Here is a 115,343-nt window from a genome sequence, read left to right as displayed (position 1 = left end):
ATATGGCCTTGCTCGGCTTCGCCAAACTTGTCCCAATCTTTGTATTTGCTACCGGCTACGAGTTTGCGGAATTCTTCCGATCCGCGAACAAACTCCAGCATTTTATAGCCATTGAGGTAATAGGTTACTTTATTTTCAGGTGTAACGACGATACGGCCTCTGTTCCACTCGCCAATTGGTTTTCTCGGGCGAGGGTTGCGGTCGGAGGTAATCAGGTCGTAGAGCGAAGCTAAGGTGCGGTTTCCGTCTTTGCCTAGCTTGGCATCGGGATGCTCTTTGTCATCTAAAATCTGATATTCTGGTCCGATGGCCGATCCTTTGGTTTCCTCGTTTAAGGTGACAAAGTATTTTACGCCTGAGTTGGCACCCGGTGTGAGTTTAAAATCGAAGGATAAATCGAAAGCCTGGTATTGCTTATCGGTAATAATGTCGCCACCGTTGGTCGATTCGCCACCATCTGATTTTTGGACGGAGATAATGCCGTTTTCAATTTTCCAGCCACTGGCAGGGAATCCACCGCCACGGGCACTGCGCCAGCCGGTTGTGTCTGTGCCATTGAACAATAAGCTATATCCGGCTGCTTTTTCATCGCTACTTAAGTCGTTCGCCTTGGTATTTACGATGTAGATATTGGTCGGGAATTCCGTAGGTTTAAGGTCTTTGGTTTGGATGTTGATGTTTTTGAAATATACTTTTTTGCCATCCAAAGAGTCGGGAATGCTGTGTACTTGCAGGGCAATAAATCCGCTGTTATCAACCGTATCTAAGAGACGAGCGGCCGGCACACCATTTATCCAGGTTTTCATTTCATCGCCAATGGCTTCAATGCGTATTTTATTATATTCATTCGGCTTATAGGCTGTTTTGGCATCGGGGTTCAAGTCTAAAGGATAGAGCCATTCTCTTCTTCCCTCATCGTAGATGCCGCCAGACCAGGCCCTTGGCGTCGGGTCTATATCCACCTGTCTACCATATACCCGTCCTTTGCCATCATTTGCGGCTGCATCAAAATGACTACGGATTTGAACGCCTGAGTTGGTGGTACTGCCTTCGAGCTTAATTTCCAGTTCGAGGATGAAATCGCCGTATTCCTGTTCGGTTACCAAGAAGCTATTGGGCGTTCCTTTGGTCATGGTGCCCACAATGGCATCACCCTCTACAGCATAGGGGGCTTTTCCGGCCATGGTTTTCCAACCGCTAAGGTCTTTCCCGTTAAACAAAGGTTCCCATCCATCGCTTGCGCTGTTCTGGCTGTTGTTTTGGCAGGAGCTTGCGAAGAATAGGAGGGCACAGGCCGCCGTGGATAAGCATGCGAAAGGTTTTTTAAGGCTATGTCTCATAGTAAAGTTTTGTTGAAATTGTAACAGGTTTAATGATAATCTAGGAATATCGCATTGAAATTAATATTTTTTTTTAATTTTAAGCTATATACGGTAAAGAAATAAACCTAGACATTCATTTATGAACCACCATTTTTCGCGTAGAAGTTTTATTAAGAAATCGGTTATGGCAGGCGGTGCTGTAGCGTTGGCAAACAGTAGTATGGGCTCCATTTTGATGGCTAAACCGAATGAACGGGTGAACCTCGCTGCTGTAGGCATCGGTAATCGTGCGGCCGAGATATTGTTGGAATTCCATAAAACCGGACTATGTAACATTGTTGCACTCTGTGATGTCGATATGGGCGCCAAGCATACCCAAGCGATATTGCAGCAATTTCCGGATGTTCCACGTTTCCAAGACTTCCGGCAGATGTTCGATAAAATGGGGAATCAGATCGATGCTGTTTCCGTAGGTGTGCCGGATTTCTCGCACTTCCCGATTACCATGATGGCGCTGGATCTTGGCAAGCATGTGTATGTGGAAAAACCAATGGCGCGCACCTTCCTGGAAGTGGAATTGATGATGCAGAAGGCTAAGAAAAATCCGAAGCTGGCGACCCAGATGGGAAATCAAGGCCACTCTGATGCCAACTACTTTCAGTTTAAGGCTTGGAAAGATGCTGGAATCATCAAGGATGTTACGCAGATTGTAGGGCATATGAATATGCCACGCCGCTGGCATGGTTGGGATGTGAAGATGAAGAACTTCCCGCCGGCAGAGCAAATTCCGGCTAGTTTAGACTGGGATTTATGGCAAATGCAAACCCTAGGGCATAATTATAATAAAGACTTTATCAATGGGCAATGGCGCTGTTGGTATGACTTCGGCATGGGAGCCTTGGGCGACTGGGGTGCCCATATTCTGGATACGGCGCATGAGTTTTTAGAACTTGGCTTGCCGACTTCCCTTGAGGCTGTGCGACTGGATGGTCACAACTCCTTCTTTTTCCCGATGTCATCCACCCTAAAGTTCCATTTCCCGAAACGCAGGCGCATGCCTGCCGTAGATATTATGTGGTATGATGGATTGGATAACCTGCCACCTATTCCTGCGGGATATGGCGTGTCGGGCTTAGATCCGAACATTCCGCCCCCAAGTACGGGTGCTTTGCAACCAGCGAAGTTGAACCCCGGTAAAATAATCTATGGAAAAGACCTTACCTTTAAGGGCGGCTCGCATGGTAGCACCTTAAGTATTATTCCAGAAGAGAAAGCGAAGGATTTGGCGAATAAGTTACCGGAGGTGCCGGTTTCGCCATCGAATCACTTTGCTAACTTCCTGAAAGCATGTAAAGGCCAGGAAAAAACAAGGTCCTCCTTTGATATTGCTGGGCCATTGAGTCAGGTATTCTGTTTAGGTGTGATTGCACAGCGCCTGAATACCAAGTTTGATTTTGATCCGCAGAAAAAAGAAATTGTAAACAACGAATTTGCAAACGCCCTATTGGTTGGTCCGCCACCAAGGAAAGGCTGGGAGCAGTATTATACCGTATAAAAGAACCAACAATAAATTAATTAAAAATGATTAAACAATTTGCATCCGGACTAGCATTTACAGCCTTGCTGAGCATGAGCTTAACCTCTTGTAACCAAGCTAAGGAGGAAAAGAAAGCCGAAGAAGAGGTACATAACCCTGCTTCGCAGACTATTCCGGAAGAATCGAAAGATTTGTTAGGACGTTGGGATTTGACCGTCGATAAAAAAGGTACGGCAGTTCCATCATGGATTGAAATCAAGCTTTCCGGATTTGCTACCCTAGTAGGTGCTTGGGTAGGGGATAGCGGTAGTAACCGTCCGATCTCGCATATCAAACTTGCAGATGGCAAGTTTTCATTCGCAATTCCACCACAATGGGAAGGTGGCGAAGGCGATTTTGTTATCGAAGGGGAATTAGCAGGTTCCGAATTAAAAGGAACAATCACATCCAATACGGGTGAGAAATATACCTTTACGGGGGTTAAAGCTCCTTATTTAGTGCGCGAAAAAGCACCAGAGTGGGGTACTCCGATTGAATTGTTCAATGGGAAGGATTTAACCGGTTGGAAGGCCTCTAACGATAAAAGCCAATGGGCTGTTAAAGATGGAATCTTAACAAATGCGGGTGCAGGTGCGAATTTGATTACCGAGCAGACCTTTAATGACTTTAAACTAAGCTTCGAGTTCCGCTATCCGGAAGGAAGTAACTCTGGGGTTTATTTAAGAGGTCGTTATGAGGTGCAGATTGAGGATTCACCAAAAGATAAGCATCCAGGCACCTTGTTCTTCGGCGCTATCTATGGTTTCCTTTCGCCAAACGAAATGGCCACCTTAGGGGCTAATGAATGGCAGAAGTTTGATGTTACCTTGGTAGGTCGTTTAGTAACGATTGTGGCGAACGGTAAAACCATCATCAGTAACCAAGAAATTCCAGGCATTACAGGGGGTGCTTTGGATAGTAAAGAAGGGGAAGCAGGCCCGATTTATATTCAAGGGGATCATGGGCCAATCGAATTCAGAAAGATTACCCTAACACCAGCGAAATAACAAGTTATTCTGAATAGAAAGAGTCCAAATGCAGAAGCGTTTGGACTCTTGTTTTTATGATAGGTGTTGTAATAAAGAAGTGTTGGCTTAGTAGTAGTTTACCTTATCCAGTTCTTTTTCATCGGCATTTACCTCAGTCAGATAGCGCTCTAAGCTATCGTCCATTTCCTTCATCCAAGGGGTGTGGTGAGGTTCGGCCTCCGTGCCGTCGATGACCGAAGTGTAAACTTGATCGCGGTAGTTGAGGATGTTCACTTCTTTATCATTTAACCAGCTTTTAAACATGTCTGCCACACGATCTAGGTCGAAGGTAGGGTAATCTGTCAAGCTGATTAATTCTTTGATGTAATCGGTTTGGAAGTCTACATGGTCAGGACCTGTTTCGGTACGAGCTTCGTAGTCCATCCATTTCTGGATGTCTGCATCGCGTTCTTCTTTTGCAGGAAGGGCAATACGTCCCAACATGTAATCGCGTGCAAACCAAGCCTGCGTATCAAACATATTAAAGGTGTAGTATTGATCCTGCATGCCTAAAAATAGTAAGCGTTCATTTTCGTTGAAAACTACGCCTTTATATAGGTTGTCTGGATAGAGACAGTTTTTAGTTTTTAAGCGTAACTCATCTGGTAGGAAAGGAAATTTATGCTGATATCCGGTACAAAGGATCACAGCGTCATACTCTTCAGCTGTTCCGTCTTTAAAGTAGGCGGTGCTTCCGTCAAAATGTGTAACCAATGGTTTTTCTTTGATGCCATTCGGCCATTTCGATCCAATGGGATTGCTGCGGTAAGAAATGGTGACCCCTTTACTGCCATGTTTGTAACATTGCACACCAATATCTTCTGCAGAGTAGCTACTACCAATCAGCAATAGTTTTTGATCGACAAATTGATCAGCACCACGGAAGTCATGCGCATGCATCACCGCGCCTGGGAAATTGTCGATTCCTTTAAAGTAAGGCATGTTTGGTGTCGAGAAGTGCCCGGTTCCTACCACTAGGTAATCGAAGTATTCCTCAAAGGTTTCATTCTTCTGTAGATCATCAAATACTACTCGGAATTGTTTTTTATCTTCCAAATAATCGACCCAGCGGGCTACGGTATTGAATTTTATATAGTCGCGGGCATTACTCTTTTTAATTCTACCTTGAATGTAATCGAATAATACTTCTCGCGGAGGGTAGGAGGAGATGGGTTGGCCAAAGTGTTCGGTAAAAGAATAGTCAGCAAATTCTAGACATTCTTTAGGACCGTTTGACCAGAGGTATTTGTACATACTTCCGTGTAGCGGCTCGCCATATTTACCAACGCCGGTGCGCCAAGTATAGTTCCACATACCTCCCCAATTATCTTGTTTTTCATAACATTTAATTTCTGGGATGGGATTACCTTTTTTCTGTTCCGATTCAAATGCTCTTAACATCGCCAGGCCACTAGGGCCCGCGCCAATAATTCCAACTTTAAAATTTGTCATATATTAATTTTTATGTTTTAAAATGTAAGTCGAGTTACAGCTCGACCCTCATGATTTTCATGATGAATGATCCCAAAAGGATGCATATCCCCAAAATTGGGGGGTAGATGTACGCCCAGAAAAAACAGCTTTGCTGCAGCAAAGTGCTATTGGGTGTTTATTAAACGATGGGTGTCTTTTGTTCTAGAAAACGAATAATTTCGCACAGTTTTCCTATGTTTTAATCACCGTTACTGACGAATGTACGGAAAAATATCGTAAATAGCAAATAATATATCGAATAGTTAGGGAAAGGAGGGTTGTTTTGCTTAAAATTTACGCAAAATAACGAATGGTTATTAAAAGATGTATTCGCTCGACCTTAATTGCTTAAATCCATTATAAATATCATAAATTGGGAAATATAAGCGTTTAGGTTATAGATGTAAATTGATATAAAATATGAAGTCAATATATTCCGGAATTGTCCTTGCATTTGCGATAATACAGCCTGCTCAGGCTCAAGAAGATGCTAACGCTAATCAATTGGAGGTTGTCGCCTCTTTCGATCGGTCTCAACCTATCGGTGTGTCGGTATCCAATCAAAATCGCGTATTTGTTTCTTTCCCGCATCGTGATCCTTATTTGTTTGGGATGACTGAGATTGTGGAGGGGAAAATGAAACCCTTCCCCAATTATAAATGGCAATTAACGGAGGGGCCAGAACTGGAACATTATGTAAATGTGCAGGATATATATGTAGATAACCAAGATCAGCTTTGGGTATTGGATAGTAAACCCGCTGCTTCGGGTTCCATATTCGGTAATGCAGCTGCAGGCGTGCAGACTGATGGTCAATTTAAGCTCATGCATTTTGATTTAAAGAACGATAGTCTGATTCGCATCTATACCTTTGACGATTTAAATAAAGGACGTTCCGGTTTGAATGATGTGCGTGTAGATACCGAGCGGCAAAAGGCTTACCTATCGGATCCCGGCCAGGCTGGTATTGTGGTGCTCGATTTAAAAACTGGGAAAAGCAGGACGGTGTTAAGTTCCTCGAAATACACCTTGTCAGATCCACAATTGGTTCTTTCTTATGAGGGGAAAGAAATGCGTAATAAGGATGGAAAGCCCTTTAGTTCGAATGTAAATGGCATTGCCCTCACGAAGGATAATGCATGGTTTTATTTTAAACCTATAAATGGTACGCATCTTTATCGCATTGCCAGCAGCTATTTGGCTGATGAAAAGCTAAGCGATATGGATTTGGTGGATAAAATTGAAGATATGGGAGCGGTGGGAGTAACCCATGGATTGGTTGCCGATGTTGCTGGAAATATTTACTTAACCAATTCCTTGGACTATAGTATTAAGCGATTAAAACCTGATGGGAGCATCGAGCTAGTTGTGCAGGATCCACGCTTGCTATGGCCAGATTCCTTGGGAGTAGGCGCGGATGGATATTTGTACTTTTCTTGCGCGCAGATGCAATTGTTGCCGCAATGGAATAATGGGGAAGATAAGGTTCAATATCCGTTTCAGGTGTATCGCATCAAGGTGCTATAAGCCGATATGGACCACTACAATGTCTTCATTGTGATAGGCTGGGTAATAATTGGCGATTGCACCAGCTTGTTTATACCGCTGTAATTCTTCGTATACAGCACGTCTTAAATTGCCTGTCCCTTTGCCATGGATAAACTTAATCTCCGGATATTCCCAGTAAATGGCAGCGTCTAACTGTTCGCGAAAATAGCTGATTGCTTCGGCCAGTAATTCATCCTGATCGTAATCGTCAAGATCGTCCATAAATGCAGTTGCATGCAGGTCTACTGTTTTTGCTGGTTTGGGAAGAGATCGCGCCATGCCGCAAAAATAGGAATTGACTCCGGAAAAAGAATATAAAATTAATGTTTTAATAGGTCGGCCACCATGCCTTTCGCCTGTTCAATTTCTCCTTTTTCTAAGAGTTCAATGTAAGGTTGAAGCTGTTTGTAACTGTCGGATGCTGGTGCAAAGTCCTTTAAATAGCTATAGGCTTCCTGAAAATAGGGGGCTATTTGCTCGCTTTCAATAGCAGGGGTATTGTCCATGCCAATAGTTAGGGCATTGAAATATCGGCCGTATTGCTCCCTCGCAAGTGGACTGTAAGCTTTATTATTATTGTTCTTCAGGAAATCTTCCCACCAAATAACGCGTTGCACCAAACTTTGGAATGGGATAATGATAGCCGCATCCTCGGCATATCCCTCTAGGTTTTCTTTGGCAATTTGCTGCAACATAATTTCCATGTTGCCTGAAATGTAGGGGTAAAACTCTTTTTGGATGTAAAATGGATTGATTTGAATACTATACATGCCTTCAGACTGACGGATGCGGTATCCATTCTGACTGATCTTTTTATAGCCATCCTCCACAGCATCTGCAGGTTTTCCACCATTAACTTCAATATCCACCAAGGAACTGTAATCCAATTCATCGTCAATTGCAGATTGATGTCCATAAAGTGACACCTTGTCCATGAAGTCGATGAAATACACCACTGCCAAGTCATTGTTCAGGCTGTCGCCCTGATTAAAAAGCTCTTTGAATTTTGCATTCGCTTTGCCAATGCTGTTGACATCTGTACTATCTAAGGCGTCAATATAATCTTGAAGCATATCGGCTTTGGATAGGGTATACTCCCCCGTATCTTCCCTCAGATTGCTGTCGGCGTTGGCATTGTTGTTTTTGGAATCCGTTTGACACGCGGTTGCCAACATCGCAAGCCCAATAGATAGATACTTCAATTTCATATTCCCTTTTTAAATAGTAACGATCAAAAGAAAACCTTGTTTTGGCCAAGCCTTTCTTTCTTCGGAAAAAAATCTAGCAAATAATAATTTCAAGGGCAATATACTAGTTATCGCCCGGAATACGCCATTTTTACGCGATAAATTATGCTTGGAAAAAGTTAATGTTAAATTATTTGTCAAATAATCAGGGGGTTAATAAAATGGATGAAAATAGGTTTTGCAGGCAATATGTAAAGATTGTATATTTGTGCCACAATAAAGGTGATACCTAATCGGGGTGTAGCGTAGCCCGGTATCGCGCCACATTTGGGATGTGGAGGTCGTAGGTTCGAATCCTGCCACCCCGACTAAAACGACAAATGGTGCCATTGGAAGACAAATGGTGCCATTTTTCATTTTAATCCCTTGTTTATACTATAGCAAGGCTTCCTGTAAAAAATTCCCTTTAATTAAAGAATCATAAAAGTAGCATCTTGTACTAATTTTGGGTTAAAAGGTAAGATTGTGGGAATATGTTGACAGGTTTCGAACCGCTTGAATTCAATCCGATTTCATTTTCGTAGAAATGCAAATTTCCATCAGCCTTGTTAGGAAAGATAAAATTTTGATAGCTTTTTGAATCGATATTTTATTTCCTTTATCCAGTTCAATTTTAATAATGCTTGTGATTAACTCTTGTTGTTCTTTGCTAAAATTACACGTTGTTGCTTCTTCAAAATTCTCTTCACTATTTAGATATTGGAATCCATATACTATCTTGACTTCATCTTTAAGATAATTTGTAATGTTAGTATTATTATAGATTAAATTCTCATTTAGAAAAAGAGAAGCCACTTTTAATATGATAGAATTGTCGGTATCTTGAAAGAGACACATAGGTTTTAAAAAGGATGATGCGAGCTTTTTAAAACTTCGCTTCTGCTGTAAATCAAGTTTATAAGCATCGTTGAGTTGTGCGCCTAGAATATCAATTCTGTTTTCGCAGTCTGATTTTATTGAGTGGTAATCTTCTTCGTCAATTGTACCTTTTACTAAAAGCTCCCTTGCATTAGCAACTCGTTCTATCATTTTATGTAATGATCTATTGATATTGGTTTTATCAATAGATTTTTGCTGATATACTTTTTCGTAAGTCGTTGTTAAAAGATTTTGGAATATTGGAACATAAGCGATGTCTGGTTTTAACCGACCTATTCCTGATAATAAATTATCATTTACTTTGGCTGCTCTTATCCGATAACCACAAGAAGAGGTACAATGATAATAAAAATACTTTTGAGATCTTCCACGAGAACCGCTTCCTGAAATTTTTTTTGAACAAAGAGGGCAATTGAGAACTCCCCTAAACATAAGTTCACTATTGGTACTTTGTTTAACGTATTTTTTGTCACGTCGTTTTATTCTTGATTGTACATCATTAAAAAGTTCTACTGAAATTAAGGGATTATGGATACCATGAACCTCTAGTATAGTTTTTCCATCTAAAGAAGGAACCTTTATTTTACCACAGTAGACCGGATTTTGAAGTATATTGAAGAAAGCATTTAAACTTCATTTTAGCCCTGTTTTGAGAACAATTTTATAGTAAGAGCGGACCGATGTATTTTCATCAAACTCTTCAAATGCCTTTTTAATCAATGTTGCCTCTGGCTCACGGGGAACTATTGTTTTTGTTCCATCTGGTAAAGATATATTGAGATAACCTATGGGTGCCCGCCCCATATATCGTCCTTCCTTTTTGGCTTTGTGTATGCCTTGCTTGATATTCAAAGACCTGCGGTCATTTTCTACTTCTGCTGTGACAATATACATTTCCAGTAATACTTTGTTTTCAGGTATCGACATGTCCAAAGGTTGGTCTGTAGCTTGAGGTTCAATGCCGAGCTTTTGAAGTTGAGTGATCGTATAATAAGCATTCGCCGTATTCCTGCTAAACCGATCCCAACGAGTAAATAGAATAAGTTGCGGTCTCGTAGATTTATTCATATTTAAATGTTTCATCATGGCAGTCCATGCCGGACGTTCAAAGTTTTTTGCCGAATGGTCTTCGAATATGGTCTGGACAATTTCAATATGATTGTCTTTACAATATTTATTCAATTTTTCTTCCTGGCTACGCTGAGAGTATCCTTTTTGTGCTTGTTCGTCTGTACTGACACGGATGTAAATAATTGCTGTTAACATGAGTTTCTCATGATAACGTAAGTATATTGATCTTTAAAATTGACTCATTATTGTAGATTGTGGTTTCCCGTAATTATCTGAGCGTTATTTCAATATCTTTGTGTAGAATTCAATATTTTAATATTAATTATTTAGCGGTGTTTAATATATCCTTTGTTATTAATGACTAAAAAAATTATAGCCCTAGAGTTTTTGGAAGAATTGGAAAGCATTCATAAAAATGAATCTTTGTCTTTGTCAATAAAATATCCTCAACTAAGAAGTTTATTAGAAAAAGTCTGTAAAGATCTTACCTCAACAGTCTCGGTTCAGTTTTCTGATTTTTTTTCACGATTAAATTTTGTCTGTCAGGAATATAAGGTCAACAGATCTATTCACGGATTGCGCGTTACGGCTAACAAAGTGCTGCATGAAGGCCTTATTCCTGATGAAGATGATTACAAATATCATGTTTCTCTTTTTGCTGAATTTCTTCAGGTTGTGTGTGACATTCATGTTCCCGATAGTTTGTTATTGCAAGAAAAACCTATTAAGGAATTTATTACCATTAAGAATGTACTACTAAGCGAGGTTAAAGTCAGCATTGTGGAAAAGAGGGAGAGTCATTTGGTTTGCCATATTGATGTTTTGAGTATAAAGGAGCCTGCTTTTGAGTTTGTTCCCGATAAGCTCATTACCGTCCAGATACTCGAAACTGGCGTGAACGAGGCAATTACCTCCTGTAAAGATTTTTGGGTAGGCGCTGTTTTATATCTTGTCGATATCGCTATTGATGCGAATGAAGTTTTTCATCCTAAAATTATTGTGCTGGAGCCGGATTATCTATTGGATGTTTCTTCTGTAGCAGAGTGCATACAGGATTATGGAGAAACGGAGTTATTGTTTTTGAAGTCAAAGTTTGAGTCAGTAGCTAATACCAAGCATATATTGCTGGGTAATTTTGCCAATCTGGTGGTTGATGAAGTTTTTTCAAATCCTTTGGTTCCTGTAGAGTTCGGTGACACTTTTATCAAACATTTCAGAACTAGCCCGTTTGAGTATACTACCTGTAAGGATATTGCGGAGCGACAGCATTTTAGCACCTATTATCAGGATAGCCAGAGGCAGTTTCTCAAAATTAAGAATACAATTGAGAATGAATTTTTGCAATTGGGTATTGATCTTGAAAATATTTCTTTGGAACCTTCTTTTTTGTCTGAGAAGTTTGGGTTGCAGGGAAGGATGGATATGCTTGATTGGAAAAAAGCCGGAGGTCTTTCTAAGATTATAGAGTTAAAATCCGGTAGCACTCCTTTTCCGGATGACGGTGCGAGTATCAAGGGCAATCATCAGGCACAGTTGTTTATGTATTATCTTCTTTATTCGCAGGTTGAAAAGTTGAGTTTGGGACAGATCAATGCCAAAGCACAGGGATTTATTTTGTATTCAAAACCCGACCGAGGGAATATGAGAAACACCAGTGCTTTTCTGAACGGATTCCAAAAGGTAATCAATCTAAGAAATAAGATTATTGCAATAGAACATCTTCTGGCAAAGGATAATGAACAGTCTACCGCCTCTCTTCTAGCGATGGTCAATGCTCAGAATATTATTAATAAGGATATTCATCCTAATTTTAGAAATATAGTAGAACCTCAACTGGACGGTTTTCTTCAACCGATAGCTTCGGCTTCGGATCTGGAGAGAAGCTATTTTATTTCGTTTTTGAATTATGTTTCTTATGAGCATTTTCTAAGTAAGGTGGGCAGTGCCGAACAGGATAGAGAAAATGGTTCTAATGGTTTGGCCAGACTTTGGCTGGATAGTTTTGAAGAAAAGAAGGAGAAGTTTGAAATTTTGTATGATCTGGAAATTACACATAATAAAATTGATGAAGTAGATCAAATTATTGAGTTTAAAAGGACAAATGCGGAGAATAGACATGTGAATTTCAGGACAGGTGATATTTGTGTGTTATATCCTCGTAACAGCGAATCGGATCTGGTTTCCCATAGCCAGATTTTTAAATGTACTATTAAAGAAATTACTACAGATTCAGTTACGGTGTATTTCCGATACAAACAACGCAATAAGGCATTTTTTACTTCTTTTGGACCCCATGCAAAATGGGCATTGGAGAGTGATTTTATGGAAATTTCTTTTAATTCCATGTACCGTAATCTTTACGGTTTTCTAAAAGAGGAGTCGTCCTTTAAGAATTTGATTTTAACGCAGGAGTCTCCGGGCAAGGGTAAAGATTATGGCTATAAGAATCCATCTGTGAGTCATGAGCAGCAAGTGGTTATTAATAAAGCTTTATCTGCCGATCGTTATTTTTTATTGAATGGTCCTCCGGGTACAGGCAAAACGTCTATTATTATTAAAAATCTGGTAAAAGAGCTTATTATTAACGGCAAAAGTATTTTGATATTGGCCTATACAAATCGTGCTGTTGATGAACTTTGCGACGCAATTAATGATGCCTGTGAAGGAACAAGCAAACGAAATTTTATTCGCTTTGGTTCACGGTTGTCTGCAGGTGCCAAATATCATGACAATTTGCTGGATGTAGTGATGGAAACAAGAGAAAAAGAGTTAGGAACATCGGGGCATAGATTTGATCGTGCTGAAGTATCCCGCATTATCAGGGAAAATAATGTGTATGTATCTACGGTGGCTTCTGTGGGCAGTAAAGAACATATTTTTCAGGTAAAAAACTTTGATTATATAATAGTTGATGAGGCTTCTCAGATTTTAGAGCCTCAATTGGTGGGTATTTTAGGAAAAGCTTCCAAGTTTGTGCTTATTGGCGATCATAAGCAATTGCCTGCCATTTCGTTGCAGTCTGCTGAGCGCTCTAAAACCAACAACGAATTGTTGGAGTCAATTGGACTGTATAACAGAAAGAATTCTTTGTTTGAACGTCTTTATAAGTTTTGTGAAGATAACAAACATGTGGGGGCTTATGATACGTTGACTTATCAGGGACGTATGCATAAAGAGATTTCTTTATTTCCAAATTTTGCTTTTTATAAAGGGCTATTGCGTGAGGCTTATGATGCGCCGGGTATCGATGCGTCAACTAAGACTGCATTGTATCGTCAGGTAGCGGATCTGCAATTTTCAGAGTCCGGCACCAATAGTATCAGGAAGTTGCTGAGCCAAAAGAGGCTGGTCTTTTTTAACAATAAGAAGGCTAATGATCTTTATGGAAAAACAAATGTTTATGAAGCCGATTTTGTTGTGTATGTTGTTAAGGAAATCATGGCTTTATACAAAAGCAATAATAAGTCCTTTGATCCGCTTACAACCGTGGGGATTATTGCTCCTTTCCGCAATCAGATCGCACTTATCAAGCATAAGCTGGAGGAGGAAGGTGTTCCTGATCATGATAAGATTACTGTCGATTCTGTGGAGCGCTTTCAGGGAAGCCAACGGGATATTATTATTTATTCTTTTTCTGTGAATAATCCATTTCAATTGCGGGGAATGATTAATCTGAATGATGAGGGCGATGTGGATCGTAAGTTAAATGTGGCTCTTACACGGGCCCGTGAGCAGATGGTATTGGTAGGCAATGATACTATATTATCGGATAATCTTATTTATCTGAGACTGATAGAGTATTGCAAATCAAAGGGTGGCTATATTAATACGCCTTTGTCTGATATTGTGGAAGGCCAGCCTATTTCTTTTCCTGACGGGACTGTTGCTTCTGGAGAAACAGTGTTGTCCATGATTAGCGAACCTTTTAAAAGCGTGTTTGAAACTAAGGTGGTGACTGTGGTTAAAAATGACAGACGGACTAAATGGCCTAATGAAATATTGGGATTAAATACAGATTTTACCCGTAATAATCTTGTCCGGTATGGAACGGCTGATTTTGATGCACAAATTGATTTCAATTATGAGCAAAATGTGGCATTTTTGGATAGCCAGAGTTTGCTGGATTATTATACGCCCAAAGAAAATGTCTTGTTGTATTGTTATTGGAATATGAGAAAGAATTTTGTTTCGGTACAGCATATTTTCCTTCAAAATAAGGCGTTCTTTATGTCGAGATTTGAGCATACGGAAGGGCGAATAATGTTTATCGATTTTGGCTGCGGTCCATTGACGGCTTCTCTGGCTTTCAATACTGTTTTTAAGGCTGAGGTCAGTCGGAAGGTGCATTATCTGGGTGTGGATGTTTCGAAGGCGATGCTGAACAAGGCTCGAGAATTTAGTGAATCAGGGGTTTTTAAAGCTATAGACACTTTTGATTTGTGTGAGGGATTGGAAAAGAATAATCTGGCTTATTATAAAGATGAGTTTACATTGCCTCATACGGTTGTGTTGACCTGCGCTAATTCTTTGTCTAATCTGGATCTTGACGATATAAATGGATTGGCCGGTTTCTTGAATGATTTTATGAGTCAATATCCACTAAATAATTATATTCTGGTGTACCAGAATCCGGTGAACCGTGATCAGAACCTAAGGAAGTTGCTGGCAAAAATCCCTAAACTTAATAAAGTTTTTATTGCCCGAGAGGAGACGGTGTCGTATGATAGTCCGGATCAGGATTGGTATGCTACTAATGAACATTTTAGCTATGAGCTGATTACGAATTAGCGTCTTAGGGATAAGATGATGGATCCCAATCGGTCTTGCCCCATACTTTTTATCAACTGGTAGGCTTTTCTGTGGCAGTGTCTGTATTTTTTACCGCTTCCGCAAAAACATTTTGAGGTACGTGGTGGGGTGTCGTTTTTATAGATATACATGAGCAGCGAATATATTTTGTTTGTGTCTCTGGTTTGTAGCAGGTCATATAAAGATTCTAAGATGCCTTGCAAACCATGGGATCGTTCGTGAAGAAAGTAGCCTTCCCTTTCTCTAAAACTTTGGTTGTGTAAATAAGGTACGACCTGGTTTTGGATAAAAGAGGTAAGCGTAATTCCCTGTGCACAGTGAATGTATTCTTCTATTGGTGTGCAAATACAGAAATGTCCGTCATTATACAGATGCCAATCTATATTATGCGGCAATCTTCCTTGTGTTTCATATACAAACGGGAAGTTATTAGGATAATCGGGAGAGCATTCTATGCGTATGGCGTAAATGTCATAAGCGGCTCTGTTTTCATCTAACAGGTTGATTGTGCCTTCCAGGAATGGAAGAGCATCTTCCCGACTATGTAAATGTAAGTCGGGAAAATTGCTTATGGCTTCTGCAGCTTCTTCTGTAAATCGGATGTATGCGTTATTCATAACCAAAGGGATAGGATGTTGCAGCTCCTGCCGCTGCTGCCGCTGAACTACGTGAATTGTTTTCTTCTTTGTCTTCTCCCAGAGGAAATCTGTCTCCGAGATGTTTGCGCCACAGTTTGCTGGATTCTTTTTGATTCGTCTCCCGAATTGCTGATTCTGCGTCTGTTATGAATTTTTCGAGCGTTTCTAAAAACTTTTCTTTGCTTGAATAGTTTTCCAGCAAATCATCATTTGGTACAGCAGGGACTATGCATTCAAATTTATTGTCTAGGCCTTTTTTGATTTCCTTTAGAACGTCACGTGTCGTGATGTCATCCCGTTCGTTCAGTACAATTTTTTCTTTTGCATTGGTGGCCAGTATTGTCAATGCCAAACCATTAGGCATTTTAAAACTTTGTTTGTCTGCCCATCCTTTGAGATATTTGATGGTTCGTACCAACCGACCCTCTTTGTCTTTTTTAGATACAAACCAGTCTACTACGGCTTTCGGGTCGCTGTTTTCAAAACCAACACCTTTGACTGCTATTTTGTATTCCTGCCCATCTATTTTGTAGTAAACCGGATGGTCTATTTCATAATCGTTAACAAAAATGGAACGCACGCATTTTTTGCGATTTTCTGGTGCTGTAGCGGTATAGCCATCTACTGCTTGTCTTACCCATTCTTTGAGCGTTGATGCGGATACATCGGGTTCCCGAAAGAAGTAGATACCGTCATCAAGGTCACAGATGTCTTCTGCTGTACGGATACCGTTTTTCATTTTATAAGACCCTTGTATATAAAAGTAGGGTACATAATCCGGGTGGTTTTCTTTGAACCAGGCCGTGATTCTTTTACGAAGTCCTTCTTTCGAATTCTTCATTCTCTCGTTCTTTTTTGAACCTATGGAAATATCGCTATGATATTCCTGAAATAAATTGTGACAGTTTGCCATTTTGTTATTGTTTTAAAAAGTTTAAAATTTCTGTTAATCTGTTTTTTGCTAATTCTTCGCCAATAGACTTCATGCGGTCTATATGTTTTTGTTTGGAGGAATTGAGCTCTATATTGTCGCCTTTCATGTCATGCTGAATGCGCAAATGGCTGAATGTATTGCCTATTTTGCCCAATGCCCGCTGCAGAAAGAGTAAGTATTGTTCTGTGATCTGTGCTTGTGTATCCAATACTAAGTCTACTAGCTTAGGATTTGGAAATAGCCAGTCGAATACGTTTTTTGGACGCCATGTGCGTTTTATGATTTGTTTTCCTTGACCTGTACCCAACGATAAGAGTGCAATATCTCCAATGGAAATATTTAGCTTGTCGGTTGCTTCAAACACGCCTATCAATGCGGGATTGTTGGCGAAAATTCCGCCATCGATCATGTTTACATTTGTTCCTTCTCCAAATTCATTCTTAAATGAAAAGGTATGGGGCGGAAAATATACTGGTGCAGAAGCACTGGACATTGCTACATGGTATGCCGGGAGTTTATAGTCTCTCCTGTATTCCAGATGATGTTTGGTTTTGAGCACGTTTATAGCACCGTCGTTTCCGTTAAATGCAGGTATGCAGACTTTGTTTTTAAGGTCGTTCATAAGCGGATCCTGACCACCATTTGCTTCTGCATAGACTTCTCTTAGCTTTTTTAGTAATTGTTTGTTGCTGTAGATAGCATTGAAGAAAGCTCTGCTTTTTCGAGGCAGAAAACGAAAGACAAATCTTGGGAAGATGATTTTTGCATGATCTTCATAGAATTTTGCCAGTTCTTTTGCCGGTATGCCCAACGCAAGGCCTATTGCAAGGATGGCTCCTGTTGAAGTGCCACAGATAAGATCAAAATGTTCATGCAGTGGCTTGTCGGGTTCTTCCTTTTGTAATTCTTCTTCTAGCTCGGCCAGGACTTTGGCAGGAATGAGACCTCTTATCCCGCCTCCGTCAATAGAGAGTATTTTGAATTTTTTGTTCACTTCTTTGTCCATGCTCTATTATTTAAATGGTTCTCCACACACAGCTGACCAGTCATTCCAGATTGTTGAAACACATCTTTCTAATGATATACCTAGCGCTCGTGTAATCGCTTGTGCATCTTTTCTTGCCGTTTCCGCTGATTTGCTCGCATGGTAAAGTGTTGTATTGGGAAAATAAATTATTTTACAAACGGTACCCTGAATGCTATCCTTATACCCCAATTCGAACATCTTTTCTTTGAATTCCCGATGTTTAGAAGGAATGTCGTAGGTGATTATTATTGCCATATTCTAAAAATTTTACTGTTTAAAAATTGGAACTATCTTCTGCGGATAGTTCCGGTTATTATTAGGATTTTTTTACTGTTTCCTTTACAGTTGTTTTGGGATGTTTTTCCGCGTAACGTTTCGTTACAAACTTTCCGGTTCCCGCATCTCTATGCACTGATTTTTTCTTTTTCATTTTTATACACCTCCTTTCTGGTTTAACTGCTCTACATAAGGCGAATAGTATGCCATGCGAAATTTCATTGATTTTAGCTTGTTTTTATCAATTATTGTATCAATATTTGGATTTTAATTATCAAAAAATGATATGAAAACATTAATTTCATGGGTTGCTACGATGCATGATTTTTCTAGAAATCCAGAAACAAGACAAATTATCGGGGTCAATGAAAATGGGCCTACTTTTAATTTTCATAAAGATTTCTTTGATCATGACAGGCATGTTATTTTATCATCTGAGAAAGGTGTTGAGCCTGACATATATATTGAACAATTACGGACTGAGCTAATTAAAAGATATCCTGGGCGTAGTATTGAGACTCAGTATCTGGATGTTACGGATGTTATCGATATACAGCAAATTAAAAGTAAGGTAGAGGGTTTACTGATGAGGGCGTATAAGGATGATGAGATTAGTATTTTCTTTTCTCCCGGTACTTCCGCGATGCAGATTTCGTGGTATTTGATTCATGAGTCCGGGATGTTTAATACAAGGATGTTTCAGGTGCGCCCCAAAGAGCATTCAAAAACCGGTAAGGCCGAATTGCTGGATATGAAGGTGATAAAGTCTACCATTCCGGGTGGGAGTATAATTAAGGAAGAAAGTGTTGTAGATTATAAAGAGGATTATCTTATAACTGAATCACTAAATCCTATTTATGCAAAAGCTGAGATGATTGCAAAAGCCGATCAGGTAACTACTTTAATTTTTGGAGAGAGTGGTTCCGGCAAGGAGCATCTCGCAAATTATATACATAGGAATTCGGCAAGAAATGAGAGGCCATTTATTGCCATCAATTGCTCTGCTTTTACAGATGAACTTCTTGAGTCGAGATTATTTGGTCATATGAAAGGTGCTTTTACCGGTGCAGTAGCTGATCACAAAGGTTTATTGGAGGAAGCTCAGGGTGGTACTGTTTTCCTTGATGAGATCGGGGATATTTCGCCTTATATGCAACAGTTATTACTACGGGTTACTCAGGAAAAAAAGATTCTTAAAATAGGAGATACAAAAGAGAAGAAGATTGATGTCAGAATTATAGCTGCCACAAACAGGGATCTTCCACAGCGATGTGCCGAAGGACAATTTCGATGGGATTTATTCTACCGTCTTGCTGTAACCGAACTCACTTTGCCTCCTTTGCGAGACAGGGGGGCAAAAGAGAAAAAGGAGTTGATTGATTTTTTCATAGAGTCTAAAAGGAAGTTGTTTAAAAGGTCTAAAAAATTACGTCTGGCAAAAGATGTCGAACAGTTTATATTGAATTATCCTTTTCCTGGTAATGTTCGTGAAATAGAAAATTTAATAGAAAATTTGTATGTTTTTAATAGTGATGCTGTTTCAATGGATACACTCCCAACAAGATTACTAAATCCTACTGATGATTTTAAGCTCGATTTAAAAACAGTCGAAAAGCTGCATATTATTAAGGTGTTGAAATTAGCTAAAAACAAGCAACAGGCGGCCAAGTTGCTGGGCTGTGTAATAAATACGCTGGAGAAGAAGATCAAGGATTATGAGATTGTAATGGATGGTTTATGAGTTTTAATCTTGACTTTTGCCAAAGATTATACATTGTGATAAATGTATTACAATCTAAGGATTGTATAACTACGAGAATTTGGGCATAACAAAAGAACCTCAATCTAAAGAAATAGAAACTGGAACGATTGAAATGCTACAAATTCCATGTAGGCTGCTGCAACACTTGCTAGATCAGCAAGCCGTCCTTTGAAATGAAAGACATTTGAAGATATTTAATTGAAGTTTTTTAACATCTAAAATTAGATCGACGAAGGCATAAACTAATTAAGTTATGTCATACTATAGCCTTACTTTTTAAACTCCAAAGTAAGGCTATAGTATGAGTAATTTAATTTGAAAAATGCTTCAATATGCCACAAGCTATGAAATCTTAAGTGAGGTTTAGGCATTATAGCTTCTCTTTATTTTGAATGAAAAATCATTCATTAATACCTGTTTTAAGCTTTAATGCGTTATATTTCATTCAAAAATTGAGTTTTAAAAAACCAAATCATCATCATCTTCAGAGATCAATTTCCTCAAATCTTCCAAAAAATGGTTCGAAAATTGTCCCGACAGGACGACGAAAAAAAAGCCACTGATTTCAGTGGCTTTTTCTGTTTTTGGACGTATTTCATCCCAGCGGCCAAACGCTAGCGGAATTTTTTATTTACAGTTATATTCACTCATTTTCGTCACAGGCAGTTTACTGCCGGCAGCTAAAACGCTAGATATAAAATCGTCACAATTCGATTCTGAGAGCAATCCAATACGAAAGGCCTCGCATAAAAAATCCATAGTAGTTAATAATTCAATCGAATGCAAAGCGCAATATCTTTTTACATCTTTTAAATTACTACTCCCTATTATATCCTTTGTATGTTTAACATAAGCAAGACAGGCACTTTCACCATCACCTTTGAACATCATTTTCTTAATGTGCAAGTACTCTTTCAAAATAGCGTGATTATTGCTCGGAAAAGGAATTTTAGTAACTATTCCCAAATTTATTAAATTTTCAACGGCTAACTTTTTAGCATTAAATTTCAGAAGTTCATCATATACTTTATCGAGCATCAAAATCTTATTTGAAAAGATCTTATGAAGAATAAGTATTTGACCACCTGTTATAAAATGTGAAACTACATCTGCGTCAATAAGAATATCTTTTAACTTAATCTTCGCCATTATCAACAAAAATCTTATTAAGATACTCTTCGTTCATGCCCAAATCATATAATAATGATATGTAATGACTTTCAGAAATCAATTCTTTATCATATAGTTCCCTTGTTAATGAGCCATAATTCCCTATGGTTAAACCATTATTTCCCTTTTGATAAAGATCAATTGGATATCCGTATTTAACAGCATTGGATTTTATATTTATTTGATACTGATCATAGATTTTAGATGTTATTAAATCAAGTGATTTCAATCTATATAATAATGCATTTCTTGAACACGAAAAATAATGCTCCAGTTTTAAAACCGTATGTAATTGAATTTTGTCTTTGGAAAGTTCCTGATCTGGAATTAATTCTTTAATCGCTGACTCGGGCATTAGCAATATGGATGCAAACCTATCTGCATTAAACTCCTCACCCAATGCGCTATTAAACTGTCCAACGTTGCAAACCATTGAAGAAAAGTTTTCTTGAACAAATAAGTGATATAATTCATGGCAAATAGTGAAATGTTGTTTCCCTAAGCTGTGAGCTGAGTTTATTAAAATAAATCTATTTTCCTCAACTTTTAAAGCCATTCCTGAAAATTCAGCAGATAAATCCCTAAAAACAGTTATTACATTTAATTTTGATAATAAACTTTTAAATCTAATTGGATCAGTCTCGCTTAGTCCTGCGAATCTTCTAAACTCAATTACTTTTTTTTCTAAAACATTATTATTCATTATTGAGCTAATACATTTTTAATTTTAAGATAGTTTAAGGCTATTTTTTTAAAATCTGCTATAACTTTTAGATCATTAGGTGATATTTCATTTGCTCTAAATGCGAATGCAAGATTAAGGTTATTTATTGCTGCATCCTCTTCATATAAGTCATATTCGTCTATCCCAAATAATTTTGCATACGTAGGAATCAAATCCACTGGAACACTTCGACGATTAGTTTCATAATAACTAACTTCCTCTCTTGATATTTCTAAATAATCCGCAATCTGATCTTGTGTTAAACCAAGTTTAACCCTAAAATCTTTTAAATTTTTTGACAATATCTTTTCCATACGAATTTATTTTATGTTACAAAATAACGATTTAAAAATAAAACTCGAAAATTTGTAACAAATTTCATCAGGTGAGGATTTCCTCCAAATAGCTTGTGGGCAGGCATATACCCACTTTTATTTCCCTTCTCCCAGCGGATAGCAATTACATCTTTTCGGCCTTCAAATAAAGTGAGCAGATAGTTGTCATTAGTCCGAAGTTCCACTTCCATTTCTTTGCTATTAATATAACAAATTGAAATACACTTCTAATAAATTTCACCTAACCTAATATATATTTTTATTCACCTGAAAACCATGTCGTTATATCTTTTTTAAATTTTAGAACCCTACCAAAACTAAAGTTTAGGATATATAGTAGTATATGGTAACCAACGAATTATTAACATTACTAAATAAACTTAAATCTGGAGAAATTCTAAATCATGAATTAGTCAGGTTACAACAGCTTTTAGATAGTAAAGAAGGATTAAAAGATTTTCTGGAGAAAATGGATTTGGATTACGAGCAGATTCAGCAGAAAGTTCAACATCTGCCCAAATACCACAATCAAGAGCAGACCAAAAACCGAATCTTAACGAGTATTTCACAAGCTTCTTTAACGAAACCAACTAAGAAGCTATCCAAAAGGGTTTACAGTTGGGCATTAGTTGCTTCAGTAGTTATTGCAGGCATATTCCTTTATCAAAAAAGGGAAAAGATGCAAGAAGCAATTGCCTGGGAAACTATTCAAACCAAGCACGGTGAACAGAAGCAAATTCGTTTATCCGATGAAACTGAAGTAAAGCTAAATGGTAACTCTTCTCTTTCCTATGCAACCACAGCTACTGGGCAATTGCGAATCGTGAAATTAAGAGGGGAGGCCTTTTTCGAGGTTGCTAAAAATCCGGAAAAACCCTTTTTAGTAATAACTAAGGATTTTGTCACCAAGGTGGTAGGTACCTCCTTTAACATCGATTCAGATATTGAGCGATCCGTTGAAGTAAATTCCGGACTAGTTAAAGTATTTGAGGTAGATGAGTCTAACTATGAACAGCAGTTAACTACTGAAATGAAAGACTTTCCAGCGTTAATAGAAAAATCATCCCAAAAAGCTGTTGCATTAAGCAAAGGGCAACGGGCGGTATTAACTGAGGATTCCTGGGAAGTCAAAACTTTCAATACGACCAATTGGTATAACAAGGAACTCGTGCATTTTAATGAAAAACTAGATTTAATCGTGAAAAAAGCCTATCGCTATTATGGCGATTCTGTAATCGTTGCTCCGGAAATAGCAGGTACCAAAATGACGATCTCCTTTAAAAACAAAGATATTAAGCAGGTGTTACAGACCCTTGCAGACATCAATGATGCTAAACTTCTAAAAAAATCAGATAAACTATGGGAAATTAAGAAGTAGTATACTAAAATAAAAAACAGAGGTGCCAGGCACCCCTGCATTTCATTACTGTAATCAATCGGCCTGAGAAACTAAATGATTACGGTTCAATTAAACAAAGTTTAAACCTTTATTAATCTATGCAAAGATGCAAAAAATTCGACTTGTTTTATACAATCCTAACTTACGACAGATTATGCGTAAATCATTTATGCTCTGGACCTTTCTTCTCACATGGGGTATCGTTTTTGCTAGTACGGAATCTTACGGTCAGAAAGAATTACTAAAAACCATTAAAGTAGACTTTAAGAACATTACCCTACAAGCCGCTCTTGAAGAGCTACAAACGAAACACCAAATCCCGCTAGCCTATAATAACGATGCACAATATTTAAAGGCTAAGGTGAATTATGCAGGAAAAAATACAGCAAAGGAAATTCTTAATGACATTTTATCCAAGCATAATCTAATTATTGAATCCAAACATGATTTTGTTCGAATTATTCGAAAACCTAATACTAGAAATACCCGGGTTTCTGTCCTTCAACAAGAAGTAACAGGTACAGTGAAAGGTGCCGAAGGGCAACCTTTAGCCGGTGTAACGGTTTTCGAAAAAGATAAACAAACCAATGGAACAACAACCGATTTGAATGGTAAGTTTATCCTTAGCGTTCCACAAAATGCCACCTTGGTGTTTCAAATTGTTGGCTATAAAACCTTAGAAGCTGCTATCGGTACTAATAAGTCGATTGAGGTGACGATGGAAGCGACGGAAGAAGGTATCGATGAAGTGGTGGTTGTAGGTTTTGGCACGCAGAAGAAATTAAGTGTGGTTGGTGCCCAATCAACGGTTGAGGCAAAACGCCTTCAGGTGCCTGCGGCAAATTTAACGAATGCCATTGCCGGTAAAGTAGCAGGTGTAATTGCTGTTCAACGTACTGGAGAACCAGGGTTTGACGATGCTGGAATCTGGATTAGAGGTATTTCTACCTTTAGCCAAGGATTGAGTGCCCCCTTGATATTAGTAGATGGTACCCCACGTAGTATGTCGAATGTAGATCCGGAAGATATCGAAAGCTTTACGGTATTAAAGGATGCTGCTGCAACTTCTGTATATGGTGTTCGTGGTGCAAATGGGGTCGTTATTATTAAAACTAAATCAGGTATTGCTGGTAAACCGAAATTTAGCTTCCGCTATTATGAAGGGGTTACCCAATTTACAAAACTACCTGAGTTTGCCGATGGAATCACCTATATGCGGATGTCGAATGAGGCATTAACCAATCGTGGTGCAGCACCCATATACAGTGAGGACAGGATAGCGAAAACAGCAAGCGGGGAAGATCCTTATTTATATCCAAATGTCGATTGGATGGATGCCCTGTTTCGTGATTTCGGACAACAAAGACGTGCAAACTTAAATATTAATGGCGGATCTGATTTAGCTACCTATTATGTTGGGGCAAGTTATTTCGATGAAAATGGCTTATATGAACAAGACCCGAATGTCAATTACAACCAGCAAGTTGGTTATAAGCGGTACAACTTAACCTCTAACCTCACCGTAAGGCCTTCTATCCATACCAAAATTGAATTAGGGCTTCAAGGTTATCTTGCTAATGCGAATTATCCAGCCACAGGAAATGGTGATATTTTCGCAAATGCATGGATGGTAACCCCTGTGCTTCACCCGGTGATGTATGAAAACGGTACAGTGCCTGATCAACGTGCCGGCTCTTTGGTAAACCCATATGCTCATTTAACGCAGACAGGCTATGCCAATCAATGGCGTAATCAATTATTCTCGAATTTAAGAGCAACCCAAGAAATTCCATTTGTTACCAAGGGACTTTCCGTAACAGGGATGTTTTCTTTCGATGTGTATAATTACACCAGTATGCGCAGAACCAAACGTCCAAGCTCCTATCTAGCCACAGGCAGAGATGAGAATGGCGAAATGCAATATGAGCAAACCTTTGAAGGAGATCGTTTCTTGAGTTTCGGAAGATCTTCGCAAGGAACCCGAACCATTTATATTGAAGGGGCATTAAATTACAACCGGAGTTTTGGCAAGCATACCACCACCGGAATGCTCTTATTTAACAAATCGGATGAGTTAAATTCGCAAGCCAGCTCCTTAATTACTTCTTTACCCTTCCGTTTTATGGGTATGTCTGGAAGAGGAACATACGCGTATGCAGATAAGTATTTCTTAGAGGCGAACTTTGGATACAATGGATCGGAAAACTTTGCGCCAGAGAATCGATTCGGATTTTTCCCATCGGTAGGATTGGCCTGGGTACTTAGTGAGGAGAATTTCTTCAGCAATTTGCGGGAAACTCTTCCTTTAGCAAAATTGCGTTTCTCACATGGTAAGGTTGGAAGCAGTCGCATTTTAAGTGAAACAGGTGAAACCCGTTTTGCCTACATCTCTACCATTGCCAATACTACAGGTTATAATTTCGGAAACGATCGAGGAAATAACTTCGGTACGGGCTATAATATTGGGGAATATGGGGTAAATGTTACCTGGGAAACCTCAATCAAAAGCAACCTAGGTATTGATTTACAAACCAAGAACAATGAGTTCAGTATTCAATTCGACGTGTTCAAAGAGCGTAGAGAAGGCATCTTCTTACGCCGAGGTAATGTGCCTAGCTACGTAGGATTGCAAACCGCTCCTTTCGGAAACTTAGGAATTATCGATAATAAAGGTTTCGATGGATCAGTCACCTATTCCAAGAAGTATGATAATTTTGGCTTCCAGGTATTAGGGAATTTTACCCTAAATAGAAATAAAATTGTAGAAAATGATCAACCTAATCCCCTATATCCGTGGTTAGATCAAAAGGGACAGAAATTAGGTCAACGGATGGGCTTAGTTGCTTTAGGTCTTTTTGAAACAGAAGAGGAAATAAACAATGGACCTTTACACCCTGGATTGGTGAGACCTGGTGATATCAAATTTCAAGATGTGAATGGTGATGGAAAGATCGATGATTTTGACCGTGTGCCTATTGGTTATGGAACTATTCCAGAGTTCGTTTATGGATTCGGATTTAGTGTGAATTACAAAAGCTTGTCGCTGTCAACCTTATTTCAAGGAGTAGGGAATGTGGATGTACATATGAATGGAGAAGGGTTAATGCCATTTTCTGTGTCTATGAGCCGTGGAAATTTATTGAGCAATATCGAAGATCGGTGGACCATTGATAATCCGCGTCAGGATGCTTTTTATCCTCGTTTATCGGATGGTAGCCCGAATGGAAATTACCAACCTTCTACTTGGTGGGTGAAAAACGGACGTTATCTACGATTAAAAGATGTGCAATTATCCTATCAATTGCCGCAAAGGTGGACCGACAAGATAAAGCTAACAAATGCTAATATCTTTTTCGCAGGCTATAATTTACTGACTTGGACACCTTTCAAATTCTGGGATATGGAGCTAGGGGATGGACGTGGCACGCGATATCCAAACGTCAAATCCTACACCCTTGGTATGAATATTAACTTTTAAGCACGCGAAAAATGAAAATCAATTTTAAATCCATAATAACTCCTGTTCTAGCGGCATCTTTATTAATGCTAAATGGAGCATGTCAAAAGGAATTTTTAAATCAGGTTCCAGATGATCGATTAACCTTAGAGGAAGTGTTTAATCGTAGAAAACTATCAGAAGAATGGTTAGCAGGAACGTATAATTTTATTCGTGATGAAGCCCACCGGACGAATTCTACACCTTGGGATGTGATTTCTGATGATAATGATGTCTCCCAGCGTGGAACGCCTTTCCAAGTCAATCTTGGAAACTGGAATGCCTCTTCCAACTACTGGAATTTCTGGGATCATTATTACAAAGGAATTCGTACCGCGACTACTTTTATCAATAATATCGATGGTAATGAAGAGATTCTTCAAGAAAGAGAAGGCCCTGCATTAATCAAAAAAAGAAAGGCTGAAGCCCGTTTTTTAAGAGCATTTTTCTATGCTGAAATCTTAAAACAATACGGGCCATTTATTATCATTGGAGATAGCGAGATTGCTCCAGATTTACCCCTTACTGACCCGAGTATGCAGCTTCCACGAAGTTCATATGATGAATGTGTAGATTACATCGTAAGTGAATTGGATGCTGCTGAAGCTGACCTTGAGGTGGAGCATTATGCCAATGGTGATGCGGTTTTAGAAAACGATATGGGAAGAGCAAGTAAGATTTTGTGCCGATCCGTGAAAAGTAGGGTGCTTTTATATGCCGCTAGTCCATTGAATAATGGAAACCAAGATTATGCAAGCTTCGCAAATAAGGATGGTAAATTATTATTTAACGCGGCTTACGATGGCAATAAATGGGCTAAAGCAGCAGCAGCGGCCAAAGCGGTTATCGATTATGCCGAATCTTCTGGAAAACTAGGGCTTTATCGGAAAAATAAAGCGAATGGGGAATTGGATCCTTTTTTATCTTATCGTGACCTGTTTCTTGACTCCTGGAACATAGAATGGATTATGGGACGAAACAACAATACCCTAACAAACTACCAGCGTTCTTGTACACCTCGATTAGCCAGTGGTTATGCTTCCATGGGACCTACTCAACAGCTTATAGATACCTACCGGATGGCGAATGGTGAATCTCCAATCAACGGTTATACTAGTGGAGGCGCCCCAAACATCAACCCTGCAAGTGGATATTCGGAATCTGGTTTTTCAAGTTTCTCGGCACCGGGTGCTACACGTGCTAAAAATACCTTCAATATGTATGTGAATCGCGAACCTCGGTTTTATGCAACAGTTACCTATTCCGGAAGTGATTGGATCAATACCACTTCTAGTTTGGGCGTGCGTGAAATCCAATTATATTATACCGGAGAATCCGGCAAGGGAGGATCACACGATTATTCGGAAACCGGTTATTTATTCCGGAAAAATGTATCGCCAACCTATCACCCAACCCAAAATGCAGTGGCCAGACCGCATGTTATGATGCGTTATGCGGAAATTCTATTGAATTATATCGAAGCTTTAAATGAGGCTAGCCCGAACAATCCTGATATTTTAAAGTATTTGAACCAAATTCGTCAACGTGGCGGTATCCCAGCATTAACTACAGGTCTTTCTCAAGCGGAAATGAGAAATCAAATTCGGACAGAACGTCGGATTGAATTAACAATGGAGCACCTGCGATACTTTGACACGAGAAGATGGAAAATTGCAGAACAAACCGATGCTGGTCCTATGTATGGTATGAACGTTGAAGGAGGTGCCTCTAATTCTGATATGGCCTTCTTTAAGCGGACGCGATTTGAAAGCCGCATTTTCCGAAAAAGCTTTTATTATTTCCCAATTCCACAAGCAGAGGTTCAACGTAATCCAAACCTTGTTCAAAATCCAGGCTGGTAATAATGACTATTAAAAATTAGGAAACATGAAAAATACATATAATAAGCTATTTCGAAATAGCCTCCGATATTCAACTTTATTGATGGTATGTGCGCCAATATTACTGTTTCAACAATGTAAGCAACAAGAGTTAAATGTTGAAAATGAGGATCAATACACTAAAATTTTCATGCAATCAGCCAGTAATGGTTCTGTTGCGAAAAGTTTAGCAATTAAAGATGAATGGGTGAATATTCCATTTGGTGCAGGTTATGGTGGATTCACGATTTTAAATAATCCAGTTACTGTAAATTTTGAAATTGATCAGGCTAAAGTGGATGCTTATAACCAACAAAATAACAGTAGCTATGAATTGCCTCCGGCAGATAGTTATAAAATATCGAGCTCTTCGGTCACCATTGCACCAGGAAATGCTGGTTCGAATAATAGCAACCTGGAAATTAACCCGCTTAAACTAGCAGGCACAAAAACCTATATTATTCCCGTATCTATAACCGATGTGCAACCTGCATTAAGTATCAATGAAAACTTAAGAACAACCTATTATTTAGTAAATGGGTTTTATGAAAGCAATCCATTTGAACCCATTTCAATTGAAGGCTGGGAAATTCACGATTATTCAGATGATGATTCAGATGGTGCTGGTGGACGCGCTAAGTATGCAATTGATGGCACGATAGAAAAAATATGGTTATCTACTTACCGAAGAGTAAATGGCTGGCGGCCTCCGCATCCGCATTATGTAACGATTGATATGAATGCGACCCATCAACTGCATGGAATAACGCTTTTCGGCCGTCGCGGACAAAATAATGCGTATTTATTTCCGAAGAATGTCTTGATCGAAACGTCTAATGATGGCAATACCTGGACGGAAGCTGGTTTATTTAGTATTGTAGCCTCTTCAGATGATACTTCCGCTACGATGTATTTTGAAAAAAGTGCTAATTGCCGCTATTTTAAAGTTACCGTATTGAGTAGTGCCGGGAATGGGGATACCACCTCAATTGCAGAGCTAGTGGCCTTTTAGTACCTTAATAATTATACGATGAAAAAATATTTTGTAATAGTATGGTTGTCCTTTTTTGCCGCTTGTGGAAAAGGAGGAGACAGTAAAGAACCTGTGGTCGATCCACCTAAAAAGGATATTGTCGTGAAAACGATGACTTATAATATTTATGGAGCGCGAAGTGGAGGCATTCCAGACTTAAAAGTTATTGCCGAAGTTATCAAAAAAGCTGACCCCGATTTGGTTGCATTGCAAGAGGTCGACAAAAATTCTGATCGCAACAAACACAACGGCGATATTGCCAAAGCTTTAGGCGAATTGACGGGAATGGATTATTATTTTGCCAAAGCTATTGATATTGCTGGCGGAGAATATGGAGATGCCGTATTGTCCAAACTGCCTGTCAAGGAAAAAAAGGCATTTAACTTAGAAGTTGACCCCGCTTTAGGAGGCGAACGACGCTCGGTCGCACGTATTCTGGTTGAAAAAGAGGGTAAGCAGTTTTATTTTATGAGTACCCACTTTGATCATTTAGGCGATGAAAGAAACCGAATAAAGCAAGCAAATGATTTTAATGCGCTTTGTAAAACCTTCGGTAAGCCAATGATTGTAGGGTCAGATTTTAATGCCTTACCTACGTCTAATACGATGAATATACTGCGTAGTTACTTCACATTTGGCTGTTTGAATGGCAATTGTAGCCAATTTACCTTTCCTACACCAACTCCAAATAGAACGATAGATTACCTGATTTATCAGCCAATCGATGCATTTACTCCACAAATGTATTCAGTTTTTACTTGGGCAGATAAGGAGTCTGATCATTATCCGGTTCTGGCAAATTTCAAGATTAATTTTTAATAGCAACGAGTAATAACGGGTTAAAACCCGTTATTACTCGTTAAAAAATAACCACAAAAGGGTTATTTTTAATAGTATGTCATGCTCTTTGGCAATATAATCCTTAATGGTTTTCATAGCTAAAGACATATGTTCCTTTACCGTTTGGGTTGAGATCTCCAAATTGCCTGCAATTTCTTTATAACTTAGGCCTTCCTCCCTTGACATCATAAAAATACGTTTTCGTTGAGGAGGCAAAATATCCACAGCTAAGTTGTAAATAGTGGCATATTCTTTATCGAGTAGGCTTCGCTCCACACATTCTGTTCCCTGCACTTCAAGTGATTCTGCAAGTTGCGTATTAAATAGCAATGCTGTGTTAACTTGTTTTTTAATTTCCTTATAAATCAGGTTTCTACAGATACGGAATAGGTAATGTTTAATTGGGTGTTCAGGTGAAATACGCGTACGGGCATTCCATAAATTTAAAAAGGTATCATGAATAATATCATCACAAATGGAGCTGTCTTTAATATACTTATTTACGAAATGGTATAATTCGTTGGAATTACTTGTGTATAGTAAGACAAAGGCATCATGATCGCCGTTTTTTAATCGAATATTTAAATTAATAAGAATGTTGTTCTCCAATGTTTAGGTCCCTTCTATTCCCAAAAATAGGTATAACATATAAACGCAATGTTAAACTAGTTTTATCTAAAAATAATATCTACCTGACGGTTTTTATCTGGTTATTTATCTAAACAAATATAGTGGAATGCAGGTAACTAGTCAAGAAGATTTAAGTAGAAAAATTTACGCCAAACTTACTAATTTCTTAATCTGTAGTATTTTCAGCAGGAGTAATTTGAATGTTTTCACTGGATTTATACGCCTCAGCCTCGTTCCAACCATAATTTCCCTTAACCCTCAGCACAAATCGCTTTGCCCAAATTTTTTAATAATCTTTCCATAAAATGCATTAAAATTAAAGTGCGTGTAATAATTATAACTATCTTGTTAATTAATACGTCATTTTACCTCAATAAACCAGCTTATGAAACCCATTTACGCCTTGCTATTATCCACTGTTTTCTTCTTTTCTCAATGTTCGACAGGCAGCCAGCCCAGCGATCCTATTCCCGCTCATGAAACGATAAAAATTCAATCAAAGCAGCTCGGGGAGGAGCGCGTTATTAACATCTGGACGGCAGAAAGCTACAAGAACAGTTCCGAACCTTTACCGGTGATGTATATGGCCGATGGAGGTATCCAAGAAGACTTTCCCCATATCGCAAATACCTTGGCCAAGCTTATTGCCGAGAAAAAGATAAAACCCCTCATTCTGGTAGGAATTGAGAATACGGAACGTCGCCGAGACCTTTCTGGCCCCACGGAAGTGGCTAAGGATAGGGAGATTGCGCCTGTGGTTGGCGGGTCGGCCAAGTTCCGAGCATTTATTAAAGAGGAGCTTTTTCCAGAAATCAACCAACGCTATAGAACAACGGAGGAGAAAAGCATTATTGGCGAGTCATTATCGGGTTTATTTGTGATGGAAACCTTTTTTACAGCGCCAGACATGTTCGATCAATACATTGCTTTCGATCCATCCTTATGGTGGAATAACCAGTATCTCATCCGGACGGCGGACGATCATTTATCGAAATTCCCGGATGAACCCAAGCGCCTATGGTTTGCCGGATCGGATGCAAGCGATATCTCCGTACACTGCAAAGCCTTAGCAGCCCTATTAACAAAAGGCCAGTATCCGAATTTGACCTGGACCTTTTCCGATGAGCCAAACGAGAAACACCATACAATATTCAGGGCAACCAAAGAAAAGGCAATAAGCTGGGCATTGGGCCAATAAGGAGGAAGAGCTCCTTCTGCTAAACTCCCTTTCACTCCCTTTTCACAGCCCTTTCACTCCCCTTTCAATCCCTATTGCAAAGGGGAGTGAAAGGGGAGAGGTAGGCCTAGAAAAAAGGCTTCAAAAAGCCATGATCCATCGCTTGACTAACGCTGTATTAGCGGTTTTCATAATCGTATATCAGCCAGTCGCCGGTTCTTTCCTTTTTAACAAAGCCCAGTCGTTCCAGCAGGCCAATGGCCGCCAGGTTATTATGGGCAGTCCTTGCCCAAATGCGCTTGAGTTGGAGGCTATGGAGGCCATAGTTAATAGCTAAGGTTAAGGCCTCCCTCATATATCCATTGCCTTGATGTTCGGCTTTTAATATAAAGCCCAATTCGCCGGCATCTGCTGCAAAACCTCGGTAATAACCACATGTGCCCACTATTTGGTTATTCTTATGGCTGGCGATGCCCCAATGGATGGCTGTGCCATGCAGATAAGTCTCATGGATACGCTGAATGATGGCTCGGGCTTCTTCGGCTGTTACAGCCAGGTAGCCATCAAAAAACGAGATGTCCAAAATATCCGGAACATCAGCCTCCTGAACCTGCCGAAGGGTAATTGTAGAGCCTATAAGTTCAGGGAATCGATCAAAAGGGGGAGCTAGCATCGCATTTGTTAAGGTTTGAATTGCTGTTTTTCAAAAGAAAAATACGAATTATAACAGTTGAACAATAATTTACAAGCTTATTTTTTAGCCTTTGATGCTGAGCTTGCTGCAAATATTAACAGAAAACTAACGCATATTTACAGAACTTCTGCATATATTGAACAGACATAACTGTTAATAATATTACCTACATTTTTATCTGCCTAATCACACGCTAGATGCCGTTTGTCTTATCTATTCGTAAAACAATGCTTTTAAGCCTGCTTTCCTTGCTGTGCTTACTGTCTTCTTGTCATCAGCAAGCAACACATCAAGGCACTGCACTCGATGCTGATCCGTTGGATTCTGCAGCAAGAGCATTGATTCTCTCTGGCGTTACCCAGCAAAATCAAAATATGCGGATAGCGGAAATGCTTACGCAGTATAAACAGCTCCCTAATTACGAAGACTTGCCTTATTATTGGTTTTTAAGAGCTTCCGCCTTAGCATATAATTTTCAAAACGATAGTATTCTTTCTCATATCCAGTCTTTTCGATTTTCACCGGCACATCAGGATGAAACCGCCCTTCAGAAATTTTTTATCCTGAAGGCCAAGACGAAAAGCATTGGCGAGAATAATTCCGAATTATTCAAGGAAATGATTAAGGTGCGCAATGAGGTGGAAGAGTCGAAATCGATATTTATTTATACGATCGATGATATCATGGCAATGAGTTACTTCCGGGTCTCCGACTACGAAAATGCAAGGAAGCATATCGATCTTTATTTTAATGAGCATCCTTATAAGAACCATATCCGATTGCGGCAGCGGTATTATGACATCCGGGTCATGATCAGCTTAAACCAGCGTGGAAATCCGGAAATTGCGGCTCTGTTGGATAGCTGTAAAGCATTAGCCGTGCAACTTAAGGATACCCTGGCCATTATGCGCAGCATGGAGTTTGAAGCCCACTGGCTAAAGGCCCAAGGGAAAACCGCCGAAGCGGTAGCAAAAAACAGGGTATTTTTTAAGTACTTAAAGAAAATCAATCCCAATTCCAATAGCAATATCAATTTTAGTTTAAATCAGTTTCATGACTTTGCTCGGGTTTTTGTCGCTGATAAGCAGCCCGATTCTGCAATTTATTACATGCAGGAAGGGATCAAGTGGGCTGAAAAGCATAAAATCGATACCAGTGCGATGTTCGAAATCCATAAAATCTTAAGTGAAGCCTATGCCCTGAAAGGAGATTACCGCAAGGCTTATGAGCAGAAGGAAATGGAAATGAAAGACTATAGCTTGACCATTGCAAATCGACAGAAAACAGCAATCGCGGAACTGAGCACCAAGTATGAAACCGATAAAAAGGATCGCGCTATTTCCAGTTTAAAAGCGAATAACGACTTAAATAGACAATTAATGAGGCAGCAACGTTGGATATTTGCCATCGTATTGCTGCTTTTGACCGTCATTATTGTGTTTATCTATAAGTCCTATAAAGATAAATTCCTCCGTTCTGAGCATGATAAGTTGCGGTTGCAGAATAAACAATTGCTATTGGAGCAGAAAAACAGACAAAATCAGTTGAATCCACATTTTGTATACAATGCGATTTCCAATTTGCAAGGATTGATCAGTGCGAATAGAAAACAGGAGGCCAATCAATATTTAGTTACCCTCACCAAGGTGATTCGCGATATGCTGGAATTAAATAGACAGGATTTTATCACCTTGGATAAAGAAATTAAGAGCTTGCGCTATTATGTCGAATTGCAGCAAATGCGGTTTAGTCATTCTTTTCAATTTAAAATAGAAACCGGATCGCTGGAGCTGGAGAATATTTTAATCCCGCCTATGTTGGTACAGCCCTTTGTGGAAAATGCCATTGAACATGGCTTAAAAAATCTTGAAAAGGAAGGATTGTTGCAGGTGGAAGTTACCGCAGAAAACAATACGCTGTTAATTAGCATTATGGATAATGGTCAGGGTGGTCAAGATGCTTGGGTAAAGAATCCGAACAAGGAATCGCTGTCTCAGATTATTACAGAAGAGCGGATTGAATTGCTATTTGGAAAGGATAAAAACGTGTCAGGTGTAAAAATAAGTCCAAATTTCAAAGCAGATGGAACAGGGTATAAAGTGGAAATTTATATTCCTTTAACCCTTTATTTTGATTGATGATATGCTGAAGGTTTATATTTTAGAAGACGAACATAATATTTTAAAATACATATGGTCTATTGTAGAATCGATTCCTTATGTGGAAATTGTAGGGTATGCAGGTGACTTAAAAAAAGCAGATCAGGATTTATTTAACCTACGTCCGGATTTAATTTTGGCCGATATTCAATTAAGAGATGGCTATAGTTTTGAGTTGCTCTCCCACATCAACTTAGATGTTCATCTTATTTTTATTACGGCCTATAGCCAATATGCCATTGAGGCGCTGAATATTGGCGCCATAGGATATCTGACCAAGCCTATTGATGCGCAGGCGCTGAAAGATGCGATAGCCAAGTGCTATAAGAAATCGGAAGGTTATAAATTCAACCAGAAGCAATTGGAAATTGCCGAGCTGCACATGAAATCGCCCAAGGTGCCCGAGCGGATTGCCTTAAAAACATTTGAATTTACCCAGATTATCTATGTAAAAGATATCTTGTATTGCATCGGCGATAAGGGCTACAGTACGTTCTATTTACGCGATGGCAGCACCCTTTTGGTTTCCAAAGTGCTCAAGCATTTTGAAGCCATGTTGCCCGCCGATCAATTTATTCGTTGCCATCAATCTTATTTAATCAACAGTCATTTTATCCATAAATACTATAAAGATGGGCAGTTGGAAATGCAAGATGGAAAGATTTTCCCCGTTGCTAGTCGTAAAAGAGACCTTATTGCCAGTTATATCGATAAGCTATCCTAATTTATTTGGAGCATGTTTTGTACAGGTATAATGTAAATTATCCTGTTAAATTTGTGCAGCATGACCGATATAAACGAACAACTGAGAACCACTAAATTGCAAGCGATTGAAACTTGGGCACAGCAGAATCCCGCGGTGCGGGCGCTGTTATTAACCAGTTCCTTAGTAAACCCCTTAGCGCCGGTAGATAGCTTCAGCGATTTGGATATTGAACTTGTTTTTGATAATAATGAACCTTATCTAGAAAGTGATACCTGGTTGTCTGTTTTCGGCGATCCCATTGCGATGATCGAGGAGGGGGAGGCTTGTTTTTCGGGAAAGCATGGAATGAAAATGGTCTTGTATCGCGATGGTATAAAAGTCGATTTTAAACTCTATAGCGCAGCCAATTTCGTAAAAGAAGTCGCAGCACCTGAGCTGCCCGAAGATTGGGATATCGGTTATAGGATCCTGCTCGATAAGGATGGGCTGACCTCGGCTATGAAACCGCCGACCCATCAGGTGTCTATTATCAAAAAGCCTTCAGTAGATGCGTTTAAACAGCTGTTAAACGATTTTTGGTGGGATACGACCTATGTGGCAAAATGCTTGGCGCGTGATGAGATTTTTTACGCCAAGTTTATGTCTGAGAATAATTTAAGAACGGCTTACTTGGTACCCCTGCTGGAATGGTACATCGCCTCGCAGCATCATTGGAACATCACCACCAATAAGCATGGCCGCCTGTTTAAACAATACCTTAGCGAGGAGGAATGGGAAAAACTGGAACTTACCTTTTCCGGCAGTGTACTAGTTGATAATTGGAAAGCACTTTTTGCCATGATGGATATTGTGCATGAGATTGGAAAGGAATTAGCAGCTAGGTTGAATTATGCGTATCTGGATAAGCTGGAGGAGGATATTCGAGGGTATATACTCGGGGTAAGTGAATTTAAACGTTAATTATGTTATTTTTATTTACACAAAAAACCTTTCACACTATGTATGCATTTAAACCACATATTATATTTCTTTCCTTGCTCATCAGCAGTTTTATCTCCTTTGCGCAAGACAGTCCGAACTTCTTCCGCATAGGCCTTATTGCAGACATACAATACGCGGATAAAGCAGATAGTAAGACGCGTTTTTACCGCAGTTCAGACCATAAGTTGCAGGAGGCCGTGGCCTCCTTAAATAAAGAGGATTTAGCATTTACAGCGGTCTTGGGGGATTTAGTAGATGAGGGACCAAAAGATCTGCAACCGATTATGGATTTGTTAAATCAATTAAATGCAGCACATTACCAGCTTCTCGGAAATCATGATTATCCAAAAGTCTATGAACACGATTTGTATCGACAATTTGATATGCCTCATCCGTACTATACGGTGGAAAAAGACAATTGGCAATTTATATTTCTCAATACAAACGAGCTGGCCAGCTATGCTGTAGAAGAGGGCTCAAAACTGGAAAGAGCATATCAAAAGCTGATTACACAGGTTAAAGCAGAGGGGAGAAGTAATGCGCAACCCTGGAATGGTGGAATAGCTAAGAAGCAATTCAAATGGTTGAAAAGGAAATTAAAGGCGGCGGAAAGAGAAGGGAAAAAAGTAGTAGTTTTCTCGCATCATCCTTTTTTACCTGCCAATGGGCTTGAAACCTTGAATAGTCCTGAGTTAATAGCCTTATTTGTTAAATACAACACGGTAAAAGCGGTGATATCGGGGCATCATCATCCTGGTAATTTTGAAATGTACGAAGGGATACCATTTATCACCTTAGAAGGCATGGTAGAAACCGTGGATAATGCCTTTGGCTATATGGACATCTACCCCAATAAACTCATTATTCATGGGGAAGGAAGATTAACAAGTCGAGAACTGCCCATAAGGTAATGTTATGCTGTAGGTACATATATACGTAATTCTAATTATTTTAAAAATAACTAACATTAGGTATTTTTTCTTATCTATTAATTGTTGATTTTTAACAAGAAATCAAATCAATTATTAGTCAATGAAATCGTACTTTAATCTATTGAAAATAAGCACGTTTACTGTGTTTATTCTTTGCGTTATGGTGTCAAATGTTTATGCGCAGCACAAGGCAGATCCGTCTGCATCGGAAAGGCGGAATATGGTTAAATTTAATATTTTACCCCTGCTCGGGGGGAAGTTTGCGTTCGAATATGAGCGTTTGCTGACCAATCGCATTGCCCTTGGTGCCGGTCTTAGCATCCGTCCTGAAAAGGGCTTGCCATTTGCTTCCACGGTAAAGGGATTTGTCGATGAAGAAGAGTTGGATAATATCTTAGATGATTTTAAAAGCAGTAACTTTTCGTTCACGCCTGAAGTTCGTTTTTACACTTCGCGAAGAGGGCCATTTCGTGGGTTTTATGTGGCTCCTTATGCTAAATTTGTGTCTTATAAACTAGCTGTTCCCTATCAATTTGATGTGGATATCGAGGAGCAGGGCAATGAAGTCTATAGTCGCTCAGAAACCATTCCCTTAAAAGGAAATCTCAGCTCGGTAACTGCAGGCCTGTCGGTTGGTTTTAATTTTAAACTGAAGAATAATTTCCATTTAGATTGGCGCTTATTTGGGCCAGGCTATGGAACGGCAAAAGGAGATATTACTGGGACAATGAAACTAGATGCAGATGAGCAAAGTGAATTGAAGGATGCGCTAGCTGATTTAAAAACGAATCTAGAAGATATGCCATTAGCTGTAAAAATAGATTATGACGTGCATGGTGAAGGTGCAACCATTACGGTAAAACGAAGTCCATGGTCAAGTATTCGTACGGGTTTAGGCATATCCTATAGATTCTAATCCAACTGATTTATCCTTTCTTGTCTTTAACGTTGCATCCCAACATAGAAGTGAGGGATCATCTTACTGTGTCCAAACCAATTCATTCGGCCAGGTAAGTGGTCTGCTAATTGACTAAAAACAGTACTTTGGTTATAGACATTATAAATGCCTAATCCAAACCAATTTGTTCCTCGTTTCTTCGCATTCCAGCGCCGTTCAACATTTAGGTCTAAATGATGGCGTGCTGAGGTTTTAGCATCGATTAACTTATAATGGAACGAGTTGTAGGATGGTATAATAGTATTAATAAACGGGTTTGAGGATGAAGAGATTGGAATACCAGACTCATAGGTCCAAGAAGCGGATAGTCTATAGCCCTTGGGAAATTGATAAGCAAAGAGGGCATTGACATGATGGTTCTTGCTGAAGTCGGCATCAAAAAAGTCACCACTGTTTACTTTTGGAAAGGATGTTTCTGCTTTGCTGTAGGCATAAGAAAGGCTAGAACTTAGTTGTTGTATTGATTTTTGTAATAGGATTTCTAATCCATAGGCTTTCATTTCCCCAGCGTTGAAGAATGGTGAGTAGTCAATCTCTCCAACGAAATGATTTGTTTCGGTTAAGGCGTATTTGCTAACCTCTTTTTGTGTTTTATAATAGGCTTCAATTGCAAGCTGATCAAAAAATCGAGGCCTAGCATGGAACAAGCCTATAGACCATTGATTTGAAATGGCGACCGGAATGCTTGGATCAGCAAGATAGTGCGTTTCGGAAATAAGGCCTTCATACGATTGAATTAATGGAACAATGGGTTGACTATTGATGCTGAAACCTGCAGTTAACCGGGCCTCCTGATTTAAGGCGTATTGGAGTGAGATTTTCGGGTCGAGTAAAACTTTTTCCCTGTCTTCATAAGAAGTTAATCGCAAGCCTGTATTCACTTGTAACCTTTTGGCCAGTTTAAAGCTAAACTCGGCAAATGCGGCAGCTAAAGAAGTGCTTAGTTTATTTTTCGAAAACTGCGAACCTAGAATATGTTCGGAAAATATATTGGAATTTTGTTCATCCTTATAGGTTAACCATTCCACCTCTGTTCCATAGGATAAAGTCATGTTGTTGGCCAAGGATTGCGTGGCATAAACGGAAAGCTTGGTTGTTTTTAGTGATTGATTTTGCTCAACCCAAGCCCTGTAGTTTGCCTGGTAATCTTCCATTAACGAAGGAAAATAGAGTGTAGATTCGCTATGCAAATCCAGAGAAGAACTGAATTTGGACTGGCTAAGGTGCATATTTATGCTGGTTTCATTTTTCGGATGATAACGGTAATTGAGGGCCAATAATTTATTTTTTATACCGTAGCTTTCATCAAAATACTCTTTCGTAAGCCGATCGGCAAAATCATAGTCATCTTTGGCATACAGCCCTGTAAGTGATAGGTGTTGATTTTTATTGATGCGCCAATCTGTTCGCAGGTGTAAATCATGGGCCTGGAAGTCTGCTCCTGCTTTGTGTTTCTTGTGATCGCGTATCTGATCCACTTTTCCATGTGTAAAAGGGTCAAAGAGGGTGCGTCGGATGCCTGCATGATAAGTTAGCTTATCCTCCAATAATGGCCCTTTAAAGTTTCCTTTAAACCCCATCAAACCGAGTTGATACGATTGTTGGTGTGTTTGGTAATTTCCTTCCGCGGAACGTATATCGACTACCGCAGACTGCCTGCCCCCAAACTTAGATGGCCAATCAGCTTTGTATAGATCTACCGATCCAATCATTTCCGGTTGAAACACACTCATAAACCCGGCATAATGATAAGGAAAATAGAGATTTGCGCCATCATAGCTTATTAATGTTTGTCCTGGATTGCCGCCACGCACCATGGGGTGACTATACCCATCTAAAAGAGGTTGTACTCCCGGTAAATAACTTAATGATTTTAAGATGTCAGGTTCCCCAAACAAAGGAGGTACAGACTTTAGAAAACTGATGGGAATGCGGTGGTCTTGGCCTGAATTTAAGCGCTTATACGCTTGGTTTCCCCAGGTATTTGCCACAGTTGACGCTAAAGGATTTAAAGCAATTTGCAAATCGCTATAATCCTTAATTAGAAAAATACTGTCTTGGTAATCTAGATGCACAATGCTAATGCTGTCGCCTTTGGCTGCTTTGAAAACGGTAATTCCACGTTCGTCTGTGGTAAATACTTCCATGCTTTGTCGGTTTTCGACCCGTGCATGCTGTAGATATCGTCCTGTTTGCTGATCCTTGATGGTCAGATGGATCGATGTTTGGCCTAAGCCGGCAATAGGCCATAATATGCCTAAAATGTAGAGTAAGAGTTTGGTCATGAATGCTGTGTATGTATAGAATAGTGTAATTCGTTATTAAAAGAAAATAAATTAATTTATATTCTTTATTATTTATTTAAAATCGATATTAATGCTGTTGATTACGCTATAAAATGGCCTGTTTTATGGTTAGTTTCTCGATGGAAAACTGAAACGAATTTATGTGATAATTTAAATGCTAGTCAAAATGCTTTCCCTTCTTGCGTTAGCTACAATTACCTAATAGTAATTATTTAGTAATAATAGATTAATTTGATTAATTCTTTTTATGGTTAAATTTCCTTAAAATTGCCGCTCCAATTATTTCAGTTATTAATTGGCTTATGGCATCATTTAACAACATTTCATCATATAAAGATTTTTGCTTTACCGATAAGGATAAGAGATACACCTGTGTTTTAATGTCTTTTAAGGTGCTGGTATTTTCGGCGGACTTAGTTCAGGAAACATTTGCACGAATATGGAGCAAAAGGGCAGAGCGAGATCAAACAAAAGATGGGGATGCCATTCACACAAGAGGAAAACTTCTGTTATTAACCAACTTCCAACATAAAACCTTTAGCGGATACCTACCTGCTAATAACCTTTCAAAAGCTGTATATATCCTAAGTGCAGCGTTTAACCAAATCATATTAACTAAAAAAGTAATTGCATGAAAAAAATGATTTTTTTATTTCGAATTTTTGTAGGAGTACTGCTTCTACACGTACAATCCGGCCTAAGCATGGCCAGCCAAATGGCTACCACTGAAGGCCCCGGTTCTGTTTTAGCCAAGAATGATGAACAATTAGATGCCATAACAAAGCGGGCGGACGAGTCTTTAACGGCCAAATCTACAACGAACCAGCAACAAGAGATCAAGGGAAAAGTAGTTGATCAAACCACAGGCAAGGCTTTAGCCGCAGTGACCATTCGGGTAAAGGGGAGCTCCCTCTCTGCGAAAACAAATGAAAATGGCGAATTCCAGCTTGTCGTGGAAGGTGCAGGGAATTTGTTGGAAATTAATTGTGTAGGCTATCAATCAAGGATTGTTCCCTTTGCTGAAGCCAAGCATATTCAGCTGGAACCTACTGATGAAGCCATTGCTGAGGTTGTGGTCACCGCATTAGGTATTAAACGTGATAAAAAGGCCTTAGGCTATGCTACGCAAAATATTGGAGGCGATAAGTTAAGTAACGTTAAAGGGGTGGATGTAGGAACAACCTTAACGGGTCGTATCTCTGGCCTGCGTGTCATGAATACCACGGAGTTTAATGCGGTTCCAAAGATTCAACTGCGTGGTTTATCACCCATTTTGGTAATCGATGGTGTGCTATATGAAAATATGGACCTCCGGGATATTCCGACTGATAATATTGCCGAAATGAACGTGTTAAAGGGTTCTACCGCGGCTGCCTTGTATGGACAAAGAGGGGCAGGAGGGGCCATTATGATTACCACGAAAAAAGGATTGAAAAATGACGGTACAGAGATTAGTGTAAGTAGTAATAATATGTTTTTCTCCGGCTATTTAGCCTTGCCAGATGTGCAAACAGCCTATTCCTCTGGTGAAGGTGGTAAATTTAATAACGACGACTATGTATGGGGCGATAAAATGGATATCGGCCGTAAATATGCGCAATGGAATCCGTATACAAAAAAACGGGAAGAAAAAGAGTTAGTATCTGCTGGTAAAGATAACTTTAAGCATTTCCTAGAGCCGGGCTTCATCAGCAATAATAGCGTTAGCTTTACCAACCAAGGGGAATTTGGAAGTGTCCGTACATCCTTTAACCATATCTATAATAAAGGCCAATACCCTAATCAGAAATTAAATATGTCGAATTTCTCGATGTTAGGTACCACCAAATTAAGTGATAAAGTTGATTTGGAAGGGTCTATCGGCTATAATCGGAGTTCTTCCAGTAGTAATTTCGGATCCGGCTATAATGATCAGGGTTATATCTATAATATCCTAGTGTGGACGGGTGCTGATTATGATATCCGCGATTATAAAGATTATTGGTTGGAAAAAGATCAAGCACAAAATTGGATGTATAATGCTTGGTATGATAACCCTTATCTCATTGCGCATGAAAAGATTACCCCAGAGCTTAACAATAAAATTAATGCCGCAGTGACCCTAAATTATAAGGTTACGAATTGGGGGAAGCTCATGCTGCGTTCTGGCTATGATTACTATGGTCAGGATCGTGTGCAGCAGAATCCTATCGGTATTTATGGTACCCGTGGTGGTTATGCTGGTTATGGTGGATTTCACGGAAAAGGGAAGTACTTAAACTCCCAAAATAGAGGCTATAGCAGTAATACCGATGTTATTTTTTCAGCAAAGCAGGAATGGGGCGATATTGCTGTTGATGGTATTTTAGGTGGATCTGTTTTTTATAGAAAAGACAATAGTACCTTATCTTCCACGGTGAATGGCTTAGCGATTCCAGGCTATTATTCTTTGAGGAATTCCATTGGCCCAGTGAATACCATACAGAATCAATCTGAATTGATGCAAAATGCCCTTTACGGTCGACTTGCACTGGCTTACAGGAATGCTATTTTTGTGGAAGCAACGGGTCGTAATGATTGGTCATCAACCTTGCCGGCGGATACAAAATCTTACTTTTATCCATCCGTATCTGCCAGTGCGACGTTAAGTGATTTAATTGCTCATCCTTTAACTTGGCTAGATCAATTTAAGGTGAGAGCAGCTTGGGTGAAAGCAAAATCTACACCGGATCCTTATGCGATAAAACAGGCGTTTTCTATTGCTACAAACGTTTGGGATGGCATGTCTACCGCTTCCTATCCGAATACCATTAAAGATTTTACGATTGCCCCAACACAATATGATTCCTATGAGTTTGGCTTGGATCTGGCATTCTTGCAAAATAGATTATTTGCCAATTACACACGCTATTATCGCCTGAATCATAATCGCATGATTTCCACGCGTATCTCCCCGATGACTGGCTTTGATTATAGGTACATCAATACACAGGAGGAAATTCTAACCAAAGGACATGAAATCACCCTAGGTGCTGTGCCCCTTAAAAAGGATCAGTTTGAATGGCATACGATGCTGAATTTCTCACAAAATTTAAATTATTATAACAAATTAGATCCTACTTACTCGGCGGATGCTTTACATGTGAAAAAAGGCCTTCGGACTGATTATATCACGAGTGCCGATCGCGAGCGAGCACCAGATGGTCAGATTGTGCATAATGCCTCAGGAATGCCTATTTCGGCGAAATATGCAGCACAATTAATTGGCTATTCTGCTCCAAAATGGTTCTGGGGATGGACAAATGAATTTAATTATAGAGACTTTGCTTTATCCTTAAGTTTTGATGGTCGAATTAAAGGGATGTCCTACTCGAATATGAATGCTCGATTATGGCAAACTGGTTCGCATCCCGATTCTGATAATCAATACCGCTATGAAGAGGTGGTCAATGGGAACAAAACCTGGGTTGGCCCTGGTGTGAAAATCGTGTCCGGAGCAGTTACTTATGATAAATATGGTCAAATTCAAGAAGATACACGCGTATTTGCACCGAATGATAAAGTAGTATCCTATGAATCATATTGGAGAACTGCATATTCTGGAAGACAGAACTATTGGGATGAGACCTTTATTAAATTAAGAGAACTTTCTTTGCATTATACAGTGCCAGCATCATTTGCAAAAAGAATAAAGGCGCAGCGTGCTTCCCTGGGTGTTACAGGTCAAAACTTATTCTTATGGAGCAAGCAATACCGCTTTTCAGATCCGGATGCAGGAACAGAAGACTTAAACTCACCTTCTATGCGCTATATCGGTGTTAATCTTAACCTTACATTTTAAGTTTATTAAAGGAAAAAAGCTATGAAACTTATAAATATATATTCGGTAATAACCTTGCTTAGTGTTTTGGTTTTTACTTCTTGCTCAAAATTCAATGATATTAATACGAATCCGGAAACACCGGAGAAAGTAAATTCTGCTATGATTGCTACCCGCATCATATTAGCTATGAGTAATCAACCTGGTCAGAAAAGCTTTATGCAGCCTTACTTATTAACCAAGCAAATTGCATGGTCTGAGTTGGCAGAAGGCTATCAATATAATGGGTTTGGTACCATGGATATGTCGCTTACCTTTTTAAATGATGCGCATTTCATGGAAGAATTTGCTGTAAATGAAGAGCAAAAAAACGCTTATAAAGGATTGTCGCATTTTGCGCGTGCGTTTAAGCTATTTGAATTGACGATGGCCTTAGGCGATATTCCCTATGCTGATGCCTTGATGGGTGAGTCGAATAAATTGTATTTTCCCAAATATGACAGCCAAAAGGATGTTTTCATGGGTGTTTTAAAGGAATTGGACCAAGCGGATGTGTTATTCAGCAAAGGAGCGAAATTTGAAGGAGATCCGGTTTTTGGAGGCGATCCAAATAAATGGCGGAAGCTGGTAAATAGTTTTGCATTGAACATATTGGTTCAGCTTTCAGGGAAAACGGCAGACGCGGATTTAAATGTCATTCCTCGCTTTGCTGAAATCCTCAATAATAAACCTGTATTTGGAGCAAATGAGGATAGCTTCCAATTGATCCGATCAGATAATAGTGGCCAAACTTATCCTTTCTATAAGGTAAGTAATAGCTTCGTAATTTACCCGATGGTATCCAGCGAAATTATCGATCGTCTTAAAACAAACCAAGATAGACGTTTATTTTATTTCGCGAAGCCATCGCCTGTGAAAATTGAAAGTGGCTTAAAAGCTTCGGATTTTAATGCCTATCAAGGTGTTGATCCCTCATTAGCGTTTAGTAATTTGGCAGCCATCAAAAAATCAAATGATTATTCGCAATTAAACTTTAGGTACACCGAACTACCGGAAGGGGAGCCTACGCAAATTTATGGCTACTCGCATTTTTGTTTCGTTGTTGCCGAAGCTGCCGCGCGTGGCTGGGTGAACCAACCTGCTGTAGATTGGTATAAAAAAGGGATAAAAGCATCGATGGAGTTTATGGCCAACCATACACCTAATGAAGATCGCTTCCATAATGGTATGCCTCTGGATGCTGCCTATGTCGAAAATGCAATAATGAATTATCAAACTGACTTTCCAGCAAACCTTGAGGGGAAAATTGAAGCTATTATTACGCAGAAATATTTGGCCAGCTTCCTGCAAACCAAAACAGCACCTTATTTTGATTATCGTAGAACAGGATATCCCAAATGGAAAATAAATCCCGCATCCAGCATGAATACCGATGCTTTAGATAAGATGCCATTGCGATGGAGATACCCAAGCTTAGAATATAATTACAATAGCAAAAATGTGAATGAGGCTGTACAACGACAGTTTGACGGTCAAGACGACGTGAATAAAAAGATGTGGTTATTGAAATAATAGCCTAATTATTCCGTCTATAGTTTTTGTAAAACATAAAGGTTGGATACGCTTTGTTATCCAACCTTTTTTATGCTAATAATAGTTAGTGTGATTTACTGTCGATTGGGGTCATTCTTAAACTCATGCATATGCTTATTCTTGCAGGTGCGAAGACCGAACATGTAATACAAAGGGCAAAAAGCAACCAAGCTAGAAAGGATCAAAATTCCAGCAATAACCATCAGTATAATGCCAAGGCTTCCTGTGATGACTTCCGTGAAGAACAACACAGCAATAATAATGGCGATTCCAATGCGAATAACCCGATCAGCAGTTCCCATATTCTTTCTCATAGCCTCTTCCTTTTGGTGTTTGTTCTTCAAAGATGGCTAGAACAGAATAGTCTATCAGTGACTTTTATCACACAAGCGAAAGAATTTCTACTTTACTTCGATAAAGTTTCAGCATGCCCTTTTGTTCCAATTGCTTGAGTAACCTAGAGATTACTTCCCGGGAGGTGGATAGTTCATTGGCAATTTCTTGATGGGTAATATGGAGCATCGGACGCTGCAGGTTATCCGATTTAGATTGCAGGTAGGCAATCAAGCGTTCATCAATCTTTTTAAAAGCCACGCTATCTAAGGTGTTTAATATTTCATCATAGCGAAAGTCCATCGTGCTTAATACAAACCAACGCCAGCTTGGATAGGTTTCATACCAGCGTCTAGCGGTAGCTGAAGGTATGCCGATCAGTTCAACATCTTCCTCTGCAATGGCTTTAATATTACTTGTTTTATCCATCATCATGGTCGATAAGGAGATAGCACAGGATTGGCCTTCTTTTATATAATAGATAAACAGTTCTTGGCCATCCTCATGCTGTCGGATCACGCGGACGGTTCCTTTAAGGACAAAGGGTATAATCTTGATATAGCGTAGGGGTTCTAATAAAATATCCCCTGTTGAGAAGTTTAAAGGAATTCCTTCCTGATGAAATTCTTCGCGCAAATCAGGATGTAGCAAAAAGTCAAATTTATCGGTTAACATATGTTCGGCTGTTAAGTGTGAACATACAATATACTGAAAAAAGCGGATATTTTAGGGTCGTTTGCAGGGAGATTATGTGCACATGTTTCGCCTATTTTTTCATAAAAAAAGGTATACTATCTTTATAATTTGCATTGCTTTCCCAGCCTTCATCAATTTTAGTCTTTATACTGTCTGGTATGTTTTGAAAGACTTCTTTCAGGTAGTCCTCTTTTTGAATCGATGCGCCATCCCATTTCAAATCATCAAGGCCTGGTGATTTAGGTTGAAGCTGTGTTTCCATCAACTTATAGGCTTGGGTTGCCGATTGTAGCCATACTAACACATGACCCTTATTCGCTATGCCCACATGGAATTGCATGCCTTGCTGGGGCATCCCTTGTTTATAGATAAGATATCCTTGCTGCTGCGCAAGTGCTTCTTTAAAATAAGTCTCCATATCCTCTACCGGTAGAGCCAGCGTATCTGCGTAGAAATTACTTGTTCGGTAATCTACATAGTTAAGGACCAAACGATCGGGTAATAGTTGAGAGCGATGGCTCTCCGGATATAAGGAAGACTCGCCCCATGCACTATTATTCAGGTTAATAGCATCCGGACTAATGTAGATTTCTTCTCCCGCTGGGGTCAACATCGCTATGTTTCGAATAAAAATAGGATTAGCTTCCGGCGCACTAGCTACAGCAACATAAAAATAGCGACCCCACGGCTTATGGTTAACCATCTTGACTATGGTAGCAATAAAGAGCACTGCAAAAATAAGCAGGTAGAACTTATTGGCCTTATTCAGTTTCATAGGGGCTGTTTATTAATTTTTAAAACCTTTGGCAAGTTCATATAGATACCAATATATGCCCAAGCTAACAAGCGCAACCACCAAGCTAAGCCAAAACAACCACTTTGCCCAACGATCTTCCTTCTCCTTATAGCTAAAGGTATAGATCCCTAATAAGAGGGGGAAAAAGAGAATAAAGGCGAGTATGCTTTGCACATGGTCAGGATCATAGCCAAAAGTTCCACCGAATAAGAGGATAACAAACAAACTATTCAGGAAGATGAGGGCTAAGGAAAGCTTCTTGTTTTTTGCTTTATCGCTGTTCTGCTGTGTGATTTCTGACATAGGTAGTCTCTGCTGATGTTTACTAATTTAATAAATAACCCTGCATTTATGAAAATTTACAACAGTGGAATGTAATAAATTTATGGAAATTGCTCCATTTTTTGGCAACTATAAATAATTAAGTAACTTCGTAACGATATGGATAAAAATGTAACACGAATGACAAAAGGATTACTGGGGCGGCTCTTGCTGTTCACCATCATGTCCTTTGTTGTGCTGACCACTTGTCCTATAAAAAACAGTATCAAAGTCCTTGCAGGTATTCCAATTACTACGGAACAAGGATCAACGAAAAGAAATCAGCCAATTGTTCGGCAATTGGTGGAACCATGTAGTGTGAGCGAACAGGCAACTAGTATCAGTGCCCATCAGGCTACAGCAGAAGTAAATGGCTTGATGCCTATCGTGCTATTTACCATGGCCTTTCTTTTTCTTTTTGGTACAACAGATAGGACCGGTGAAGGCCATCCGCAGTATGGCAATCTGAAAATCCAAGGAACACTTCCCATCTTCCTGCAATTCCGTAAACTCCTTATTTAAACATTTTCATCAGAATTGACCTATGGAATATTTTTCCATGGGACGATATGCTCGTTTTTATTATTTCCATAATAATAGCGTATTGCTGTGCAATATGCATATAACATAGATCATATGATGAAAAATATAATGACATGCGGCATGTTCAGCATGTTCATCTTGGGCAGCAACACTTTGTATGCTCAAGAAAATCAGCCCAATACCTTAGGGAGCTTATGGCCTTTGGTCGAAGCGAATTACCCGGGATTGCAGGCCAAGAATGCGGCTGTTGCGGTGTCCCAATTGGAAGAGCAGGCCTTGAAAAGTAGCATGTTACCACAGGTAAAAATGCAAGCGCAAAACAGCTACGGCACGTTTGAAGGAAGCTCTGGGGCATTCTTTCCGCAGGCAGGTTTTTTCAATGTCAGTGGAAATCAGGCCCTCAGTGGTAGTAATGTCACCGCGAATAGCTTCGCTTCAACAACCTTAGAATGGGAAGTATTGACCTTTGGACGGCAGCAGAAGGAAAAAGAAGCAGCCGCTTTAAAAACCTCGAAAACCCAATCAGAACAAGAAGCTTACCAATTGAATTTAAAGAAAATCCTAGCCAATCGCTATATTTCCCTGCTTTACCACAGTGCAAAACTGAATTGGACGGCAAAAAATACGCAGCGATTAGATGATATTCGCAAAATAACGGCAGGCTTATCTGCGGCAGGTCTACGACCGGCAGCAGATAGTTTACTAGCCTCCTCATCCTATATGCAGGCGCTTGGCGAACAGGACCAATGGACAGGAGCGAAAACAGCTTCCCAAATTAAGGTCTTGGAACTGCTGCAAACAGACTCTTTAAGTGCACAACCACCTGTGCAGCGTTTTGTGCAGCCTCAACCTGCTCAGCAGCATCAAGAGCTATTGATAGCCAATCATCCGGTACTGCAGACCTTGTCGAAGCAGGAAGATTACTATGCAACGCAAGCTGAAGTGAGTAAAAAAGCAGCCTTGCCATCCGTAAAATTACTAGGTGGATATGCTTTTAGAGGCAGTGGAATTCAACCGAACGGTACGGTGTCTGCGGCTTGGCATGATGGCTTCGGCAATACGACCAATAATGTATTAGCTGGAATCGGCTTGACTTGGAATTTAACCAACTTACATACCAATAAAATAAAAGCAGCATCCCATTTAAAAGAAGCCGAGGCTAGTCGTTTCCTGCAAGAAGAATATGCGCAGGCCATGCAGGCAGATATCAGTGCCAGCCAACAGCAGATCAGGTTGCAGTTTGCTCAATTGCAAAAAACAGATGCCGCGTTGAAGCAATCGCAAGATGCTTATGCCATGTATTTGGCGCGCTATAAATCTGGACTTATTGCCTTAAGCGAGTTGTTGCAAATCAGCTCCTTATTGGAGCAGGCAGAAAATAAGCATATCGAAGCCTCGCGTCATTATTGGATGCTCCAAGCCGAAGAAGCTACATTAACAGCAAACTTTGACTATTTATTTAACAACCTATAACAGCAACTATGAGTTTAATTAGATTTGCCCTAAGAAAGCCGATTGCAATTATGGTTGCCGTCATGGCGATTGCTTTCTTCTCCTATAATACCATCAAGAAAATCAATGTCGATATTTTCCCGGAAGTAGAACTCCCGGCTATTTATATCGCCATGCCCTATGGTGGTTTATCACCGGCCTACATGGATGGTTTTATGTCCAATGAATTTCAAAAGGTGCTACTTTTTGTTTCAGGCGTGAAGAATATCGACTTTAAAAGTATACAAGGATTATCCTTGATGAAATTAACCTTCTATCCAGGAACGAATATGGCGCAGGCGGCAGGGGAGGTGTCCACCTCCGTGTCCCGAGCCATGGGATTCCTGCCAGCAGGCGCGGTACCCCCTATGGTGGTGCGCTTTGATGGTAGTTCCTTGCCAGTCGGCCAACTCGTGTTTGAGAGTGACCAACGTTCGGTCAACGAGATTCAAACCCTGGTGATTACCAAGGTGAGGCCCATGTTCGTGGAGATACCGGGAATTACAGCACCGGCACCTTTCGGTGGTAATATCCGCTCAATTGTCGTAAATATCGACCCGGAAGCCATGCAGGCCAACGGCTTAAGCCCCGAAGAAATAACCTTGGCCATCACCAAGAACAGCTTGCCATCGCCGGCAGGAAATATCCGCATTGGGGAAGAGAATTTAATGGCTCCGATTAATTCCATCGCGAAAGGAGCGGAGGAGTTCTTAAATACACCAATAAAGCGTAATGATAACCGTACGGTTTATGTGCGGGATGTTGCACGAGTAGAAGATGCTGCGGATCAAACGGTAGGATATGCCATGGTGAATGGCCGTCGATCGGTTTATCTGCCTATTATCAAAAAAGCAGATGCCTCTACCTTAACCGCGGTGCAAAACCTCAAAACCTCCTTAGGCAAGATCAAGGATCAGCTTCCCGAGGATGTCTCTGTGCGCTATGAGTTTGACCAATCTAAATATATCGAAAGGTCATTATCCAATCTGATTCATGAGGGAATCCTCGGCGCCTTATTTACCGGCTTAATGATATTCCTGTTCTTGGGCGATACCCGGGGCGCCCTGATTGTGGTGCTGACTATCCCAATTGCTATTTTAACAGCAGTGATGGTGCTCTATCTCTTCGGTCAGACCATCAACATCATGACCCTGAGTGGCCTGGCATTATCGATTGGTATTCTCGTCGATGAGGCCACGGTGACCATAGAGAATATCCACCAGCATATGGAAATGGGGAAAAAGAAACAACGGGCCATATTGGATGCCCTATTGGAGATTTCCATTCCTAAGCTGTTGATTCTACTGTGTATTCTGGCGGTATTGACGCCGGCATTTATTATGACCGGAATTCCGAAAGATATGTTTATGCCGCTATCCATGGCCGTTGCCTTCGCCATGATTGCCTCCTTTTTGGCCTCTCAAACCTTTGTGCCCATCTTGGCCAATTGGATGATGAAGACCAAAGACCATAAACCTAGTAAATCGGCTAGGAAACGTGCTTTCTTTGAAATGTTCCGCGTGAAATATTCCTATAAAATGCGCAGCTGGTCCAATAAAGCCTTGCCTTTATTCTTGCTCTATCTGCTGCTAGGCGCTGGTATTTCCGCTTTATTATTAACCCAGGTAGGAACAGACGTAATGCCGGTTTCCAATAGTGGCGACTTCCAATTGCGTATTCAGGCTCCGCAAGGGAGTCGTTTAGAAAAAACGGAGACCTTGGTGCGGGAAGTAACTGCAGAAATAAAAGCACAATTACCAGAAAATGGCCTGAGTCTAACCTCGGCTTATGTAGGATTGCAGCCCGCCGGATCGCCCATTAACCCGATCTTCTTATTTACCAATGCTTCTCATGAAGCCGTATTGCAGGTGTCTGTGGATCAGGAGCAATATACCGGCAATATGGAGCTGTTAAAGGAGAATATTCGCCAAGCCTTGAATAAGAAGTTTCCGGAAGCCCAATTTAACTACGAGCCGATGGAGCTTACAGAAAAAATTATGGGCCAAGGTGCCATGACGCCTATTGAAGTGAAAGTGGGAGCCAATCAAGTAAAAGCCGCCTATGCACATGCGTCGAAAATAGAAAAGGAGATGAAGGATATTCCATACCTAAGGGATATCCGTATCGCTGAACCTGTGGCCTATCCAACCTTGGAGATTGAAGTTAATCGCGATTTAGCAGGTCAGTTTGGGCTAACCATGCAAGATATTACCAAAAGCTTAGTGGCAGCCACCTCTTCCACCCGCTTTACAGATAAAAACCTGTGGGTAGATCCCAAGTCGGGCTTGGTGTTCCAGGTGCAAGTGCAAATTCCGGAAGCGATTATGTCTTCGGAGGAAAAACTTCGTTCCCTACCGCTGAAAAAAGGAAGCTTACGTCCGGTTTTAGAAGATGTGGCTAGTATTAAACGGGTTACTGCGCCCGCGCAAGTGAATCGGAAAGGCCCTAACCGCTACGTTACGGTAATTGCTAACGTTTATGACAAAGACTTAGGAACTGCCTCACGCGCCGTTAAAAAGGCTATTAAACAAGCGGGAGATGCGCCTCGCGGAACCTCCATATGGACAGAAGGTACCTTGCAACTCTTGGATGATACCTTGGGCAGCTTATTAGCAGGTCTTGGCTTGGCCATTATTGCCATCTTCCTGATGCTATCGGCCTATTACCAGTCCTTTAAAGTGCCGTTAATTATCCTTTCGGTATTACCTGCCGTTATTGCGGGGAGTTTGCTTATTCTCTTCTTGACGGGAAGTACCTTGAACCTGCAATCGTACATGGGTATTATTATGTCCTTGGGGGTATCCGTTTCGAATGCCGTATTGCTTATTAATCAAGCCGAATATTACCGGAAGCAAATGGCTTTAAAACCATCGAATGCTGCTCGATTAGCCGCATCATCGCGCTTGCGTCCTGTATTGATGACGGCAGCTGCCATGCTGGCCGGGATGTTGCCAATGGCGATCGGAATAGGGGATGGGGCAGAACAAGTAGCGCCATTAGGACGTGCCGTCATTGGTGGCTTATTGGCATCTACCGTCAGTATTTTAATGCTATTGCCGCATTTCTTCTCGTCCTTAATGTCCAGAACTTCCATTGTAAGTCCTTCTTTGGATCCGGATGATGAGGAAAGCAGGTATTTTAACAAACAATCGGTTTAAATTATATATCATGAAAATGTATCCGTATATCACTAAAAAGAAATCAAGGATAGCCCTGTCGATCTTTACGCTTTCGGCGCTGTTATTCTCGGCTTGTTCCTCCGCTGGAGGGAAGGAAGAGCCAAAAACAGAAGCTCCGGCTAAGGCTGTATCCCATCCTACAAAAGCCATCCGTTTTATGAACCCGGCTTATGAATTATCAGTACCCGCAGAGTTAAAGCCTTATGAGCAGGTTGCGGTTTTTGCGAAAGTAAGTGGCTTTGTTCAACGGCTATTGGTTGACCGTGGCGACCATGTTCGCAAAGGACAGTTATTAGCCGTGTTAGAGGCTCCAGAGATGAACCAGCAATACTTATCCGATAAGTCTATCGAGCAGAAACTGTTCAACGATTTCCAATATGCCAAACAGGCTTACGATAGATTAAAGGATGCCTCGGCCACTACCGGTGCCGTGGCGGCCATTGAATTGGATCGGGCAAAATCTGCCATGGAGAGTGCAAAATCTGCCTATGAATCCTCCAAAGCAGGGACTGCACATTCCTCGCAGCTTCAAAACTACTTACGCATTACGGCACCATTTGATGGGGTTATTACCGAGCGTAATGTATCTGTAGGAGCCCTCGCAGGAGCCTCAGGACAGGTGCCTTTGTTTATGATGGCGCAAGGCAACAAATTAAGATTGACCTTATCGCTACCCGAAAAACATGCGGCTTCGGTGCAGCCTGGCATGAAGGCGCATTTTACCGTGAGCTCCCAACCGGGGAAGGTATTTGAAGCTACCCTTTCAAGAACGTCAGGGATGTTAAACCAAGCGGATCGCTCCTTAACCTTAGAATTTGATGTGCCGAATGGTGCCTCGGAGTTGCAGGGTGGTGATTATGCGCAGGCAAAATTAGCTTTGCAGCGAAAAAATCCAACCTATTGGGTGCCCAATAAAAGTGTTCTTCAAACGCAATTAGGTACCTTTGTCTTACGTATGAAAAATCAAGAGATCCAACGTGTAGCCGTAAAGGAGGGGGTAAGGCAAGATTCCTTAACCGAAGTGTTTGGAGATTTTGCTGCCGAGGATCAAATCTTACTGAAACCTTCCGATGAAATTAAGGAAGGAAAGATAAATCCCTAACAAATTGAAAATTAAATCAGTAATTTAACCCTAGGGAACCTTAATCCCTAGGGAATAATAACAGCGTAAATATAAAAATGATGATCATAAACTTTAAAAAAACAATGTGGACTGGCCTTTTGGCCATAGCAGCGCTAGGATTTGCAGCTTGCAACAATAACGCGAACAAAGAAACGGAACAGCAAGATAGTACAGAAGCTGCTACGGGCAGTAGTACTGCTGAAGCAAATGATGCGCAGGCAGCAGCAACAGCAGGTATTTCTTTTAAAGATGAACAAGGAAATACCGTAGTGTTGAGCTCCTTAGCTGGAAAGGTTGTCTTTATTAACTTCTGGGCCACCTGGTGTCCGCCATGTATTCATGAAATGCCTTCCATTAATGATCTTCGCAAATCCTTCAAAGACAACGATCAAATCGTGTTTTTAATGGTGGATGTGGATGGCGAAATTGAGCAGTCTTCGGCCTTTATGAAAGATAATAAGTATGATTTGCCGGTTTTTATTCCAAACAGTAATATTCCTAGTGATTACTTAGCAGGTGCAATCCCGACGACGGTGATCTTAGATAAAAAAGGTCAGATGGCTGATCGTATGGAAGGAGGACGTGATTACAGTACCCCTGAAATTAAGAAAGGCCTGCAGGCATTAATTGATCAGTAAATCATGCGTGAACAACAGCCAACAACAAATAAAGGATTAGCTTTTATCAAAAAGAATGGCTTCACGATTGTGATGGTTGCCTTTTTTGCGCTTATGATCTTTAGTCCCGATTCGAAAGCTTGGGTACTCCGACAATTGATGGCCACTGGTTTATTCAATGCGAAGATCGAGGAAAAGGCAACAACAGAAGCTAAAACCTATGATTTTACCTACGCGAATGAGCAGGGCGAGCGATTGTCTACCGCTTCCTTAAGAGGGAAGGTGGTCTTTATCAACTTTTGGGCATCTTGGTGTCCGCCTTGCCGAGCAGAGTTTCCATCCATTGAAAAACTTTATCAGCAGTATAAAAACAACCCCGATGTTGTTTTTATCATGATCAATCAGGATGATGAAGCCGCTGCAGGTAAGCAATACTTGGATAAGGAACATTTTACTTTTCCTATGCACCGTATCGACGGCCCGATTGCCAATGAATTGTATACCGGCACCTTACCTACCACCATCGTGTTAGATAAGCAGGGTAAAATCCGATTGAAACATGAAGGCTTTGCCGATTATTCCGCAAGCAAGTTCATGAAGCAGTTAGATGGGCTTGTGCAGGAATAGACGAGGTCAATCCTGCTTTCTAATAGGGTTGCGTTGATGCAATCCTATTAGAAAAAATAAGCAGTTTCGCTTTTGGTTTCCGACAGGACAAAATAGGTTTGCACCGTATTAACATGTGGGAGCACGGCAAGCTTATGGCGTAAAAATAAATGGTAGGCATCCATATCTTTCGTAGCAATACGTAACATAAAGTCATAAGAGCCAGCCATCTGGTAGCATTCCATCACTTCCGGAAATTTGGCAACCTCACGTTCAAATTCGCCAAGCACCTCGAAGGTGTGTGCTTTCAAGAAAACCTGCGAGAAAGAAATGAGCCCAATCCCGATCTTCTGTCGGTCTAAGAGGGCTACGGTCTTTCTGATATAACCTGCTGATTTAAGCTTTTTTACGCGTTCATGAATTGCCGCAATCGACTTGTGCAATTTTAAGGAGAGTTCTTTATTGCTCTGTGTAGCATCCTCTTGCAGGAGCTTTAGTAATTTAATGTCTGTTTGATCGAGTTCCATGAAAGTAATATTTTTCAGACTAACTGATTTATGTCTTCGAATTTCCGAAAAATAAATCGAAAAGTACCACAAAAACAATAAAATTTACTGAATATTAGGTTAGCTGTTGAATATTATCTTGTTTCGAGCGACTTTTGTTTTATATAGTTAGCCACATAACAATAGATTACCTAATTAAATTGAATTAATCATGATGGAGGAAGCAGTAGCAAGTAAGTGTTTATCACCTGAATTAGATAGCCGGTTTAAACATTTATGGTGCTTAGTGGGAAATACCCCAATGTTAGAATTGCAATACACTTACAAGGGAAAACCAGGTAAGATTTATGTAAAATGCGAAAATTATAACCTAACAGGAAGTATTAAAGACCGCATGGCCTTGTATATTTTATATAAAGCGTATGCAAACTGCCAAATCAGACCTACAGATATGATTGTAGAAGCGACCAGTGGTAACACCGGCATTGCATTCTCTGCAATCGGTAAGGCCTTAGGCCACACCGTAAAAATTATTATGCCGAACTGGTTGAGTAAAGAGCGTATCGATATCATCAAATCCATGGGTGCCGATATTCAATTAATCAGTAAGGAAGAAGGTGGTTTCTTAGGAAGTATCAAATTAAGCGAAGAACTAGCTGCACAAGGTGGCGTATTCTTGCCAAGACAGTTCGAAAACCTATTCAATGCCGAAGCACATGAATTAACCACAGGAAAGGAAATTGCCTTGCAATTAGCTTCCCTAGATTTAGTTGCTGATGCTTTTGTTGCAGGGGTAGGAACTGGTGGAACGGTAATGGGCGTAGGAAAACAGTTGAAAAACTACAACCCGGATGTAAGAATCCACCCTTTAGAGCCGCAAGAAAGTCCAACCTTAACCACAGGATATAAAGTAGGAGCACACCGTATTCAGGGTATTTCGGATGAGTTTATTCCAGCGATCGTAAAATTAGATGAGTTGGATAAAGTAATCTGTGCTTCTGATGGCGATTCCATTATCATGGCGCAAAAACTTGCTCAACAATTAGGCTTAGCCGTTGGTATCTCTTCAGGTGCAAACGTGATTGGTGCCATTAAATTGAAAGAGGAGTTAGGCGATGAGGCTGTTGTTGTAACCTTATTATGTGATGATAATAAGAAATATTTAACAACGGATTTGGTAAAAGAACAACCGGTAAAAGAAGGGTATATCTCTACCGATCTTGACTTCACAGGATTTCATCCGATTGCAAGATTAGAGAAACCATTGATCGGTTTTAATTAAGAATTTTGTTTCATTACAGCTGTTGTTGGCTGTTAAGTTTTCTAGTTGAGTTAGCCGAGGTCCAGCTCGGTTAACTTCATTTTTTGAAATTTCCTATTGCTAAATAACCAGAATTATGAAGTCTATTTTTCATATTTTTTTCGTGATAACGCTGTTTTTCTCCGGCCTTGCAAATGCACAGGAGGCAGATAGCTTATTAAATTTTGATGACGTTGAGTTTTCATCAGGTGCTGATACAACGCCTGTTTCAGATACCGGATTATTAAATACGGAAGATGTGGTATTTTCTGACGGCCAGGATACCCTGAGCCAAGACAGTACTGCAACTAACAGTGCTGCAGTAACGGCAGCACCCGAGGAGTCTCAATCCCTTTGGGGAATCTTTATCGCCGGTCTTATCGGTGGTTTTGCAGCTTTCCTGATGCCTTGTATCTTCCCGATGGTGCCACTTACCGTGAGTTTCTTCACCAAGAAATCCGGTAGCCGCAGTAAAGCCGTTTCACAGGCCTTCCTGTATGGCTTGTTTATTATTGTTATTTACGTGGCCCTAGGTATGTTGATTACCATTGCCTTCGGTGCTGAGGCCCTGAACGCCCTATCTACCAACGGAATCTTCAACTTCTTGTTCTTCCTGTTGTTGGTGTTCTTTGCTGCCTCTTTCTTTGGTGCTTTCGAAATTACCCTGCCAAGTTCTTTTGTCAATAAAATCGACGCCAACTCGGATAAGAGCGGCTTAATTGGTCTCTTCTTTATGTCGGCCAGCTTAGCGGTTGTTTCTTTCTCTTGTACCGGTCCTATCATCGGAACGCTACTGGTTGAAGCGGCGACCAAAGGCGAACGCTTAGGCCCTGCCGTAGGGATGTTCGGCTTTTCTCTTGCCCTCGCTATTCCTTTTGTATTGTTTGCCATGTTCCCTTCTTTATTGAAGTCGATGCCAAAATCAGGCGGTTGGTTAAACAGCGTAAAAGTAGTATTGGGTTTCTTGGAATTGGCCTTGGCCATGAAATTCCTTTCCAATGTAGATTTAGCCTACAACTGGCAATTGCTAGACCGGGAGATCTTCCTGGCACTATGGATTGTGATCTTCGGATTAATGGGCTTATACCTCTTGGGCAAGATCAAGTTTGCACACGATAGTGACCTGCCTTACTTATCGGTACCTCGTACGGTGATCACCATTATTGTATTCTCTTTTGTGGTATACATGATCCCCGGCATGTGGGGTGCCCCTTTAAAATCTATTGCTGCCTTCTTGCCGCCAATCGGTACACAGGACTTCGACCTTGCCTCCGCAGGCCATGCCGCACCGGCAGCAGGCTCCGCCGATGCCAGCAGCAGAAAGCATTACACGCATTTCCATAGCCGTGCTACCATCAAAGGATTCGACCCTTACTACGATTACGATGAAGCCTTGGCAGCAGCCAAAGCACAGAATAAACCCTTGATGATCGACTTTACAGGCTGGACCTGTGTAAACTGTCGTAAGATGGAAGCCAGCGTATGGTCTGATCCAAAAGTTAGAAACCTCATCAACGAGAACTTTATCTTGGTAGAGCTCTATGTGGATGAGCATGACTTGAAGCTACCGGAAGCTGAGCAATATGTTTCCAAGGAAACGGGGAAGAAGATCAACACCGTAGGTAAGAAAAATACCGACTTCCAGATCACCCGTTTCCAGAGCAACTCGCAGCCATTATATGCCTTGGTTGACAATGATGAGCAGCTATTGGTACCTGCAAGCGGTGCCAACTACGATATCGATAGCTATGCAGCTTACCTGCAAAGTGCTATTGATGCTTACAAAGCTAAGTAATACCCCCCTAATAATCATTCATGAGTCCATGGCATGTGCAAGCATACCATGGACTTTTTTTATGCCCTTCCTTCCACCTCCCTCTTATTTTCGCCTTTTCTGCACCCTTTTTCTAGCCTTTCTCAGCCCATTGCAAAGGGCGTTGAAAAGGGAGTGAAAGGGGTTTGAAAGGGGAGTGAAAGGGGACTAAACAAAAGAAGGCCGCCAGCAGCGCTAAGCAAGGGCTTCCCATGCTGCCGGTTTTTTTAGGCCCCAAAACGTCCGTATCAATTTGGAAATGAATTATTAAGAATAATTTAACCCTAGAGGGCAAAATCTCCACTATTTATGATAAAATATTAGACAAAAGCCCCCCAATACCTAAATATCTTTGAGTAATGAAATCGACATGCGCTGCTGTTATTTGCTTCAGGCGGCCTGTAAACAAGCGATTTCGTACGAACCAGTAATTTAGCCTGTGAGATTTGTGTGCTGTAGGCAGTATTAATCTATAACGCATTGAGAAATGAAACATGTTTACAAAAACCTTTTAATTTCTTTACAGCATAAGCGGTTCATCCCATGGTTGCTACTGTGGGCTTGCTTGCTAAGCTTAGCTGCTTGTAGGCCGATTAAATCAAATAGAATTCCCATCGCACCTATTATTGATAGCCTAACGCATGCGATAAATCTACAGGGAAATTGGCAAAAATTTGATCAGCTGAATCAGGATCAAGTTCAAAAGTTCTTCTCCTACCAAGACCTAGCTGTATTAGGGTCACAATATTGGATATTCGAGGTCAACCAAGCTGTAGAAGTCTTCGTTTGTCGGGATACCGCACAAACGGAGACTCCTTTTTGGCTAATAGAGCAAGGCTTTGAAAACAGCCATACCTATATCAAAAATGAGTTAGTGACCTATGAAGTCTGGCAAAAACGATTTGAAAAAGGACCTGTGAATTTAGGCATCAACGGCTTTGATAGGCATCGCTTTGTTTATTTCGTGGCCATAAAGCCTATCAAACAAAGTTCAAAAATTAGCTTGCGGCCAATTTATCCTGAACATCAAGACATCTATCCCTTAAAAGTCGGTCAATATACCTATTCCGATTGGGATGAATTAAGCATTCTTTCCTTTCCAAAGACCATGGAAGGGGCATATGTGCTGCCTACCTTTCGGGGCAGATCCAGAGAAGCGCACCTCATCAAAGGCTTTCGAACTACGAAATACCCTGCACAAGAACAAGCCGATCAAATGCTATTGAGTTGGATTGATGATCCCAAGCATAGCCAGTATATCAGTTGGAGAACCAACACAGACATCCAGAAGAGCCAACTAAAATATTGGAGCGAAGGATCGGATACCGTGGTTCAGTCGGCAACAACTGAGCTGTTAAAAGATCCTTTATTAATAAACAACTTAGCGGTAAAAAGGCATTCCGTTCATTTACAAAAGTTACAGGCAGGAACCAGGTATTCCTATCAAATCTGGACGGATGAGAAGGCTTCGGAAGTTCGGCAGTTCCAGACCGAAGCCGAGCAGGAGGACTTTGCTTTCGCCTGGTTCGGCGATGTGCATAATGATGAAAGCTGGGGCGAAAAATTGCCAAACTGGACAACTAAATTTCCAGACGTTAAGTTTCACCTATTCGCGGGGGATTTGGTAAACACAGGGTTATATCGCGATCAATGGGACATGCTTTGGCATGCTGCAAAACCCATTATGGACCGTCCTATATTTGCAGCGCCGGGAAACCATGACAGCCAGGAAGGCCTTCCCCCAACCATGTTTCTGGATTACTTAAAAGCGCCAAACACAGGGCCTAAACATGTGGATCAAGGATTAAGCTATGCTTTCAATTATCAAAATTGTTTGTTCCTGATGTTAGATGCGGTAGGGTCTGATGTGGCCAAGCAAGCGGATTGGTTAGCGGAATGTTTAGCCAGCAGTAAGCAGCAGTTTAAAGTGGTTACTTTTCATTTTGCCCCTTTTACCGAAGAAGGCGATTATCGCGATATAGAGGAACATTGGATTCCGCTTTTTGAAAAATATAAAGTTGATCTCGTCTTTAATGGACACTTTCATTTTTACCAGCATGTGCAACCAAAGCCTGCCGGTCCTCACTATATCATGTCGGTTGCTACGTCTGTAAAGGATGATAAAATAATTGCCCCTCAAACCTTAGGGAAATGGAAGAATCAAGGATATCTTTATCAGTATGTACGGGTACAGCCGGGTAAATTAGTTTTTACGGCGCTGGATGCCGACCTGCATATTATTGACCAATTCGAAATCACTAAAATCTAAATATTTATGAAAGACCTATTACTTAGTCTGCTTTGTTTATGTGTAGTGTTTGTTGTGCATGCGCAGCAAAATAAGTTTACCGTATTAAATCGGGCCTACATTTTCCCGCATCAAGCACAGCATGTTCATGGCAGTAGCATTGTCGAGCTTCCATCGGGCAATTTATTAGCCACTTGGTTTCAAGGTTCGGGGGAACGTGGAGCCGACGACGTTAAAATTATGGGGGCAAAATACAATATGGCTACCCAAAAGTGGGGCTCCGCCTATTTGCTGGCAGATACCGAAGGCTTACCCGACTGTAACCCTGTATTTTTTATGCATCAGCAGAAGCTGTATTTGGTATGGATTGCTGTACAGGCCAACCGCTGGGAGAATTCCGTTTTAAAATTTAGACGGGCTTCTGATTTTGAAGGAAATGAAGTAAAATGGGAATGGCAGGATAATATTTTGTTGAAACCCGGCGATGATTTCGTGGCGGCCGTTAAAAAACGATTCAAGGAGTTGCCGGCACAACATCATGCTTGGGCTGAATATGCACCACGTTATGACGCACAGATTATGCAAGCCACCGAAGACCCTACGAAGCGTGCCTTTGGTTGGATGACTCGGATTAAGCCCTTGATTTTGAAATCTGGCCGTATTCTACTTCCTATTTACTCCGATGGCTTTAACTTCTCGATGATTGCCTTCTCCGACAGCCATGGTGAATCTTGGAAGTATAGTGAGCCTATCGTTGGTCGCGGCAATATTCAACCGGCATTAATCGAAAATAGCAAAGGGGAAATTCTTGCCTACATGCGCGATTCCGGCGATGATCCGGCTTTATTACAAAGCTCCATATCAAAAGACAAGGGATTAACCTGGGCGGTAAACAAAGAATTGCCGGTAAAAAGTACCGCTAGTGTTGATGTATTAAAACTGGGTAAAAACAACTGGATTTTATTGACGAATGATATGGATGAAGGCAGGGCCCGCCTATCGCTCTATCAATCCAAAGATGAAGGTGCCAATTGGAACAGCATCGGCATTATCGTTGAAGACAAAAACAAGGTTGGACGTTTTTCCTATCCCGCTATGATTTTAGCAGAAAATGGACATATCCATATTACCTACTCCCACCACAAAGAACCTAATTCTAAAACCATTGAACATGTCATTATTGATGCTAAGTCCATTCAATAATGAATAAAACCTAAAGAAATGAAAACTAACCTATTAACCATTTATTTTTTATTGAGTGCCGTGATGGCACTGGGGCAGCAGCGCCATAAGGACCTGCCTTTTACCCAAGATTACGCCATTAAATATGAGGGCAATGGCGATTATAAAACCATGGCATTTGACCGTAATGGGCATGTGCAGGTGTTAAGCAGCGATGGCTTACAACGCCTAAGTCCAGGGCAACTGCTAGTGCCGGGCAAAATCGTCGAGGATAATTTATACCGCTTCATGAAGGATAAAAACATCGTCGACATGCTGCAGGTGGAAAATCAATTGGTCTACCTGGATAAGGAAGTTGTTTTCAGCAATGCTTGGGCGGGGAAACTTTATATGCCGCATCAAATTACCCAGCCACGTGGTTTTTTGGCAGTCAATAAATCCGAATACCTGGTGTTTAATGCCAAACAGCTGAACCAGATTAAGGATAATAAAATGCTACGCAGCGTTCAAAGTCCGGCGGAAATCGTAGAGGTTCATGCTCAAGGGCAGCAGGGCTTTTATATCCTGACTACAGCGGGCGTTTTAGCCTTAAATTCCACGGGAAACATTTTGAAACCTGTGTATAATAAAACCGGTCTGCAATCTATGGCGGTACATCAAGGTAAACTTGTTTTAGCGCATGCTGAGGAAGGCTTAATCTTCTTGAATAACCAATTTAAGCAGGAACGTGTGTTAAGTAAACTACCTTCCCTCAAGCTGAACAAAGTGCGCAGCATCGATCAGCAATTATGGGTAGGAAGTAAAGAAGGTGCTTTTAAGGTATTTGCCAATGGTAAAATCAACTATTACGCCAGCAAACGTTGGCTTAATCAGGATGAGGTAATCGACCTGAAAAAAGGTCCCGGTTCTTCGGTATTTGTATTGAATAAGGGTGGTCTTTCCCAGCTTGTCTTTGAAGACATGACCTTAGCCAAGAAGGCTGATTTTTATGAAAAGCAAGTCCGCGCCCGTCATATTCGAAATGGCTTTAATGCCAATCTTTTCGGTATGAAAAATGGCGATATCAGCACCGGTTTCCTTGCGGATTCAGATAATGACGGCCTGTGGACCACGATGTACCTTGCTTCACAAGCGTTCCGTTATGCGGTTACCAAAAGCCCGGATGCCTTACAGAATACTCGAGAATCTTTAGATGCCATGGAACGCTTGTATAGCATCAACCCGGTTAAAGGATTTCCGGCTCGTACGTTCGAGCGTACGGGGCACCGCGACCAGCTTGGTGATCCGGAGCATTGGCAAAAGGCTCCCGCGAAAGATTGGGATTGGAAAGCAACTACCAGTAGCGATGAAGCCATAGGACATGCCTTCGCCTTTGGCGTTATCGCCGAGGTGGTAGATGTGCCGGAGCTGAAGCAACAAGCCATTCGTCTGTTGGATTCGATGATGACGCATATCGTTGAAAATGACATGTACTTGGTCGACTTTGATGGCAAACCCACCTTATGGGGAAAATGGAATCCTGCATATGTGAACGGCTTCAGCAAGAACATCGGCGACCGTAAGTTAAATTCTTCCAATATTATCGGCATGCTGCAAACGGCCTATCATTTTACCAAGAAGCCGATGTATAAGGATAAAATCATGGAGTTATTTAACAAGCATGGCTATTTAGAAAACCTGATGCGCCCGATGTCGGAAATAGGAAAAGCGGATGCGCAGGCCGATGATCTGAGTCAGCTGCTCTCTGTTTATTGGAATCACTCCGATGATGAGATGTATTTCTTGGGCTATTGGGGCCTGTATCGCTATGCCCTGACCAATGAGTTGAAGCAGCAATACAAAGCAGCAATTTTAGACCATTACGAAGCTGAAAAGCCGGAGAAGGATGCGGTTTGGAATATCATGACAGCGATGACGGGTACCTCCGATTTTGGATTGGCAGATGCTGTATGGTACTTGCAGGAATATCCACTAGACCTTATTCAGTGGACCATCAAAAACAGCAATCGTAAAGATATTGAGCTATTGGATAAGAATTTCAGAAATCAATATACCAAGACGGTGTTGCCTCCTGATGAGCTGAAAATCTCTCGGCATAATTCCAATCGCTTTAATATGGATGGGGGTCATGATGGTGCTGCAGAAAATAGCGCTGGCGACATTTGGCTCCTTCCATATTGGATGGGGAAATACTTAAAAGTTATCGAATAGGAATGGTTAGCAAAGGCATGGTAAAATTTCAGATATACTGGATAATTTGTTAGAAAGATACGTGAAATTCCACCTTTAATTTTGATTAACCAATGTAAAAATATTCTCCTAAAGAGATATTAAATAGATTCAAGATCTAAAAACTAACATTATGAATAGACCTATAATTCCTAGTATATCGTTGGTATTGATGTTGTTATTTGTGTCGTGCCAATCCCCTAAAAAGGAAGAGAAAAAAGGCTATGTTTCGGCTGAGTTAATTGATTCATCTTTTGTGTTGCCTGAGGTACGTCCTTTTGCACAGGCACACGCATCTACCTTGGTGCATGTTTCCGGCAAGAACTTCCTGGTGGCCTGGTTTGGTGGCACTAAGGAAAAGCATAATGATGTAGGGATATGGTTGACCAAAGGTGATGGAAAAACCTGGTCTGAACCTGTCGAGGTGGCAAAAATTCGAGAAGTACCACATTGGAATCCGGTTTTGTTTAAAGATAAAAACGATGATATTATTCTATTCTTTAAAGTAGGGTCGGAAATCGCCATTTGGGAAACCTGGTATATCAAATCTTCTGACGAAGGAGCCACTTGGTCGGCCCCGCAAGAACTCGTTGCTGGCGATAAGGGAGGACGCGGGCCTGTGCGCAATAAGCCTATTGTGCTTTCCGATGGCACTTGGGTGGCTGGAGCCTCCAATGAAGAGGGCGTATGGCGCCCCTTTGTTGACCTCAGCAAGGATCAAGGGAAAACATGGGAACATAATGGCTACCTAAAAGTAGATATCGACAGCCTTGGGGGAGAAGGCATGATTCAACCTACTTTATGGGAGTCTGAACCCGGACATGTGCATATGCTTCTTCGCACCAGCGGAGGCTATATCTACCGCAGTGATTCCAAAGACTTCGGAAAAACCTGGTCGGATCCTTATAAAACCAGCTTGCCTAATCCGAATAGCGGCATCGACCTGGTGAAGTTGACCGACCAAAACCTCTACCTTTTATACAATCCGGATAATAGCAATTGGGGATCGCGGGCTGCCCTTAATTTAGGCCTGTCTACAGATAATGGAAAAACCTGGACAGACTTGGTAAAGCTTGAAAACGGGAAAGAAGGGGATGAGTATTCCTATCCTGCCATTATCCAGTGGGATAACCATATCGCGATGACCTATACGTGGAACCGATCAAATATTGCATTCAAACACTTTAAAATAAACAATAATTAACATGACAAACTAATCAAAAACGAGTGCTAATTCAAAAATCCTGACCATTACTTATTTAAAAAAATTATGAAAGCATGCAAAAATCCAACTTCCTTTACGTTGTGTATACTGATATGGTTGGCTTGCCTATTGCCAACAATATCCGCCCAGGCACAACAGATAACCATCACTGGTGTGGTAAGAGCGGAAGCAGACCAGAAGCCACTCTCCGGAGTGAGCATTACGGCGAATAAGTCGAATATCGCGGTAGCATCCAATAACAATGGACGCTTCAGCATTCAGGTAAGCAGGGATGATACGTCCTTACGCTTATCCTTCCTGGGCTATGAAACCAAAGAAGTCCCTATTCAAGGGCGTAGCACGATCGAGGTAACCTTAGTGGCTTCCGATCAGGTTATTGAACCCGTGGTGGTAACGGCATTGGGAATTAAAAGAACCGAAAGATCCTTAGGCTATGCTGTAGGAAAAGTGGACGGTGAAAGCCTCAACAAGGTGGTGCAAGAGAACGTGCTTGGCGGTATTGCCGGCAAGGTTCCGGGAGTAACCATTAGCCAAACCGGTGGGGTGGGCTCTTCCGTAAGTATGGTGATCCGTGGGGCAACTTCCTTAAGCTCCGACAATCAACCGCTATTCGTGGTAGATGGCGTTCCTTTGGTGAGTGGAACCAATAATGTGCGTTCCATGGGCGATCGGAATGAGGTCGATTATGGAAACCCAATTGCGGATATTAATCCGGATGATATTGAAAATATCTCCATCCTGAAAGGACCGAGTGCTGCTGCACTTTATGGCTCTAGAGCGGCCAATGGTGTGGTGTTAATAACCACCAAATCAGGGAAAGAAGGGCAGAAAACAACGGTGAATTTCTCGACTAATAATGTGTTCGAAGTGCCATATCGCTATATGGATTTCCATTATAAATTTGCTTCCGGAGCGCGGACAGCCTTATACAATGAGTCTGCTGAATATTGGTATGGACCAGAATTGGATAAGGGCAACCTCGCAGCACAATGGAACAGCCCTTTAGATGCCAATGGCAATAAAATTCCTACCGAGTTGAAGTCCTATAAAGACAATATGCGGAACTTCCTGAACAATGGGCTTTCCAGCACTAACAATGTCTCCTTAACCGGGGCGGGGCAAAAGGTATTGTATCGGGTATCCTTAAATCATTTGACCCATAAAGGCATGATTCCGAATACCGATATATTACGTAGCGGATTAAGCAGCAGTGTAACCTATAATATTTTAAACAACCTGAAGTTTTCGACGGATTTGAATTTTGTTCGGTCGAAATCCAATGACTTACCTGATGCGGGAAACCGGGCAGGAAGTCCTTTACAAGCGGTTTACATTTATCCGCATGTGGATGTCCGTGAATTACGCGAGTATTGGGAACCGGGGCAAGAGGAAATCAAACAGCGCCAGGTGGCGGATGGTTTAGATAACCCTTATTTCTTGGCCTATGGGTTGACCAATGGTTTCAAACGCGATCGTGTATTCGGGAATATCAAACTTGATTGGGATATCAACGAACGTTTTTCAGCCTTTATCCGTGCGGCAGAAACCCGCTCGATTGAATCGCGGGAAACTAAAATTCCATGGAGTTTCAGCCGTGATAAAAAAGGAGCTTACCACATACAGGATATCAAATTGCGTGAAAATAATGTAGACTTCTTGGTTACTTATAAAGGAGCTGATGAAATCCCTGACTTTGGCTACAATGTTTCTGCGGGCGGTAACTTTATGTATCAATACAATACCGATTATTATGCAGGCTCTCAACGGAACGCTGGATTAACCATTCCGGGTTTATACCGACTGTCCAATATCCCTTCTGCAGGCTTAATGATCAGCAATGGCGAATACCAAAAAGCTATTTATAGCTTATATGCCATGGCCAACCTAAGCTATAAAAATCAATTGTATTTAGATTTAACCGGTCGTAACGATTGGTCCAGTACCTTGCCTGAGAAAAATAGATCCTATTTCTACCCATCGGCTTCCTTAAGCTGGATTGCCAATGAAACCTTAAATCTACCTTCCGCTATTTCTATGTTGAAATTGAGAGCAGGCTTTGCAAGGGTGGGTAATGATACGAATCCATACCAACTGAATCCGGTACTAGCGACCTCTAAATGGGGCGATATTATCTATACCGCTATGCCACGCACCTTATTAAACGCACAGTTGAAACCGGAAATTGCAACCTCCTCTGAGTATGGTATAGATTTACAAATGTATAAAGGCAGACTACGTTTTGAAGGTAGTTACTTCATTAAGGAGAATAAAAACCAAATCTTACCTGTGCAAGTACCATTATCCTCAGGCTTTAATAGCAAGCTGATTAATGCCGGTAAATTGCAAAGTAAAGGCTGGGAATTTGTATTGGGAGGAACACCTATTAAACGGGATAACGGTTTAACTTGGGATATTAATGTCAACTTCTCTCACAGCAAAGCGAAAATCTTAGAACTTGATGAAGGAATCGCTTATTATGCATTCTGGGAAGATAACAACGGTGGAGCCCTTACTTGGGTAGGCGAAGAAGTTGGAAACCTGTATAGCCGCGGCTATCAGCATGTGAAGGACCCAACTAGCGAGTATTATAAATGGCCGATCCTCGATAACTTAGGCCAGTGGATACCGGATAACTCCATTAATGCAAAAATGAAAATCGGAAACTTCAACCCGAAATTCCTTGCAGGCGCACAATCTACGTTGACCTATAAAAAAGTAAGTTTAAGCTTTAGCTTAGATTGGCGTTATGGCGGACAGTTTATGTCATCAACCTATCGTTATGGTGGTTCCAACTGGAAATCTCAACATTTGCTAGATGGCTTGATTCCTGGAGGAAACTATTCAGCTGCGGAAATTGTGAACCTATTGAAATCGGACCCAGGGAAATATATTATTCCACGGAACGGGAACTTCCCACTTGTCGGCGGGTTGACCAAAGAAACCGGTGGTTATTACTTGGAATTCGACGGAGTAGCAGCGCATGATGGTGCCTTTATTCCGGGGGTAATTGCCCAGTATGATCAAGATGGTAAACTCATCGGCTATAAGGAAAACCTTGGTGGCCAGGGAACAAATGTATGGCCTATTGGCGAGCAATTCCCGTGGAACTACATGCAGCAGGTTGTTTTTGACTCTGATTTTGTGAAGCTTCGCGAACTGGCTATCGGTTATGATTTTACAAACATCAAACGGGTTAAAAACCTTCGGGTTTCCTTATTCACCAGAAATATTATGCTCTGGACGAAGGCCGGTATTGGTATCGATCCGGAACGCGCTTATCAGGCATCTGGCGGCGGTTTCCGGCAAGGGATAGAAATGCAAAATGTAAGCCCCTGGACCATTCCTTTTGGCTTTAAACTAGACTTAACCCTTTAATATTCTGATGTCATGAAAAGAAGATTCTTACAATATATACTCGCAGCGGGGATGTTATGTACCATCTCAGGCTGTAAAAATTTATCTGAATATAATATCAATCCTAATGGGGTAGACCCGAGCCGTGCCAATGTAAACTTAATGTTGACCGGTATTTTAAGTGGCATGTCTGGAAATTATGCGGTATTAGATAATAGTGTGTCCAGTGGTGTGGTGCAACATATGCAAGAAGACGGCTGGTTTGATGGCTACAACCATTATAAATGGGATGCTCGCGATTGGGGCGAATGGTATGAGGTACTGGCAAATAATGATGTGATGTTAAGTTCAGCACAAGCCAATAAGTTTCCGATGCATGAAGGCATCGCCTTGCTGGTTCGCGCCTTTGCTTATGGGGTTATAACCGATTTATGGGGCGATGCGCCTTATACTGATGCGATTAAAGCGAATCAAAATATCCTTCAGCCAACGTACGATAAACAGGAAACCATTTACAAAGGTATTCTTGCTGATTTGCAAAGGGCTTCTGAACTCTTCCAAGCCAACAACAATGCTGGGATTATTGCTGCCAATGATATATTGTACAAAGGCGATATAAAGAAATGGCATCAGTTTGCCAACTCCTTGCTCTTGCGCTATGCGATGCGGCTGTCCGAAAAAATGCCAACCGAAGCTGCACAGCTCATCAAAAAGGTATACGACAGTAATGTCTACCTGAATAACCCGGCAAACAACGCTGCGGTGTCTTATTTAGGTAATACTTCGGCCGATTCTTGGTTCTTGGCCAATCAATTCGACTCCGATGGTAGTGGCTTCCGACGCCGGAAGATTGCCAAAACCATCATGGATAAATTGAAGGCTAATAAGGATCCACGCATGTTCGTATGGACGGCACCAGTACATTGCCAATGGGTGGAAGACCCAGCCTTAGCCACGGCCACAGATCCGGTAATCCGTAAAAATGGCGTGCTGCAAACCTACGTGAGTTTGACCTATGCCCAATACCTGACGGAAATTGCCGCCGGCAATAAATTTACCCGCCATTACAACCCTGCAAAACTGGGCTATAAATTAGATACGGCGAAATATGTAGGCGTACCTGCAGGCTCCCCAGAGCCTAGTTCTTACAACTTAAATCCAACGCCTGGACAGATTGTACAAAATCAGCATGTCTCGCAATTAAGTCAGATGTATCGTCAATCTACCGGAACTTATCTCAAAAGAAGACTGGCAACAACCGAGGAGACCTATTTCATCCTCGCTGAAGCAGCCAAGCGGAATTGGATTACCGGAAATGCCGAAAGCCTTTATAATGAAGGGGTGAAAGCATCCCTAACAGCTTGGGGTATCGCCGATAAGTATGCCGCCTATATTGCGCAGGCTGGCGTGAAATACAATGGAACGGTAGAACAGATTTTAGAGCAAAAATGGATTGCCAGTTGGAACTGTTCAACAGAAGCTTGGATGGATTATCGTAGAACCGGATTCCCTAAGTTTGTGGCCGGTCCAGCTTCCTCTGAGCCGGTGCTTCCTGTTCGCTTTATCTATGGAAATAATGAAATTAATGCGAATAAAGCAAATGTAGAAGCAGCGATGAACAGCTTGCAAGAAACACCTTATTCTAAATTGCGTGGTAAAAACAGCCAATGGTCGAAACCTTGGTTATTACAAGGAACAAGCAAACCATGGTAACTTTCAGTAAAGGAATCTTAAAGAATGTAGTATGCCTAATCTTGGTTGGGCATACTCTTTTTGCTTGTGCGCCAGCCAAAAAACTGCAGCAATACAGCGGTACAACGCAGGATGATCCCATCTGGGTGGTGGCACACCGCGCCAATACGGGTGAGGGGAAATATCCGGAAAATTCCTTGCAGATGATTCAATCCTGCATAGATCATGGCTTACAGATTCTGGAGTTAGACATTCGGGAAACAAAGGACAAGCAGTTGGTTATTCTTCACGATAAAACAGTAGATCGCACAACAACGGGAAAAGGCTTGCTAACGGACTACAGCCTCATCGATTTGCGGAAGCTTAAACTTACGCATCAAGGCCGGCCAACCAATCAACTGGTGCCAACCTTAGAGGAAGTATTGGTTTTGGCCAAGGGCAAAGCTAAATTGGACCTCGATATTAAGCTGGAATCTCAGGATGCTTATGAACGGATTGTAAACCTCGTGAAAAAATATAAAATGGAAAAGGAAGTGTTGTTCTTCCTCTACGATATTCAAGATATTCCACGCGTTCATCAGTTAGCACCGGATATGGATATTCTTGCGCGGGTGCATAATCAGCACGAAATCAAGCAGGTGCAACAATATCCTTTTATTCAGTATATTCATATTGACGAAGAATGCTATGATGCAGAAACGATGAAAGCGCTCTTAGCAAAGGGCTATCATGTGTGGTTAAATAGCTTGGGGACTTACGATGCTTTGGAAAAGGCCGGGAAGAATGGTTTCGATCAATTCTTGAAAAAATACCCGCATGTCAATATTATTCAAACAGATTATGGCTTGCAACTGATTGATTTTCTACATCAAAAAGGAAAGCAAGGCAGCAAATAAAACCGATTATCGACATAAATAAATAGCACTATGAAAACTTTAGGCTTTTTAATTGCCCTCTTCTTGCTAATCCCCGGCTTGCAAGCCCAGGAGAAATCCCTGGTTGAAAAGTTGGGGTATCAGAAATCAGATATTTTATTGATCATCAATAACGATGATTCCGGGATGAGCTATGCATCAAACTTAGGCACCATTGGCGGCATGACGGAAGGATTAATTACCTCCTCAACCATTATGTTCAACTGCCCTTGGAGCCTGGATATTGTAAACTTTGCAAAGGCTAATCCCGATAAGCATTTTGGGGTGCACATGGTCCTGACTTCGGAATGGAAGAATTACAAATGGTCTTCCGTGGCCTCCAGCAATACTGTTTCCTCTTTATTGGATCCCAATGGTTACTTATGGCGTTCTGTAGAAGAAGTTTATCAACATGGCAAGGCTGAGCATGCCTATTTAGAGGGGAAAGCACAAATTGAAAAAGCCCTGCATTACGGCTTGCCTATTACCCATATCGATTCGCATATGGGCACTTTCCAATTGAAGGCAGAGTATATAGAGCAATACGTGCGCTTGGCTAAAGAGTTTAATCTTCCTTTGCGCATGGCATCGCAATCTACTTTAGCCAAATATGGCATGCCTGATCTGCGGAAAGCCTGTGAATCGCAAGGCTTGGTGTTTGTAGACTATTTAATCTATGAAGAACTGAAGGATTACAAAGATGACGTTGAAAAATTCTGGTTGCAGGTGATCAGTAACCTCAAACCAGGCGTAACGGAATTATATCTTCATGCGTCCAAAGAAACGGACGATTTAAAAGTATTTACAGGAAGTTGGAAAAAGCGGATGATGGAATTGGAAGTCTTTACTAAAAGTGAAAAGATAAGACAGCTGTTAAAGGAAAAGAATATCCATCTTATTAGCTATAAGCCTTTGCTGGATTTGCAGCGTAAGGCCAATCCGTAAGCCCTTTAGCTAAATTGCTGAATATAGGACTTTGGCGTACATTTCTTCCAGATTTTAAAATGTCTGTAAAAGTTAGAACTGTTCTCAAATCCCGATTCTTCAGCAATTTGCTTAATCGCAAAATTGGAATTAATTAATAATCGACAAGCATGATTTAAACGAACCTCCGTCAGAAAATCAAAGTACGATTTCTTCGTCATCTGTTTAAAATAGCGACAGAAGGAAGTGACACTCAGGTTCGCGATATTGGCAATATCCTCAATGTAAATCTTGTCTTGAAAGTTCTTAAACGTATAGTTGAAGATACTGTTCATGCGTTCTTCGTCAATGCTATTGTACTTATTGATGGCGTATTCTTGGGTTATCAATTGGTATTCATTGGAAGAGGCGAGGGTGTCGAAGATCTCCAAGAGGTAAATAATCTTACGCAGGCGACTCGACTCATGCATTTTTATCATCAAGGCCTTTATGCATTGCTTTGTTTCCCCTAATATATAAAGCCCTGCTTTGGAGGTGTTGAATAGCTTTAACAGATCAGAGGTCTCCGGGATATGGAGAAACTCTTTACCAAAAGCATCCGGATGGTATTGCAGAACAAAAGCTTCGACGTAATGCTCGGATACATCGGTGAAATTACATTTCCAGGTATGCGGAATATTGGAGCCTAAAAGCACCATTTCGTCTTCCTGAAAGTTGCTGATATTATCGCCGATAAACTTTAGGCCTTGGCCTTTGATGACATAGTGAAGCTCAATTTCCGGGTGATAATGCCAAATAGTGCCGAAGTTGGGCATCAGATCGTGCCTAATGCGAAAGGTATGATCACTTTGCTTAGGGACTTGATGAAATTTAGGTTTCATAATAATTGGTCTTGTATCATCTAATTTACAGAAAAATCATGAACCGACCTAAAAGATGATAATATATTAGAAATATCGGCTAATTTCTAAAATAGATTACCTGGCGAATTTTTATTATTTCGTATAACTGATTATGAATCAAGATGATTAAAATGGGAACAAATCAAGCACTTTTAGTCTGTAGCGGAGACTTAAGACCCTCTGCCAACCTCAGCTGTTGGGAAACCCAACAAGCCATGGAAGCCAAGTTAGCACAAGCCTTTGCGCAACATGGTTGGACAATAAAAAGAGCACATCCTTATAATCCTGAAAAGGGACATGGCTTTATCGATTATCAATGGGAGGGGATTCGAGTTTTTAACTCCATTGATCCGAAGGCGCCCTTAGTCGTCGCGGAATCCGTATGGCAATATAGCCAGCATATTTTAGCCGGACTTATTTCACACCAAGGCCCTATTTTAATTGTTGCCAACTGGGACGGGCAGTTTCCCGGCTTAGTAGGCGCCTTGAATTTAACTGGCTCCTTAACCAAGGCACAGGTGCCTTACAGCTTTCTATGGAGTGAGGATTTTACCGATGATTTCTTTCAGCAAGGATTACAAGAATGGCTAGCTACGGGCAAAATCGTGCAGGATGAATCGCATGTCCGTCAGTTTAATCCGCAGGATGTGGATAGCCAATATGCGGCAAAAGCAGAAGACCTCGCCCGTAAAATCAAACAAGAGAAAGTGATTATGGGAGTATTTGATGAAGGCTGTATGGGCATGTTTAATGCCATAGTGCCCGATCCTTTATTGCATCCTTTGGGATTCTTTAAAGAACGCTTAAGCCAATCGACCCTATATGCGAAAATGCTGGAAATACAAGATGAAGAAGCTTTACCGGTATTAACCTGGCTGCAAGACCAAGGGATGTCCTTTCAGTGGGGCAGCGATGAAGAAATAGAACTAACACCTAGACAAAGTCTGGAGCAAGCTAAAATGTATATTGCTGCTTTGCGCCTGGCGGAAGAGTTTGGCTGCGGCACCATTGGTATCCAATATCAACAAGGCTTAAAAGACCTGGTTGCGGCCAGTGATTTGGTGGAAGGCTTATTGAACAATAGCCATCGTCCTCCAGTGCAAGGCAAAAAACAAAACATCTTGTTTGAAGGAGAAGCGCTACCTCATTTTAACGAGGTAGACGAGTGCGCCGGCATTGATGGCTATATTACCTATCAGCTGTGGAGAAGCTTCGGTATGGACGGGGATAATACCCTGCACGACCTGCGTTATGGCGAGGACTATCCTGTATCCGGCGAGGATGCCTTCGTATGGGTGCTATTGATTTCCGGCGCAGCCCCAGCCTCTCATTTTATCGACGGCTATGCTGGCGCGCAAAGCTTACGCCAACCGCCAATGTTCTTTAAAAAAGGCGGTGGTACTTTACGGGGTATCAGCAAGCCCGGACGTATTGTCTGGAGCCGTGTGTATATTGAAGACGGCCAATTAAAAGCCGATCTAGGCCTCGGGACAGTGCCTGAACTGCCTTTGGAAGAAACAGAGCGACGATGGGCCCTCACCAACCCGGAATGGCCAATTATGCATGCTATTTTCGATGGCGTCAGTCGCGATCAAATGATGGCAAAGCATAAGTCGAACCATATTCAGGTGGTCTATGTGGATGATAAGGTCGATGCCTTACAAATGCTGTATGCCAAAGCTTTGGTTTTTGAACAACTCGGTATTCACACCTTCATTTGTGGTTGTTAAGCGCATTCCATGGAAAATAAATTGATCATCGGGATAGATTTTGGAACTGATTCCGCACGTGGCATTCTGTACGACCTTGACGGTTTAAGCCTGCGCAAGCAGGTGGTAGCCCCATTTAAGCGCTGGAAGGAAGGCCTGTATTGCAATCCGGCCAAGAATCAATACCGACAACATCCTGCTGATTATACCGAGGCGCTAGCCTGTATTTTTGAAGGCTTGTTGAAAGACCTGACGCCGGCGGAAAAATTACAGGTCGCCGCCATAGGGACCAATACCACCGGCTCTACACCGGTGGCCTTAAATGAAGCCGGCCAAGTATTAGCCATGTTGCCCGCATTTGCCGAAAATCCCAATGCCATGTTTGTATTGTGGAAGGACCATACCGCGATAGCCGTGGCTACGCAGATTAATCAATTGGCAAAACAAGGGGCAGTCGATTATACCGCTTATTCCGGCGGCATCTATTCTTCGGAATGGTTCTGGTCGAAAATAACCCATATCATTCGGGAAGATGAGGCGGTATGGCAGGCTTCGGCTACTTGGATGGAACAATCAGACTGGGTGCCTTATTACCTCTGCGGACAGCAGCTGCAACAGGTCAAGCGAAATCGTTGTGCCGCAGGACATAAAGCTATGTGGCATGAAAGCTACGACGGATTGCCAGCTGCCGAGTTCTTCCATCGCTTAGAACCGCGCTTTGAAAAATACAAGCTCCCGTTTTATACGGAAACCTATACCTCAGATCAAGTATTTGGCACACTAGCTCCGGATTTAGCTCGGCAATATGGCCTTTCTGAAGAGGTGCTGGTTACTGTTGGAGCAATCGATGCCCATCACGGTGCAGTAGGGGCTGGCATACGCCCGCATGTATTGGTGAAAGTAATGGGAACTTCCACTTGCGATATGCTGATAGCACCCTATGCGGAAGCTACAACCTTGCTGCCGGGTATCTGTGGACAGGTTGACGGTTCCATATTGCCAGGTTTTGTCGGCTATGAAGCCGGACAATCGGCCTATGGCGATATTTTCCTGTGGTACAAGAAGCTCATGCTAGCCCCCTTAAAGTCTATTTTGGGCGCGCTGATGACCCCTGAACAAATTCAGGCTTACGATGAACATTTTTTTAATTACCTAAGCCAGCAGGCTGCACAAATACCCCCAGCATTTGACGATTTAATCTTTACTGATTTTTTCAACGGACGTAGAACGCCCGATGCTGATATGGAATTGAAAGCGGCAGCCTATGGTTTTACCTTAGCCACAACGAGTAGCCAGCTGTTCAAAGCCTTAGTGGAGGCCGCAGCTTTTGGATCTAAAGCTATTATTGAACGCTTTGAAGCCTATGAATTGGCTATTCATGAACTGATTGCGATAGGAGGGATTGCCGAAAAGTCACCATACATCATGCAAGTCCTCGCAGATGTCTTGCAGCGTGAAATTAAAGTCCTGCAATCCGATCAGGTTGGGGCTTTAGGCTCGGTTATTTTTGCCAGTCTGGCAGCTACGGCTTTCGATAGTCTGGCTGAGGCGCAAGAAAAACTATGCCCAGCAGTAGCAACAACCTATTACCCTGATCAAGGCTTAGCTCCCATTTATCAACAGCGTTATCAGCGCTATTTATCCTTAACTCAACGCAATTATAAAGCCCATGAATAATTTGCCGATCATTGATATAGTTATTATTCTCATTTACTTGTTAGCGATGGTATTGGTGGGAGTTTATTTTTCCAGAAAGAATAAATCTGCCGATGATTTCACCAAGGCGGCCGGGCGTATTCCGGGCTGGGCCATCGGTATTTCCATCTACGCTACTTTTTTAAGCTCGAATACCTTTCTGGGTGTGCCGGGCAAGGCTTATGGGGGCAATTGGAATGCTTTTGTATTTAGTTTATCCATGCCCTTGGCGGCATGGATTGCTACCAAGTATTTTGTGCCCTTCTACCGGAGCACGGGTGAGGTGTCGGCCTATACCAATCTGGAAAAAAGATTCGGTACCTGGGCTAGAACCTATGCCGTTGTTTGTTTTCTGCTGACGCAGCTGGCGCGCATCGGTTCCATCTTTTTTGGAATCTCCTTAACCCTGCAGGCTTTAACGGGTTATAATATGATTGCCATTATGCTCATCACTGGCGTCTGTATTGTCATCTATACAGTCATGGGTGGTATTGAAGCCGTTATCTGGACAGAAGTCGTACAGGGAATCTTAAAGACCATCGGCGCTTTAATTATTATTGCCCTGCTGGTGCGTGAAGTGCCGGGCGGTTTCAGCCATATCTTTCAGGAAGCGGCTCAAATGGACAAGCTCAGTTTAGGAACCTTTCAGTTCGATCTGGTCTCCTCCAGTTTCTGGGTCGTGCTGCTCTACGGCTTCTTTATGAACCTGAATAACTTCGGTATGGATCAAAACTATGTCCAACGCTATCATACGGCCAGCTCCGCCAAGGAGGCCAATAAATCCGTATGGCTCTGCGTCTGGATCTACGTGCCGGTATCCCTCTTGTTCTTTATTATTGGCACCTGTTTATTTGTCTACTACCAACAGCACCCGGAATTATTGCAAACCATTAAGCTGCAAGCCGCAGCAGAACGCTTGCACTTGCCGGCGCAGGATATGCAGGTGCAACAACTCGCCAGCCAACTAAAACCGGAAGATTACGGCGATAAGGTCATGCCTCATTTTATGGTGAACATGATTCCAACCGGTATTTTGGGGCTTATTATTTCCGCCTTATTATCGGCGGCCATGAGTACGATAAGCTCGGGCATGAATGCCTCCGCAACTGTATTTACCGAAGACATCTATAAGCGATACATCAATAAAAATGGGGGGGAGGCAAAAAACTTAAAAGTGCTGTACCTGGCAACCGTCATCGTGGGGCTCGTTGGTATGTGCTGTGGAATTGCCATGATTGGGGTGAAAAGCCTGCTCGACATCTGGTGGACACTCTCCGGAATCTTTGCTGGAGGGATGCTGGGCCTCTTTCTGCTCGGTCTTATTGCTAAAAAAGCAAGCAACAATGCCGCGATTATCGCGGTACTTATGGGGGTAACCCTTATCCTATGGATGTCCTTATCCTATTTATTGCCGGAAAACTTAGCCTACTTAAAATATCCTTTACACAGTAATTTAATCATCGTATTCGGAACCCTGACCATTTGTTTGGTCGGTTTACTCGTACAAAACAGAACACGTAAATAATTAACCTAACATATCTTTTTACCTATGAATAAACCTAAAAAATTTATTCCTGTCATGCTTATGCCTTTTCAGGAGGACCTATCTATTGATTATGTGGCTTTAGAAAAGCTGATCGACTTCTATTTAGAAGCAGGTGCAGCCGGTTTATTTGCCAATTGTCTTTCCAGCGAAATGTTTGAATTGTCCAAGCCCGAGATGCTTCAGTCTGTAAGGTTTATTGTTGAAAAAGTTAAGGGGCGCGTGCCTGTGGTGGCAACCGGAACCTTTGCCGGCAGTTTGCTGGAACAGGCTGACTTTGTACAAGCCATGTATGAAACTGGAATCGATAGTGTCATCGTGATTACGAGTCTGTTAGCCGAAGAAAGCGATAGCAATGCTTATTTCGAAGAACAAGTCCGCAAATTATTAGCCTTAACACCTGGTATCCCACTAGGATTCTATGAGTGCCCCGTGCCCTATAAGCGGTTGATTGACCCTGATTTTCTGGGTGAATTGGTGCAGCTTGGCCGTGTCAACTATCATAAAGATACTTCCTTGGATATCGAACATATCCAACGGAAGATTGAAGCGGCGGATCAAAAGCCTGGATTTGGCCTATATGATGCATACATGGTGCATGCGGTTAATTCCTTACAAAAAGGATCCGCAGGGCTTTCCTGTATCCAAGGGAACTACTTTCCGGAATTAGTTGTTTGGTTATGTCAGCATTATGATGATACAGAGAAGTTGGAGCAGGTAGAACAAGTTCAACAGTTTTTTATTGATCAAATGGATGTAATGCATTATGCTTACCCGGTTTCGGCCAAGTATTACCTGGAAAAACAAGGCTTTCCCATGGGGCAGTATACGCGCCGCCAGGATATCGAGCCTTTTGATGAAGAAACTGAGCGCGCCTTAGACCAGCTGCAACGTGATTATGAGGCCTTAGCACAATCCATAGGGTTGAAAATTCCTTAATAGGCTAGGTTACTTTTATCCCTGCCGGATTGGCTGTATTTTTGTAAACGCTATCAAGATTAGAAAATGGCTGAAATAAAGACTTTAACCCAAGCCCCACATGGGCACATGTTACACCACAATGCGGCCTGTTCTGCTGACGGGCGATACATCGTCTTTGATTATCGCAATGATGAAACCCAAATAGGCCGAACCGCTAGCATTGGGGTTTATGATATGCAAGAAGGAAAAGAGGTTCCCATTTACCACAACATGGGGCAATCCATCTATGGGCCAGGGGTGGGGGCTGCTTCTTTTCATCCGGCAACAAACCAAGTCGTTTTCATCCATGGTCTGCAGGATGCCAATAAAGAAAAACCCTACGATATTACGCGCCGTACCGGGGTTATTGTGGATATGGAGCAGGCGAATAGAGCAAGCTATGCCGACTGTAGAGATTTAAATGCGCCTTATCATCCGGGAACACTAAGAGGGGGCACCCATTCCCATATGTGGCGCCCGGATGGGCAGATGATCAGTTTTACCTACAACGATGAGCTGGTGGACCCGCAGCTCCGCATGGTAGGCGTGATGATGCCGGCAAAAGCACCTATTCCCGTTCGTGAGCAGCCCGGCAATGTACAGGGGGAATATTATGCTGTCATCTGTTCGGAGGTCGTAGCAGTGCCGGAATGGGGGTCTGATGAAATCAATAAGGCCTTTGATGAATGTTGGCTGCAAGATCGTGTTGGAGATCGTCCTATGTTTAGTCTTGCTTTCCAAGGTAACACGCTGACGAAAGAAGGAAAAATACATACGGAGATTTATACCTGTGCTATTGACGAGGAATTGATCCTAAGCGATCCTAGGGCGGTAGGAAGCCAGGGGCGTCGCCCGCAGATGCCACGCGGCATGCAACAAAAGAGATTAACCCATACCAAGACCGGTCTATCCGATTTACGGCATTGGCTCCGGGCAAGCCCAGATGGTTCCTTTATTTATGCCTTGATGAAGGATGAGCAGGGGCGAAACCAAATCCTGCAATGCGATCGCCATACAGGGCAAACCAAGCAGCTTAGCCAGTTCGAATTCTCCATCAGTTCCCCCATCAATATCGATGCCCAAGGCCAAAAGCTTGTTTTCTTTGCTAATCAGCAGGTGTATATTTTTACGATCGAAACGAAGGAACTGCAACTGTTGACCAATTTTAACAGCCAAGCACTGCCCCTTGTTGGAGCACCCTTATTTCACCCAGACGGAAAACATGTCCTGTTCAACCAATTTGTTGCTGGCCAAGAAGGTACTTTTGTTCAGATAAAAATGATATTATACTAATTGATATTTCGCGTAAATATGATCTTTCCACATTTTAATGATGGCACACACCTCATAGGCTTCTTGCTGAATAAAGGATAACAGTAAAGAATCTAAGGTCAGCGTGATTTCGGAAAGATGAATGAAATTACCTTCTTCATCCCGGTATTCGCTAAGCATATCGGAAAGGATACAGTGGGTCTCAAATTCCCTAAATTTATTCTGATAATTACGATCGGCACGCAGCCAAGCCTGCTCAAATTGAAAGCCCGATTCAATGTGGCGATGGCAAGCCTGCTCATAATCAAAGCGGTGGGTTTGCAATTCCTTTTTCATATGCTCAATCCGATCCTGGAGCGAATCATACATACTGGTGAGATGAAGCTGCACTTCCTTATGTTTTGAAATAAGTGGCATAACATTTAGTTTTTGATGCTCGTAAGCAGTATAACAAAAATTAAAGTAATATGTTTTTATAAGCGGTTGATTGATTGAATCTTAATCTAAAATACTATTTAATCGCAGTAAAAGAAATATCTTTGATTTATGAGCGAAAAAAAAATAAATGACCTATTTCTAGAGATTTGTGCAAACTCACCAACGGCGGCTCTGGCTGCACAGCGTGCAGGAGCTAGTAGGGTAGAGTTTTGTCAAAGTTTAGAACTAGGGGGCACCAGCCCGTCATACGGTCAACTCAAGCTTGCGCGCAAAGCCTTAACCATTGGCTTGCATGTTCTTATTCGGCCACGTGGAGGCGATTTTCTTTATAACGAGCAGGAATTTGAAGAAATGAAAGAAGATATTGCTTTCTGTAAAGAACTAGGCTGTGATGGTGTGGTTATCGGTATCCTGAACAAGGATGGCTCCGTCGATAAAACACGCATGCAGGAGCTCGTGAAATTAGCCAAGCCGATGTGTGTAGTTTTTCATCGCGCTTTCGATCGTTGTAACAATCCATCTCAAAGTTTAGAAGATATTATTGAGTTAGGTTGCGATCGCATCTTAACCTCCGGTTTACAAAATACAGCATGGGATGGTCGCGATTTGCTCAAGGAATTAATTGAACAGGCGAATGGACGAATTGAGATTATGCCAGGGGCAGGGGTGAATGCGAATAATGTGAAGGAATTGATCCGTTATACCGGGGCTCGGAGTGTGCATGCTTCGGCGAAGGACAGTATGCCTTCTGCAATGACCTATAAACAAGAATCAGTACTGGGGATGGATGAAGATGTCGTCGGCACTTCCTATGCGCGTGTCGTCGAGCTTATCGAGCAAATAAAAAGCCTTTAGTCAAACTAAAGGCTTTTAATATTTTTACTAAACAATAACTTACTTTGCGTCAGCAGCTAATTTGTTTAAGATGTCGTCATTTTTAGCGATTTGGCTTTTTGCAGACATTTGGTTTCTTGAACCTAATTCAATATTACGTCCAAGCTTCAAGAACTGTACTTCAACACGTGAAACAGTCTTGTTTCTTCTATCTTTTCTTTTTAAACGTGTAACTCCCATTGTTGTTAATATTTTTTTTAATGTTCAAACGAGGTCGGAAGCGGATTCGAACCGCTGTAGGAGGTTTTGCAGACCTCTGCCTAGCCACTCGGCCATCCGACCCTTTACCTTTACAGGCATGCAAAAATAGGATTTACTTTTCATATATAAAAGTGTTTTTTGCTTTTTATACAGGTAATTTTTTAACCACTAGACTAAGCCCTTGATTTTGATGGAATTAATATCTAGCAAGAAGGGGAGAAGCTCTCAATTCTTCCAGAAAACGCTTCCTGCATAGTGAAATTTGAAATATAAAACACTGATATATAACTCTATAGATCAATTTACTGCTGAAAAAAAGTTTTTGGTCTAAACTTTGCAAGTGTTTCGCTGTCAATAGGAATGTTGACCATTAAAAAAGATAAAAATTAGAACTATGAAAAAATTATTACTATCATTTGGAGCAGTTGTTTTATTAGCAGCAGGTGCACAAGCACAAACAAGTTATGGATTGAAAGCTGGTGTAAACTTAGGTAAATACTCAAGTGTGCCTTCAGCATTCGAAGATATGGAAAAAAATAACCTGTCCTTCTATGTAACAGGTTATGCAGATATTCCCGTAGCTAGCCAATTCTCTATTCAGCCCGGCGTTTCCCTACAAGGAAAAGGTGCTAAATACGAAGGCGAAAGCGCAAATGCTAATGGTAAATTAACGCAAAACGTTATGTCTATCGAGGTACCTGTAAATGCGGTGTACTACATCCCTGCAGGTGCGGGTAATGTATTCTTAGGTGCTGGTCCATACGTAGGATTCAATATCTCTGGAAAACAAAAAGCTTCTGGTGATTGGAGTGAAATCTTCGAAGGATCTGCAGAAAGAGATCTTTCATTTTCAGGCGATGATAAAGACATGAACTTAATCGATGCCGGTGTGAACTTCTTAGGCGGTTACAAATTCAATAACGGATTCTTAATCAACGCTGGTTACGGTTTAGGTTTATCTAACTTGAACCCGAACGACGGTGATAAAATTTCTAACCGTGTATTATCTTTCGGAGTTGGTTTCCAATTCTAATTGAAAATAAAATACCTTACGAGAAAGGCAGTCTACTTTTAGACTGCCTTTTTTTTGTTTGGCCTAGATTTTGTAACACTAATGTAAAATTAATCATAAACCCAAAAACGCAAAAAATGAAAAGGAACTTATTAATCGCTTTTTTCCTACTCGTATCGGTAGGATTAGCAAACGCCCAGGTTAGTTACGGCTTAAAAGCCGGGATGAACTTAGCCAAGTACAACAAACCGATTTTGTCTGGAATGGAAGATTTTGAAAAAACATTACCTTCCTTCTATGTAACTGGTTTTGTAGACCTTCCGGTAGCCCCTCAATTCTCTATCCAACCTGCTTTATCACTACAAGGCAAGGGAGCGAAGTACAAAGGAGATGTGGCTGGAAGTTCAGGTACCATTAAAGCAAACGTGATGTCCTTAGAAATTCCCGTAAATGCGGTGTATTATATCCCTGCCGGACCCGGAAGTGTATTCTTAGGAGCTGGTCCTTACGCTGGTCTTAACCTTTCTGGTCAGGTGAAAATTACAGGGACGGATAATAATGGCGATGCGGTAGATCAAACCGAAGATATCGAATTCTCAGGTGATGATAAATCAATGGAACGCTTTGATTATGGTTTGAACTTTATGTTAGGCTATAAATTAAGCAATGGCTTCTTAATTAATGGGGGCTATAACCTAGGTTTGGCCGATTTAAGTGCCCAAGAAGGACAAACAGAATTCAAAAATAGAGTGATTTCCTTTGGTATAGGTTATCAATTCTAGGTACTAAGCTAAAATAACAAAAGCCCTCTTTGCATAAAGAGGGCTTTCTTGTTTTGTCTCAAAAGAAATCTATCACACTTTGATTTCAACTTCAACACCTGAAGGTAATTCCAATTTCATTAACGCATCAACAGTTTTCGAGTTGGATGAGTAGATGTCTAACAAACGTTTGTAAGAACACAATTGGAACTGCTCACGTGCTTTTTTGTTAACGTGTGGAGAACGTAAAACTGTATAGATTTTTTTCTCAGTAGGCAATGGAATAGGTCCACTAACAACTGCACCTGTAGGTTTTACGGTTTTTACGATTTTCTCAGCTGATTTGTCAACTAAATTGTAATCGTAAGATTTCAATTTGATTCTGATTCTTTGGCTCATTTTATTTTGTTTTAAGATGACCCCTGATTAGAGCTATTTATAATCAGGGATCGGTTATTTTAATGCTTAATTAGTCTTCTAGACCTTTAACTTTTCCTTTAGATTTCGCGATTACATCTTCAGCAACGTTACGAGGTGCTTCAGCGTAATGATCGAATTCCATGGTAGAAGTTGCACGACCTGAAGTGATGGTACGTAATTGTGTTACATAGCCGAACATTTCCGAAAGTGGAACTAAGGCTTTGATTACTTGTGCACCGTTACGAGAGTCAAGACCTTGCATCTGACCACGACGACGGTTTAAGTCACCCATTACATCACCCATATTTTCTTCTGGTGTCAATACTTCAACCTTCATGATAGGCTCCATTAATACTGGAGAACATTTAGGAAGTGCTGCACGGTAAGCCATTTTACCTGCTAATTCGAAAGATAGAGAATCCGAATCGACTGCGTGGAATGAACCATCGATCAAACGAACTTTCATACCTGAAAGTGGGTAACCAGCTAATACACCATTGTTCATTGAAGATTCGAAACCTTTTTGAACCGAAGGAATGTATTCTTTAGGGATCGATCCACCTACGATTTCATTTACGAATTGAAGTGGAGATTTAACCACATCCCAATCCTCATCTGCAGGGGAGATAACCACCTTAATATCCGCGAATTTACCACGACCACCAGATTGTTTCTTGTAAACCTCACGGTGCTCAGAAGTACCGTTGATAGATTCTTTGTAAGCAACCTGAGGAGCACCTTGGTTAACCTCTACTTTGAACTCACGTCTCAAACGGTCAATCAAGATATCTAAGTGAAGCTCACCCATACCTGAAATTACAGTTTGACCTGTTTCTTGATCCGTTTTAACAACGAAGGTAGGATCCTCTTCCGCCAATTTGCTTAAGCCGATACCTAATTTATCCACGTCAGCTTGGGTCTTAGGCTCAATCGCTAAACCAATTACTGGCTCAGGGAATACCATAGACTCTAAAATGATCGGGTTTTTCTCATCACAAAGGGTATCACCCGTTTTGATGTCTTTGAAACCAACAACCGCACCGATATCACCAGCACCAATTCTTTCAATTGGGTTTTGCTTGTTTGCGTGCATTTGGAAGATACGAGAGATACGCTCTTTGTTGCCTGAACGGGTGTTCAATACATAAGAACCTGCCTCTAATACGCCTGAATAAGCACGTACGAAACATAAACGGCCTACGAATGGGTCAGTAGCAATTTTGAAACCTAAAGCAGCGAATGGCTCAGCTTCCGATGGTTTACGAGAGATCTCTTCACCAGAACGTGGGTCTGTTCCTTTTACCGCTTCTTGATCCAATGGTGAAGGCAATAACTCCATTACGAAGTCAAGCATGGTTTGCACACCTTTGTTTTTGAAAGATGAACCACATACCATAGGAACGATGGCGTTATCTAAAACCGCTTTACGTAAAGCGTCTAAGATTTCACGCTCTGTTAATGAATCTGGGTCTTCGAAGAATTTCTCCATTAAAGACTCATCATATCCAGCAACAGCTTCTAATAATTTCTCACGGTATTCAGCAACCTCATCCAACATATCATCAGGAATAGGCACTTCGGTAAAGGTCATACCTTTATCAGCCTCGTTCCAAACGATACCACGGTTGTTGATCAAGTCAACCACACCTTTGAAATCGTCTTCTGCACCAATCGGTAATTGAAGGGCAACAGCCTCAGAACCTAACATATCTTTTACTTGTTTTACAACTTTCAAGAAGTCAGCACCTGAGCGGTCCATTTTATTTACGAAACCGATACGTGGAACTTTGTATCCGTCAGCTAAACGCCAGTTGGTCTCTGATTGAGGCTCAACACCGTCTACGGCCGAAAATAAGAATACTAATCCGTCTAATACACGTAATGAACGGTTTACTTCAACCGTAAAGTCAACGTGTCCAGGGGTATCAATTACGTTTACCTGATATTTTTTATTACGGTAGTTCCAGAAAACTGTAACAGCCGCAGAAGTAATCGTGATACCACGCTCTTGCTCCTGTGCCATCCAGTCAGTTGTTGCGGAACCTTCGTGGGTTTCACCTAACTTGTGGTTTACGCCAGAGTAGAATAAAATACGCTCTGTCGTCGTTGTTTTACCAGCATCGATGTGGGCAGCGATACCAATATTTCTAACTAATTTTAAATCTTTTGCCATATAATTTTTGCAGTTTGCCTGTGGGCTTGTTTTAAAACAAATACACCGACTCTCGATAATAAATTTGCGCTATTACCAAAAGTCGGTGTAATCATATTTGATTCTTGTTGTTCAAAATTAGAATCTGAAGTGTGAGAACGCTTTGTTAGCTTCCGCCATTTTGTGCGTATCTTCTTTCTTCTTCACCGCAGCACCTTCACCTTTAGAAGCTGAAATAATTTCTCCCGCTAATTTCTCAAACATCGTTTTTTCACCACGTTTGCGCGCATAAGAGATTAACCATTTCATACCTAAAGCGATTTTACGCTCCGGACGTACTTCCATAGGAACTTGGAAGTTTGCACCACCAACACGACGAGATTTAACCTCTACTGCTGGCATTACATTGTTTAAAGCCTTTTTCCAAGTCTCTAAACCGTTTTCTTGCGTTTTTTGCTCTACTAATTCTACAGCATCGTAAAAGATAGAATACGCAATTGATTTCTTTCCGTCAAACATCATGTTGTTAACGAAACGTGTTACCTGAACGTCATTAAACTTTGGGTCAGGTAAAATGATTCTCTTTTTTGGTTTTGATTTTCTCATTTTCTTTTCCTCCGTTTAATTATTTCTTACCTTTTCCTTTTGCTGGAGCAGCTGCTTGTCCTGGTTTAGGACGTTTTGTGCCGTATTTAGAACGACGTTGGTTACGACCCGCTACACCGGAAGTATCTAAAGCACCACGGATGATGTGGTAACGAACTCCTGGTAAATCTTTCACACGTCCACCACGGATTAATACGATCGAGTGCTCTTGTAAGTTGTGGCCTTCTCCAGGGATGTAGGCATTCACTTCTTTACCGTTTGTTAAACGAACACGAGCGACTTTACGCATTGCTGAGTTTGGTTTTTTAGGGGTAGTAGTATATACACGCGTACATACACCTCTTCGCTGTGGACATGAGTCCAACGCTGGTGACTTACTCTTATCAACCAGAGCTACTCTACCTTTTCTAACTAATTGTTGAATAGTAGGCATTTACCTGTTTTTGTTTTTTAATTTGTTTAAAATTAATTTTTAAGTCCGCAAAGATATAAAGAATAATTGATACTGTAAAGAGTTGTGGCTTAAAGTTTTTATTATTTTTTGCGGGGTATCGGAAAACAATAAAACCAACCTTTTATCCCTCATGCTGAGGGGCCTAAGGGACTCGTTCCTTTCCTTGCTACATCCCTTTTATGGAAATGCGTTGGGTGCTGTATTTTTCTAGGCCTTTTTTATCCACTTTTTTACCCCTTGTTGAAGCCTTTGCAAAGGGGATTGATACGGGTGAGAAAGGGGTGAGAAAGGGGAGAAGAAGGGGAGAAAGCGGGAGGTGGTTTGACGTTTTATCGTCGTTTTATTGTCGCTTTATCATCGCTTTATTGTCGTTTTATCATCAGTTTGTCATCGATTTGTCATGGTGAGCGGAGTCGAACGACTGGTACGTCAATACATTCAACTAACACATTGCAATAGATTACCAACACTTTAACTGTAAACAAGTGTTCTATTTGGCGTTATTGATTGCACTGACGTACCAGTCGTTCGTGGTTCGACTCCGCTCACCATGACAAGTTGATGACAAGTTGATGATAAATTGATGACAGCACGATGACAAAGTGATTGTAAAAAAACCTTCTCTTCTTAACTTATCAGCGTAAAATCGATCTGTCTTTTTTCCAAATCAACTTTTTTCACTTTAATTTGAACCTCGTCGCCAAGTTGGTATACTTTCTTCTTTCTTTGTCCGATAATAGCGTAGTTTTTTTCATCCAGGGTGTAGAAGTCGTCCGTGATGTCGCGTAGGCGAACCATGCCTTCGCATTTGTTCTCTTCGATTTCTACGTACATCCCCCATTCTGTTACACCGGATACTATACCGGTATATTCCACGCCGATTTGATTCTGCAAAAATTCCGCTTGCTTATACTTCACGGATGCGCGTTCGGCTTCGGCGGCTTTTTTCTCTTTTTGGGAAGAGTGTTCGGCCATTTTCTCGTAATGCTCGGCATTCACCTTGTTGCCGCCATCTAGGTAGTACTGCAACAGGCGGTGTACCATGACATCGGGGTATCGACGGATGGGGGAGGTGAAGTGCGTGTAGTAATCAAAGGCCAAGCCATAGTGGCTTGATTTTTTTGTTGTATAGATCGCCTTGGCCATGGAGCGCACGGCAAGGGAGGTTAACAGGTTCTGTTCTTTCGAGCCTTCAATTTTGGTCATCAGGCTGTTTAAGGACTTCGCTGTTTCTTTGTCGGATTTAATTTGCAGACGGTGACCGAAGCGGGAGGCGAACTGTGAGAAGCTGGTTAAGGTCTCCGGATTAGGGACATCGTGGAAACGGTAAACAAATGGCAGCTTGTTTTTGCCTTTACCTTGCTTGCCGATAAATTCGGCAACCTTGCGGTTGGCCAAGAGCATAAAGTCTTCAATGAGTTTATGCGCATCCTTACGCACTTTGGTGTAAACACCCAGCGGTTTGCCGTTATCATCGAGGATGAATTTTACTTCTTCGGTTTCGAAGCTGATGGCGCCGTTTTTAAATTTGCGGTCGCGAAGGATGTAGGCAAGCTCGTTTAATTTTAGAATGGCCGGGGCCAGGCTGTCTTCTTTGCCTTCGATAATCTCTTGCGCTTCTTCGTAGCTCAGGCGGCGATCGGAATGGATCACGGTGCGGCCAAACCATTGGTCGATGACATTGGCTTTCTCATCAAGCTCAAAGACGGCCGAGAAGCACAGTTTATCTTCGTTAGGCCGAAGAGAGCATAAGTTGTTCGATAATCGCTCAGGGAGCATCGGAATAACTCTGTCGACTAAATATACGGAGGTTGCACGCTCGAAGGCTTCCTTGTCTAAAATGGAATCCGGCGTGACGTAATAGGATACATCGGCGATATGGACGCCCACTTCATAGTTTCCGTTTTCCAGCACCTTGAAGGATAAAGCATCGTCAAAGTCTTTGGCGTCTGCCGGGTCGATGGTAAACGTAAGGGTCGAGCGGAAGTCCTGGCGCTTGGCAATCTCTTCAGCACTGATGTTGTCGGGGATGGCATTAGCGGCTTTGTCCACTTCTTTCGGGAAAGCCAAAGGGAAACCGAAGTCGGCCAGGATGGCGTTCATCTCGGTGTTGTTCTCTCCTTTTTTTCCTAACACATGTTTCACACGTCCGATTGGATTCTTCGCGTTCTTCGGCCACTCGATGATGCTCACCAACACTTTCTCGCCATCCTTGGCACCGTTTAAATTGTCGAGCGGAATGAAGATGTCGTGGAGCATCTTGCGATCATCCGGAAGGAAGAAAGCGTAGCTGTTGGAGATGTCGATGGTACCGGTAAAATCGGTTTTTGCGCGGCTTAAAATTTCAACGACTTCACCTTCTCTTTTGCGGCCTTTTTTGCGTTCATAAACATGCACCTTCACCAAGTCGCCATGCAGGGCTTGGCGTAGTTTTCGTGGGGCTACAAAGATGTCATTTTCGAGTTCGTCTTCCGGTACAATATAGGCCGATCCGTCGGCGGTCATATCGACCTTTCCAGTGACATAAACATGCAGCTGGCGCAGCTTGAATTTGCCGCGTTCGGGTTGTTCGAATTGTCCGGATCTGGAGGCGTCGTTCAAGATGTCAGCGATGGCAACTTTCGAGTCGCTATCGGTGATGTTGAGCTTCGCAGCAACCTGCTTGTAATTTAAAGGAAGGTTTCCAGATTTTTCAAAAACGTCGACGATCAGTTGGGTCAGAACTTCTTTATACGGGTTTTCTTTTTTTGATTTCATATGTCTGTATTGTGCCTCATTTTGGAGGCTTGTTTTCGAGGTAGGGGGAGGAGGGACCTCCGGGCAAGAGCTGTTGAATTTGTTATGGCTTGCGTCCCCTAAACGATAGAACTAAGATACACAAAAGAATGTTTGAAATTTTGCTAATTTTTTAATTGTTAAGCGTACTCATTTCTTATGAAATTGTGATGTTATTTTTTACTTTGTTTTAGCTTGTTGAAATAGTTGAATAATAAGTGATTATAGTTATTTTGCTAAAATAAAATAGGTTGTCTAAAACAGCTAACTACCTGATAGTAAATATGTTGTGTGTTTTTGTTGAAAAAACCACCTTTGACACTATGCTTTGCTAAACTTATTATTATGATTCATCTATTGATTTAAAAAATCATAAGTAGCTATAATATAAAGAAGTATGAATTGTATTGCTAAAGTTTAGTAAGGATGAAAATAAGTTGTTTTAGCGCGTATTTTGCGAGGGGGAAGGCCACAGGAGGGCCTAATCAAACATACGTGTTTTATGCTTAAAAAGGAATAAAAACGGGAAGATTTCTGCTTATTTTTTCTGGCATTGGTCGCACAAACCTACGGCATTTATGGCGATGGCGTGCAGGCTAAAATCCTTCGGAAGCTTGATTTTAGGGAGCGCAATTTCGTCGAGACAGAAGACCGAATTGCAGACCGAACAGATGAAGTGAACGTGTTGGTCATGGTGATGATCGGCGGAACATCGGGTGGAACAGAAGGCGTAAGTGGCCGTTCCGTTCAGGTCAAAAACTTTATGCAAGATGCCCTTTTCTTCGAAGCTTGCCAGGATGCGGTAGAGGGTTACGCGGTCGATCTCGGTGCCTAAAATCTTCTCTAATTCGGGCTGGGAAATGGCGGAAGTTTTGGTGGAGATTACCTCTAAAACACGAAGCCTAGGTTGGGTAACTTTTAGCTTATTTTCTTTTAAAATCTGGCTGAATTCTTCGAGGCCTAGTCCTGTATTTTCCGTGCTCATTTCCGCTTTCATAAGGTTAAATTTACAAAAAATTAATGGTATTGAAAAAGCCTCCAAACCCAGGGTTTAGAGGCTTCTATTTCGTTGGGATAAGCCCTCTTTATTTACCTGCAGCTTTCGCGTGATCGGCTAAGAATTGCGCCAATCCGCTATCTGTTAATGGGTGTTTTAACAAGGCTAAAATGGCGGATAATGGACCCGTCATAACGTCGGCACCAATCTTCGCACAGCCTAAGATGTGAGCACTGTGACGCACAGATGCAGCTAAGATTTCGGTACCAAAACCGTAGTTGTCATAGATCTCACGGATCTCTTCAATAAGGCCTAAACCGTCTACTGAAATATCGTCTAAGCGACCGATAAATGGAGATACATAGCTAGCACCAGCCTTCGCTGCCAATAGCGCTTGCCCCGCAGAGAATACCAAGGTACAGTTGGTTTTGATTCCTTTTTTGCTGAAGTATTTGATCGCTTTTACACCATCTTTCGTCATCGGAACCTTAACTACAATCTTGCTATCAAGGGCTGCTAAGGCTTCCCCTTCCTTCACCATGCCGTCGAAATCTGTAGCAATAACCTCTGCACTTACATCGCCATCAACGATTTCGCAGATCGCTTTATAGTGGTTAATTACGTTTTCTTCACCAGAAATACCTTCTTTTGCCATTAAGGAAGGGTTGGTGGTTACTCCATCTAAAACACCTAAATCCTGAGCTTCTTTAATCTGCTCTAGATTGGCTGTATCGATAAAAAATTTCATATTGCTTTATTGAATGATTATGTTTATGCTTGTTTTTTGAAAAAGCGCTTCGCTTTGACCCCACAAAGGTAGCTATATTGTTTCAGATAGGAAAGATGTACGCTTACTAATTGCGGGCGTACCGCCCTAAAAATCGCTTTAAATCAAGAATTTGTTGCACAAGGAATTTCAGCGTGCAGCATAAAAACGCTACATTTATCGAAATGGGGCAAACTGTTTGTCCTACTGAGCGTTAATTCATATAGGTTGTCCTATATTCATGCAGTTATTTAGATCCTTAGCATATCCCAATTTTAGGCTCCACGTCATTGGACAGGCCATCTCCCTGTTGGGGACCTGGATGCAACGCATCGCCATCAGTTGGTTGGTCTATCAGTTGACGGGTTCAGTGTTTTGGTTGGGCTTTGTATCCTTTATTTCCTTACTTCCCTCGCTGGTTTTATCACCCTTTATCGGTGCTTTTGTAGACCGACATAAGAAATACAAGCTGGTATTTATCACGCAAATCGGACTGATGATTCAAGCCGGCCTGTTGGCTTTGTTGGTTTATTTTAAGGCAGAATCGGTTCTTTACTTGTCGATTTTGGGCTTTATTCAAGGGGTCATCAATGCCTTTGACGTGTTGGGCAGGCAGTCATTGCTGGTTTCCTTGGTCGATGATCGGAAGGATTTGCCCAATGCTATCGCCTTAAACTCCTCGATTTTTAACGCCGCACGCATGGTTGGACCTGCAATTGGTGGGATTTTGCTATCTACTTATGGCGAATTAGCCTGTTTTACCTTGAATTTTATCAGTTTTATTCCGGTTATTATCTGTTTAATGCTGATGAATGTGCAGGAAAAAGTCTTGATTATTCCGAATGAGAGTGCTTTTGAGGGCTTGAAACAAGGCTTTAATTACCTGCGTCGCTCGCCACATATCATGTCTTTGATTGTAATTATGACCTTTTCAAGCTTGTTAGTAATCCCGTATACCTCGCTGCTTCCCGCCGTAGCGCGCGAGCTTTTCAATGGGGATGAGCGTACTTTTTCCTGGTTTGAAAGTGCGGCAGGACTGGGGGCAATGATAGGAGCCATCAATATGGCTAGGTTAAAAACGGGCGATAATCTACGCTATAGGGTGCTTTTTTCGGCGTTGGCGATGGGGATTTCCTTGGTGCTTTTGGCCTTCGCACATTACTTACCTTCGGCTTTATTCTTCACCATGGGTGTTTCTTTTGCCATGATGTCGCAGAATTCATCCATTAATACCTATATCCAAACGCATGCAATTCCGGCCTATCGCGCCCGCGCCATGTCGTATTATGTGATGGCTTTTCAGGGGATTTTCCCTATCGGAAGCTTGCTGACAGGGGCGGTTGCCGAGATTATCGGTATAAAAAATACCCTTTATGTAATGGGGGGCTGTGGGATTCTGATTGCTATAGGCTTCTATATTTACTTGCGCCTGCACATTCAACGGCGCTTATTTAAGCCTACTTTTCGTTGATTTAACTGCAATATATTCTTCTTATAATCGATTATTCCGCCATATGCTTTCAGGATATCGCCGCCAAGAACGCCAATAACGGGATCCAATCCAATCTGACCATAGGCATAATTGATGGAGCTGAGGTCTAATACGGCCACGGTAAAGTTCTTGACAGACCATTCGCCCATTTGCAGGCTAGGTAGGGTCAGCATAAAACTTTCCATGCTGTTGGTGCCTAATCCGGTGGATAGGATATCGGTATTTTCGAAATTATCCTCAGCAATGCCGGAGTGTAAGAGGGTATCTTTGTCTAACACAGTTTTGGACGCACCTGTATCGATCACCAATTTAAAGGTCTTATTGTATAGCTGTGCTTGCGTAATAATATGAAAGCCATCAGCTTGTAGACTGATGACTTCAAATGGAATTTTGTACATGTATTTGTAGAATAATGTTTGGGCTATCCTTTATTTGCTGAGGATGCCTTCATCGTATAATACCTGATTCATCTTGCGTACAGCATCGGCTGAAGCTTTAAATAGTGCTTCTTCCTCGGCAGAAAGTTCCATAGGAACCACCCGATCCCAGCCTTTAGCGTTGATGATTACCGGTACACCGATATTGATGTCTTCCTGTCCGTATTCTCCTTCGAGGTAAACGGATGCTGTGAAGAGTTTGTTTTGGTTTTTCACGATGCTTTCTACCATTGCGGCGGCAGCTGCGCCCGGTGCATACCAGGCAGAAGTGCCAATTAAGGCCGTTAGGGTAGCACCACCCACCATGGTTTTCTTAATAATATCGGCCTCCTCGTCTTCGGTGAGGAAGGAAGATACTTTTACGCTGTTCCAGGTGGCATGCTTAATTAATGGAATCATGGTTGTATCACCGTGACCTCCAATAACGATGGCATTTAAATCGTTGGCTGAGGCGTTTAGTTTATCGCTCAACTGGTATTTAAAACGGGCTGAATCTAAGGCTCCACCCATTCCGATGATTCTATTTTTAGGAAGTCCGCTAGATTTTTGCGCCAGGTAGGTCATGGTATCCATCGGGTTGGAAACAATCAGGATGATAATATCTGGGGAATGTTTCACGAGGTTTTCAACCACCGTTTTCACAATGCCTGCATTGGTACCGATTAATTCTTCCCGCGTCATGCCCGGCTTGCGCGGAATACCCGAGGTAATTACCGCTACAGCAGATCCTGCCGTGGCCAGGTAATCATTGGTTACTCCTTTGATATGGGATTCAAAGCCCAACAGCGCAGAGGTCTGCATCATATCCTGCGCTTTGCCCTCAGCAAAACCTTCCTTGATGTCCAGTAACACAATCTCTTCAGCGACATTGCGTCTGACCAAATTGTCTGCGGTAGTTGCTCCAACTGCGCCTGCTCCAACAACGGTTATCTTCATAGTATCAGGGTTTGTTTATACCCTAAATGTAACGATTTTTATCGTTAATCGTACGCTTTTGGGGCATTATTTTGAAACTTACATAAGGATTACAAAGGGGCTCGGATTAGAATGGATAGCCGATGGCTAAGTTGAACACCAGGTTGTCTCGGCGCCAGTCGCGGTCGCGAATATCGATGTATTTGAATACCCAACGGTCATCCTTCGCTCTGTAAGGCACGCGGAATGGAATGGCAAAGTCGGTACGGATGATCAGGAAGTCCAAATCTACACGTAAGCCTAAGCCTCCACCTACAGCAAGCTCGGAAAGGAATTCCTTGCTGAAGCGTCCTCCGGGTTTGTTTTCATCGGTATTTTGCAACCATACGTTTCCGGCATCGATAAAGGCTGCCCAATGGAACATGCCTGCTATTTTCGAGCGGTATTCGGTGTTGAGCTCTAGTTTCAAGTCACCGGTTTGGTCGGCGAAGAAATTATCTTCCCCGATGTTTTCAGGACGGGAAGAACCCGGGCCAACCGCCCGTGCGCGGAACGCACGAAGACCATTCGGGCCACCCGTGAAGTATTGTTTTAAATAAGGTAAGGATCGAGAGTTTCCGTAGGAGTAGGAAGTTCCGACCATAATCCGTGAGGCGAGCTGCGAATTCGGGCTCAGCTTCATGTAATGCCGTACATCGGCCTCGGCTTTCACAAATTGCGAGTAGGCCGTTCCAAAGAGGTGCTTAATATTGCCGGCATTGTAATCGGCACCCTGAATTAATCCTAAAATATTCCCGGAGGTATTTAAGCCTGCCTTGGCATAGAAGGTATGCTTTTTATTCTCCATGGAATTCGTGAAGGTATAGGTATAGTTGGGTCCGAATGAAAACTGCGGATCGACAATATGGCGTAGGGTAGGCACGGTGTCCATCTGCGCTTTATACTCATCAGAAATGCCTCTAGGCTGTACATAGATAAACTCGGCGAGGGCCAGGTTGTGTTCCTTCTGTTCATTTTCCTTCCAGGCATAACCGAAGTTGGTGGTCAGCGAGTTTAGGGTATAAGCGGTTCTACGGTTTAGGAACTCATAGCCCACCTTTAAGAAGGTACGTGGGATATAACGCTTGGCGGGTGCCCATTTATAAGGCGATAGGAGGCGAGGCCAATTGATGCCTACCTCCGCACCATAGCGGATATAGCTGGAATTTAAATTGACATTACCGCCGGTTTGGGTTTCATAACCTCCGAAAACTGATAGGGTTACAGTCTCAAAACCTTTGAAGGCATTACGGAAAGTCCAATTGACATTCGCCTCCGTACCGTTATAGACAGAAGCGGTTTTCGCGATGAGCTCCAAACGTACGGATCTCCTTTGCATCGGGGTGAGGTAATAATACACATCAAGGGTATTGCTGGAGTCTGCATTATCGACGAAATCGTTCTTCACAAACTTAAAAGCGTTCAGGTTTACCAAATGGTTTATGGTCTGCTGGTGCATCCATCGGTTGTATAAGGTGCCGGGCTCCATAAAGATATGGTTGGCCAATACCTTCTTGCGGTACCTATTCTCCCGGTCGATGATGTAATACTTGTCTTCAAATTTCTCTGCATAGCGCGGTATCCGACGGCGGTTTTCTCCCGAGGTTTCGGTATAATTCGGGAAGATGTACACATTGCCGATGGTTTGCGGCTCCTTGGCTTTGCGCGGTGTTTCAGGCTTGATGGTCACAAACATATCAACCTGATGGTCGCCGATGGTACTATCCACCTCCACCAGGATATTGTCTGGTGAGAAATAATAGAAGCCTTTATGTTTTAATTCATTGTCGATACGATCGCGTTCATTTAAGATCACATCGAGGTTATAGTTGCTGCCTTTTTTCAATAGGCTGTATTGTTCTACATTGCGGATGTTCTTGCCTATCTGGGAATTGCTGTCCACATCCATGGTCACATTGTTGATCCGGTAAATCTTACCCGGAAAAGCATCATAACGTACGGTTGCAAACTTGCCATCGATTAAGGTGTCTGAGGTTACCCGCGCATGAAAGAAACCCAGGCTTTCCATTTTTCCACGTAACAGATTCTGGTTGTACTCCCGGTTGACATCACTGAGCAATACCGGTTCTTCACCATTGCGCTTCAACCATCTCCGTACGAAGTTGTTGGTGGAATCCGGTCCACCACCCATATTCCATAAGCCCAGCTTGAAATACATGCCCAATAGCTTTTTATTGGGCTTCGGCATTAAAGCAGATTCCAGGAAGGTTTCAAACGCCTCTTTACGCTCTTTAGGAATCGTGTCGTTATGGATAACCACGTCGCCTTCCTTATACAGTTTCTGATCCTCGGCGAGGTATTTGGTCGGATTACAGCTGCTGATCAATAATCCTAATAAGCAAGGTAGTACAAACTTAATTCTCATTGGATTCCCCTTCCTCTTCTTCATTTTTTATGGCCGATTTAGTAGGCTCTACCTTGGACTTACTCGTGTCTGGTAGGTTTTTACTCGTATCAGGTTGGTTTTTTAAACTGTCCTGTTGTCTTTTTAATTCTTCCTTCTGGCGTTCTTCTACTCTTTTGCGGTATTCCGGGCTGTGAAGCATCAAACTATCGCGGATAACCATCCGTACGCTATCGCGGTAAACGGAGTCGGTATCCATGCGATCCACATCAAAGCGACGACGGAACCCACGACTATCGGTATTGTAGGCCGATAAAGCCTTGGAACTCATGAATAATTCCCTAAAGCGGTCGTAACTCATATTGATGATGAAACCAATACCTGTTTCCACGAATTGCCCCTGTAAGGTGGCCTGGTATTGGTTTTTGCGGTATACACGCGCAAAATAACGGCCATCTTTGGAAAGCTGATAATCTAAGGAGATATCGCCGGCAATATTGGTTGCTTTCTCGCCCGGACGGGTATTACCCTCCACCTCGAAGTTGGAACCAATGGTAATCTTCAAGCGATCGTCAAATAGCATCTTGGAGATCCCTACATTCAGGTCGGTTCTGGTTTGCGCCGAACCGGTCAGGTAATCTTCCTCCGAATTTAAGTTGAAATCTAACTCTACCCCCTTGATGAGGTTGGAAGCCATATTATTCAACTGACTGGTTAAGAAAGAACTTACCGTACTACGTGCTAATGACTCGGCACCACCTCCGGATAAACTCTCAAACGGGTTATTCGACATAAAGCGTCCTAAGGCAATCAGGGAGAAGACTTGCTTGTTCAGCTCCGCCGGATCTTCCCGGATATTCGCTAAGGCAATATTCACCTTGTTTACCACATCCTGCGAAACAACGGCGTTGTTTTCATCCAGATCGATATCAAAGTTAATCTGCGGTTTGAATAGCTCGCCGGTCAAGATTAGTTTTACATTAAACGGTACGCGTTGCTTGTAGAGGTTCTGGCTTTCCGCACCAATCTGGTTCTGTACCAGTTCTAGGGTCGCAAACTTGCCTGAATATAAAGCGGTAATATTGAGTCTAGCGTCCAGCGGGTCGCCATTCCAAGTAATGGTACTACCTTTCTGGAATCGGAAATCTTTGGATATAGGGCCGAAGGAGAAGGTGTAATCACCGTCTTCCACCGTAAAGGTTCCGGACATGGTAATCTTGTCGTTGGCATCGATCGTGGTGTTGATTTCTGCAGTACCCTGGATATTTAAGGCATCCTGCGTTCCTTCATCTAAGATGATCTTGAACTTGGCCTGCGGATCTGTACTCAAATTTAAGGCAATATCATAGCCCGAAAGGGTAGAAGCCGTCGTCATGGAATCTAACTTCGCGAAGACATTGGCTCTCGCGGTATCACTCTTATCCACAAACTTCACTACGCCGTCACGTTGGGCTACGCCCGGATCATCGTTCGGCACGATAAAGTTAAAGTCTGTTTTCTCATTGGCTTTCACATTTCCATCGATTCTAGGTTTATTTAGATCGCCGGTAATGCGTAGGTTTGAGGTCAGGTACATCTTCCCAAAGAACATATCGTTGTCTTCTCGCGTCGAGTTCATGACCTCGAAGTCATCTGTTGTCAAGTTCAGGTTGAAGATAAAGTCAGTGTAAGTGCTGGTACGGATGGTTCCGTTTAAGCGGGCCACATTCTTTTTAGAGTCTACCAATAGGAATTGACGGAAGGCAATGCCCTGATCGTTAAATATTACTTTCTGATTGTCGATGGACATATTGGAGTTCAACATCGAAGCATTGATAATGGCATCGTTGAAAGTCAGTTCCCCGTTGATGCGCGGTGCAGCTGTCGTTCCAGTAATCTTTAAGCTTCCTGATAAGTCGCCTTGGGAACCTTGAAGCTGCCCCATACTGAAGGCTTCGATGGTTTTGATGGTCATTGGTTTTAAATCCAAGGTCGCATTGATCTGCGCGTCTTGTCCCGGCGGGATCAAGATATCGCCAATCAACTGTACATCATTTCCATTCTCGGTAATGCGGACATCCGCAGAGTAGGTGTTTTCCTTAATGTTATTCACCTTCAGCATCACATTCCCGATGGTGTCTTTACCGAAGAAGAACTTATCGATGGTTAAGTCGGATACAAATACAGGACTTGATTCCAATCGTGATACGGTCGCATTACCATTGATACCACCTCCAAGATTCAGGGTCTCGGACTCCAGCATCTTCGTGATGGTTTCTATCCGGAAGTTGTTGAAGGTTAAGTCAATCGGTGAGTTCAGCGTAGAGTCCTTCGATTGGATAAGCATCTCTTGGCCGTCTTTACTCAGGTGGAAGTTATCGGCACGGATGCCGTCTTTCCCGAAGCTTAAGCGGTTTTGAGGATTAATGCCCCATTTCTCGTAGTTCAACATGAGGCCATCCTCCTTAAGGGAGAAAGTGTAATTATTGGCCGTAACGTTCATGTTGGCTCCTAAATGGTATTGTTCCTTATCGGCTTTGTCTTTGATCCATAAACCAAGGTCTACCTTGTTTTCCACCACATTACCAGAGAATACTGTATTGCGGAGCTCGATGCCACTTACCTTAATATGCTCAATCAGCGTATTATAATATAAGGTACTGTCGACCGTGATAATATCCACCCCGACGTTCTGGACTTCAGATCCATCGTAAATAACCTTCGGAGCCAGGAGCTTGGCCATGAGTGATTTATCGGTGGAGTTGAATGTACCATCGAGGGTGACATCTTGTAACTCTTCCAAGGCAGGTAAGAATTCCCGAATAATACGGGCATTATTTAAGCGCGCACTGAATTCGAATTGCTGCGGTGAATATACTAATTTCTCATGGTTGTTCGACGGGTTATAATACATGCGTAGGATATCCGTCATGGAGGCGCCAAGTTCTGTTAGTTTATACTTTCCGGCCAAATGGGCATTCAGGAATTCAGAGCTCAGCAATAAAATATTACGGTTGGTGTCGGCTTTGGCTTCCAAGGAAACCGTATCCAGCACATACCGGTCATCGTTATAAGCTATGGAGGAATTGGCGATACGCAAGGATCCGTTCAGGTGATCCAGATCGAAAGTTTCGAAGTCCGCGATGATCTTTCCGTGGTAACGGAAGTTCTCATCCATTAACTTCAGGCTTTTGAGGTTGATGGAGTCTATCATCATCTCGGCGAAAAGCTTCGGATAGCGTCCCTGCATATTCGCTTGGAAGCTGGCATCCAAGTCTATATTCGGATCCGGACTATGTAAGGAGCCCGAGATATCTCCGGAGTTCGCGGTGACATCGAACTCGATGTCATGATACCTATAACCCATGGCATCCAGGCGTTTTAAGGTGCCTGTCGCATCGGCAACCATGTTTTTAGGGTTTAAGCCTGTCCCTTTTACCTGCGCTTGCGCAGCAATATAGCCTAGCACAGAATCCTGTTTCAGGAATTCGCCTAGGTTAAAGTTATCTACTGATACAAAGGCGTTATAGCTGGTGTCGCGACCCATGTTCAGGGTGCCATTTACCGTAGCGTTTCCTTGCTCGGTCACAAGTTTTAAATCGGTATCAAAGCCAGTCATACCTCCTTTAAAGGTGCCGGCCAAGCTGATGTTACGAGGCAGTTGTATGCTATCCGGCAGGAGGGAAGGCGCGATAAGCTTTTGCAGATCGGCACGTCCTGTCGTAAACTTCCGGATATCCAAATCCAGGTACATCTTATCCATATCCGGCAATCCTTTGATGGTCGCCGATGCGATAAGGTGGGTGTTGCTCAGGGTTTTAAACTCTACCTTCGGAATGCGTAGGTTATTAAGCTTGCCCAATACCTTGCCATCAATGTAAAAACGCTTGTCCATCAGCGGCTTCATGGTTTCCTCCTTTTCCAGGTCAGGCGCCAAGAAGCGGATATCGCGCATATCGATTTGGGTCTTCTTCAAGGTGGCATCGATTTCCACTAAGCCCGGGTTGTTAGACACGGCATCTAGGGAAGGATAGGACACTTTGATATTATCTCGGATAATGGAGTTCGGTGTTTCGATCAGGAAGTCTTTCACGATAGCCCCGGTATTGCCGTAGACGAAATCGCCTTTAAGCTGGTTTAATTTAAAGCCTGAGTGGTCTGTTACAGCTAAGTTCGTGAGGTTTCCGGAGATGGAGTCTGCAGAATAATAGACATTATCCATGGCTCCGGCTAGTTCGGTCAGCTTTAAGTTGAAATAGTCTAACCCTTTGGTACGGGCTTGGTTATCGTCTTTAAACCAAACGTTGGTTTTTTCGATAGCCAATTTATCGACGCCTACAATCCAGTTGATTTTGCTGCTATCGGTAGGCGTAGTTTCTTTCTTCGGCGCTGTTTTTCCTAAGAACACCTCTGAGTTGGAATTGCTCAGCTTCACTTCCTTAAGCTTGACGATCTCTTTGTTGAGGTCTATCTGGCCAACATTAGCGATTAATTCTTTGATATCAAACTTCGTGTTGATATTGCTGGCCATGTCATCATATTGTACATAGATGTTTTTTAAAGACATGGTTTGGGTCGCCAGATCGGGGAGTAGGGAGCTTGCTTCCACGGAGGCATCGTTAATCCCGAAATCCGAAGCATCGGGCGCTTCTGATTCTGTGGCCACTGCCCATTGTTTTATACGTGCTTGTAAGCCATCGATATTGATCTTCGGCATATCGAAGCACATGTTCTTCGTTAAATCGAAAGTCTTAATGCGGGTATCGAAATGATTCAGGTAAAGATCGGCGGAAGTGCCTAGCACATCATCTTTATACACAAAGCGGATGCGTTCGAACAATACCTTGTCGATGTCGAATACCAAGGCCGAGGCCGAGTCTGCGGTTGTGGTACTTTCTTTTTCGGTCGCAAAGGCATTGACGATATAGCCGAAGTTGAAGGAAGAGTCGGGTAAAGTCCGATTAATCTTCGCTGTAATTCCTTTTAATTCAAACTCTTTAATCTCCACCGTATTCTTTAGGAGCTTAAACATATTGATGTCTACCAATAATTCTTCCCCTGCCAATAAAGTATCTTTTGATTGGTCGGCAAAGAAGACGTCCTCCAGGACTAGTTTTTTCGGGAAAGTAATGTTGATATGGCCAATAGACACCGGCGTGCCGATTTTTGTTTCCAAGTAATGCGTCACCTTGCCAACAATATAATTTTGAACGGCAGGGAGTCGAATTAAGAAAATAATCAATAATGCTAATGCAATGATGGAACCAATTATCCAAAGGAAAGTTTTGATTGCAATACGGCCGAATTTATTCAAAGCGTAGAATGTTCTTTATTAGTATTATCCTTTACTATTTATTAACGGTTATCTGCAGGAATTGTTTGATTTACGACATTTTTTTATCCCGCAGATTCCCACAAATATAGCTTATGCAAGCGAATTTCACGCTAAAATATTGTTAATCAATTCAGAATCCATGAAATCCTAAATAATTAATTCATGTTTAGGATAATCATTAAGTAAAAGGAGAATGGATTGCTTAAAATTAGCATAGAAGGAGCGACATTTATCGTAACAAGCTTTCTATATAAAATCCTATCTTTAGGTAAAAATCAATCCTACGTAAACCATGAAAAGAAAACATTTTATTGCCAGCATGGTTGTTGGCGGCGCATCGGGATCTTTATTAGGAGCCTGCGACAATCCGAAGAACATCAAAACTGCAAGTCCTACGGCCTTCTCCAGCGGCACCATCGTACATTCTGTCTATTTCTGGTTGAAGGAAGGTATTACGGCAGAAGAAGAACAAGAGTTTCTCCAGTTTTTTGAGATCTTGAAAAAGGTGCCGGGTATTAAAGATTTACAGGTCGGCAAGCCCTCCCCAACCACGCCAAGACCGGTGGTCGACAATTCCTTTTCCTATTTTCTAATGGTCACCTTCAACTCCATGGACGATATCAATACGTATGAGAAGCATCCGGAGCATCTGGCAGCCTCCGAAGCGTTTAGTAAGTACTGGACAAAGGTGGAAGTGAAAGATGCGACCTTGATATAAGCTGTCCATACCTTTAAAAAATCCAACCCAGGATGCTGTGGCATAACAGTTCCTGGGTTGGATTCAATCAATTAAACTACAGAAAAAATCTTCTATTTTACCTCGATATCCTGAGGGCCTTCGTGTTGCTCGGCTTCGGTTTTTACCTCAGTTTCGGCTTTTTCCGAGCGCTCTACCGTAATTTTACATTCGGTAAGTAAGGCTGCTAAAGCACCCACTGCTGCGAAAATAGGGGCCAATACCACACCGATTACCCCTAAAGTAACCGGGAAGCTCATGATCTCTTTTCCCGATTTATCGGAAATGCTGATTTTAGTAACATTACCCTCAGCAATTAATTCTTTAACTCTTTTTAATAAGTTCTCACCAGTAATAGTGAATGTTTCTTTGATTGACATATCTTCTTCTTTTATTTGATTAACAATTATTTACTCGTCTTGTTTAATTTGATAATCAAAAGTACGATATGTTGCATTATCCCCGTATGGGAACTAGGTTAATTCCCTGTAAATTTCGGTAAATGGCGACTTTTGTTCGGTAAATTGGAGGGACTATTTGCTGAGTTCCTGGAAAATAATCCAAAAAGCCATCAGGAGGACGAAGTAGCCGAAGAAAGGCTTCAGCTTCTGGGCGGCAATCTTCTGGCTAAGCCAAGAGCCTAAGAGCATGCCTACTAGGGCAATACCGGTTACAGCTAACATAAACCACCAGTGAATCTCCTGGATATTATTACTACTCGCAAAGCCAAATAGGGAGTTTAGGGCAATAATAAACAAGGAGCTGCCAATTGCAGTCTTTAACTCCATTTTATTGAAGATAATTAAGGCCGGGATAATCAGGAAACCACCGCCAGCACCCACCAGACCTACGATAAGTCCTACCAGGATACCCTGAACAGCCAACAGATAGCTGCTTTTGCTTGGCTGCTCTTCTTGCTCGTCTGTAGCTTCCTTTTTCCAGATCATATTACCAGCGGCAAAGACCATTAATACCGCAAACAGCAGCATTAAGGCCATATCTTTACTCACGGCATAGCCAGCGATATCAAAGAGATGTTCCGGAATATGCGGGTGAATCCAGGTTCTGGCCAGGAATACACCTATAATAGAAGGGATGCCAAAGGCTAGGGCTGTTTTATAATCCACTTGTTTTTTGAGGCTATAAGGAATAATGCCGGCCAAACTGGTGCTCCCAACTATAAATAAGGAGTAGGTAGTGGCTAGGTAAGGATCGATATGAAACAGGTATACCATTACAGGCACGGTTAATATACTACCTCCCGCACCTATTAACCCCAATATTAATCCTATACTTATCGCTGCTGTAAATCCTAATAGTTCCATACCTTCCATCATTTGATGGTTCAAAGTTGAGGTATTCTACAGGGAATTTTGGTTACCTTTGTTACACAGCGATAAAAATGGCGAATCGCGGGGGTTGCATCAAGTAAAGCAATTCCTTCACTTTGCCTGTAACTTAAGTTACGCAGCTTATCTTTCGCTAACCGTACCTTTGCACAAAAAAAAATTATATGGATATTTTGTTAGACCCCTGGCCGTGGTATGTAGGTGGCCCTTTAGTCGCCTTGATCATGGTCTTTTTGATTTACTTAGGAAAGAGCTTTGGATTCTCCTCTAATTTTAGAAACATTTGCTCGGTGTTAGGCGCCGGCAAAAGTTGTTCTTTTTTTGATTTTAACTGGAAAGCCCAGTCTTGGAACCTCCTGTTTTTAGTAGGTGCAATGGTTGGAGGCTTTCTTGCCGCCCATTACTTATCCGACAATCAGGTTCCGGCTATAGCCGCAGCAACGATTACCGATTTAAAAGCAATGGGTTTTGATTCTGCAGGCAACGCTTATATGCCTAGCGAACTCTTCGGAAAAATGAATGTGAAAAACATCATGCTTCTTGCAATTGGTGGCTTATTTATCGGCTTTGGCACCCGCTATGCCGGTGGATGTACTTCCGGACATGCCATCTCCGGATTAAGCGATTTACAATGGCCATCCCTTGTGGCTGTTATCGGTTTCTTTATTGGTGGCCTCACCATGGTTCACGTATTCTTCCCTATTATATTTTAATGCACATGAGAAAGTTATTATTTATCGCCTTGGGCGTATTGTTTGGAATGGTGATGTATAAGGCCGAGGCAGCGTCCTGGTTTCGCATCTATGAAATGTTCAACTTCCAGTCTTTCCATATGTATGGATTTATTGGTACTGCCCTCATAGTTGGTGTTATTGCGGTACAGCTTATCAAAAGAAAACAAGCGAAAGATGTGGATGGACAGCCTATTCACATCCAAGATAAAAACAAATCAATTCCGCGCTATTTAATTGGCGGTATCTTCTTCGGATTAGGCTGGGCCTTAATAGGTGCCTGTCCGGGGCCTATCTTTGTGTTATTAGGCGCCGGTGTATTGCCGATGTTGATCGTGATTGCCTTTGCCTTATTAGGTACTTACCTTTACGGGGTTTTCCGTCATAAGTTGCCCCATTAAGCCTGCTAATCTGTAACAAATGTAACTGAGGATGCCGTGATAAAGGGTTAGCTTTGTTATATTAAAGGAATTTGCTGCGGTGCAAGCTGCAGCATAAGGTTAAACTATAATAAAAAAGAAAAATGTTTTTTCAACAAGTATATGATAAGACTTTAGCACAAGCAAGTTATTTTATTGGATGTCAAGCTAAGAAACAGGCCATTGTTATTGATGCCAAGCGTGATGTTGATACCTACCTGGAAATTGCTAAGCAGAATAATATGGAGATTACCCATATTGCAGAAACCCATATTCACGCCGACTTTTTATCTGGCTCCCGCGAGTTACAAGAACTTACAGGTGCAAAAATGTACCTCTCGGATGAGGGAGGTGAAAACTGGCAGTATGAGTTTCCGCATGAAGGACTTCGCGATGGGGATGTGATTAAGGTGGGCAACCTGAGCCTGACGGTGATGCATACCCCGGGACATACGCCGGAAAGCATCAGCTTTATCCTGCGCGATCACCCCGCTTCCGAAGAGCCTGTCATGATATTTACCGGCGACTTTGTCTTCGTAGGCGATATTGGCCGCCCGGATTTGCTGGAAGAGGCCGCAGGGCTCGTCGGTACCAAAGAAATAGGTGCCGAGCAGATGTTTGCTTCCTTGAAGAAGTTTGTTGAACTGCCAGATTATGTACAGGTATGGCCGGGGCATGGTGCCGGCTCGGCTTGTGGTAAGGCCTTAGGTGCCGTTCCTAGCAGTACCGTCGGCTATGAGAAAATCAGAAACTGGGCATTCCAGTTTGGCGATGATTACGAAGGATTTAAAAACTACCTGTTGAGCGATCAGCCGGAAGCACCGACCTACTTCGCCATGATGAAGAAATTAAACAAAGTAGATCGGTCCTTATTGACCGAAGTGCCGCAACATCCAAGCCTATCGGTTGAAACCGCCCTGGCTGATGATGAAGCCATTTTAGTCGATACCCGTAACAAGGTGCAATTTGCGGAAGGGCATTTAGCAAAGGCCATCAATATTCAAAACAACAACTCCCTGGCCAATTGGGCCGGCTGGATGTTGCCATACGACCGTGACCTACTCATCGTTACAGACGCCGGCACAGAGGAAGAAGTAACCCGCAAATTAATGCGTATCGGTATGGATCGAATCAAAGGTTTTGTAACAGACCTAAAAGACGCTCCATTACAGCAGATGCAGCAAGTAGATGCAGATACCGTAGAAGCTTGGAAAGACCGCGAGGATACTGTTTTGTTTGATGTACGTAGTAAATCGGAGTTTGAAAATTCCCATATCCCGGGTGCAATTCATAAATTTATTGGTAACTTACCAAAGGAATTGCCAACGGAGTATAAGGATAAGAAGATTATTATCCAATGCCAGTCTGGAGATCGGGCAACCATTGCGACCTCTTATTTAGAGCGCGCAGGTTTCTCGCCGGTCTACAATTACCCTGGCAGCTTCCTTGATTGGCTAAAACAAGAAAAGCCCACGGTATAAGGAAAACAAAGCTTATGGATTTAATCGCTGAAGCGTATCAAAATATTTTAGAGCCCGCCTTGATCGAAGAGATTAAGGCGGTTGCTATTATGCGGACTTACCAAGCCGGTGAGGTGATCGTAGAAATCGGCCAATATGTGCGTGCCATGCCTTTATTAATAGCGGGCGCCATAAAAATTGTGCGTGAGGATGAGAAAGAGGGGGAAATATTATTGTACTACCTGGCCAAAGGCGAAACCTGCACCATGTCTATTGCTTGTTGTGTGGGGAATAAGAAGTCCGAAATCCGTGCCCAAGCAGAAATGCCCACCTTGGTGGCCATGATTCCCAATCAATACCTCAACGAATGGTTAGCCAAGTACAGCTCTTGGCGCAATTTTATCTTAAATTCCTATGCCGCACGCATGAATGAAATGCTCGGCGCCATCGATAACCTGGCCTTCTCCAACATGGAGGAAAGGATCAGCAATTACCTCAAAGAAAAGGTGCGCTTAACGGATAGCCCAATCCTGACGCTGACCCACCAGGAGATTGCCTCCGATCTGAATACCTCCCGTGTGGTGGTATCACGGATTCTGAAAAAACTCGAAAACGAAGACCAGATCGTGCTCCTGCGTAATGAAATCAGAGTACTGAATTAACAATTTTACCGTTATTTAGTAAAGAACAGACCTCAGCAACCCATGCAAAAGAAAAAAATCTTACTGCTAACACTTCTGTCCAGTGCTGTATTCAGCGTTGGGCATGCAAATCTTGCCAATCAATCAGCGGAAATGCCAGCAGCAGCCATGTCGCAGGCCGATATCGATGTCAGCTTCGTGGATGGAGAAGGGAAGACGCTGAACCTTTCCGAATTAAAGGGGAAAGTGGTCGTGTTAAATTTTTGGGCCACCTGGTGCCAGCCCTGCATTGCCGAAATGCCAGCCTTACAAAAACTTTATACGGAGTTAAAGGATCAAAAAGACATTGTATTTCTATCCATCGAAATGGATCAGGATCATGCGAAGGCGGCCAAGTTTTTGGCAAAGAACAAATACAGCCTGCCCTTATACTCTTTATCCTCCGGTTTGCCGCAGGAACTGGCGACCAACTCCATTCCGATGACGGTGATTATTGCGAAAAATGGAGAATTAGTCGTTAAAAAAATAGGGATGATCGACTTTGCTTCGGCGAAATTAAAGAGAAACCTCATCGCCTTAACCAAAGAACGCAGCGATTTATCCTATATGTAAGCTATTATTTCAATATTAAGGATCAATAGGGTACAAAAGCTATCATTTTCTTGCCTACTTCATGTAAATACAACAGCTTGTTAATGTTCTCTTCATAAGTAGCCCTTACTTTTGAGCCATACAAGCTACGTTTACGATGAAAAATAAAGGCAAAGCATTTCCAGCTTTTCTGTTAAACTATTTTAAACTCCAGGCCCAAATCGCCGGAAGTAGCCCCTTATTTTCTTAAAATAAGCATAATAAAACGTTCATTTTCGACTAATCAAATACAATTCATAATCCAAGTCATTCCTAACTTTTAGGGATGGCTTTTTTTTGTGTACGCCACAACAGTGTCAATAACCGGGCTTTGTTCATAATTTTTTAGCAACAACTTTACAATGATGTTACATAGTAACCCTCAGCTACCATTAGCATAATGATTCCTTAACATTAGGTTAATGTTTAAACTTCATTTTTGTAGGGATGAGAAAATGGATGATCAATTTTATGCAGCTTCTTTTTGGAAGTGCTGCAATTTTCCTAAGCTCTTGTAGCCAGAATACCAACTCGATTAAGATGAAGGGCTCCGACACGGAGGTTAACCTTGCGGTAAATTTAGCGGAACGCTTTACCAAACTAGACCCCAATTTCAGTATTGCCATCTCCGGTGGAGGCTCCGGCTTAGGGATTACCTCCCTGATGAATGGGCATGCAGATATTGCGAATTCGTCCCGTCCCTTATCTGAGGAAGAAGTAGAACAGTTTAAAGCGCTTAATATCGAGCTGAAAACTATAGTTTTCGCCGAAGATGCCACAGCCTTTGTGGTGCATAAAGACCTGCCTATATCGGAAATATCGGTCGATACCCTGGCAAAAATCCTCAGTGGCGAGATCAATAATTGGTCGGCCCTACTGGATATCGACCTGCCGATTAATATCTATGGTCGCCAAAGTAGTTCCGGTACGCATTCCTTTATCAAGAAGAAATTAAAGATAGAATTTACGTCCGCCGCTAAGGAAATGACCGGGAATGCCCAGATTATTGAAGGGGTAAAAGCCGATAAAACAGGCATAGGCTATGTAGGAGCGGGCTATGTGGCGCATGATCCGAATAGTAACCAGAAAGTTAAGATCCTAAAAATCCGGGAGCATAGCGGTGAAAAGGCACAGTCTCCTTTAGATCCTGAAGCCATCAACAACAGCTTGTATTATTTTCAACGTCCCTTATATCAATTTGTATTAGCCTCCTCCTGGGAAAAAGTGCGCCCATTCATCAACTTCGAGCGTGGCGCCATCGGCAGAAAGCTCATTGAAGAGCATGGCTATTATACCCTAGAAAATCAACAACATGAAATATAAAAGTAGGTTATCTTTAGACCTTTGTTTTAAGTACATTTTTAAGGCAACGGGCTTAATGGTGCTGGCCTTGTTAGGCGGTATCCTGGCCATGCTGGTGTACAATTCCTTTTCTTTTTTCCTCGATGTGAAACCTCTGGACTTTATTACCGGAATGGAATGGAACCCCACCGCTAATAATCCGAAATACGGCATGCTGCCTTTAATCCTGAGTACCACCTTGGTCACTTTTGGAGCCATGCTGATTGCCATTCCCTTAGGGATTGGTACAGCAGCGTATATTGCCGATTATGCCAGCCCTCGCGTCAAGAATATTTTAAAACCTACCATAGAAATGCTGGCAGCCATTCCTTCGGTTGTTATCGGCTTTTTAGGTATCGTGGTGGTGAGTCCCGGTATTGCAAATATGGCCGATTTATCCAATGGCCTTAATGCCCTAAACGGTGCTATCCTGCTGGCGGTTATGGCCTTGCCAACCATTATTACGGTCGCCGAAGATGCTATCCATGCCGTGCCAAAAACCTATAAAGAAGCCAGTTATGGCGTAGGTGCTACTAAATGGCAAACCCTACGTAAGGTGGTTATTCCTGCTGCCGCGCCGGGTATTATTGCTGCGGTGATGTTAGGTGTAGGGCGTGCCATCGGCGAAACCATGACGGTGTTAATGGCTACGGGAAATGCCTCCATTATTCCAAGCGGTTTCTTTGACTCCGTAAAAACCATGACGGCCACCATTGCTATTGAAATGGGGGAAGTGCCTTATCAAACGACCCATTATTACGCTTTATATGCACTGGCGACCGTATTGTTCCTGATGACCCTCATTGCCAATATGTTGGGCGAATATTTTATTAACCGTTTTAGAAAATACCATGCAGTTTAAATCCAGAGCACTCAGTAGTGTCATCGAATGGGGCAGTCTATTGCTCAGTACCGGACTGGTTTGCTTCTTCCTCGTTGTTGTCATTTGGGAAATCGCTTCCAAAGGCGCATCCGTCCTGTCCTGGGAGTTTCTTTTTGCCGTACCATCTGAGGGGATGACCCAAGGGGGCATCTTAACACCCATTATCGGAACCGTTGTATTAACCCTGATCACCGCCTTGTTTGCAATCCCTTTCGGGGTATGCTGCGCTATTTATTTACATGAATACGCCGAAGACAACTGGCTGACCCGCACCATTCGTGCTTCCATCCGCAACCTCTCTGGGGTGCCTAGTATTATCTATGGGCTGTTTGGTCTTGCCCTTTTTGTGCAGGCTATGGAGTTCGGTACGTCCTTGCTGGCGGCGGGCTTAACCCTGGGCTTGCTATCCTTGCCCTATATTATTACCACCACGGAAGAAGCCTTAATGCGTATTCCGAACAGTACGCGTGAGGCAGCTTTAGCCGTTGGTGCCACCAAGTTTGAGACCATTAAAGATGTGGTGATTCCTTCGGCTATGTCGGGCATCCTAACAGGGGTCGTGCTTACCTTAAGTCGTGCTGCCGGCGAAACCGCACCGATCCTCTTTACCGGAGCCGCCTTTTACATCAATGGCTCTACCGGTTATATCAACCAGGAATTTATGGCTCTGCCATACCATTTATATATGTTATCTACCCAACATCAATCCATCGACGAGGTGCGCCCCATCGCGTATGGAACGGCCTTAGTATTGGTGATTGTGGTGTTTTTATTGAACCTGACCGCGTTCTACATCCGTTATAAGTATAGAAAAAATGAAGTCTAAATTATCCGCTGAAAACCTATCCATCAGCTTTGGTACCAAACAAGTGTTAAAGCAAATCAATGTCTCCTTCCAAGAGAATGAAATTACCGCTTTAATTGGCCCCTCAGGATGTGGCAAGAGTACCCTATTGCGTAGTTTCAACCGCATGCACGACCTATCGCCGGATGCCAAGATCGAAGGAGCCATCAAGCTGGAAGATCTTGATCTTTATTCCAAGGCTGTTCCGGTTACAGAAATCCGCAAACGCATAGGCATGGTATTCCAAAAGGCGAATCCTTTCCCTAAAAGCATTTACGATAACATCGCCTACGGCCTGCGTATCAATAACCTGCCCCACGATAAAAGCGTTATAGAAAAAGCCCTACGCGAAGCGTTTTTATGGGAAGAAGTAAAGAACGATCTGAAGATGCCGGCTACCCGCTTGTCAGGTGGACAGCAGCAACGCCTTTGTATTGCCCGGGCTGTGGCTTTACGTCCCGAAGTGATTTTAATGGACGAACCTTGCTCTGCCCTAGATCCGGTGAGTACCTTGAAGATTGAAGAACTGATCAGCCATCTGAAAACAAACTATACCATTGTTATAGTAACCCATAATATGCAACAAGCCCAACGTATAGCCGATAAAACCGTGTTTATGTATTTGGGCGAAGTGAAAGAAGAAGGTCCAACCCAACAGATCTTCCAAAACCCCCACCACGAAATGACCGCCAACTACATCAACGGGCAGTTCGGTTAATACGACAGCTTCCTTACACTTGATATTGAACAGAGGCAAAGGCCGAAACAAATCTTAACGATTTGATTCGGCCTCTTTTTTTGGCGTAGGCTGAAGAACATTGGGACTTCTTTAGGTTTATTTTCCGATAGATTAGGGTTTTTGAAAGTCCATTGTTGAAGCTTTGCACAGTCTTAGTTCAGCCCTTTGCAAAGGGGATTGATACGGGTGAGAAAGGGGAGAGCAAGGGGTGAGGAAGGGGTGAGAGTGGACATAGTTGTTTTGGAACGTGGTGTCATCGCATTGTCACCGCATTGTCATGGTGAGCGGAGTCGAACCACGAACGACAGGTACGTAAATACTGATAACAAACGTAATTTGATATTTTATCAATTGCTTACGAACAGCAAGGGTAAACTACAAAACCTTTACGGTCAGCAGTTTATATAATACTGATTGCATTGACGTACCAGTCGTTCGACTCCGCTCACGATGACAGCTCACGATGACAATACTTGCCGCAACGCAGAACATAGCGTGCCGTAGTTTGCTAGCAAAGCTTAACGAGCAATGCCATTTTATGTCATCACCTTCCAATAAATTTTGCAAACATTTTACCCTCTCACGATGACATATTTTTTTAACATGCTGTTAGTAAGGTGTTTGCGTGTGGCGGTTTGCACTGACGTACCAATCGTTCGACTCCGCTCACGATGACAGCGCGTGCCGCTTAAATTATCACCTTATACGTAGGGTCCTCCAAAATATTAACCTCAATTAATCCCTTCGCGTTTTCCAAGAGGTTTCTGGAGTCTTCGCTGAGGTGTCGTAGCACGACGGTTTTCCCTTTAGCAGCATACTTTGAGGTTAGTTTGTGCAGGGCATCGATGGCTGACATATCCACTATTCTAGAATCGCGGAAATCGATGATAATGCGTTCAGGGTCGGATTCCAGGTCGAATTTTTCGGTGAAGGTGCTGACCGATCCAAAGAAGAGGGGGCCATATATTTCATAGACCTTATTGCCAAATTCATCTTCTGATTTTCGGGCGCGGATGCGGATGGCACTATCCCAGGCGAATACCAAGGCCGATATTATCACGCCGATCAGCACGGCCAGAGCCAGGTTGTGTAATACCACGGTGATGGCAGCGACCAATATGCCTACGAAAATATCCGACTTGGGCATTTTGCGCATCATACGGAAGAATCCCCATTTAAAGGTGCTGATGGCAACCATCATCATAACGCCAACCAAGGCTGCCATCGGGATTAACTCGATAAATGGAGCGCCAACCAGAATAATAATAAGAATGCTGATGGCACCAATAAAGGCAGACAGCCTACTGCGGGCACCTGCATTGATGTTTACCAAGGATTGAGCCACCATGGCACAGCCACCCATGCCACTGAAAAAGCCATTGACGATATTAGCGGTGCCTTGCGCAATTGCTTCTTTGTTCGAGCTGCCTTTGCTGTTGGTCAGCTCATCCACCATGCTTAAGGTTAATAAGGATTCAATTAATCCTACGGCCGACATGATTAAGGCATAAGGGAAAATAATCTGCAAGGTTTCCCAGGTAAAGGGAACCGAAGGGATATGAAAGGGTGGAAAATCGCCGGCAATATGGGCAATATCCATTACCTTCTTGGTGCTGATTCCTGAAAATTGCACGAGCGCGAAGACGACCAGAATGGCAATGAGGGAGGCCGGCACAGCCTTAATAAAGCGTGGGGCAAGCAAGACCAACACTACGGTGAGCCCCGTTAAGCCTAGCATGGTAAACAGTGGAGTGCCCGTCATCCAGGTGGCGACTCCGTTATCCAAGACTTTAAATTGCTCCAATTGGGCCATAAAGATGATAATGGCCAAGCCATTTAAGAAGCCAAACATGACGGGTTGCGGAATCAGGCGGATGAATTTTCCGAGTTTAAAAGCGCCGACGGCAATCTGCAAGAGTCCGGCCAGGGCAACCGCCGCAAAGAGGTATTCTACGCC

Annotated in this window: 93 protein-coding genes, 2 tRNA genes and 1 pseudogene (2 of these 96 only partly in view); 55 read left to right on the top strand and 41 right to left on the bottom strand. The window is 42.0% G+C overall.

Annotated features, from left to right (window positions below):
- Nucleotides 1-1,340, bottom strand: partial view of a 3-keto-disaccharide hydrolase gene (locus tag GQF63_RS02165; protein WP_160367441.1) — the 5' portion only. Its footprint begins 61 nt before the window's first position; only the first 1,340 of its 1,401 coding nucleotides appear in the window; the start codon lies at nt 1,338-1,340; its stop codon lies beyond the left edge, outside the window.
- A 121-nt stretch (nt 1,341-1,461) separates the two neighbouring features.
- Between GQF63_RS02165 and GQF63_RS02160 the strand changes: the two genes are divergently transcribed.
- Together GQF63_RS02160 and GQF63_RS02155 are read left to right on the top strand one after the other, a co-directional pair.
- Nucleotides 1,462-2,877: a Gfo/Idh/MocA family oxidoreductase gene (locus GQF63_RS02160; protein ID WP_160367440.1), complete on the top strand. Its 1,416-nt coding sequence runs from the start codon at nt 1,462-1,464 to the stop codon at nt 2,875-2,877.
- Between the two features lie 26 nt (nt 2,878-2,903).
- Nucleotides 2,904-3,905, top strand: a complete 1,002-nt coding sequence (locus GQF63_RS02155; protein ID WP_160367439.1) for a 3-keto-disaccharide hydrolase — start codon at nt 2,904-2,906, stop codon at nt 3,903-3,905.
- An 87-nt stretch (nt 3,906-3,992) separates the two neighbouring features.
- Here the strand turns inward: GQF63_RS02155 and GQF63_RS02150 are convergent, their stop codons facing one another.
- On the bottom strand, nt 3,993-5,378 hold the full coding sequence (locus tag GQF63_RS02150; protein WP_160367438.1) for a trimethylamine monooxygenase: 1,386 nt from the start codon (nt 5,376-5,378) through the stop codon (nt 3,993-3,995).
- 441 nt (nt 5,379-5,819) lie between these two features.
- On the opposite strand from GQF63_RS02150, the gene GQF63_RS02145 reads away from it, so the two are divergent.
- Nucleotides 5,820-6,926, top strand: coding sequence for an L-dopachrome tautomerase-related protein (locus GQF63_RS02145; protein ID WP_160367437.1), 1,107 nt, complete (start codon nt 5,820-5,822; stop codon nt 6,924-6,926).
- Here the strand turns inward: GQF63_RS02145 and GQF63_RS02140 are convergent.
- Entirely contained in the window at nt 6,921-7,226 is a 306-nt protein-coding gene (locus tag GQF63_RS02140) for a Smr/MutS family protein (protein ID WP_160367436.1), read from the bottom strand. The two genes, GQF63_RS02145 and GQF63_RS02140, sit on opposite strands and share 6 nt — an antisense overlap.
- Before the next feature lie 41 nt (nt 7,227-7,267).
- Nucleotides 7,268-8,155 carry a hypothetical protein gene (locus GQF63_RS02135; protein ID WP_160367435.1) on the bottom strand — a complete coding sequence of 296 codons (888 nt, stop codon included), beginning with the start codon at nt 8,153-8,155 and terminating at the stop codon, nt 7,268-7,270.
- A gap of 273 nt (nt 8,156-8,428) precedes the next feature.
- On the opposite strand from GQF63_RS02135, the gene GQF63_RS02130 reads away from it, so the two are divergent.
- Nucleotides 8,429-8,502: transfer RNA gene (locus GQF63_RS02130), tRNA-Pro, on the top strand.
- Nucleotides 8,503-8,695: 193 nt separating this feature from the next.
- Here the strand turns inward: GQF63_RS02130 and GQF63_RS02125 are convergent.
- The 3 genes and pseudogenes from GQF63_RS02125 to GQF63_RS02120 all read right to left on the bottom strand — a co-directional run bounded on the left by GQF63_RS02125 (nt 8,696) and on the right by GQF63_RS02120 (nt 10,339).
- Nucleotides 8,696-9,505 (bottom strand): hypothetical protein, encoded by an 810-nt coding sequence (locus tag GQF63_RS02125; protein ID WP_160367434.1) that lies wholly within the window; start codon nt 9,503-9,505, stop codon nt 8,696-8,698.
- Between the two features lie 51 nt (nt 9,506-9,556).
- Nucleotides 9,557-9,685: pseudogene (locus GQF63_RS19935) on the bottom strand (recombinase family protein); the annotation flags it as partial.
- 21 nt (nt 9,686-9,706) lie between these two features.
- Nucleotides 9,707-10,339 carry a recombinase family protein gene (locus GQF63_RS02120; RefSeq protein WP_160367433.1) on the bottom strand — a complete coding sequence of 211 codons (633 nt, stop codon included), beginning with the start codon at nt 10,337-10,339 and terminating at the stop codon, nt 9,707-9,709.
- Nucleotides 10,340-10,501: 162 nt separating this feature from the next.
- On the opposite strand from GQF63_RS02120, the gene GQF63_RS02115 reads away from it, so the two are divergent.
- Nucleotides 10,502-14,932 carry an AAA domain-containing protein gene (locus GQF63_RS02115; protein ID WP_160367432.1) on the top strand — a complete coding sequence of 1,477 codons (4,431 nt, stop codon included), beginning with the start codon at nt 10,502-10,504 and terminating at the stop codon, nt 14,930-14,932.
- Here the strand turns inward: GQF63_RS02115 and GQF63_RS02110 are convergent.
- Genes GQF63_RS02110 through GQF63_RS02095 form a run of 4 tightly spaced genes read right to left on the bottom strand, consistent with a single transcriptional unit; the run spans nt 14,929 to nt 17,807 of the window.
- Nucleotides 14,929-15,570 (bottom strand): SEC-C domain-containing protein, encoded by a 642-nt coding sequence (locus tag GQF63_RS02110; RefSeq protein ID WP_160367431.1) that lies wholly within the window; start codon nt 15,568-15,570, stop codon nt 14,929-14,931. The two genes, GQF63_RS02115 and GQF63_RS02110, sit on opposite strands and share 4 nt — an antisense overlap.
- Nucleotides 15,563-16,504, bottom strand: a complete 942-nt coding sequence (locus GQF63_RS02105; protein WP_160367430.1) for a cyclic GMP-AMP synthase DncV-like nucleotidyltransferase — start codon at nt 16,502-16,504, stop codon at nt 15,563-15,565. Before GQF63_RS02105 ends, GQF63_RS02110 begins: the two co-directional genes overlap by 8 nt.
- A gap of 4 nt (nt 16,505-16,508) precedes the next feature.
- Nucleotides 16,509-17,531, bottom strand: a complete 1,023-nt coding sequence (locus tag GQF63_RS02100) for a CBASS cGAMP-activated phospholipase (protein ID WP_160367429.1) — start codon at nt 17,529-17,531, stop codon at nt 16,509-16,511.
- Between the two features lie 6 nt (nt 17,532-17,537).
- Nucleotides 17,538-17,807, bottom strand: coding sequence for a hypothetical protein (locus GQF63_RS02095; RefSeq protein WP_160367428.1), 270 nt, complete (start codon nt 17,805-17,807; stop codon nt 17,538-17,540).
- A gap of 307 nt (nt 17,808-18,114) precedes the next feature.
- Between GQF63_RS02095 and GQF63_RS02090 the strand changes: the two genes are divergently transcribed.
- Nucleotides 18,115-19,569, top strand: a complete 1,455-nt coding sequence (locus GQF63_RS02090) for an RNA repair transcriptional activator RtcR family protein (protein ID WP_160367427.1) — start codon at nt 18,115-18,117, stop codon at nt 19,567-19,569.
- A gap of 648 nt (nt 19,570-20,217) precedes the next feature.
- Here GQF63_RS02090 and GQF63_RS02085 read toward each other — a convergent pair.
- From GQF63_RS02085 to GQF63_RS02070, 4 genes are read right to left on the bottom strand one after another with little or no spacing between them, the layout of a single operon-like run.
- Nucleotides 20,218-20,739: a hypothetical protein gene (locus GQF63_RS02085; protein WP_160367426.1), complete on the bottom strand. Its 522-nt coding sequence runs from the start codon at nt 20,737-20,739 to the stop codon at nt 20,218-20,220.
- Nucleotides 20,726-21,463 (bottom strand): ImmA/IrrE family metallo-endopeptidase, encoded by a 738-nt coding sequence (locus GQF63_RS02080; protein WP_160367425.1) that lies wholly within the window; start codon nt 21,461-21,463, stop codon nt 20,726-20,728. The genes GQF63_RS02085 and GQF63_RS02080 overlap by 14 nt, the downstream gene beginning before the upstream one ends.
- Nucleotides 21,463-21,798: a helix-turn-helix transcriptional regulator gene (locus tag GQF63_RS02075; protein ID WP_212592431.1), complete on the bottom strand. Its 336-nt coding sequence runs from the start codon at nt 21,796-21,798 to the stop codon at nt 21,463-21,465. The genes GQF63_RS02080 and GQF63_RS02075 overlap by 1 nt, the downstream gene beginning before the upstream one ends.
- 11 nt (nt 21,799-21,809) lie before the next feature.
- Entirely contained in the window at nt 21,810-22,010 is a 201-nt protein-coding gene (locus GQF63_RS02070) for a TOTE conflict system archaeo-eukaryotic primase domain-containing protein (RefSeq protein WP_160367424.1), read from the bottom strand.
- 152 nt (nt 22,011-22,162) lie between these two features.
- Here GQF63_RS02070 and GQF63_RS02065 point away from each other — a divergent pair, with 152 nt between their 5' ends.
- The 5 genes from GQF63_RS02065 to GQF63_RS02045 all read left to right on the top strand — a co-directional run bounded on the left by GQF63_RS02065 (nt 22,163) and on the right by GQF63_RS02045 (nt 30,446).
- Nucleotides 22,163-23,197 (top strand): FecR family protein, encoded by a 1,035-nt coding sequence (locus tag GQF63_RS02065; RefSeq protein ID WP_160367423.1) that lies wholly within the window; start codon nt 22,163-22,165, stop codon nt 23,195-23,197.
- 175 nt (nt 23,198-23,372) lie between these two features.
- Nucleotides 23,373-26,696: a SusC/RagA family TonB-linked outer membrane protein gene (locus tag GQF63_RS02060; protein WP_160367422.1), complete on the top strand. Its 3,324-nt coding sequence runs from the start codon at nt 23,373-23,375 to the stop codon at nt 26,694-26,696.
- Nucleotides 26,697-26,707: 11 nt separating this feature from the next.
- Nucleotides 26,708-28,576: a RagB/SusD family nutrient uptake outer membrane protein gene (locus GQF63_RS02055; RefSeq protein WP_246163221.1), complete on the top strand. Its 1,869-nt coding sequence runs from the start codon at nt 26,708-26,710 to the stop codon at nt 28,574-28,576.
- Nucleotides 28,577-28,601: 25 nt separating this feature from the next.
- Nucleotides 28,602-29,606 (top strand): BT_3987 domain-containing protein, encoded by a 1,005-nt coding sequence (locus tag GQF63_RS02050; protein WP_160367421.1) that lies wholly within the window; start codon nt 28,602-28,604, stop codon nt 29,604-29,606.
- An 18-nt stretch (nt 29,607-29,624) separates the two neighbouring features.
- On the top strand, nt 29,625-30,446 hold the full coding sequence (locus GQF63_RS02045; protein ID WP_160367420.1) for an endonuclease/exonuclease/phosphatase family protein: 822 nt from the start codon (nt 29,625-29,627) through the stop codon (nt 30,444-30,446).
- Between the two features lie 33 nt (nt 30,447-30,479).
- Here the strand turns inward: GQF63_RS02045 and GQF63_RS02040 are convergent, their stop codons facing one another.
- Complete coding sequence (locus tag GQF63_RS02040; RefSeq protein WP_160367419.1) at nt 30,480-31,076, bottom strand: RNA polymerase sigma-70 factor; 597 nt, start codon at nt 31,074-31,076, stop codon at nt 30,480-30,482.
- Nucleotides 31,077-31,482: 406 nt separating this feature from the next.
- Here GQF63_RS02040 and GQF63_RS02035 point away from each other — a divergent pair, with 406 nt between their 5' ends.
- Nucleotides 31,483-32,295 carry an alpha/beta hydrolase gene (locus GQF63_RS02035; protein WP_160367418.1) on the top strand — a complete coding sequence of 271 codons (813 nt, stop codon included), beginning with the start codon at nt 31,483-31,485 and terminating at the stop codon, nt 32,293-32,295.
- 157 nt (nt 32,296-32,452) lie between these two features.
- Here the strand turns inward: GQF63_RS02035 and GQF63_RS02030 are convergent, their stop codons facing one another.
- Complete coding sequence (locus GQF63_RS02030) at nt 32,453-32,947, bottom strand: GNAT family N-acetyltransferase (RefSeq protein ID WP_160367417.1); 495 nt, start codon at nt 32,945-32,947, stop codon at nt 32,453-32,455.
- A 248-nt stretch (nt 32,948-33,195) separates the two neighbouring features.
- Here GQF63_RS02030 and GQF63_RS02025 point away from each other — a divergent pair, with 248 nt between their 5' ends.
- From GQF63_RS02025 to GQF63_RS02005, 5 genes are all read left to right on the top strand, one after another.
- Nucleotides 33,196-35,106, top strand: a complete 1,911-nt coding sequence (locus GQF63_RS02025; RefSeq protein WP_160367416.1) for a sensor histidine kinase — start codon at nt 33,196-33,198, stop codon at nt 35,104-35,106.
- Nucleotides 35,107-35,110: 4 nt separating this feature from the next.
- Nucleotides 35,111-35,851, top strand: a complete 741-nt coding sequence (locus GQF63_RS02020) for a LytR/AlgR family response regulator transcription factor (protein WP_212592430.1) — start codon at nt 35,111-35,113, stop codon at nt 35,849-35,851.
- A 60-nt stretch (nt 35,852-35,911) separates the two neighbouring features.
- The gene (locus GQF63_RS02015; RefSeq protein WP_160367415.1) at nt 35,912-36,793 is read left to right on the top strand and encodes an AadS family aminoglycoside 6-adenylyltransferase; all 882 of its coding nucleotides are present in this window, start codon (nt 35,912-35,914) and stop codon (nt 36,791-36,793) included.
- A 38-nt stretch (nt 36,794-36,831) separates the two neighbouring features.
- Nucleotides 36,832-37,725: a metallophosphoesterase gene (locus GQF63_RS02010; protein WP_160367414.1), complete on the top strand. Its 894-nt coding sequence runs from the start codon at nt 36,832-36,834 to the stop codon at nt 37,723-37,725.
- Between the two features lie 181 nt (nt 37,726-37,906).
- The gene (locus GQF63_RS02005; RefSeq protein ID WP_160367413.1) at nt 37,907-38,662 is read left to right on the top strand and encodes a DUF3575 domain-containing protein; all 756 of its coding nucleotides are present in this window, start codon (nt 37,907-37,909) and stop codon (nt 38,660-38,662) included.
- 26 nt (nt 38,663-38,688) lie between these two features.
- Here the strand turns inward: GQF63_RS02005 and GQF63_RS02000 are convergent, their stop codons facing one another.
- Entirely contained in the window at nt 38,689-40,989 is a 2,301-nt protein-coding gene (locus GQF63_RS02000; protein WP_160367412.1) for a TonB-dependent receptor plug domain-containing protein, read from the bottom strand.
- Nucleotides 40,990-41,312: 323 nt separating this feature from the next.
- Here GQF63_RS02000 and GQF63_RS01995 point away from each other — a divergent pair, with 323 nt between their 5' ends.
- Genes GQF63_RS01995 through GQF63_RS01985 form a run of 3 tightly spaced genes read left to right on the top strand, consistent with a single transcriptional unit; the run spans nt 41,313 to nt 46,381 of the window.
- Nucleotides 41,313-41,645, top strand: coding sequence for a hypothetical protein (locus tag GQF63_RS01995; RefSeq protein ID WP_160367411.1), 333 nt, complete (start codon nt 41,313-41,315; stop codon nt 41,643-41,645).
- A complete protein-coding gene (locus tag GQF63_RS01990; protein ID WP_160367410.1) occupies nt 41,642-44,830 on the top strand; it encodes a SusC/RagA family TonB-linked outer membrane protein in 3,189 nt (1,062 codons plus the stop codon). The genes GQF63_RS01995 and GQF63_RS01990 overlap by 4 nt, the downstream gene beginning before the upstream one ends.
- Before the next feature lie 21 nt (nt 44,831-44,851).
- Nucleotides 44,852-46,381, top strand: coding sequence for a SusD/RagB family nutrient-binding outer membrane lipoprotein (locus tag GQF63_RS01985; protein WP_160367409.1), 1,530 nt, complete (start codon nt 44,852-44,854; stop codon nt 46,379-46,381).
- Between the two features lie 95 nt (nt 46,382-46,476).
- On the opposite strand, the gene GQF63_RS01980 is transcribed toward GQF63_RS01985, so the two are convergent.
- The 4 genes from GQF63_RS01980 to GQF63_RS01965 form a co-directional block, all read right to left on the bottom strand.
- A complete protein-coding gene (locus tag GQF63_RS01980) occupies nt 46,477-46,716 on the bottom strand; it encodes a YgaP family membrane protein (protein WP_160367408.1) in 240 nt (79 codons plus the stop codon).
- Between the two features lie 67 nt (nt 46,717-46,783).
- On the bottom strand, nt 46,784-47,410 hold the full coding sequence (locus GQF63_RS01975; protein WP_160367407.1) for a Crp/Fnr family transcriptional regulator: 627 nt from the start codon (nt 47,408-47,410) through the stop codon (nt 46,784-46,786).
- Nucleotides 47,411-47,501: 91 nt separating this feature from the next.
- Nucleotides 47,502-48,206, bottom strand: coding sequence for a DUF2931 family protein (locus GQF63_RS01970; RefSeq protein WP_160367406.1), 705 nt, complete (start codon nt 48,204-48,206; stop codon nt 47,502-47,504).
- A 12-nt stretch (nt 48,207-48,218) separates the two neighbouring features.
- Complete coding sequence (locus GQF63_RS01965; protein WP_160367405.1) at nt 48,219-48,530, bottom strand: hypothetical protein; 312 nt, start codon at nt 48,528-48,530, stop codon at nt 48,219-48,221.
- 159 nt (nt 48,531-48,689) lie between these two features.
- On the opposite strand from GQF63_RS01965, the gene GQF63_RS01960 reads away from it, so the two are divergent.
- From GQF63_RS01960 to GQF63_RS01935, 6 genes are all read left to right on the top strand, one after another.
- Nucleotides 48,690-49,070, top strand: coding sequence for a hypothetical protein (locus GQF63_RS01960; protein WP_160367404.1), 381 nt, complete (start codon nt 48,690-48,692; stop codon nt 49,068-49,070).
- 114 nt (nt 49,071-49,184) lie between these two features.
- A complete protein-coding gene (locus GQF63_RS01955) occupies nt 49,185-50,564 on the top strand; it encodes a TolC family protein (protein ID WP_160367403.1) in 1,380 nt (459 codons plus the stop codon).
- Nucleotides 50,565-50,572: 8 nt separating this feature from the next.
- Nucleotides 50,573-53,740 (top strand): efflux RND transporter permease subunit, encoded by a 3,168-nt coding sequence (locus tag GQF63_RS01950; protein WP_160367402.1) that lies wholly within the window; start codon nt 50,573-50,575, stop codon nt 53,738-53,740.
- A gap of 10 nt (nt 53,741-53,750) precedes the next feature.
- Nucleotides 53,751-54,863, top strand: coding sequence for an efflux RND transporter periplasmic adaptor subunit (locus GQF63_RS01945; RefSeq protein ID WP_246163218.1), 1,113 nt, complete (start codon nt 53,751-53,753; stop codon nt 54,861-54,863).
- Between the two features lie 77 nt (nt 54,864-54,940).
- Nucleotides 54,941-55,522, top strand: coding sequence for a TlpA family protein disulfide reductase (locus GQF63_RS01940; RefSeq protein WP_246163216.1), 582 nt, complete (start codon nt 54,941-54,943; stop codon nt 55,520-55,522).
- 3 nt (nt 55,523-55,525) lie between these two features.
- Entirely contained in the window at nt 55,526-56,128 is a 603-nt protein-coding gene (locus tag GQF63_RS01935; protein WP_160367400.1) for a TlpA family protein disulfide reductase, read from the top strand.
- A 47-nt stretch (nt 56,129-56,175) separates the two neighbouring features.
- Here the strand turns inward: GQF63_RS01935 and GQF63_RS01930 are convergent, their stop codons facing one another.
- The gene (locus tag GQF63_RS01930) at nt 56,176-56,634 is read right to left on the bottom strand and encodes an Lrp/AsnC family transcriptional regulator (RefSeq protein ID WP_160367399.1); all 459 of its coding nucleotides are present in this window, start codon (nt 56,632-56,634) and stop codon (nt 56,176-56,178) included.
- A gap of 190 nt (nt 56,635-56,824) precedes the next feature.
- Here GQF63_RS01930 and GQF63_RS01925 point away from each other — a divergent pair, with 190 nt between their 5' ends.
- The 10 genes from GQF63_RS01925 (at nt 56,825) to GQF63_RS01880 (ending at nt 73,515) form a co-directional block, all read left to right on the top strand.
- Nucleotides 56,825-57,895 (top strand): PLP-dependent cysteine synthase family protein, encoded by a 1,071-nt coding sequence (locus GQF63_RS01925; RefSeq protein ID WP_425500368.1) that lies wholly within the window; start codon nt 56,825-56,827, stop codon nt 57,893-57,895.
- Nucleotides 57,896-58,010: 115 nt separating this feature from the next.
- Nucleotides 58,011-59,708: a protein-disulfide reductase DsbD family protein gene (locus tag GQF63_RS01920; RefSeq protein ID WP_160367398.1), complete on the top strand. Its 1,698-nt coding sequence runs from the start codon at nt 58,011-58,013 to the stop codon at nt 59,706-59,708.
- A gap of 505 nt (nt 59,709-60,213) precedes the next feature.
- Entirely contained in the window at nt 60,214-61,995 is a 1,782-nt protein-coding gene (locus GQF63_RS01915; RefSeq protein ID WP_160367397.1) for a purple acid phosphatase family protein, read from the top strand.
- A 6-nt stretch (nt 61,996-62,001) separates the two neighbouring features.
- Nucleotides 62,002-63,177 (top strand): exo-alpha-sialidase, encoded by a 1,176-nt coding sequence (locus tag GQF63_RS01910; RefSeq protein ID WP_160367396.1) that lies wholly within the window; start codon nt 62,002-62,004, stop codon nt 63,175-63,177.
- Between the two features lie 18 nt (nt 63,178-63,195).
- Nucleotides 63,196-65,367, top strand: coding sequence for a ligand-binding sensor domain-containing protein (locus tag GQF63_RS01905; RefSeq protein WP_160367395.1), 2,172 nt, complete (start codon nt 63,196-63,198; stop codon nt 65,365-65,367).
- A 151-nt stretch (nt 65,368-65,518) separates the two neighbouring features.
- Nucleotides 65,519-66,589 (top strand): sialidase family protein, encoded by a 1,071-nt coding sequence (locus GQF63_RS01900; RefSeq protein ID WP_160367394.1) that lies wholly within the window; start codon nt 65,519-65,521, stop codon nt 66,587-66,589.
- Between the two features lie 66 nt (nt 66,590-66,655).
- Entirely contained in the window at nt 66,656-69,985 is a 3,330-nt protein-coding gene (locus GQF63_RS01895) for a SusC/RagA family TonB-linked outer membrane protein (RefSeq protein ID WP_160367393.1), read from the top strand.
- A 12-nt stretch (nt 69,986-69,997) separates the two neighbouring features.
- Nucleotides 69,998-71,677 (top strand): SusD/RagB family nutrient-binding outer membrane lipoprotein, encoded by a 1,680-nt coding sequence (locus GQF63_RS01890; RefSeq protein ID WP_160367392.1) that lies wholly within the window; start codon nt 69,998-70,000, stop codon nt 71,675-71,677.
- Nucleotides 71,671-72,552: a glycerophosphodiester phosphodiesterase family protein gene (locus GQF63_RS01885; RefSeq protein ID WP_160367391.1), complete on the top strand. Its 882-nt coding sequence runs from the start codon at nt 71,671-71,673 to the stop codon at nt 72,550-72,552. Before GQF63_RS01890 ends, GQF63_RS01885 begins: the two co-directional genes overlap by 7 nt.
- Nucleotides 72,553-72,582: 30 nt before the next feature.
- Nucleotides 72,583-73,515, top strand: a complete 933-nt coding sequence (locus GQF63_RS01880) for a polysaccharide deacetylase family protein (RefSeq protein WP_160367390.1) — start codon at nt 72,583-72,585, stop codon at nt 73,513-73,515.
- A gap of 5 nt (nt 73,516-73,520) precedes the next feature.
- Here GQF63_RS01880 and GQF63_RS01875 read toward each other — a convergent pair whose 3' ends face one another.
- Nucleotides 73,521-74,375 carry an AraC family transcriptional regulator gene (locus GQF63_RS01875; protein WP_160367389.1) on the bottom strand — a complete coding sequence of 285 codons (855 nt, stop codon included), beginning with the start codon at nt 74,373-74,375 and terminating at the stop codon, nt 73,521-73,523.
- Between the two features lie 152 nt (nt 74,376-74,527).
- Between GQF63_RS01875 and GQF63_RS01870 the strand changes: the two genes are divergently transcribed.
- The 5 genes from GQF63_RS01870 to GQF63_RS01850 all read left to right on the top strand — a co-directional run bounded on the left by GQF63_RS01870 (nt 74,528) and on the right by GQF63_RS01850 (nt 81,596).
- Nucleotides 74,528-76,126, top strand: a complete 1,599-nt coding sequence (locus GQF63_RS01870; protein ID WP_160367388.1) for a fucose isomerase — start codon at nt 74,528-74,530, stop codon at nt 76,124-76,126.
- Between the two features lie 9 nt (nt 76,127-76,135).
- Nucleotides 76,136-77,782 carry a ribulokinase gene (locus GQF63_RS01865; RefSeq protein WP_160367387.1) on the top strand — a complete coding sequence of 549 codons (1,647 nt, stop codon included), beginning with the start codon at nt 76,136-76,138 and terminating at the stop codon, nt 77,780-77,782.
- Nucleotides 77,775-79,325, top strand: coding sequence for a sodium:solute symporter family protein (locus tag GQF63_RS01860; protein WP_160367386.1), 1,551 nt, complete (start codon nt 77,775-77,777; stop codon nt 79,323-79,325). The genes GQF63_RS01865 and GQF63_RS01860 overlap by 8 nt, the downstream gene beginning before the upstream one ends.
- A 24-nt stretch (nt 79,326-79,349) precedes the next feature.
- Entirely contained in the window at nt 79,350-80,282 is a 933-nt protein-coding gene (locus GQF63_RS01855) for a dihydrodipicolinate synthase family protein (RefSeq protein ID WP_160367385.1), read from the top strand.
- 66 nt (nt 80,283-80,348) lie between these two features.
- Nucleotides 80,349-81,596 (top strand): DUF3748 domain-containing protein, encoded by a 1,248-nt coding sequence (locus GQF63_RS01850; RefSeq protein WP_160367384.1) that lies wholly within the window; start codon nt 80,349-80,351, stop codon nt 81,594-81,596.
- On the opposite strand, the gene GQF63_RS01845 is transcribed toward GQF63_RS01850, so the two are convergent.
- Nucleotides 81,588-81,992, bottom strand: a complete 405-nt coding sequence (locus tag GQF63_RS01845) for a hypothetical protein (RefSeq protein ID WP_160367383.1) — start codon at nt 81,990-81,992, stop codon at nt 81,588-81,590. The genes GQF63_RS01850 and GQF63_RS01845 overlap by 9 nt on opposite strands.
- 129 nt (nt 81,993-82,121) lie before the next feature.
- Between GQF63_RS01845 and GQF63_RS01840 the strand changes: the two genes are divergently transcribed.
- On the top strand, nt 82,122-82,868 hold the full coding sequence (locus tag GQF63_RS01840; protein ID WP_160367382.1) for a copper homeostasis protein CutC: 747 nt from the start codon (nt 82,122-82,124) through the stop codon (nt 82,866-82,868).
- A 39-nt stretch (nt 82,869-82,907) separates the two neighbouring features.
- On the opposite strand, the gene GQF63_RS01835 is transcribed toward GQF63_RS01840, so the two are convergent.
- Entirely contained in the window at nt 82,908-83,087 is a 180-nt protein-coding gene (locus tag GQF63_RS01835) for a spore protein (RefSeq protein ID WP_160367381.1), read from the bottom strand.
- 31 nt (nt 83,088-83,118) lie between these two features.
- Nucleotides 83,119-83,189: transfer RNA gene (locus tag GQF63_RS01830), tRNA-Cys, on the bottom strand.
- 313 nt (nt 83,190-83,502) lie between these two features.
- Between GQF63_RS01830 and GQF63_RS01825 the strand changes: the two genes are divergently transcribed.
- Nucleotides 83,503-84,141 (top strand): porin family protein, encoded by a 639-nt coding sequence (locus GQF63_RS01825; RefSeq protein WP_160367380.1) that lies wholly within the window; start codon nt 83,503-83,505, stop codon nt 84,139-84,141.
- A gap of 116 nt (nt 84,142-84,257) precedes the next feature.
- Entirely contained in the window at nt 84,258-84,902 is a 645-nt protein-coding gene (locus GQF63_RS01820) for a porin family protein (RefSeq protein ID WP_160367379.1), read from the top strand.
- Between the two features lie 72 nt (nt 84,903-84,974).
- Here the strand turns inward: GQF63_RS01820 and rpsJ are convergent, their stop codons facing one another.
- From rpsJ to fsa, 7 genes are all read right to left on the bottom strand, one after another.
- Nucleotides 84,975-85,280, bottom strand: a complete 306-nt coding sequence (gene rpsJ, locus GQF63_RS01815; protein WP_013667229.1) for a 30S ribosomal protein S10 — start codon at nt 85,278-85,280, stop codon at nt 84,975-84,977.
- 70 nt (nt 85,281-85,350) lie between these two features.
- Complete coding sequence (fusA, locus tag GQF63_RS01810; RefSeq protein ID WP_160367378.1) at nt 85,351-87,474, bottom strand: elongation factor G; 2,124 nt, start codon at nt 87,472-87,474, stop codon at nt 85,351-85,353.
- A gap of 117 nt (nt 87,475-87,591) precedes the next feature.
- A complete protein-coding gene (rpsG, locus tag GQF63_RS01805; protein ID WP_160367377.1) occupies nt 87,592-88,059 on the bottom strand; it encodes a 30S ribosomal protein S7 in 468 nt (155 codons plus the stop codon).
- Between the two features lie 19 nt (nt 88,060-88,078).
- Nucleotides 88,079-88,492, bottom strand: coding sequence for a 30S ribosomal protein S12 (gene rpsL, locus GQF63_RS01800; protein WP_099367383.1), 414 nt, complete (start codon nt 88,490-88,492; stop codon nt 88,079-88,081).
- A gap of 648 nt (nt 88,493-89,140) precedes the next feature.
- A complete protein-coding gene (rnr, locus tag GQF63_RS01795; protein WP_160367376.1) occupies nt 89,141-91,270 on the bottom strand; it encodes a ribonuclease R in 2,130 nt (709 codons plus the stop codon).
- Between the two features lie 556 nt (nt 91,271-91,826).
- Nucleotides 91,827-92,285, bottom strand: a complete 459-nt coding sequence (locus tag GQF63_RS01790; RefSeq protein ID WP_160367375.1) for a Fur family transcriptional regulator — start codon at nt 92,283-92,285, stop codon at nt 91,827-91,829.
- Nucleotides 92,286-92,373: 88 nt separating this feature from the next.
- Nucleotides 92,374-93,033, bottom strand: coding sequence for a fructose-6-phosphate aldolase (gene fsa, locus GQF63_RS01785; protein WP_160367374.1), 660 nt, complete (start codon nt 93,031-93,033; stop codon nt 92,374-92,376).
- Between the two features lie 259 nt (nt 93,034-93,292).
- On the opposite strand from fsa, the gene GQF63_RS01780 reads away from it, so the two are divergent.
- A complete protein-coding gene (locus GQF63_RS01780; protein ID WP_160367373.1) occupies nt 93,293-94,522 on the top strand; it encodes an MFS transporter in 1,230 nt (409 codons plus the stop codon).
- Here the strand turns inward: GQF63_RS01780 and GQF63_RS01775 are convergent.
- From GQF63_RS01775 to GQF63_RS01760, 4 genes are all read right to left on the bottom strand, one after another.
- Nucleotides 94,489-94,941, bottom strand: coding sequence for a retropepsin-like aspartic protease (locus tag GQF63_RS01775; protein WP_160367372.1), 453 nt, complete (start codon nt 94,939-94,941; stop codon nt 94,489-94,491). The two genes, GQF63_RS01780 and GQF63_RS01775, sit on opposite strands and share 34 nt — an antisense overlap.
- 30 nt (nt 94,942-94,971) lie before the next feature.
- Nucleotides 94,972-95,916, bottom strand: a complete 945-nt coding sequence (locus GQF63_RS01770; RefSeq protein WP_160367371.1) for a malate dehydrogenase — start codon at nt 95,914-95,916, stop codon at nt 94,972-94,974.
- A 106-nt stretch (nt 95,917-96,022) separates the two neighbouring features.
- A complete protein-coding gene (tamL, locus tag GQF63_RS01765; RefSeq protein ID WP_246163213.1) occupies nt 96,023-98,320 on the bottom strand; it encodes a translocation and assembly module lipoprotein TamL in 2,298 nt (765 codons plus the stop codon).
- Nucleotides 98,310-103,592, bottom strand: coding sequence for a translocation/assembly module TamB domain-containing protein (locus GQF63_RS01760; RefSeq protein ID WP_160367369.1), 5,283 nt, complete (start codon nt 103,590-103,592; stop codon nt 98,310-98,312). The genes tamL and GQF63_RS01760 overlap by 11 nt, the downstream gene beginning before the upstream one ends.
- Nucleotides 103,593-103,905: 313 nt before the next feature.
- Between GQF63_RS01760 and GQF63_RS01755 the strand changes: the two genes are divergently transcribed.
- Nucleotides 103,906-104,331: a Dabb family protein gene (locus tag GQF63_RS01755; protein WP_160367368.1), complete on the top strand. Its 426-nt coding sequence runs from the start codon at nt 103,906-103,908 to the stop codon at nt 104,329-104,331.
- A 92-nt stretch (nt 104,332-104,423) separates the two neighbouring features.
- Here GQF63_RS01755 and GQF63_RS01750 read toward each other — a convergent pair whose 3' ends face one another.
- Together GQF63_RS01750 and GQF63_RS01745 are read right to left on the bottom strand one after the other, a co-directional pair.
- Nucleotides 104,424-104,729: a DUF4342 domain-containing protein gene (locus GQF63_RS01750; protein WP_160367367.1), complete on the bottom strand. Its 306-nt coding sequence runs from the start codon at nt 104,727-104,729 to the stop codon at nt 104,424-104,426.
- A gap of 153 nt (nt 104,730-104,882) precedes the next feature.
- Complete coding sequence (locus GQF63_RS01745) at nt 104,883-105,698, bottom strand: sulfite exporter TauE/SafE family protein (RefSeq protein WP_246163210.1); 816 nt, start codon at nt 105,696-105,698, stop codon at nt 104,883-104,885.
- A gap of 164 nt (nt 105,699-105,862) precedes the next feature.
- On the opposite strand from GQF63_RS01745, the gene GQF63_RS01740 reads away from it, so the two are divergent.
- The 9 genes from GQF63_RS01740 to pstB all read left to right on the top strand — a co-directional run bounded on the left by GQF63_RS01740 (nt 105,863) and on the right by pstB (nt 113,365).
- Nucleotides 105,863-106,411, top strand: a complete 549-nt coding sequence (locus GQF63_RS01740) for a YeeE/YedE family protein (protein ID WP_160367365.1) — start codon at nt 105,863-105,865, stop codon at nt 106,409-106,411.
- Nucleotides 106,412-106,416: 5 nt separating this feature from the next.
- Nucleotides 106,417-106,830, top strand: coding sequence for a DUF6691 family protein (locus tag GQF63_RS01735; protein ID WP_160367364.1), 414 nt, complete (start codon nt 106,417-106,419; stop codon nt 106,828-106,830).
- 122 nt (nt 106,831-106,952) lie between these two features.
- Nucleotides 106,953-108,329, top strand: a complete 1,377-nt coding sequence (locus GQF63_RS01730) for an MBL fold metallo-hydrolase (RefSeq protein WP_160367363.1) — start codon at nt 106,953-106,955, stop codon at nt 108,327-108,329.
- A 14-nt stretch (nt 108,330-108,343) separates the two neighbouring features.
- Entirely contained in the window at nt 108,344-108,970 is a 627-nt protein-coding gene (locus GQF63_RS01725) for a Crp/Fnr family transcriptional regulator (protein WP_160367362.1), read from the top strand.
- Between the two features lie 42 nt (nt 108,971-109,012).
- Nucleotides 109,013-109,561 carry a TlpA family protein disulfide reductase gene (locus tag GQF63_RS01720; RefSeq protein ID WP_160367361.1) on the top strand — a complete coding sequence of 183 codons (549 nt, stop codon included), beginning with the start codon at nt 109,013-109,015 and terminating at the stop codon, nt 109,559-109,561.
- A 465-nt stretch (nt 109,562-110,026) separates the two neighbouring features.
- Nucleotides 110,027-110,902, top strand: coding sequence for a PstS family phosphate ABC transporter substrate-binding protein (locus GQF63_RS01715; protein WP_160367360.1), 876 nt, complete (start codon nt 110,027-110,029; stop codon nt 110,900-110,902).
- A complete protein-coding gene (gene pstC, locus GQF63_RS01710) occupies nt 110,892-111,782 on the top strand; it encodes a phosphate ABC transporter permease subunit PstC (protein WP_160367359.1) in 891 nt (296 codons plus the stop codon). Before GQF63_RS01715 ends, pstC begins: the two co-directional genes overlap by 11 nt.
- Nucleotides 111,772-112,629: a phosphate ABC transporter permease PstA gene (gene pstA, locus GQF63_RS01705; protein WP_160367358.1), complete on the top strand. Its 858-nt coding sequence runs from the start codon at nt 111,772-111,774 to the stop codon at nt 112,627-112,629. Before pstC ends, pstA begins: the two co-directional genes overlap by 11 nt.
- Nucleotides 112,619-113,365: a phosphate ABC transporter ATP-binding protein PstB gene (pstB, locus tag GQF63_RS01700; RefSeq protein WP_160367357.1), complete on the top strand. Its 747-nt coding sequence runs from the start codon at nt 112,619-112,621 to the stop codon at nt 113,363-113,365. The genes pstA and pstB overlap by 11 nt, the downstream gene beginning before the upstream one ends.
- Nucleotides 113,366-114,074: 709 nt before the next feature.
- On the opposite strand, the gene GQF63_RS01695 is transcribed toward pstB, so the two are convergent.
- A protein-coding gene (locus GQF63_RS01695) for a SulP family inorganic anion transporter (RefSeq protein WP_160367356.1) crosses the window boundary here: on the bottom strand, nt 114,075-115,343 show its 3' portion. The gene runs 255 nt beyond the window's last position; 1,269 of the gene's 1,524 nt are visible here — the last part of the coding sequence; its start codon lies beyond the right edge, outside the window; its stop codon occupies nt 114,075-114,077.

This window comes from Sphingobacterium humi (assembly GCF_009768885.1).
GTDB lineage: Bacteria > Bacteroidota > Bacteroidia > Sphingobacteriales > Sphingobacteriaceae > Sphingobacterium > Sphingobacterium humi.
Note: the sequence above shows the minus strand (reverse complement) of the source record. Positions and strands in the feature narration are given on the sequence as shown.

Coding starts and splice junctions, on each gene's coding strand:
- GQF63_RS01725 (WP_160367362.1), top strand. CDS start 108,344: ATGGATTTAATCGCTGAAGCGTATCAAAATATTTTAGAGCCCGCCTTG.
- GQF63_RS02120 (WP_160367433.1), bottom strand. CDS start 10,339: ATGTTAACAGCAATTATTTACATCCGTGTCAGTACAGACGAACAAGCA.
- GQF63_RS02090 (WP_160367427.1), top strand. CDS start 18,115: ATGAAAACATTAATTTCATGGGTTGCTACGATGCATGATTTTTCTAGA.
- GQF63_RS01925 (WP_425500368.1), top strand. CDS start 56,825: ATGATGGAGGAAGCAGTAGCAAGTAAGTGTTTATCACCTGAATTAGAT.
- GQF63_RS02025 (WP_160367416.1), top strand. CDS start 33,196: ATGCTTTTAAGCCTGCTTTCCTTGCTGTGCTTACTGTCTTCTTGTCAT.
- GQF63_RS01930 (WP_160367399.1), bottom strand. CDS start 56,634: ATGGAACTCGATCAAACAGACATTAAATTACTAAAGCTCCTGCAAGAG.
- GQF63_RS02055 (WP_246163221.1), top strand. CDS start 26,708: ATGAAAATCAATTTTAAATCCATAATAACTCCTGTTCTAGCGGCATCT.
- GQF63_RS01965 (WP_160367405.1), bottom strand. CDS start 48,530: ATGTCAGAAATCACACAGCAGAACAGCGATAAAGCAAAAAACAAGAAG.
- GQF63_RS01850 (WP_160367384.1), top strand. CDS start 80,349: ATGGCTGAAATAAAGACTTTAACCCAAGCCCCACATGGGCACATGTTA.
- GQF63_RS01885 (WP_160367391.1), top strand. CDS start 71,671: ATGGTAACTTTCAGTAAAGGAATCTTAAAGAATGTAGTATGCCTAATC.
- GQF63_RS01740 (WP_160367365.1), top strand. CDS start 105,863: ATGGATATTTTGTTAGACCCCTGGCCGTGGTATGTAGGTGGCCCTTTA.
- GQF63_RS01890 (WP_160367392.1), top strand. CDS start 69,998: ATGAAAAGAAGATTCTTACAATATATACTCGCAGCGGGGATGTTATGT.
- GQF63_RS02000 (WP_160367412.1), bottom strand. CDS start 40,989: ATGACCAAACTCTTACTCTACATTTTAGGCATATTATGGCCTATTGCC.
- GQF63_RS01770 (WP_160367371.1), bottom strand. CDS start 95,916: ATGAAGATAACCGTTGTTGGAGCAGGCGCAGTTGGAGCAACTACCGCA.
- GQF63_RS02105 (WP_160367430.1), bottom strand. CDS start 16,504: ATGGCAAACTGTCACAATTTATTTCAGGAATATCATAGCGATATTTCC.
- GQF63_RS02010 (WP_160367414.1), top strand. CDS start 36,832: ATGTATGCATTTAAACCACATATTATATTTCTTTCCTTGCTCATCAGC.
- GQF63_RS01995 (WP_160367411.1), top strand. CDS start 41,313: ATGGCATCATTTAACAACATTTCATCATATAAAGATTTTTGCTTTACC.
- GQF63_RS01985 (WP_160367409.1), top strand. CDS start 44,852: ATGAAACTTATAAATATATATTCGGTAATAACCTTGCTTAGTGTTTTG.
- GQF63_RS01980 (WP_160367408.1), bottom strand. CDS start 46,716: ATGAGAAAGAATATGGGAACTGCTGATCGGGTTATTCGCATTGGAATC.
- GQF63_RS01915 (WP_160367397.1), top strand. CDS start 60,214: ATGAAACATGTTTACAAAAACCTTTTAATTTCTTTACAGCATAAGCGG.
- GQF63_RS02135 (WP_160367435.1), bottom strand. CDS start 8,155: ATGAAATTGAAGTATCTATCTATTGGGCTTGCGATGTTGGCAACCGCG.
- GQF63_RS01940 (WP_246163216.1), top strand. CDS start 54,941: ATGATGATCATAAACTTTAAAAAAACAATGTGGACTGGCCTTTTGGCC.
- GQF63_RS01750 (WP_160367367.1), bottom strand. CDS start 104,729: ATGTCAATCAAAGAAACATTCACTATTACTGGTGAGAACTTATTAAAA.
- pstA (WP_160367358.1), top strand. CDS start 111,772: ATGCAGTTTAAATCCAGAGCACTCAGTAGTGTCATCGAATGGGGCAGT.
- GQF63_RS01720 (WP_160367361.1), top strand. CDS start 109,013: ATGCAAAAGAAAAAAATCTTACTGCTAACACTTCTGTCCAGTGCTGTA.
- GQF63_RS02150 (WP_160367438.1), bottom strand. CDS start 5,378: ATGACAAATTTTAAAGTTGGAATTATTGGCGCGGGCCCTAGTGGCCTG.
- GQF63_RS02015 (WP_160367415.1), top strand. CDS start 35,912: ATGACCGATATAAACGAACAACTGAGAACCACTAAATTGCAAGCGATT.
- GQF63_RS01955 (WP_160367403.1), top strand. CDS start 49,185: ATGATGAAAAATATAATGACATGCGGCATGTTCAGCATGTTCATCTTG.
- GQF63_RS01905 (WP_160367395.1), top strand. CDS start 63,196: ATGAAAACTAACCTATTAACCATTTATTTTTTATTGAGTGCCGTGATG.
- GQF63_RS01730 (WP_160367363.1), top strand. CDS start 106,953: ATGTTTTTTCAACAAGTATATGATAAGACTTTAGCACAAGCAAGTTAT.
- GQF63_RS01990 (WP_160367410.1), top strand. CDS start 41,642: ATGAAAAAAATGATTTTTTTATTTCGAATTTTTGTAGGAGTACTGCTT.
- GQF63_RS02110 (WP_160367431.1), bottom strand. CDS start 15,570: ATGAATAACGCATACATCCGATTTACAGAAGAAGCTGCAGAAGCCATA.
- GQF63_RS02070 (WP_160367424.1), bottom strand. CDS start 22,010: ATGGAAGTGGAACTTCGGACTAATGACAACTATCTGCTCACTTTATTT.
- GQF63_RS02065 (WP_160367423.1), top strand. CDS start 22,163: ATGGTAACCAACGAATTATTAACATTACTAAATAAACTTAAATCTGGA.
- rpsG (WP_160367377.1), bottom strand. CDS start 88,059: ATGAGAAAATCAAAACCAAAAAAGAGAATCATTTTACCTGACCCAAAG.
- pstB (WP_160367357.1), top strand. CDS start 112,619: ATGAAGTCTAAATTATCCGCTGAAAACCTATCCATCAGCTTTGGTACC.
- GQF63_RS01820 (WP_160367379.1), top strand. CDS start 84,258: ATGAAAAGGAACTTATTAATCGCTTTTTTCCTACTCGTATCGGTAGGA.
- GQF63_RS01825 (WP_160367380.1), top strand. CDS start 83,503: ATGAAAAAATTATTACTATCATTTGGAGCAGTTGTTTTATTAGCAGCA.
- GQF63_RS02045 (WP_160367420.1), top strand. CDS start 29,625: ATGAAAAAATATTTTGTAATAGTATGGTTGTCCTTTTTTGCCGCTTGT.
- GQF63_RS01880 (WP_160367390.1), top strand. CDS start 72,583: ATGAAAACTTTAGGCTTTTTAATTGCCCTCTTCTTGCTAATCCCCGGC.
- GQF63_RS01935 (WP_160367400.1), top strand. CDS start 55,526: ATGCGTGAACAACAGCCAACAACAAATAAAGGATTAGCTTTTATCAAA.
- fsa (WP_160367374.1), bottom strand. CDS start 93,033: ATGAAATTTTTTATCGATACAGCCAATCTAGAGCAGATTAAAGAAGCT.
- GQF63_RS02100 (WP_160367429.1), bottom strand. CDS start 17,531: ATGGACAAAGAAGTGAACAAAAAATTCAAAATACTCTCTATTGACGGA.
- GQF63_RS01840 (WP_160367382.1), top strand. CDS start 82,122: ATGAGCGAAAAAAAAATAAATGACCTATTTCTAGAGATTTGTGCAAAC.
- GQF63_RS01910 (WP_160367396.1), top strand. CDS start 62,002: ATGAAAGACCTATTACTTAGTCTGCTTTGTTTATGTGTAGTGTTTGTT.
- GQF63_RS01895 (WP_160367393.1), top strand. CDS start 66,656: ATGAAAGCATGCAAAAATCCAACTTCCTTTACGTTGTGTATACTGATA.
- GQF63_RS01845 (WP_160367383.1), bottom strand. CDS start 81,992: ATGCCACTTATTTCAAAACATAAGGAAGTGCAGCTTCATCTCACCAGT.
- rpsJ (WP_013667229.1), bottom strand. CDS start 85,280: ATGAGCCAAAGAATCAGAATCAAATTGAAATCTTACGATTACAATTTA.
- GQF63_RS01945 (WP_246163218.1), top strand. CDS start 53,751: ATGAAAATGTATCCGTATATCACTAAAAAGAAATCAAGGATAGCCCTG.
- GQF63_RS02005 (WP_160367413.1), top strand. CDS start 37,907: ATGGTGTCAAATGTTTATGCGCAGCACAAGGCAGATCCGTCTGCATCG.
- GQF63_RS02085 (WP_160367426.1), bottom strand. CDS start 20,739: ATGGCGAAGATTAAGTTAAAAGATATTCTTATTGACGCAGATGTAGTT.
- GQF63_RS01960 (WP_160367404.1), top strand. CDS start 48,690: ATGACAAAAGGATTACTGGGGCGGCTCTTGCTGTTCACCATCATGTCC.
- GQF63_RS01950 (WP_160367402.1), top strand. CDS start 50,573: ATGAGTTTAATTAGATTTGCCCTAAGAAAGCCGATTGCAATTATGGTT.
- GQF63_RS01780 (WP_160367373.1), top strand. CDS start 93,293: ATGCAGTTATTTAGATCCTTAGCATATCCCAATTTTAGGCTCCACGTC.
- fusA (WP_160367378.1), bottom strand. CDS start 87,474: ATGGCAAAAGATTTAAAATTAGTTAGAAATATTGGTATCGCTGCCCAC.
- tamL (WP_246163213.1), bottom strand. CDS start 98,320: ATGAGAATTAAGTTTGTACTACCTTGCTTATTAGGATTATTGATCAGC.
- GQF63_RS01865 (WP_160367387.1), top strand. CDS start 76,136: ATGGAAAATAAATTGATCATCGGGATAGATTTTGGAACTGATTCCGCA.
- GQF63_RS01920 (WP_160367398.1), top strand. CDS start 58,011: ATGAAGTCTATTTTTCATATTTTTTTCGTGATAACGCTGTTTTTCTCC.
- GQF63_RS01875 (WP_160367389.1), bottom strand. CDS start 74,375: ATGAAACCTAAATTTCATCAAGTCCCTAAGCAAAGTGATCATACCTTT.
- GQF63_RS02160 (WP_160367440.1), top strand. CDS start 1,462: ATGAACCACCATTTTTCGCGTAGAAGTTTTATTAAGAAATCGGTTATG.
- GQF63_RS02020 (WP_212592430.1), top strand. CDS start 35,111: ATGCTGAAGGTTTATATTTTAGAAGACGAACATAATATTTTAAAATAC.
- GQF63_RS01870 (WP_160367388.1), top strand. CDS start 74,528: ATGGGAACAAATCAAGCACTTTTAGTCTGTAGCGGAGACTTAAGACCC.
- GQF63_RS02030 (WP_160367417.1), bottom strand. CDS start 32,947: ATGCTAGCTCCCCCTTTTGATCGATTCCCTGAACTTATAGGCTCTACA.
- GQF63_RS01860 (WP_160367386.1), top strand. CDS start 77,775: ATGAATAATTTGCCGATCATTGATATAGTTATTATTCTCATTTACTTG.
- GQF63_RS02140 (WP_160367436.1), bottom strand. CDS start 7,226: ATGGCGCGATCTCTTCCCAAACCAGCAAAAACAGTAGACCTGCATGCA.
- GQF63_RS02060 (WP_160367422.1), top strand. CDS start 23,373: ATGCGTAAATCATTTATGCTCTGGACCTTTCTTCTCACATGGGGTATC.
- GQF63_RS01855 (WP_160367385.1), top strand. CDS start 79,350: ATGAATAAACCTAAAAAATTTATTCCTGTCATGCTTATGCCTTTTCAG.
- rpsL (WP_099367383.1), bottom strand. CDS start 88,492: ATGCCTACTATTCAACAATTAGTTAGAAAAGGTAGAGTAGCTCTGGTT.
- GQF63_RS01775 (WP_160367372.1), bottom strand. CDS start 94,941: ATGTACAAAATTCCATTTGAAGTCATCAGTCTACAAGCTGATGGCTTT.
- GQF63_RS01970 (WP_160367406.1), bottom strand. CDS start 48,206: ATGAAACTGAATAAGGCCAATAAGTTCTACCTGCTTATTTTTGCAGTG.
- rnr (WP_160367376.1), bottom strand. CDS start 91,270: ATGAAATCAAAAAAAGAAAACCCGTATAAAGAAGTTCTGACCCAACTG.
- GQF63_RS02095 (WP_160367428.1), bottom strand. CDS start 17,807: ATGGCAATAATAATCACCTACGACATTCCTTCTAAACATCGGGAATTC.
- GQF63_RS01790 (WP_160367375.1), bottom strand. CDS start 92,285: ATGAAAGCGGAAATGAGCACGGAAAATACAGGACTAGGCCTCGAAGAA.
- pstC (WP_160367359.1), top strand. CDS start 110,892: ATGAAATATAAAAGTAGGTTATCTTTAGACCTTTGTTTTAAGTACATT.
- GQF63_RS01975 (WP_160367407.1), bottom strand. CDS start 47,410: ATGTTAACCGATAAATTTGACTTTTTGCTACATCCTGATTTGCGCGAA.
- GQF63_RS01715 (WP_160367360.1), top strand. CDS start 110,027: ATGAGAAAATGGATGATCAATTTTATGCAGCTTCTTTTTGGAAGTGCT.
- GQF63_RS01900 (WP_160367394.1), top strand. CDS start 65,519: ATGAATAGACCTATAATTCCTAGTATATCGTTGGTATTGATGTTGTTA.
- GQF63_RS02155 (WP_160367439.1), top strand. CDS start 2,904: ATGATTAAACAATTTGCATCCGGACTAGCATTTACAGCCTTGCTGAGC.
- GQF63_RS01835 (WP_160367381.1), bottom strand. CDS start 83,087: ATGGGAGTTACACGTTTAAAAAGAAAAGATAGAAGAAACAAGACTGTT.
- GQF63_RS02145 (WP_160367437.1), top strand. CDS start 5,820: ATGAAGTCAATATATTCCGGAATTGTCCTTGCATTTGCGATAATACAG.
- GQF63_RS01735 (WP_160367364.1), top strand. CDS start 106,417: ATGAGAAAGTTATTATTTATCGCCTTGGGCGTATTGTTTGGAATGGTG.
- GQF63_RS02080 (WP_160367425.1), bottom strand. CDS start 21,463: ATGAATAATAATGTTTTAGAAAAAAAAGTAATTGAGTTTAGAAGATTC.
- GQF63_RS02125 (WP_160367434.1), bottom strand. CDS start 9,505: ATGTTTAGGGGAGTTCTCAATTGCCCTCTTTGTTCAAAAAAAATTTCA.
- GQF63_RS02115 (WP_160367432.1), top strand. CDS start 10,502: ATGACTAAAAAAATTATAGCCCTAGAGTTTTTGGAAGAATTGGAAAGC.
- GQF63_RS02075 (WP_212592431.1), bottom strand. CDS start 21,798: ATGGAAAAGATATTGTCAAAAAATTTAAAAGATTTTAGGGTTAAACTT.
- GQF63_RS02050 (WP_160367421.1), top strand. CDS start 28,602: ATGAAAAATACATATAATAAGCTATTTCGAAATAGCCTCCGATATTCA.
- GQF63_RS01755 (WP_160367368.1), top strand. CDS start 103,906: ATGAAAAGAAAACATTTTATTGCCAGCATGGTTGTTGGCGGCGCATCG.
- GQF63_RS02035 (WP_160367418.1), top strand. CDS start 31,483: ATGAAACCCATTTACGCCTTGCTATTATCCACTGTTTTCTTCTTTTCT.